This window comes from Leptolyngbya sp. Heron Island J, from assembly GCF_000482245.1.
In the GTDB taxonomy this organism is placed as follows: Bacteria; Cyanobacteriota; Cyanobacteriia; order Phormidesmidales; family Phormidesmidaceae; genus Leptothoe.
In genome coordinates this window covers 1-85,834 of record NZ_AWNH01000084.1, presented here as the reverse complement: position 1 = coordinate 85,834, position 85,834 = coordinate 1, and the positions used below count along the sequence as shown (strand labels likewise).

The following is an 85,834-nucleotide window of genomic DNA, read 5'->3' as shown; positions in this document are numbered from 1 at the left end:
CGTTAGCCCCCATAACCAAACAGACAAAATTGGAGAAAAAGAATGCTATCAGAAAAACAAAAAGATGCAGTACTTAAGGCAGTTAATGAGGCAAGTAAAAAGTGGAAAACAGCATTCAATACTGGAGATGCCTCTGGTTGTGCCGCACAATATGAAGAAAATGCAATTATGCATGCCCGGCCCTTCGGTACTTTTACCGGAACGGTTGAAATAGAAGGTTTTTGGAAAAAGCTAATCGAAGATGGATATTCAAATGTTGATTACATTGAACCCAATATAGAGGTTATTGATAAAAAAAGTGCCCTATTGAAGTCTGGCTGGAAAATGAATAAAGCTAAAGGCATAATTCATAAAGAGCTTTGGGTATTACAGTCTGATGGCACGGCAAAATTACGTGAAGATGATTTTGAGGCTCAGGGCTAACAAGACGCTTAAGAGGGACCGAGCTACACACGCGATTTTTTCAACGGCCCCTGGTTTAACAAAGTCCGTGCCTTTACCACAGTTTCAGAGATTAACCCGCCCGGCCCCTTAGCTCACCGTTATAAATATTCTCTAATCTGCTTTCCATAAAGCCTTGGCCGTTACTGCCAGTTCAAATACAACAGTAGACTTAATTTTGTTATCCCCGCGAAACTGTTGTGGCATACCAAATTTGCCTGTCTCGGGGTCCATGGTGTAAATAGACAACGTAGATTGTTTCAGATGACCGATATATCGCATCCCTCCTAAAGCCCCATAGTCAACAATCCAATATTCTTGCACACCAATAGATTCATACTCAGCCAGCTTAGTCAAATAATCATCTCGCCAGTTTGTTGATACCACTTCAATAACCAATGGCGGAGCAATATAAGCCATCGCTGAGCTAGACAGCCCCTTCATCCGTTCCCATTCAGTCTTTGCAAAAACAACAATATCGCCACGTCTAGCAGTGTCTCGACCATTCCGAGCCCCAATAGAGATTAACTTAGAACGCTTAGGTACGAAGCGATCAAGAATTGAGTGCTTTTGCAAAGTTTGCGGCTTCTCACCTTTCGCCTCCGGCTAGGGCTGTTTCCCATGCAGGGGATTCTCTGGTTGCGCGAAAAGTCTTTCCGTTACTTTTGGCTAATCAAAGGCAGGTAGTTCTAGCCCAAAGGACTTGAATGGCTAATGATTTCAATAGAATGGATTAGGAATCACCTTGCAAAGTACGACAGTTGGCTCAGCCAAAACCTACTGCAAAGGGTGCGCCTCTCCTGACATCGATTGGTTGTTTGTACTTGTGGCAAAAGGCCCCTCGGATTGCGTAAATTCAGCTCAGGGTACAATTTTAGCCGCTAGCAGTGGCGCTGGAGAACTGTTTCATGAACTGAAACGACCAAAGAGAAAGGATTTTTTAATCGATGACTATGTCTTACATCACCAGGGGTTGATCGACTTTGTCTGCATCGTTTAATTTTGATCGCTTGTGCTGCCTCCAAAGGCTAACCAATAACCCCTCAGACGGGCTCAAGAAGAATGCTAAACAGAAAAAACAGAAGGCAACAAGTACAATTGTTGCTCCAGATGGCGCATCTAAGTAATAGCTCAGGTACATCCCAATCACACTGGAGAGGGCTCCAATGACCGAACCGACCCACATCATTTGGTGAAGTTCTTTGACGAGCAGATAAGCAGTTACGGCGGGTGCCACCAGTAAGGCAACGACTAACAGCGCACCCACTGTGGGTAAGCACACAACAATTGTCACGGTCATCGCAACAATCAGCGATGCATTGTACCAATGCACAGGCAGGCCACTGGCCTGTGCCCCTTTCGGGTCAAAGGTATAAAACAAAAGTTCTTTGAAAAACAATCGCACCAGGATAATTCCGATCATGGCAATGGCAAGGCTCCACCACACCTCCGTCATGGTCACCCCAAGAATATTGCCGAACAGGATATGAACTAAATCAATACGATTTGCCCCCGGAAGGACACTGACTAACGTGACTCCAATGGCAACAAATGACGTCAAAATCAGGGCCATCGCGGCATCTGTTTTCACCCGCGATCGCGATTCAATCAAATACAGTACCAGGGCACTGATCACTCCAGCAATTAAGGCTCCAAACGATAGGGCCATACCCATCACGTAGGCAATCGGCAAGCCAGCCATGACCGAGTGAGAAATGGCATGGGCTAACATACCCATCTGCTGCACGATCATGTAGCTTCCCACAATTGCACAGAGAACCCCAAGCACAATCCCTAACATTAGTGCCCGTTGCATAAAGTTCAACGACAACGGCTCAATAATCCAATCCAGCATGAAGCGTTTTTATCTCCTCTAACGTTGATGCAGTTTGAGTAGTCTAAGCGAAAACTCGGGCGAGTCCCCGGCCATAAGCCCGTTCTAAGTTATCGGAGGTGACAACTTCATGACGTGCCCCCTGGGCAATCAACCGCTTGTTGAGCAGTAGCAGCTGATCATAAATCGCTAGGGAATCCCCCAAATCGTGGTTGATGACGAGCAACGTTTTACCTGCTGCCCGCAGCTCCTGAAAGATTTCAAAAATAATATCTTCGGTCTTGCGATCAACCGCCGTAAAAGGTTCATCAAAAATTAATAGCTCGGCTTCTTTGGCTAGCGCCCGTGCCAGAAAAACCCGCTGCTGTTGCCCCCCCGAGAGTTCACCAATGGGGCGATCGCGCAGCTCATACATCCCTACCCGATCGAGGGCAGCCTGCACCAGATACCTTGCCTGACGGCTAAACCCTCGGAAGAGGCCAGTCTGAACAGTCTGGGCCATCATCACCACATTCCAGACGGTTACCGGATAGTCCCAATCGATGCGGGAGCGTTGGGGCACGTAGGCAGTTTTTAGCAGCTGACGCCTCAGAGGGATTCCTTTGAAGTGAACTACCCCCTGCGTCACGGGCACCAAATTCAAAATTGCCTCCACTAGGGTACTCTTACCCGCGCCATTGGGGCCAATAATGCCTACTAGCTGACCTGCAGGTACAAAAAAACTAACGTTATGGAGGGCGCGGGTGCCACGATAATCAATCGACAAATTTTGAACTTCTAACATTCACCTAAACCTTTGGTGGTATCGAGAACGAGGCTTCCTCCTAATCGGCCTGCTTGAGAGCAGCACAGTTAACGAGGGGGATGATTCGCGACGGCTTTATAAGTAGTGACCCAATTACTTGCATAAAAGAGCAGTTGCACGAAATACTACGGCTAACCTTAATGCAATATTTTCCTAATAAACAAATTTAATAAATCTGAATGTTGACACCAGTTTATAGGTTAGATATATAAATGTCTAGGTAAAAATAATTACGCTTGATGTTGTGTTTTGAACAACTCTACCCCTAAGTAGGCTGAGCTTATTGCAATATCAGCGATCCCGACACACAGAGGCGTACACAAGAGGTGTACACAAGAGGCTAGTTAGTATTAATTCTCAATAATCTCTTAAGATGAGTTTGTTTTTGAGTTGACTAGCACGGTCGTGGGCAGGTGGTTGTTGATCCCCATGCTTTCGACGGTTTTTTGAAAAGACATCATTCATAGAGGAATGTCAATGCAGCGATATTTTTTACACAACCACGGTATCTTAGCAGGTGCGATCGCACTCCTGATTGGTCTTGTCGGTTGTGCCGGCTCAACCCCCAGCAGTTCAGAAAGCACAACCGAATCTGACACAGCCGCTAGTGATGTGGCGGATGACTCCCAAATCGATGTTGTCGCATCCTACAGCGTTATTTGCGATTTAGCCTCTCAAATTGCGGCAGATGCAGTGGCACTGAACTGTTTAATCCCCCCGGATCAAGACCCCCATACCTATGAGGCTACACCTTCCGATCGGGAGGCGGTCGAGACGGCTGACTTGGTCTTTTATGCGGGGCTCAACTTTGAACCTGCGATCATTGATATGGCTACTGCATCTGACTCCGATGCCCCGAAAATCGCCTTGCATGATGAATCGGTGCAGGAACTGATTGAGGTGGAAGAAGAGGGTGAATTAGAGCCCGATCCTCACGTCTGGCATGACGTTGAGAATGGCCTAGAAATGGTCGCTTTGATTCGGGATAACCTCGTCGCCGTTGATCCTGACAATGCCGATATGTATACCGAAAATGCTGAACAACTAACGGCTGAGTTACAGACATTAGATGCCTGGATTCCAGAACAAATTGCCACCATTCCGGAAGAACAGCGCCGCTTGATTACCACCCATGATGCGATGTCCTATTACGCCCAAGCCTATGGGTTAACCGTCGAGGGCACATTGCTGGGCGTTTCAACTGAGGATGAACCAACTGCCGCCAAGATTAACGAGTTAGCCACATCAATTCGTGACAAAGCTCTTCCGACTATTTTTGCTGAACTTACAGCTGACGATCGTGTGCTAAAAACTGTAGCGGACGAAGCCGGTGTGTCCATCTCAGAAAATGTCTTGCTGGCGGATGGCTTAGGGCCAGAAGGTACGCCTGGGGATACTTACACTGGAATGTTGGTTTACAACACCTGCGCCATTGTGGATGGATTAGGCGGGGAATGTGCCCCCGAGCCGTAGTCCTAAAAAATACTAAAGTCAACCTTGACATTCTTGTAAATGTCGAGGTTGACTTCCATGACCCAGGCTAAGCAGCAATTAACCATCAAAGAGCTGACTGAAACTGTTGGCGGTAAGGTGACATCACGCATGGTGTGCCACTACCACTAGTTAGGATTACTGCCCCAGCGATCGCGTGACAATTACCGACTTTATGATGCTGATGATGTACAACCTTTACGGTGCATCGTAGCGCTTAAGCAACAAGGTTTCCAGCTTAGCCATATTCAGCAATTGCTAGATATGAAGGGCGAAGCACAACCGAATTCAATGGCGGTGCTGGAATAGTTGCAACAACATTATCAAACTCTGATGCGCCAGCTTGTACAGCTGCGACAAACAGCCATGGCTGTGGAGGGCATCCTATCAAACCCGATTACCCTATTTAGGATGTTCTGTTTGTGGAAGTAGTCGATAGGCGTCCAAGTTTTATATACCCCTGCGCCTAAAGTCTTTTGCTAGCCCGTTGAATCCCGACCATCACCCATCCTGCACCGCACAAGGTTCACAAAGACCAAAGAATTCGAGGGTGTGATAGTAGATTGTGAATGAGCTGGAGTGCTGCAGGGAAAACTCCAGCCCCTTCAAAGGGCACGTATCCAGAGGAAACGACTGTCCACAGTGCAAACAGGTCATGTAGTGATGGTCCTGCTCCACCGCATTATAGAGCGTCTCACCCGCCAACGTGACCCGATGCTGCACCCAGCCCATACGTTTTAGAGCATCGAGGGCTCGATACACCGTTGCTAAACCAATTCGCTGATGTTGCTTGATAAGCGTATACAGTGCCTGGGCTGAGATCGGTTCAGGCTGCTGCCGCAGTAACTGGAGTACCGCTGTTTGAGCCCGAGTACAGTGAACCTGAGTCATGGAATTTTTAAGGATGATGAGCGCGTCAATTTCAAAAAACTGATGTAAGATACTCAAGAATGATAATCATTATCATAACGGGTTTCCATCTTATGTCATCCACGTCTATGTCACCCACGTCAGCGCCCCTCCAAACCGCCACAGATGCTGCTGAAGCGATGGTAGAAGCTACAGCTGAACGAGTGCAGCGCCCCCGACGTCTGCGCCGTACCGGAGCGCTGCGCCGTATGGTGCAAGAGACAGTGCTAACTGCCGCTGATCTGATTTATCCTCTGTTTGTCATGGAAGGTGAGGGGCAGCAGGAGGCGGTACCGTCGATGCCCAACTGTTTTCGCTACTCCCTAGATCTGTTGCTAGAAGAAGCAAAAGCTGTGTGGGAGTTAGGCATTGGGGCCATTGCCCTGTTTCCCCTAATTCCCCATCATCAAAAAGACAACGCTGGTACGGAAAGCTATAACCCAGATGGTTTAATTCCTCGGGCCGTGCGTGCCCTCAAGCAGGCTCTTCCCGAGCTGCTGGTGATTACCGATGTGGCGCTTGATCCTTACAGCAGTGAGGGCCATGACGGCATTGTCCAAAATGGTCAAATTCTCAATGACGAAACTGTTGCAGTCCTCGTCAAGCAGGCCCTGATGCAGGCTGAGGCAGGAGCTGATTTTGTTGCTCCATCAGATATGATGGACGGTCGTGTGCGGGAGATTCGTCAGGCACTGGATGCAGAAGGCTGGGTTAATGTCGGTATTCTCGCCTATTCCGCTAAATATGCATCAGCCTACTACGGTCCATTTCGCGATGCCCTGGATTCTGCCCCTAAGTTTGGTGATAAAAAGACCTATCAGATGGATGCGGCTAATGCCAGGGAAGCTCTAAAAGAGGTAGAACTCGATATTCAAGAAGGGGCGGACATCGTTATGGTGAAACCAGCCCTGGCCTATTTGGATGTGATCTGTCGCATTAAGCAACACACAAATTTACCCGTTGCTGCTTATAACGTCAGTGGTGAATATGCCATGGTGAAAGCAGCGGCTCAGCAGGGCTGGATTGATGGAACCGCCGTCATGCTAGAAACCTTGACCAGTATGAAACGGGCGGGAGCCGACGTGATTTTGACCTATTTTGCCAAGGAGGCGGCTCTGGCTCTACGCACAGAACAGGATAAAGCCTAGAACACTACTTACCTAAATTCAGACATACCCTACATCCTTAACTCACCTTGTTGCTTCCGGAGTTTATCTAATGACAGTCTCATCTCCCTCTTTGACCGCTAAAAGAGGAATGCCCGTCACCATCATCACCGGATTTCTCGGCAGTGGTAAAACAACGCTGTTGAACCATATTCTGAGCAACAACAAAGATTTAAAAGTTGCTGTTCTAGTCAATGAATTTGGTGATATTAACATCGATGGTCAGCTATTAGTGACGATGGACGAAACCATGGTTGAACTAAGCAATGGCTGTATTTGCTGCACCATCAACGATGACCTGGTGGATGCTGTCTATCGGGTCATGGAGCGGGATGACCGTGTTGACTACATGGTCATTGAGACCACAGGGGTGGCTGACCCACTGCCCATTATGCTCACGTTTCTAGGCACAGAACTGCGCGATCTCACCCGTCTGGATTCCATCATCGCCATGGTGGATGCCGAAACCTTCACGCCGGATCATTTTGAGAGTGAAGCGGCATTGAAACAAATCACCTATGCTGATGTTACAATTGTAAACAAAGTCGATCTGGCTTCATCAGATCAGATCAAGACGTTAGAAGAGTATCTTAGTAGCGTTAAAGAGGGGGCTAGGATTTTGCACAGTCAGCAGGGTCAGGTCCCACTGCAGCTAGTTTTGGATGTCGGCTATAACAATCCCGAAGCTTACGCTGAGCTGGTGCAGGAAGAAATTGAGCAGACAGCACACGATCAGCATCACGAACACGGACACGAACGCGGGCATCATGAGCATCATGGGCACGAGCATCATCATCATGGGCACGAGCATCATGAACACCATCACCACCATTCTGCCCATCTTGATAATGATGGATTTGTATCCATCGCGTTTGAGAGTGATCGCCCCTTCCATGTCAAAAAATTTGAACACTTTTTGCAAAACACACTTTCACAGGATGTGTTTCGAGCCAAAGGAATTCTCTGGTTTGAGGAGAGCGACCTGCGCAACATTTTTCAGCTAAGCGGTCCTCGCTTTTCCATTGACGGGGAAGAATGGCGCACTCCTCCTCGAAACCAGCTTGTTTTTATCGGGCGACACCTCAACGGTGACGACATCCGGCAACAGCTTACAGCTTGCCTGGCCTGATACTCCAATTTGTCAGGGTGGTGCACCGCTAGCCTGACGTGCAATTGCCAACTTCATCCAGCAATTGCTATACCCAGTCTTTCAGTCGTTGGCTGAAGGGAGTTGATCGTTTTGCGATCGCTCAACATCTTGTCAATTCACCTAAAATCATTTACTAGTTATCAATGACCTTATCCATTTCATCCGACGACATTCGTAACCAGTTAATCAATACTGAAGCGAAAGCCCCTGTCTCAGATGCAGACATGCAGCAAGCCGTACGCACACTGCTTCTAGGATTAGGAGAAGACCCCGATCGTGAAGGGTTGCGCGACACACCCAAACGCGTGGTCAAAGCCCTCAAATTTTTGACCTCTGGCTATCATCAGTCCCTGGATGACCTGCTCAATGGAGCTGTTTTCCATGAAAATACCAATGAAATGGTGCTGGTGCGTGATATCGACTTGTTCAGCTCTTGCGAGCACCATATTTTACCGATTTTAGGCCGTGCCCATGTTGCCTACATACCCAATGGCAAGGTGATTGGCTTATCAAAAATTGCCCGGATTTGTGAAATGTATGCACGACGACTACAGGTGCAAGAACGGCTGACCCAACAAATTGCCAACGCTCTCCAGGGTCTTTTACAACCCCAGGGTGTGGCAGTTGTTGTCGAAGCGTCTCATATGTGTATGGTGATGCGCGGAGTGCAAAAGCCAGGTTCTTGGACCGTCACCAGTTCGATGCAAGGGGTATTTGCAGATGATGCCCGCACACGTCAGGAGTTTATGGACCTGATTCGCCACAACCCTTCATTCCATTAGGAAAGTTTCCACCTAGAAATTTACTCACTCACCAGGAGGTAAGCATCGCGCTTATCTCCTTTCTTGTTACTTTTCTAAGGGGCAAAGCCCAGGTAACGCCTCAAAAGGGGGAGTTTTACTTGCTATGAACTTGGAGACCATGGCAAGATGGCTGGCTTTTTGGCCCTATTTCCTTATCTCTCAGACTGGTGGCCAAAGCCTGCTTGAATTAGCCGAAAAGGGCGTAGCAAGTAGTATACAAAGAATAATGACTTTGGTAAGGATATGGCTGCCAGGTCTGCCAGGGTAGGATTCATAATGGCCAGAATCGAACGGGCCTGATTCTTCCAGTTGTTCATGAGTCTAAGCTGATAGATAAAACGGGGTATGGTGAGCCGCGATTTAGGCTGACAATTGTTTTTTAGGAGGATATCTTGTTGAACTGTACTGGCCAACCGCTGAATTGAGGGTGAATTCTTGATCATCTCCTGAATCTCATCAGGCAGTGCTACCCCATATAAGTGATTGATTAGGACCAAACCCAACAGAAGTCTAGGCAATACATCCAGCTGTTTAGAGAGGGTGATCAGCGCGTCCCAGTCTAGCTCAGGATGGCGATGCACTAACATGGCAACATCACAAATCTTGCCAAGCTGATTCCAGTAATCTTCTGCTCCTTGGGCACATAAAATGAGTATTTGAACTTCCGGCTTTAAACCCAGAACCTGACGGCCTCCAATTTTAATGGTTTGGGTGTAATCCCAAACCCACCTAGTATCAAAGAGGGGAGCAAACTGTTTAGATAAAATCCCTTGATGGATATCCAGAAAAATACGATTTTTAGGATTAAATAAACTGAATTCTTTCTCCGACTTAAAGTATGCGGCCTGTTTCTCAGGACTTAATTTTTTAAGGCATGCTCTTTCTTCAGCAGCCATCAGCCGATCGCAGTGGTAGCCGTGATTGATAGCAACCTCTCTCAGTCTTAAAAAATCATCTGGATGGACTAACAAATCAAGATCGCCAAAGGTCCGGAGTGATAAATCTCCATAGGCGCTGATCGCAGTTATAGGGCCTTTAAATGTGATCGCTTTAATATCCTCTGTTTCTAGAATTTTGAGAACGCTGACTAACTCCTGGACCAGGGAAAAGTTATTGCCCAGGTTCTTCAAATGGCGTCTACGTAACTCTTGGAGCACACAATCTGGCAGTTTTATGGAGGAGCTAGATGTCAAAAACTTGTGTAGCAATGGCAACAGCCGATGAAACTGAGCCATTTTAAGCATCTTGTCCCAATCTAGCTGGTCGATCAGCGGTTGTATCTGTTCTTGAATTTGTTCTTGGTAACTAGCATTTAAGTGCCATCGAACACAGTGCAGCAGCAAAGAGATTTCTGGTTTTAATATAGTTGTATTAAAGGGATTCACGGTTTTAACAATAGATCGTCTTTAAAATAGAAATAAATAAATAGTCGGCGTTGCTGCTCCTGGGGATGGTTTCATCTACACGATCCAGATGAATGGCATTGCTCTAGCTCGGTGCATCCTCTAAATCAGCAACGGCAAATGGTCTCATCACTGTCTTACAAATAGTTCTTAGCCTGGGTTTCAAATAAGTGAGCGTAGGTCCCCTGACATGCCATCAGTTCCTGGTGCGTGCCGTTTTCTATCAATCGGCCCTTATCCATCACATAAATGCGATCGGCCATTTTGACAGTAGACAGTCGATGGGTAATTAAAATTGCTGACTGGTCTTGAATTAGCTCACGAAATTTAGTGAATAATTCATACTCGGCCTTGGGGTCCATGGCGCTAGTCGGTTCATCTAGCACAATTACCTGGGACTGACGCAAAAATGCTCTTGCCAAAGCAACTTTTTGCCATTGACCAATGCTAAGTTCTTCTCCACCGTGGAACAGCTTACCTAACATGGTGTCATAGCCGTCTGGTAGCTGGCTAATGACCTCATGGGCACCTGCTTTCTTAGCAGCTGCTATCACTTGCCCATCCTGAGGCGATAGCTGTACATCCCCTAACCAGATATTGTCTTGGGCTGAGAGATGATATTTGGCATAGTCCTGAAAGACAACACTGATTTGCTGGCGTAGGTGATCGACATCTAGATCTCGCAGATCAATCCCATTGAATGTGATACGCCCCCCTGTCGGGTCATATAGGCGACACAATAGTTTAATTAGCGTTGTTTTCCCCGACCCATTTTCGCCAACCAGGGCAATGGTCTCACCTGGTTTTATGCTAAACGACAGATCCTTAAGGGCCTGACGGGAGGTGCCTTCATATTGAAAGCTGACGTTCTCAAATGTAATGCCTTGTTCTTTTGTCGATGGACAAAATTTGGGTTGGGCTGGTGTAACAATCTGAGGACGCAAGTCTAGGAATTCATAGAGATTAGTTAAAAATAGGTTGTCTTCATGTAGCCCAGAAAGGCCAGCCATAAATGATTTAAGACCGCTTTGTCCCCGTTGCAATGCCTGATGATAGAGGACAAGGTCTCCTAGTTTTAAGACGCCCTGTAGCGCTTGATAGAGGATAAAGCCATAGATCGCTCCAATCATTACCCCCGTTACCATATTGGCGGCCAGAAAAGAGAGTGAACGCCATGTCATTAATTTGAGTTTGGCTCGGTATAGCTGCGATCGCAAATCATCAAATCGCTGACTAAACAGATCCCCCAGGCCAAACAGTCGAATTTCTTTCGCAAATTGATCTCCTGTCAATAACCAGGAAAGATACATCGATTTGCGTTCAACCGGTGTCCAGGTGCGCTGCCAATTATATAGTTTACGTGTGTAGCGCAGTCGCATTAAGACGGTTGGAATGATGGCAACTAACAGTGTGCCGGTAATCCCCCAATGGAGCGTTAACAACAACCCCATCATGGCAACCAATAAAATGCCATTTTCTACTACCAGCGCCAGCCGCTTTAAAATCTGATTAGGACGATAGGTCGCCTCTTTCTGCGCCCGTTGTAATGTGTCGTGATAACGGGGATTCTCATAATAGCTCAGATCAATTTCAATGGACTTAGCATGCAAAATGCTCCGCATATAGTCAGACACTTTCTGAGCTTGAGCTGTCGTGACTAACTCTGACAGAGCATTAGCGATCATCCCAAACAGCAGTACAACCGCCAGCCCAATCAGTAGCGGCTTACTTTGGTTGAGTAGATCCAGTGACGCCGTAATCTCTGATTCAGTAGTGACGATATCGACGACTAGCTTGATCAGATAGATTTGCAATAATGGTCGTAGCCCTTGAACAACTAGCAAACTAAGTTTAGCCATTGTCCAACCAGGGCTGCTACGCCATACCAGGCGCAGGGCTGGTACCAGCCGCTGAGTTTTCTTAAAAAAGCTGACTACTGTTTTACCAAATTGCACGGCAGGGTTACCCTTGGTGTCTCAACTGATGTTTCTTTCATATGTTCCTCTACCATCCGCACCAAATCCGGCAATTCTGCTAAACCAGGTTTGCGGGTAAAGCGATAGTACGAAACCTGCTGCAACAGTTGAGTACATTGTTGAAAATGAGTCTGCAGTGACTCATTATCCCGCAGCACATTCATCGCGCGGGTATGGCTGACCAGATAGGCAAATGTCTCTTTGGGGTTTAATGGGGTGATACTATGGCGGTCCCCTTTAGATAAGATATAAATTCGCTGTAGTGGCAACTGCTCTGTTTGAAAACCTGCTTGAAAGTTATAGGCTCGCTTAGCGGCATGAGCGTAGAGGGGAGCAAGGTCAGCTGGGTCTTTACCCAATGCGATCGCAGCGTCAGGAGAGAGTTTGCATTGAGGAAACGAGGGAACGACCTGAGGTGTGCCCTCCTGCTTCAGGTCAATCGCTAAGATATCGTCTGTGATTACAGTATGTCCGTCAGCATGCAAGGCTGCCGCCAGGGTAGATTTTCCCCACCCAGAATGTCCCAAAAACGCGGCTACATGGCCGTGTATGGCCACACTGCTAGCATGGAGGGTCAGAAAACCACGCTGTCGTAAAATAATCGACATACAGCCCCCCAAAATATTGGGACTCAGCATCTCATGGGTGACACCATCAAAGGGCGCAATGGTAATGAACCTCCCATCTGAGATCCAACAATCTCCTATTCCTTCTAGCCGACCAAAAACTTCACTTGTGGGTTTGTTGGTTTCACCATTAGAATGGTTATCAGTAGGCTTCAAACGAACAATAATATCGGGCTCACCGTCAGCCACTGGCAACCCTGATAGTGGGATTTCTGAGTGGAGACACAGCTGATAGGCAGAATAAGAATACATGGTTTACAAAAACATCTACTGGTGAGATAAAAATTTCGGATGTTGCTGATCCACTGATCTCCAGTATCATTCCATCCGTAAAGTTGGGGCTGATTATACTTTGTGTAGTAAAAAAGGGGATCTAATGAGATATTTTTCGAATCCATGCAGCAAATTGCTAGAGGTATAGGCAATGATTACCTATGAATCCTCAACAAGAATGAGTGGAAAGAAATCTATCACCTATTAAATCCCCCAGACGTTAATTAAAAGATCTGGCCCCCCATGACTGGTTAAAAAACGCTAAATCTGGAGGGCCAAAACCCTATAGCCAAAGGTGACTATCGCAACCAACCAGGTTGGTTGGAATAAGACTATTCCCAAGATCGATAGCTTCCCTTAATTGACATTGCACATTAAGTTAGCTCGTCAAAGTCAATAGTTACGTCTACAGAACCATTGCTTGGAAGTTCCAGATCATTGGCACCGCCAGGCAGGTTAGTGAAAATAACGCTATCTCCGATGTTGATAGCGCCACTACCTTTGGTTAGCGTTTGTACACTACCGTAAGCAGTTAGGCTAGGCTGAGTATATGCTTTCTTAGTCATTGTGTGTCCTCGAATTACATTCTTTGAGTTAACAGTTGTTGGTGATACTCCCCGTTTGGACTTACAGTCAGAGATACCTGCCCTAACCTGCCAAGATAACCATTTTCTTGATAACTAAATGTCTCTATAGACGCTGAAACCAAAGTGCCAGTACCGTGGCTCGCCACACCGTAAAACAGTCCTTTGTCATTGAATTAACTGTTTTATTCGATTCGGGGAATTGTGTTACCCTATCCCAAGATTTCTTCCAAGTGTCAAGATTGACATATCCAAGCACAGAGGGACTGGACTGATGCAGTACTTGTTCAAATAACGGGCGATTGATATTGAGTAACCCACTGACAAAATTAGCAGTCATATCGGCTTTATCGCCCCGCCATTGGACTGCTTGAGGCAGTATATTACCTAGCCCCTGGCGCATAATCATCCGCCCAAATCCTCTTCTAAATTTTTGGTCAGCTGGAACCGCTAGACAGAATTCAACTAATCGACGATCTAAAAATGGATGACGGGCCTCTAAACCAAAGGCTGCTGCACAACGATCAACTGCTTCAAGGTTTACTGACAGCACTCCCTCTGTCATTGACTGCCAATGTTTTTGTCTCACAGCTCCTGGTGCGATGGGTTTGGGCGCATATTGGTCGATACGCTCCTTTAAGCAAACCTGTTCTGCAAAGTGGGCATTAATGATTTCTCCTACTTTAGCCAAATCATCAACTGGCTTCTCAGATACTCGATAAAATTTCTGTAAAATTTTACGAAAAACTGGTTTGATTCCTTGCCGAATCAATAAGCTACGGCGTGAATACTGGAAACGGTGGTGAATATAGTTAACAGTTTTAGCGAATGCCAACCACTGTCCACGTTTGCTCAACTGCCTCAAAGCTGGTAAACCGTAATACGCCAGCATATAGTTAACAGGAGACTTATAGTTTTTACTGGCAACTTCGAGAGCTTCGGCAAACTCTGGCCATTTTTGCTGAAATGCTAGTTCATGCAATCGATCTAGGCCATGGGAAACAACCGTATCACCATCAAAGCCATCAAAAACAATACGTACATTGGCCTCATGGGCCGCTTGATTCAAGCGCCAGGGATAATGATGACTAGGGCCTAATATCGGCTCATCCTCATAGTTCCAAATCTGTTCAACATCACTTAACGGGCCAAAGGTATCAGCATGAATATAGTGGGGTGTATACCCCCCCTGCTTTAATACTTCTTCAATGTAAACACGTTCATCACACTCTTTAACCGTGTCAAAAATATTTGAAAATGTATGCAGGGTTTCTCCTGTGGTTTCACTCAGAATGTTACGAGCGACACAGCTAACAGAAGAAGAATCTAAACCACCGCTCAGATGAGAGCCCACTGGAAATGCGCTTCTTAGGCGACATTTGACTGCTTTAGTAAAAATCTCACGAAACGCTTCTGCATAGGCTGCGTCTGATTCTAGCTTGAGCTCATAGTTGGGATCGAGTTGCCAATAGGTTTCAATCTTAATCCCAGAAGCATCAACCCACATGCGTGATGCAGGGGGTAATCGTAAAATGTCTTCGTAGATTGTAATTACCTGATCCTCAAGCATCAAAGCCAGATAGTCAGCAATGCGGGTCTCATTAATGCGTTGTGGTATCCAGTCCAGGCAGAGCAATCCTTTAATCTCTGATGCAAATGCGAAGGATTTGTCCACCTGATGGAAATAATAAAATGGTTTCACACCAAAATGGTCGCGGGCACAGAATAGCTGCTGTTTTTGTTTATCCCAAATGACAAAAGCAAAATCTCCCAGCAGGTGGTTAGGACAATCACTACCCCATCGCTCATAGGCAGCTAGAATAAATTCGCTATCAGCCACTTTTTCTAAGGGACGATCTGGCAAAGATAATAGCGGCGCTAACTCATCGCGATTATCAATACGCGCATCTGCAGTGATTACCAAGTTACCTTTGATCAGGGGCAACTGCTCATGGAGTGATTCAGGTGTTGTCCACAACATTCGATGCCCCAGCCCGACAAGACCTTGACACCATGTATTCATACCATCAGGGCCACGATGTGCCAGGGCATCAACCATTTGGCGCAGTTCACTGGACGTCGTTGAAGGCTGATCAACAGCATAAATGCCCGCAATCCCACTCATTATTTTATTCCTTCGCTAGCAAGTGACTTAAAGCGACTCAAATCATTCAGCTGGCCCACTATGACTCGACCTTGATATTCAATCCAGGCATGGGCTTCCAGGGTATCAGCTGCACTTTTAGCAACACCAATATGCAACTGATGGGGATATCCATATCGAGTTAGTAGTAGCTGCGCGGTTAGTGCTCGTACCAAACATTTAGCCGTACCTAGGGTATAGCGACCGGCGATATGAATGGCCCACCCAATAAATCTTACGGAAATAGGAGAGTTTTCATCTTGACAAATCCATACCGTAGAGAATTGCGTTAATCTCTGTCTGATACTATTGAAGGGAAATAAGAACAACGCTAGACGGATACCATTTAACAACAAACAAGCAAAGAGCAGGACTCTGAATTCACTGCCTGAAAGTTTGAGTAGTCTATTTAGCCGCCTCATCATTACTTACCTCAATTAAACAAGCATCTTTCATCTCCATAAGAATTGTTGTGAGGTCTTGCTCACAAACTTCTGGCTGCACATCATATTCTGCCAGCAAGGTATGGAGAATTTTGTTGAATGCGCAAGGTTGTTGAATCATATCCCAAACCCTGGCACCAACCTCATTTAAGCCATAGTAGGTTCCTGAAGCTAAGTTAAGGATGACGGCCTCACCTTCCAACTCGGATGCAATTTGATCTGGAGATTGAGAGATGACGGTGCTTGATAGCATATTCAGTGTTTGAGAAGACATAAAAAACTAAGAGAAACTAGTTTGGGTTTAATTCAGATGCTTATTGGATGAAATATGAAACTTACGCTGCCTGTATGTCGTCAAAGACCTATCCCCTAACAACTTTTATGTTGTAAGATACGTCTTAGGGTATCTTGGTTATAGATGCAGGTCTTTGGCTTCGCCTTAAAGCTGGACAGTATTAGCCTTTATAGGTAGTAGCTTTTATAGACGGATAGATAACAGGTCAAAAAAAGCACATCGTTATGATTATTTTCTTGACCAAGACTTATTAATCCGTACAATTTTAGCTATTTGGGCTTAATTGCCTACTTTTTGCTGGAATCCAATGATGGTTGCTATCAACAGCAGATGCACTAAGCCTTTTTGAAGCTGTGTTTTTGGCGATTTAGTATGGCCATAGCTACATAGTAATAGACGGTAAATAATACCCCTACAAATATCTGAGCCCCCCAGGAACCGTGCCAAAAATCAAACCACCACTCACCCCAGTAGGCGTAGGCCATTGCCATTAACATCACTCTAGGAACATTAAACACCAGGCCAACAACAGCTCCTAAGAGCATTAACCTGACAATTTGTAAGCGAGTGCGCTTAAAGAAGATGCCGAGTAATAACCCTGTTACCGCCATGGCAACCGCCATGTTAAATCCATTACACCGCCAGGCAACCTCCACTGCTCCCCCGGTTGGCATCGTAATGAAACGGCCTTCAACCATCGCCGGTTGACCGAGTAACTGCAACATCTTAGTGCTGACAGATGCCATAATATTCTCTAAGAAGTGCGGCGGCATGACAAACCGCCAAGCTCCCTGAGCTAGAATACCAGGACGCGTATAAACTGTCATTGGCATTAACAATGTTGTTAACGGGTTCTGAGCAAAAAAGCCTGCTCCCCAGGTGCTTAGGGCAATACCAATTAGAATAAATAGCCAGATAAGTGCCTGAGCCCACATTTCTGAGCGAAAGAATGGAAAGATGGCCACACTGCCTAAAATTAATAGATGCCCAATGGCCTGATCTTCTTCAGAAGCTGCTAGCTGGACTAGTTGTTGCCGCTTTTTCCACAGAGGTACTAACGCCATCAAAGTTGCACAGGAAATGAGCGCTAATCCTGTAGAGCCACTAATTGAACGTATTACTAGATCATAGGCCCACAGTGGGAAATAAATTAAACCAACTGTCAGGCCCAACAAGACTATGCGGCCATGATGTGTCTTGAGCAGGATTTGTAAATACTCAATCCCATCTTGGCTAACCTGTTTCACCGAATTCATAGCGTTTCACTCCACACCAGAAACAGAGTCTGCTTAGTATCTACAACAATTGATATCAGTAATTTACTGAAGATGCAGCTATGACTCCGGGAAAAGTAGGGAGAAAAGCAATCGTGATTACCGTTTCAGGCTTAGATTCGTCATAATTTTGTGGGAAAAATGTTGGGTTTGAACAAAACGTATTGGTAGAGACCGCTCCAAACCTCTAACTCTAGATCTTTGAACCTTACTCACATCCGGAATTGACATCTTGATGTAGTAAAAACTACAGATTACCAGTTGGATATGCTACAGGCTAGGTTACCCACTTTCCATTAAGTCTGGAGTATGTGTTAAAGTTGCACGAGTAAACAGGGATAGCTTGTGGTGTAAACGTTACTATATATACAAGCTTTAAGGTGTCGAGATGCACATACAAGAACAGAAAAACAGATGCTTATCAAGCTCTCTTGGTTATATTATCTAACGCATCAAACTGATATATCTATAAGAGGTGACACTTTAAATAGCTCAACACCAGCCGCTTGTCTCTGAGGTGCGATCGCACCCTCCACTTTATCCCACAGGCTAGCCTGGATCTGACTTTCAACGCAATTAGATAAACAGAGGCCATCCTTCACTGATGAGTGAAGGATGGCCTCGTTTGAGCCGTCTAAATCATCCAAAATTAGAGACTATGCCTTGATAATTAGGGCTTAAACCTCTATCTCAACGGTCCCATGGCAATATTGCATCCTGGTCAGGAGCGCCTGATCCCCAATCGCCCCAGTCCCAACATCCCTAGACCAACAGCGATAAGATTTCCCATACTCGCCACCCCTGCTTTAGTAATATCGTGACGAGCATCTTGCTTCAGCGTTGATGCCTGGTTAGCCAGTTGCTGTGAAGCCTGCTGCAGCTGGTCAGCAGTTAAGTTGGCCGTTAGATTGTCGGTATTGCCATTGCGAACTTCGTCAATTTGCGACTGCACATATTGCTGTCGATTACTGATATTTTGCAATGTCTCACTTTGCAAGATGAGACTGTCGCGAATTACCAAAACACAAGAGAGCATAAAGGCCACACCCAGCACCAAACTGACAAAACCTAACGGTCGTTTTAACCGACGCTGGTCAAAAAATGCATACATCAGCAGGGCAACTGCAAACAGCAGAATGATACTGCGATCGCCCATTTGCTGCAATAAATTAACCCGCCACTCTAGAGACAAAGGGTCTGGTGGTGTACTTAATACCAGCGTATCAACCAGAAAACCAAGCAGACAGGTCAACCCCACCACCAAGCAAATATTCTTGCCGGCTGAAGGCTGTGTACCATAGTGAGCGGCAGACGACTGCCCAACACTGGAAGAGACTGGTCTAGGAAGGCTTGTCATAGAAAACAAGATAGATGACAACAGATAGAAAAATCAATCAGCAGTCCCCAATTTAGAAAACCGAAAGAAAACCGCACTATTGTCATGGATAAACAGAAGTAAATTACCGGGGACTCGTAGAGCCCTCGGTTAAGATGATCAGCAATGGCACTCTATTTGGTGACATACATTGCATTAGTAAGAACAACAAATAGAGCTGAACTCGATTACCAATATGCTTAATAAGCCCCCTGTTTACCCAGAACAACGACAATAGTCCTTAAAATCAAAAGAAGATCATAGTGTACTGACCATTTTCGCTGGTAGTTAAGATCCATCCGTACAATTTCGTCAAATTTTTCTACATTAGAACGTCCGTAAACCTGCCACTCGCCGGTAATGCCAGGTTTCACATTCAAACGCTGCAAATGATAGCTAGAGTAATTCTCTACCTCATCAGATGTAGGAGGACGAGTCCCCACAAGACTCATGTCACCCTTCAGAACATTGAAAAACTGCGGTAACTCATCTAGACTTGTTTTCCTAAGGAACTGTCCTACCCGAGTAATTCTCGGATCGTTCCGGTTCTTAAAGATATGTCCGTCAGCTTCGTTTTCAACCATATGCTTCAGCTGTTCAGCATTAGTCACCATGGAACGAAATTTCCAGATCTTGAACTGTTTACCTTTTAAACCACAGCGTCGCTGCGTATAAAAGATAGGACCGGAAGAATCTAATCTAATAGCAAATACGATAGGTAAAAACAAAATAGCGGTGATGGATAGGCCTAATAAGGCACCAACTATATCTATACACCGCTTGCCCTTACTACGCACAGAAGGATGGAGCGCAGGGGAAATTACCTGCGAAATGGGAGAGTATGACGAGAGTCGCATAACGCAAAAAGCTGTTTGAGCGCAAGGAGAGGTGTGTATTTCTTTAAAACCAACAGACTGCTGCCTCATTTAATGGGTGCAACAACAGAAGTCTGCATGCATCTATAAGCGAATAACTTGCGTGCTGTATCTCATATCTATCTGTATCTTCCTAATACACTGTCGATATCTGGAAAAAAAGCAGGCTTTATAATAAGCTTTTCTGGCTTTATGAAATGTTTGTAGTTTGTACTATGTTTTTAGTGACCAGGCTCACACTACCTCAGGTGAAAGGTGATGTATGACGTTATAAGTTAGGCATCAGGATTTTATAAGTCCAACAGTGTTGTCTGCAGAGGTGCTCCATGGAACGCCTGTAGGGCAAAAAATAGGACCTAATTGAATCCTCATGCCTTAGATGCTTTTTGAAGGTTACTAAATGTCAGGGGTGTTGCTGAGCCAAACTATAATTTCATCTGCAAAGTCTGGGCTAATTGCACTGCTTGCAGACCGGTCTATCCTCTGAATCAGCAACGGAGAAATGTCAGGGTTTACACTGCCAGTGGGATCGCTCAGAACATAGCCACCAGGTGATTTTCACTTAAGGTTAGGTTAGGGTTTGCCATGGACCCAGGCTTTTTTTCTGTAAATCCCCGGACATTTTCTTAAAACCTTTGTAAGAGGCTGTAAGCCAAGCCATGTTGTTTCTGTCTGCGTTGGTATGACTTCTTTCTGTAACGTTACTAAATCCATCCAAGCCTGGCCCCGGCTAGCTGCTGATTGTCTGGGGGATCAAACGCTCTACCAACGTCAAGATAATAATTTAGATTCTGACACTATTGAATCTGATAACGTTTACTGGGCGGATGAGCTAGATGGTTTGTCGGTACCTACACCCCATACTTCACCCTGGCAATATCATACGGCTCTGGCCATTGGCGCAACGGTCGTCTGTTCTGCCGGGGCCATCATGCAGTATACGGAGACTGGCCTTTGGCAGCCAGAGGAGACTGGGCCAGCCTCTGGTAATACGGTCAGTGTTAATCCTGCTAAGTCTGAGACGGATGCCCAGGTGTCTACACCGCCGATTGCCAGTCCACAGGCTGCCGCCAGCGTATCGTTTAGTGCGAACGCTCAGAACAGTGGTAATACTTGTAAGGACAGTACCTGTAAGGGGCTTGAATTTATTGAACAACAGGTTCCTCAAATTCAGGATCAGGTGCGTCAGCTCCGGGCAGAGATGCAGTTGTTTCAGTCAAAGCATACTACTCAGAACCTGCAAACCCATCGTACGGTTTTGGCCTATCGCAGCGGCGATCTGGCGAATAGACAGGCTGAGTTAGTGGTGCGATCGCAAGAGCTGAATCAAAAAGTAGTCAGTGTCACCTCACTTTTGGCCCTACAGCCAGATGAAGCCAGCTATTTCACCAATCTGTTGCAAGCAGATACCCAATACCAAAATCAGCTACAACAACTCCAGGCCATAGAAGCAGATATTAGGGTTGAATTTAGCAATCCCGATTTAGACAACACCCACCTAGGCGAGCTTTACGCCACCTATTACCAAATTGAGAATCAGCTCCGTTACACCGCTCAGATGGTGCTGGCAGACTACATTTATACCGCCAGTTTAGAATCTGCTGATCCACTTTGGCAGGAGCCCACCTATCAAACCTCTCTACAGGACCTGATGGATTTATCCCATCAACAAAAAATGGTTGCCATGGAGCAACGGACCCTGAATCAAATTGAAGCAAAACTGACTGAGCGACGGACCGAGTTAGCCAGCCTATTGAGACAGTATGCGGTCATGCAACGTCAGCTTGATGGTCATAACCAGGTCTTGCAACAATACATTGCCAAGCGTGAAGCATTACAGAGTCAGCTGACCTAAATGTTTTGCCGCTAATGTGTTACCGTTGTTGATCCCCAGTTAAATCAGCAACAGTTTTTGATCGGATCATCTTTCTCGACGGACAACTCTATTCAGACGTTGCCTAAGGGTATCAAAAGCTTATAAAAACCGAATAACTGTTATTTGCAACCAACATGGTGGTTATAGGGTTAAGTCTCTGATGATAAGGAGACTTAACCCTTTTTTTAGTTTAAAGGCATATAGAAAAAGGCAAAAGTATGAAAACGGAGGGATGAAAGAGAGGGCTGAAGTGCTCAGATTTTGAGTTGTCAAATTGTCCTAACTAAACCTGCATTCACTGTGGAATTAGAAACAACGCACTATTTAATTAGAGCGAGAATCTAACCACTGAACAAAAAGGTTAGCAGATAAATAGAACACCAGCATGAATTATGTTCTGAAGTGTTCTCCCTTTGGCAAGGGCAGATGAGCTAGGTGGAGGGGCTCAACCAATAGCGCTCACTCTCGATATTCGCTGTAAGCCCATCTTCCAATACTCTTTATACATCCTCTAAATAATGCGATTTTTTATCTATTAATAATGTACTGAAAGCTATTTTCTATCAAGTTTTGACTATGGAGAAGCATTTCAACTTTTATTCTTCTGAACCCTAGCTATCACTTTGAATAAAGTTGGGGAAGCTGAAAGTATGAAAATGAACTTTTTTCAAGCTTTAGTACGTTGTAGCCTTAGTTTTGGGAAATTTTGCACCTCTAGCGTGTAGCCTCTACTAAGTTGGGTTCCTTAAGTCATCTACTAATAATGAGGCTTATTCATTCCATGGTTTTGTTGTTCTTCTTGTTACTTGATGACTATGTTCAAAAGAATTTCTTGTGTAGCACTAGGTGCTGTCACAACAGCTCTAATTTCAACTGCTGGGTCTGCCCATGCATTTAGCCTCCGTTCTAACAACTATAATACGTTCACAAATCCCGCATTCTCCAACTCTCTAAATAATCAACCGGTTGGTTTTGGTGAATCAGATTTCGACATTAGCCCTCCAAGTCTACTTTCCCAGGGTACTACAGGTGAAACTATGGGAGGCAATTCTGCGCTTAACGAGCTGATGGCGATGGGGATTGTTGCTTGGATCTTGTTGGAACTCTTGAACGGTGATGGGGATAGCAACTCCATATCAAGCAGTTTTATGGAACCCAATAATCCTGGTGGCGGCAATAACGGCGGTAACAACGGCGGTAATAATGGCGGCAACAACGGCGGCAATAACGATATGCCAGCTCCCATTCCTACCCCAGCTCTCCTGCCCGGTCTAATCGGCATGGGCATGGCAGCTATCCGCAAACGTAATGTGGCCCAGGCTGAGCAAGTTTAGCCAGTTTGTTGCGTATATAGGAAAAACGATATCCCGATTTGATCGGGATATCGTTTTCTTGTTGTCGATTTTGTGCAATCCTCTAACGACTGAGCATCCGGATACCGACTGCAATTAGCGAAACGCCAAAGACTCGTTGCAATAATTGTTCTGGCAAGCCAATGGCTAACTTTGCTCCCATGAGTCCTCCAAACACAAATCCAAGACAGATAAGTGTAGCCGCTCTCACATCAACATGGCCTTGCTGAAAGTAAGTCCAGGCTCCCAACAGACCGATGGGAGGAACCAGTAGAGCTAACGTGGTGCCCTGGGCATTGTGCTGTGAAAATCCAAATAGATAGATTAAAGCGGGGGTAATCAAAACACCCCCGCCAATGCCAATGAGACCACTGAGAGTACCAACACCAAGACCCAGGCTTAAATATAGCAACAGTTCAATTCCCACGCGTTCCTCCTAGATCAGGCGTTGACGAATTTTAGCTGACGCTGTATCAATCAGGCTTACGGCCAGGATTAAAATAATCAAAATAGCAGAAACTTTGCCATACTTAAACGCTCGAAAACTTTGGTAAAGTGAAACGCCAATACCACCTGCCCCCACGATGCCCAATACAGATGCTGAGCGAACGTTGGCTTCAAACCGATAGAGGGTAAAGGATGTCCATAGGGGAATTACCTGGGGAACGACCCCAAAGATAATTTCCTGTAGCTTGGAGGCACCGGTCGCTCGAATGCCTTCTACTGGGCCAGGGTCAATGGCTTCAATGGCTTCTGAGAATAGTTTGCCGAGGGTGCCCGTGGTATGAACAAACAAGGCCAGCACACCAGCAAAGGGACCTAGCCCAACAGCGACCACAAAAATCAAGGCAAAAACAACTTCATTAATGGCCCGCATGGCGTCCATAAATCGGCGAATGATAAAGACCAGCCAAAGTGGGGCAACGTTTTCGGCAGCCATAATCGCTAGGGGCACCGCCAGAATAGACGCCATCAGGGTGCCCCAGATACCCATGCCGATGGTTTCTAAAATGTCTGAGAGGTAAAACCTCCAGTCGGTGAAGTCGGGGGGAAAGTAACGGCTGACATATTCAGCCATGTTGCCCGTACCTTCGGCTAACTCGACAAAACTGAGATCACTTTTTTGGGCAGCGTAGGCTAAGACTGCGATCGCAACTAGCAACCACACAATCCGTATTGGCGTCACTAGTTTTTTCTCCTGGGCCAGCACATGCATGACCTCCGCCGAAACAAGACTATCAGACTGGGATTGAGAGTTAGCAACCGACTTAGACATGACATTAACAAGTAAATAGCAAGAAAACACAGGTAGCTTTTGGCTACCCGTGTTAGACATATTTGGTGAGTAAGAGATTAGTTCTTAACAGCCTCCAGCTTTTGGTTTAACTCATCCAGCTGCGTCTGTTTATCAGTATCGCTGAGATTTTCATCATTCTGCACTTCCAGAATATCCTTAGCGATTTGTAATTCACGAATTGTGTTCCAATTTTCATCACCAGCAGGGTCTAGCTTAGTCCACTGCAAACCTTCAAGCACCTCCTGGTTGTCATAGGTGTAGAAGAAATCTTTAATAGAATCCTTCAAACAATCCGGTAGATCCTGACGATAGGCCAGAGGATCGCTAGGAATTACAGGGGATGTCCAAATAATCTGAATCTTCTCAAGGGCATCTGGAGCAGTTTCCTTCAATCGATCCAGGTTCTCACTGTTGTTAGTGGCCACATCTACCTGATTTTCAGCAACAGCCAATGCAGTAGCTTCATGACTACCCGCAAAAATTAGCTCGCTAAAGATTCTGTCAGCGTTAGCACCCTGCTCAGCAAACACATAGTAGCTAGGTACCAAGAATCCAGATGTGGAATTAGGATCGTTAAAAGCAAAGGTCAGGTCAGCGGCATTCTCAACAATATACTTGTCGCCATCACCGGCCTCCAGGTCAATCTCATTAACAATGGAGTTCTCCTTGTTGGTAATCAAATGAGAATAATATCCCTTAGTCCCATCCAGGGCGACCGTCTGAGCAAACGCTTCCGCCCCAGAACGTTCAGCTGCTTCAATATAAGACTTACCACCGTACCAGGCGATGTGAACTTTACCAGCTCCCATCCCTTCGATCACACCGGCATAGTCAGTTGCATAAAACCCTTTAACCGGACGTCCTACGGCCTCAGTCATATCGGCCAACAGCGGTTCCCAAACTGGTTTCAGGTTATCAGCCGACTCAGTGGAGATAATCCCAAACTCAATTTCGGCAATATCCGCTGCACAGGTGCCACCTTCAGTAACCGAACTAGCAGTATCTATTGCTGTATTAGTCACATCACCAGCACCACTACAGGCTGCCAGCGTGCTGATCATCATTGTAGACATCGCCAACAAAGAGGCGAATCGACGCCAGGAAGTAATAGCCATAATTTGTGTTCCTTTGATCCTATCCGTTGTTTGTAACCATGTGTGGGAGAACTCCCAAGTAATGAGAGGCTGCTAGCTAGCAAACACCTCACTGTGACCGCTCATTACCAACTCTTCAGCGGCTGATCCATAAATGCTGTTGAGGCGAGCTGCATCCAAATCAACCGTATAACCGTCAAAACAAACTTGCCCCTGGCGGAGGGCGATGGAACGCTGAAAATAGCGCTGCACCACTTGTACCTGGTGTAGTGAAGTAACAACGGTGATACCTTGCTCTTTATTAAGAATGGTCAACAGCTCCATGACCTTACGTGCCGAATCCGGGTCCAGGGAAGCAATCGGTTCATCGGCCAAAATAATTTTGGCTCCTTGCATCAAACAGCGAGCGATGGCCACACGCTGCTGTTGACCACCGGAGAGTGCGGATGCCCGTTTATGAGCCTGTTCCAAAATCCCCACTCGCTCCAGGGCAGACAGGGCTCGCATCTTTTCTACCTTAGTAAAGTTGCGAACCAGGGAGCGCCACACAGGGACCTGGGACAGATTGCCCGCCAGCACATTGTCTAGGGCTGTTAGCCGGTTTACTAAATTAAACTGTTGAAAAATAAAACCGATTTGACTGCGCAGCTGACGGGCTTTGGAATGGAGTTCACCTTCTAGCTGCAACACATTTCCAAATATCTCCACTCGACCAGCATCAGCCTGCTGCAAACCATTGAGATTACGCAGTAGTGTAGATTTACCCGAGCCCGATGCCCCGACCAGAGCCACCATCTCACCCGTAGCTACACGCATGCTGACATCCTGTAAAGCAGGCTGACCTCTAAAGGTTTTGGATAAATTGCTGACCTGGACAGCAGTCTGGGTTGACATCATCTCTGAATTCATTGACTCGACCGGTGGTATAGCTTCTCAAAGGAGCACCTGGAGCAGGAACCTGCCACCAGCAACCCTAAAAGGCTTTTGCAAGCTCTAAAAATTTAGATGTATAGACATCTATAACTAAATCTGTTCAATGACATTGTCATCGCTAGCAGCTTAAGAGATAAACCAAGGTAAGTTAACATTGGGGTAAATTCAGGTTAAGAGCTGAGATTACAGCATTTGTTAACAATTATTCGCTGCCGCTTCGATCATGGTTCAGATTGGGTCGTCACCGTGCCCCCCTTAGCAACGGTCTGGTACCCATTGTTTTCTAAACGTTGTGATCCATTACCAGCTCCATGCGATCGCCCCGGAAGCGGGTGACGCCATATTCTATAACCGAGCCAGTTTGGTCAACATTAATCGACTCGGATAACAAAATCGGGCTGTTGGCGGGCATTTTGAGTAGCCGCGCATCACGGGGACGAGCCATGCGTGCTGAAATTCGGGTAGACCGACGCAGATGGTCACAGTTATATTCTTTGAGTAGCATCTGGGAAATGGAACGGTAGGTTTCACAGTGCTTAGTCAGTTCTGGAAAGCGCTCACCGGGAAAATAGCTACTGCTGATGTTGATGGGCAGATTGTCAGTCAGCCCCAGCCGCTCATACAAAATTACGGCAGCTCCCAGCTCCAGCTCCAGGTGGGTGGATAACTTTGGATCGGCTTTGATATCAACGATTCTGAGTACCTGCCAGGTGGGCGTTAACGCCTGGGCCTTAAGTGCTTCATTAAAGCGAACACGTTTACCAATGGGTAGGGCAATGGGGGCAACCACAAAGGTGCCACGACCTCGTTCTACATCTACCAGACCTTCCTGGCGTAGCACCTCAACGGCGCGGCGCAGGGTGTGACGATGCACCCCAAAGCGTTTACTGAGTTCCAGTTCTGTTGGTAATTGATCCCCGACATTAAACACCGATTCCTCGATGTTACGTCGTAGTTCGTCAGCAATTTGTAGATATAGAGGTAAGGCGTCTTGGCGCATCGTTTGTTTTGTTATTACCCACAGTTTAACCCGCTTTTAACCTATCTAATTATCAGCTGTATTAGTGTTAGCAGGGAGTTCTGTCTTGCACACTACCTTAAGGGTTGCCTTAAGAAAAGCTGTCCAGTTTTACGATGAATCGTTTGTTGTTTAGCTCGACATGAGAATGCGCGTTATTCCCGTTATTTTAGATGGTTTACGCTTCCATGTGGCCCAAACCTCTATGGGGTATTTGGCTCATTTAGTCGAGAGTAGCCAGGCCAGTCTTTATAGGAGCAAGGCAGAGTTGCCGAAGATACTGATGGGGATGGCAATCGCGATCGCTTAGACGGCAGCCCATTGGTAATCAACCTGCAATACTCCAGCCAGGGGCTCCTGTTAAAATGCACAAGCTATTTGCCCAGTATTTAGATGATGTAGGCATCAACGCACAGCTCAAGGAAGTCACCTCTGACGAGTATCATGCCAGCCAGGCCGCTAACGCTACGGGCAAGCAGCAATGTTGGCAACGGTGTCAAAGTCACCAATAATTGGACTGAATATTACCGGCCCTGTATTCGCACCAGCCACACCATCTCGATTAACCACAGTGAAGTTGCTAGACGTTATAACCAACAAGGGCAACGTTTCAATCAGCGTATAATCACCATCGCTGGTATTGTTGTTGAGAGCCAGGCATAACCTGGTTTCAGGTGCGCCATTGGTGTCGGTCGAAGTCGCTTCCAGACCACCCAAGGTATTGTTAGCCAGGATGTTATCTTCGACGGAAATCACAACGTTACTATTATCTCCAACGCTCCGTAATACTATCCCTTGTCCATTCAAACTATCAGTAATCTCATTATTGCGAATCACAGCATTTAGGATTTGAGCATTACTGCTGGAAATATTAGGATTGGGCACGATAATTGTCGCCAATTGAGCCAAGCCTGCACTGATGTCAATGCCGTCATCAAAATTGCCAGTTAAAGTATTGTTTTCAATTAAGAGACTATTGATCACCCCATCTTCTTCCACCGCTATCCTAATACCATCTCCCCGTAAAGGCGCGGCGACACCATTATTTTCAACTCTGTTATTGGTAATAGTAATCTCAGCCGTAGCATCCCCAGGAGCAGGGGTGAATAGGTCAATCAAAGCGATGCCAATGCCGTCGCCTTGATTGTTATTAACATCATTATCGTCGATTGTGAGAACAATATCACCGGTAGAGTTGCCGATGGCAATTCCTTGACCATCAAATTCATTGGTACCAGTAGTGCCTGTAACCGTGTTGCCACTAATATCAACTGTGCCAACCACTTCCTGCAGAAAAATAGCTCCGACGATATCGTCAGCTGTGATGTCAGTTGCTGTGTTTGTTACCTGGTTGTCTTGAATCGTGATGGTCTCACTGTCAAACACAAAAATAGCACCGCTACCACTGTCACTAATCGTATTGCCAATGACTCTGGCATTGGTTGCAAATCTTAAGTCGACACCGCCAAGGATACTTTCAGTAATCTGGTTATTTTGGACCAAAGTACTATCTGAGGCATCGATAAATATACCCAGCTCACCATTGTTATTAATTGTATTATCGGCAACGGTTACATCATTTGAATCAACAACTTCTATACCTGACAATACCGTATTGCTAACGACATTGTTCTGAATCACCGCATTATCAGATTCAACGGCCAATATACCAAAATCACCCCCATCGATTGAATTATCTTCTACCGCTGCATTTGCTGATGCAAATAATCCAATACCGGCTTCAACAGAGTTAGTGATGGTATTGCTCTGAATCACCGCATCAGAAGATTCTTCGAGAGCAATACCGATGCCGCCACTATCAATAATCGTATTGTTATTGATGATCAATCCGGCTGAGTTGAGGATATCTATACCATCAACAGTACTACCACTAATCGTGTTGTTGCTAATGACTGCATTGGCTGAGTTTTCCAGGTCTATAGCATCATCACCACTGTTACTAAAGATGTTATTGGTCAATATCACATTGCTAGAATTAGTGACCTCAATTCCATCATCTAGATCGTCGCGGCTAAAATTGTTTTCTATTAATGCATTATTCGAACTATCGACAAGAATATTAGCGTCGCTAGCCCCAGTGATCTCAAACCCAGAGAGGCGGTTGTTCCCGCCAACAAGAGTAATGCCAACATCGCTACCCATAGCATCCACCAGGGGCAAAATGCCGGTACCTGAACCGGGTAAGGTCACAGTCCCGGACTGGGTCGCGATGGTTTCTAGGTTCGCATCCGAAATCGCCACCACACCCGCTGGCACAGTAAAGGAGGCCAGGGGATTTGTCCGGCTATCGCCCTCCCTAACATAAATGATGTCCCCTGTTTGGGCATTGACCAAACTGACATTCGCTGCAGGATTTTCAATCGTGCCATCCCCTGCTGTGGATGTGGAATCGGGGGTGACATGCTGAAAATTATAGGCTTGCCCCGTAGTTGGATTCACAGCGACTTGGGTCCCTGCTGTGGCTGTTACCACTTCACTTTCCTTGACAATGATGGAACTATTACGAGTAACACTCTCTGCTGCCCGTGCCCACAGTGAAACGGACTCGTCAGTAGCATCACTACCAGAGCCACCGCCCCAACTAAAGCCAATGGAAAAGAACCCTCGGGTCCCAAAATTATCATCACTTTGCACCCCCAGTCCCAGCCGCATCCAGTCCTGCACCCGATGATCGACCCGCAGACGTCCCCCAATAGCATCTCCGTGATAGTAAATGCCACCGTAGCCCCAGAGTTGGCCCCAGTCGGCCCAATCAGCTAGCTGCATGCCAGCATCTAGGTCCACACCGCCCCAGGCACTTTCTAGAAACTCTGAGCCGCCACCCGCCGTAATGAATACCAGCTGATTACCTTGAAATTGCGTATCGGTTACCTGGTCAGTGCCACCTGTGCTCCCGGCAGACTGCTGAGTATCACCAACGGGTAGGTAGCCATTTAGATGGACATCCCACTTATCCCCAAAGGCTTCTATTCCTAGCCCCAGCTGATTAAAGGTATTGTTGCCGGTATCACGAATATCGTAGGAAAGGTGACCACCGAGCACCAGGTCTCCTTGCAAAAATCGCTGTCCAACGGATACTGTACCGCCTAGATCACCTGTGCTATTAAGGCGGATGGCAGTGTCCAAAAACGTCAACCCGTTTCCGGGTGTTTGCCATAGGGGAATAAAGCCGGTCACTCGCCCAAAACTGCGCTCATCATCACCATGGCGAGGAGTATTGAAATCAACGCCGACCCGAGGAGAAATTGTAGTCGTCGCCTCAATGACCTCAGGTTCCTGGGCATCAATGACTGTAGGGCTTAGTAATAATAGTAAGACAGTATATAGGGATATTTTTGGGAGCTGATTCCATGCTACATATGCCATAACAGAGCACACCACAAATCTAAGATGTTATTATCAGACTCTAAATTACTCACACAACATAAGTTCACACTACATAAGTTAAGACACTTCACCTTTGATTGACCCCAAATTTTATAATTAAGGGCACCTCGATTAATTCAAATACAGAAGGAGCGCCATGAAGTTCATCCGAGTGTTACTCGCCACAGGTGTAATCCTGTTTTTGCTTCAGGCTGAAACCCCGATCAAAGTGCTGGCGCTGAGGATGACTAAAAGCTGCCCTGGTTGTCGGTTAAAGGGGGTGGATATTCGGAATGCTAATTTGGCCGGTGCAGATTTGAGTAATGCCGACCTTAGATGGGCTCGTTTAGATTCTGTTAATCTCAACGACGCTAATCTACAAGGGGCTAATTTACGCCATGCTCGCCTTTATAATGTGACAACTAAAGGTACAAATTTCTGTGGAGCTATCCTGATGGATGCGGTCAAAGGCTATTGCAATTAGATATGGCTCAAGCATAAACAGAAATCTAATGGTGAGACTGAGCAACAGAAAACTGTCGTAAGCATAGACAGAAACCGTGTTTACGACAGTTTTTCGACACCAAGATTTACAATTACTGAGCAACTCTCTTTTTAGCCAACAACAGGACAGCCATGTCGCCATTAGTTTGGAAAGTGGCAGATAACAAGTATGGTAAGACGACTATGATGCCGCCGACAATAGAATTAAGACAGATAACCATAACAAACTGAAGACATAATATCGCAGGCAAGAAAAGCTAGCTGATGATTTTTCTTGCAGTAAAAAGATCACCTGAAGAGTCACGATCGCCTTCAGTCAGTGCATTAGCAGATATCGACAATTGATTGAAAAATGTTCAAAGAGCAGCAATGCTAAAAGTTAGGGCGATAGTCTACCAAAAAATACAGTCCATTTTCTTGTAACGAGTCGCCAGTATTATCGGCATCTACCAGGGGAATCCCATAATCTAGACGAACTGATAGATCAGGACTCACAGCCCAGCGTGCTCCTAAGCCAAGACTGGCTAAGAACGATGGATCTGGGTCTGGAATTTGATTATTCCAACCGATACCAGCTTCTATAAAAGGAGTCAGCTGGACAGTATTAGGATCTCTGGTCACAGGAATACGAAATTCGACGGAACCTGTCACCGCATTGTCGGACACCAGCTGATTTTGGCTGTAGCCGCGCACGGTGCTGATACCGCCTAGGCTAAAACGTTCAATCGGCAATAACGCATCTGGCGTCAGCTGAGCGCCAATGCGGGTGAGCACCAAAAAGCGAGGCGAGACTTGTTCAATCCACTGAAACTGACCTAACCAACTGAAAAAGCGCCCATCAATGCCAGAATCATTAGTTGTAGCATCTAAGATATCAAGCCCCACGCTAAATTGCGATCGCGCCGCCAATACCCTCGACTGGCTCCGCTTCACCCAGTCTTGATAAAATCGAACAGCACTCACCTGGGAGCGACCTTCCTCAGGCCCTAAAGAAAAAGAAAAGGGAATATCATCCAAAATAAAGCTACGACTGCGTTTCCATTCAAAATCTAGCCCCAGAGCAAACTCTTCTGCAGGGGTGCGCACCAGGGGCTGACGAAATCCAGCTGAGAGTGTCGTTGTTTCGCTGCGAATACCCACATCACGAAACACATCCTGCACAATTTCACTATCACTATTGCTCGCTCTAAATTGTACAGTGCCGTTTTTCCCATTAACGGGAATAGAATAGGTGACATCATACAGATTTAGGCCCTCTGTGATGCCATAGCTAGCTGATAGCCGATCGCCCAGCCCCAGAGGATGACTGACAGTGACACCAAGATTAACACCTGTGGAGCCGATGCTGGGAGATCGATAATTATTGGTTGATAGGGAGAGATTAAAGGTCTCAGCTTCTTGTAAATCTAAAATCAACAGACTGCGACCCGGTCCGCTCCCTGCCGTTAATTCAGCATTGACTCGGGCTAAAACCGGATCAAGCTGTAAAAGCTGTAATCCCTGTTCTAAATCCCGTTGATTAAATGGTGGGGCCATAGCCCGCGATAGCTGTTGACGAATATAGCTTTGCTGCAGGCGCTTTAACCCATTCACCTGCAGTGCTTCAATTGCTCCTTCAATTACTTGGATTTGAACACTGCCACTGGTCAGGTCCTGATTATTAGGAATAAAGGCTCCAGAAGTAATGTAGCCTGCATCTAGATAGAGCTTTGTAATACGTGCGCGTAAATTAAATAGATCCGATAGACGAATCTCTTGACCAAGATAGCAATCTACCTGTTCGGCAATGGCGGACTCTAATACGGTACTGCCAACAACGGTGATCTCAGTGGCCAGAAACGACAGCTCTGAGGTATCTACCAGGGCAGGACAGACATCAAGATTCAAAATATCGGTAACCTCTTCCGGTGGCGGTTGTTCGATTTGTAACGGGGCATCTTCAGGCGTCGTCGGCTCTTCAGCTGGGATACTCTCTGGAGAGGGCAGCGCTTCTTCTTCTGGGGAGGGCAGATCCGGTAAATTTGGGGGGAGAGGCGTAGGCGTTTGGGCGATGACAGCTGAGCCAGTAATGGTCAACCAGCTAAGCAGGACAATCACAATTCGGGAGTTAGGCACGATGATAAACATCCGTGTTCTGTAGACTGAACCGTTGCATATCATACGCGATTAGCTGAATTTACACTGCTCAGAGAATTACTATTGTTGAATAATTTTGAAAAACTTGATATTAAAGATTAAAGGCGCATGTAGGCAGGGCCTGGGTAAGGATTACAGGCCACACCGTAAAGCAGGGGTCTGTAGCCGTTGATGGGTTTCCTGTAACACCCGAGAGGGTGGATGGGTAGATGAAATAGCTGCCAAATTTCTGCCATCGGGTACTATGTGGCAGATAGCTGCCAAAGCACGTTAGCTAAGATTTAGGTGTCTGTCAGTTTTCTGCAAAGGGAATGGTTGTTCTCGGCCCTTAGTCTGACCTAAAGCTCTGGTGAAGCAGCGGTTGAGTCTGCCTATTGTATTGCTATAGTCTTTCAAAAGGACAGGCAAATGCTAGAGCAGCCCTTGCTAGATTCTAATTTTGATCAAACTTCGCTAGATTCTCTACAGTCAACGGTAAATACAGGCAGTGACTTAGAACTCACAACACACCCATCCGGTGTGTCAGCGTTGAACGAGATAGGTTTGGATGAAGGATTATTGGCCCATTGGGAGAACTCCGATTCTCTCTCAATGGATTCTTTGGCTTTTGCAGACACGCTGACTATTGCTGAGCCCCTACCCATATCCGTTAGCGCATCAACAGCGGCTGACTCTTTAACTGGCGATGTCGTAGGTACGTTTTCAACCGATAACAGCTGGAGCCAGTCGACAACCAGTCCTTCTTATTTATATGGCTCTCTGCGAGCCGACAGGTTTCAAGTAGATCTTAGCCAGTCTTTGACTGTTATTTCTGGTAACGGTAATGTTGACTATGGACGTGGATTGTGGGACGTTCTTGATCTATCAAACATCTCTACACAATCTGTTATTGGCTGGTCTCCAGTAGAATCTGGTGGTGTTCTTTTTGATACTGGCAATGGTGCTCGGGTCTTTGATTCTCTTCAACTCAGTAACGGCAGCCAAATTTTGTTTGAGGGTCTTGATTCGATTCAATTTGCTGATGGAGCGATAGATCTATCAGTCGATCCTAACGATTCAGGATTTTCATCTCAGTGGAATCTGCACATGATGGGGGTACATAATGCCTGGCGGTTTACTCAGGGTAACTCTAACGTCTTAGTGGGTGTGCAGGATAGTGGATTAGGCTATAACCCTTATGCTGGAGGCTTTCATCCAGACTTAAACGCAGCCAATATGGTCTATTTTTCTAATAATGTTGTCGACGAATTTTTCCGGAGTGGCTCAGGGCCACGCCTTAACTCTCATGGTACCGGCGTTCAGAGTATTATCAGTGCCGCTACTAACAATGGCTATGGTATGAGCGGTATTAATTGGAATTCAACAGTATTTAGTATTGATGTTTTAGATAACAATGTCGGAGATATGAGCTTAGTCCAGGCGACTCAGGAAATGATTAACTATGCTAACAGTCAGGGCCAGCGCCTGGTAATCAATATGAGTTTAAGCAGTAGTGGGTTAAATCAAGGCCTGGAACAGTTGATCGCAACTAACCAAAACAATGCGCTATTTGTCATTGCGGCGGGTAATGACAACAGACATGGGATCAGTCAACCCGCTGCCCTGGGACAAAACTATGCCAATGTGATTGCGGTTGGCGCATCCTGGGGAACGCAGGATCGCTTTGGTAATCTCACCAATCCAGGCGATCGCATCTCATATCTAGGCGGTTGGGGCTCTAACTATGGGGCAGGTTTGTCGCTGATGGGACCATCGGAAGTATTGGCAGCAAGAGCTAACTCACCTAGTGCAGGCGGTACCTTTGACTTTGAAAGTCTCTTTAATGGGACATCAGCTGCAGCGCCCAATGTGGCAGGTGTAGCTTCTTTAGTATGGAGTGCAAATCCGTATCTATCTGCAACCCAGGTACACCAGATTATGGCAGAAACGGCCTTTGATCTCGGACCCGCTGGCTATGATATTGGTTCTGGCTTTGGTTTTGTGAATGCAGATGCTGCTGTGCGTCGGGCACTCGCGATCGCAGTTACATCAGGATCTACACCAAGCGCTCAGACTAGTTTCATGGCTGAGCTAGCGGAGGTAATCGACTTCCTGAGTCCAGCTAAAACCGAGGCGCTAGGGACCGCTGAGCCGGCGGTTGCCGAGATGGACTGGGCTGCGATCGTAGCTGGTTTAGTAGAACAGTTTACGACCCCTGCTTTGCAGAATAACTTCGGCGGCAATGAGGATCTAGGGGATGCAATCTTAACCTTCTCAACGGAGAGTACAGTCGGCTTAGTGGAGCATACCATTGACCGCTCATGGGCTCAACGTTCCACCGCAGAAGTAACCAGAGAGCATGCCCAGGCATTAGAAGAGTTTGTGGCTCAGCTGTCGTTATCTGATGTATTAACCCCTGAGTTTGATTTTGTTGCTTAGAACTCAATGCTCTCAGGTAGTTTGTGTGGTTATGGGGAGGTTAATACTCCCTCTTTTCTCATGAGCATTCCCGGCTCATGATTAGGCGACCATTTGCCGTTTGGTATATGGCTGTTGGTTCGACAATAGCAGCTTGGGATATTGATTGTGCAGTGTTGGTGTTGGGTGTTTGGACGGTGCCTGTAGTGTAGATAGGTGATGCAGTATTTGGGGCATTAGCTAGATTGTTGCCAGTAATAATAAAAGTGCCACCCGTTTCCTGGTTGCGGGCTACACAGCTACTAGCAACGAGGGTGTCTGAGTTAACCAGGGTATCTGGCAGCTCCGTTAGACTATTTTGAATAAAGCTTGTATCTGGTGAATTAAGTGTCACACTACCGCCAACAACGCCGAGGGCAGAACTAGCGGTAATATCGCTGAGAGGGGTAAGCTCTGATCGAGGTTCGATGCCGAAAATCCCATCGGCGGTAATACGAACCTGGCCCCCAGAGCCAGCGAACGCATTGGCCGTGATGTCGCTGTTTTCGGACGGAATAGCGACAATAAAAGGTGAATTAATAGTAATATTACCGCCCCTACCTTCCCCCTGAGCTATGCCCGCAGTTGCGGTGATTTGACTCCCATTGCGCAGGAGAAGAAGGTCCTCAAGGTTAAGAATAATATCACCACCATCCACAGTCGCTGATTCAGCAACCAGTTCTCCTTCATCTGTTAGCACAAGAGTAGGCGAATTAATGATAATGTTTCCTGTACTACCGGTACCAAGGGAAATAGAAGAGATGCTGCTTTCCGGTTCATAATTTTCTCCAAGGGCCGCAAGGGAGAGACTACGTTCTGCAAATCCAGGATCGGTGCCACTAATTTCTACGTTTTCCCTTGCATTGATTCTAACTGTGCCTGAGGAACCCGAACCACTGCTAGCCACTAAGATTTGTCCCCCCTGCAGCAGCGATAGACTATCGACATCAACCTGGATATCTCCACCAGATTGATCATTGGCAGTTTGAGCATCTAACACACCGCCTTCCCGCAGGGTTAGCTCTGGCGTAGAGATAACAATATCTCCCCCTGCGCCTGTTCCCAATATGCCAAGATTAAAATTTCGTGTGAATACACCGCTGGTATTGGCTACGACCGTGCTGGGTTCAATCACTGAGTTGATATCAATAGACTCTCTGGCGTTGATGACAACGTCACCGGCATTGCCTCTCCCTTGAGTACTGGCAGAAACGGCTGCCGTATTACTAATTTCTAGCCTATCCGTGTCAATGCGAACATTGCCTCCACGACCTTCTCCTCCAGCTTCCAGCCGACTCAGAATCAGGCTACTCAATCCACCGGATGTTGCCCCAGAAACAACTGTTTGTCCTCCTTGAGTATCTATCACGACATTACCTGCCGTTCCTGTACCAAAAACGCTTGCAGTAACTAAGGCTCCATCTAACACCTGCAATGTCTCAGCTAAGATTCTCAAGTTTCCGCCATTTCCCTGTGCCCCTTGTCCAACTACACTGGAAACGCCGCTCTGCCGAGTTTCATCAGCATTGGCACCTTCTAAAACAATAGTGTCTCGTACATCAATCTCGACATCACCAGCTGAGCCATCACCAAAGGTAGCTGCACTAACAAACCCTCCATTACGAACCGCTAATGTTTCGGCTGAAACACGCACTAAGTTGCCATTGCCAATAGCACCCACAAAAACTTCGCCACTGATTCCACTGGGAAATTGATTGAGTGAGGTTGTCCCATCAATCAAAATTGAATCTTGCACATCAATGGTAACAACCCCTGTATCGCCTATTCCAAAAGTGCTGGCATTGACCACTGCCCCTTCTAATATGTCCAAGGAGTTGGCATTAATGGTGATGTCACCTCCCGTCCCTTGGACTCCTTGTCCAACGACACTCGCAATGCCGCTCTGCCGAGTTTCATCAGCATTGGCACCCTCTAAAACAATGGTGTCTCGGACATCAATCTCGATATCACCAGCCGAACCATTACCAAATGTCCCTGCACTAACAAGCCCCCCGTTACGAACCGCTAATGTTTCGGCTGAGATACGCACTAAGTTGCTATTGCCAGTAGCACCCACAACAACTTCGCCACCGATTCCACTGGGAAATTGAGTGATCGGGGTTGTCCCATCAATCAAAATTGAATCCTGTATATTAACAACGATACTTCCCGTATCGCCTGTTCCAATAGTGCTGGTATTAACCACTGCCCCTTCTAATACATCCAAGGAGTGGGCATTAATGGTGATGTCACCTCCCGTCCCTTGAGCTCCTTGTCCAACGACACTAGCAATACCGCTCCGCCGAGTTTCATCAGCATTGGCACCCTCTAAAACAATGGTGTCTCGGACATCAATCTCAATATCACCAGCCGAACCATTACCAAATGTCCCTGCACTAACAAGCCCCCCATTACGAACCGCTAATGTTTTGGCTGAGACACGCACTAAGTTGCCATTGCCAGTAGCACCCACAACAACTTCGCCACCTATTCCACCAGGAAATTGATTGATCGGGGTTGTCCCATCAATCAGAATTGAATCCTGTATATTAACGACGATACTCCCCGTGTCGCCTGTTCCAAAAGTGCTGGCATTGACCACTGCCCCTTCTAATATATTCAAGGAGTTGGCATTAATGGTGATGTCACCTCCCGTCCCTTGGGCTCCTTGCCCAACCGCACTGGAAACGTTGCTCTGCCAAGTTTCATCAGCATTAGTACCCTCTAAAACGATGATGTCTCGGACATCAATCTCGATATCACCAGCCGAACCATTACCAAAGGTACCCGCACTAACCCCGCCCCCATTACGAACCGCTAATGTTTCGGCTGAGATACGCACTAAGTTGCCATTGCCAGTAGCACCCATACTAACTTCACCACCTATCAAACTAGGACGTTGATTAATCGGGGTTGCACCATCAATCAGAAGTGAATCCTGTATATCAATGGTGACATTGCCAGTGTCTCCTATGCCACTCGTGCTTGCATTAATGACAGCTCCACCTAAAACATCCAATCTACGGGCATTAACTGTAATATCGCCTCCTGATCCTTGGGCTCCAAACTCAACGGTGCTGAACAGACCGCTTTGAATATTTTCATCGGCTGCTGCTCCCGTTACAATAACATTGTTATTAGCTGTGACGACAATATCTCCTGCATTACCAGACCCTCCAGAACTACTCCGAATTTGTGAGCCATCCTGCATGGAGAGATCATTGGTAATAATTACAATATCTCCTGAGTCGCCTGTTGTGATTGGACTACCAGGTACTGAAGTAACGATACTTCCAATAAAAGCTCTATCTTGCAAATCGATAGAGTTTGCTCGTAGTAAGATATTTCCTCCATCTCCTTGGGATGTAATACCTGGGAGAGAAACAACTGAAGCTAAGAGGCCACTGGGTGAACCATTAACAGGATTCTGACCAGAGAAAACAATATTATTGGTTGCCTCCAGGGTGACATTACCGGCACTGCCAGTGCCAATGCCAGCAGTTCCCGTACTACCTCCGTTGAGTAGGTTAATGTTTTCAGCCCGAATCGTTACATCACCGCCTTCTCCAACGCCAGCAACCACGCTGCTAATCGTACTTTGATCCACAGTGACAGTTCCAGTACTGTCGATTAACAGCTTACCGGCTTGGCCACCAATGGTCCCGATTGGGGCGACAATACCTGTACTAATGACACTAAAATCTGATAACTCCAAATCGTCTGTATATACTGAAATATCTCCACCTGCTTCTGCGAATGTGCGGATACTAGCGTGATTAGAGAGGGTTATATCTGCTCTTTCCAAGGATTCTGGCAGTGTTAATGTGCCGCTAGCTGCATTAAATTCAACTGCACCATTGTCCGCGATCGCACCTAGTTCAATGCGGCCACCTGGCGCATATAAACCGCTTGGTGCATTGACGCCGCCACCTTCTAGCGCTATGTCTCCCCCTAAAAAAACAAGGCCAGAATTTTCTGGAACCCTGAGTCCCAATACCGTGATAGCCCCCGAAGCATCCACCCCTGTATTGATACGTGATTGGCTGGTAATGGCTGCGGGTGGTGTTGGACCGCTAAATAAAAAGACTGATGGATCAATGGCCAATAGCTGATCTGTTACTGGAGCCCCTGCACTAAATCTGCCAGTCTCTCCAAACCCAATGATATCTGCTGTTGTGACAATAAAAGATCCTTGCACATTCAGGCTAGCGTTAGGACCAAACATGACTCCATTTGGATTCATCAAAAACAGATCCGCATCTGAGCCGATAGTCCCTAGTAGGCCATCAATGGTCGATGGGCCATCTCCTGTAACGCGGCTAAAAATATGGTTAATGTCAGCAGGACTGGCAAAAAATACAGCTTCACCTGTATCGATATCAAAAGAAGCAAAACTATGAAAGAGATTTTGACCAACCGTGGTACCGCCATTAATTTGAACAACGGTTGGTCCTAGGGGAATATTTTGAGTACCCAGGGTGGCGTCGGGGACTGGTAATGCGAAGGCCACTGGGGGTAAAGACAGGCTGATGGATACTAGGGCCGCCGTCGAATGAATGGACTTTAGCAATGAGTGCAAGTATGGAGGGGCTACCATCGTTGTGCTGGCTAGACTGATTGAAAAACTAACTCCGATTACGCCTCACTATAGAACATCTATTTCAGATCCAGTTTTAATGTAAAGCTCAGGCGTTAAGAGGTGTGAAGTCGGAATAGGACAAAAACAACCAAGGTTTAATAACGAATATTGCAAAGATACTCAAAGAAGACCCATCCTAAATTACATCTGATACTGTAATTACGAACTCGGTCAATAAGACTTTCTCCCTATGCACCGCCTGAGGTCATCTATCCGTCGTGCCTGCGTAGCCCTTTGTGCTCTAAGCCTATTGATTACTCTCTGGCTGGGGCATCCATTTACCCGATCGGCGGCTGTTGCCCAGGCGACAGATGCTCGGGAACTGGTGCAAACCGGGGTGGACTATTACAATGCCGGTAACTATCTGGCGGCTGTTGCCCCATGGCTGAGGGCACATCAAGCTTATGAGATTGCCCAGGACCTGCCGGCGCTGGCGATTGTGACTGAGAACCTGGCGCGGGTTTATCAGCAAATGGGGCGTACTTCTGAGGAAGTAGCCTATTGGGAACAAGCGATTGCTACGGTTGAAACATTGGGCGATCGCAAAAAGCTCGGTCAGCTCCTCACCGAACAAGCCCAGGCCTATGGTCGTTTGGGGCAGCATCGTCGGGCCATTACTTTACTGTGTGGTACAGCGCCCGATGCGGGAGCATGTCAGACCGGCAGTGCGCTAGAAATTGCCATCACAGCCAATGACACACTTGGACAGATTGCCGCCCTGGGGAGTTTAGGAGAAGCCTATCGGGCCAGTGGCAACCCCAATGCAGCCCAGAATTATCTAGAACAGGGCCATAGCCTCAGTCGTGAGCTGGGAGAAACAGCCCTAGAGGCCCCACTGCTCAATAGTTTAGGTAATACAGCCACCAGTCTTGCTTTGGTCAACTACCGCCGAGCTAGTGACGCAGCCCAGAGAAAAGATAACTTAGCCGCAAATGAGCTACAGGTTGAGGCGGATAAATTTAACAACCAGGCGATTGACTATTTTCAGAAGAGCTATCAGCTCGCCATTGACCAACGAGAGTTACAAACCGCGCTACACGCTCTGCTAAACCTGATCCCAGCCTATGAGCGAGCTGAAAATATAGACGAAGCTCGCCGCCACCATCAGCTGGCCAGGGCCAGCCTGGACCAGTTACCCAATTCTCAAGCTAAAGCCTTTGCAGCCATCCAGCTGGCCGATCTGTTAGATCCCCTGGCGATCCGACAATCTCAGCTTACACTGAGCCAGACACCGCCTGCACCGCGGGTGGAACAGGCGGCAACAGCTTTATTGGAGCAGGCCCTTGCCATTGGTGAAGCAACAGAAAATCCGAGGATTCAATCCTTTGCGTTGGGGAAGCTTGGCAGCCTGGATGAACGTAGCCAGCGCTATGATCCGGCCATAAACAAAACACAGCAGGCACGGCTGGCGGCTGACCAGGACCGGGCAGCGCAGGATAGTCTGTATCTGTGGGAGTGGCAGCTAGGACGAATCTATAGCGCCCAGGGTAAACGCACTGAGGCCAGTCAGGCCTATGGTCAAGCAGTGGCCCGTTTAGAACAGCTCCGCAGCGACATTCTCAGTGCAAATCGCGATCTGCAATTTGACTTTCGTGATACGGTTGAGCCCATTTATCGTCAGTATACGACCCTGAATCTGGCAACGGTCCCCAAACAGGTCACCCTGAATGAAGGGGAATCGGCCTTTACGGAATTGGAGAAAGCATTGACCACATTGGACTCTCTTAAGGTGGCTGAACTGCAAAGCTACTTTGCCAATGACTGTGTGATTGTGCCAGCGGAAGTGCGGGCGGATGAAGTGGGTCAGAGTAGTGCCACAGCTGTATTGAGTACGGCCCTGTCGGATCAAGATGAACCACTGGCATTGGGTAAGGCCGTGGCGGCTGCGGATGAGCGCCCGCTGACAGTGATTTTGAGTTTACCGAACGGTGCTCGCAAAGTGACGCAGATATCCGTTGCTCCAGACGTTGTTAATACGACCGTCAATGAGTTTCGCCGGAGCTTAGAGCTGGGCGAGCGTGATTTGCGCTTTAGGTCTGATGAAGCACAACAGCTATATGATTGGCTAATTCGTCCGTTTGAAGCGGATCTGGCTAATGTGGAAACCTTGGTGTTTGTTAACGATGGTCTGCTGCGTAGTGTGCCGATGGCCGCACTCTATGATGGCAGTGAGTTTTTGATTGAAAAGTTTGCGGTGGCAACAACACCCAGCTTAACTCTGACTACACCAGAGCAGCTAGAGCGTCGCGAGCTGAGGGCGTTGTTGCTGGGTACCAGTGACGCTTCAATTGTGCCGCCTGAGCGAGAATTTATTCCACTGCCAGGGGTGGAGCAGGAGCTAGAGGCAATTTCTAAACAGCTGCCTAATACAAAAACCCTGCTTAATAATGAGTTTGCGGTTGAGACCCTGCAGCAGGCGTTAGCAGAAACAGATTATCGAATCTTGCACATGGCAACCCATGGCACCTTTGGCTTTGCACCGGAAGATAATTTTGTAGTATTGGGGGCCAAGGATGCTAGCGGACAGTTTAACCAAACCCTGACCATTAGCCAGTTAGATGAGCTGATTCGCAATGTGAATGATCCCACCCGTGAGCCGATTGAACTACTGATGCTAACAGCCTGTGAGACTGCTGTTGGGGGTAATCGGTCCACCCTGGGATTAGCGGGGGTGGCAGTACGGGCCGGAGTGCGCAGCGCGATCGCAACTCTATGGGCCGTCAACGATGCCTCCACCGCCGAGATTGTCACCAACTTTTATGACCAACTGCAGCAGCCAGGCCTAACTAAGGCGCAAGCCCTGCGCCAGGCTCAGCTAGCCATGCTGCAATCCGATGATATTATCAAAGCCCACCCCTATCGATGGGCTCCCTTTATCTTGATTGGTAACTGGCTTTAGGGGGCAGCTTCGACAATTTCTAAAATGTCTTGGCTCAGTTGTTCTTCAGTGGCTGGCAAAGAGCTAGCTAAGTCGGTTAACAGTCCTAAGCGAGTCTGTTGTTCAGCTGGTGTAGTCGCGTTGGCAACCTGTGCGATCGCATTGTACCACACCCCCGTCTGGCCATAGGCAATAGCTCGCTCTGCCGCTGTAGTAGCCGCCGCCAATGCCTGGGATAGCGCAGCCGTAGTCGGTACCACCTCAAAAAACAATTCTTGTCGGATGGCGCGGGATGGATAGGCCGGATTGCACTCAATGATGACCTGCCAGCGATATTCTACTCCAGAGGACAGAGCAGGCTCTGTGGCGGGGAGCTGGTGGCTTATAAACCCAGGGGTGTAGTCCAGCGTTGTTTCATAAATCGCGACGGGAATATCGTCAGCATCGGGAGCCAGTAGGCGAAACACAACTGGGAATGTCCCTTCAATTTCCGGTAGATGCCATGCAAAGGTAGGCCGTTCTGAGGTGGTATGCCCCAAAATATTATCAGCAGAGCTGGGGCCAAAAATGGTAAAAGCTGTTGCTGTTGGACCTAAACATCCACCCCGACGGGTACCCGTGGGTATAGTGGGGCCTGAGGCGGGCTGAGGATCTGGCGGCGGCGTAAAGTACGTGCCAGTGGAGGTTAAAACCGTATCGCGATCGAGACTAGAATCGGACGGCGGCGTAAAGTCAGCTCGCAGTTGAGGGCTGGCCTGAATTGTTGGCGACAGGGATTGGGTCGCCTGGACGATGGATACAAGACCTGGGCTACTAAAAACAATGGCAGAGGCGAGGACTAAAACAAACAAGCGAAGTTTCGGGGCAGCCATAGGCATCAAGCTAGGTTGAGAGAACCAGTCAACAGCAAAGATTACGGATTTTGGTGGCGGGTGGCGACATCACTCAAACTTGGTTTTGAACACATCGACGACCATAGTGATGCCATAAACCCAGGGTCCAGTACACCACGGTTAAAACTAATAGAACAGTACTTAACTACTCTTATCAAGTCCAGCACATATCGAGACAGGTGAGGCCAAAAATGGCGATATCATCCACAAAGTTTAACAAGCAGGTCGGTCATCAATACTTTTTGGGCAAAACCGCTAAGACCATTGAGGTTAGCGTCGCCACCAGGCTTGGCGAATAGACCAGCGTAGTTCACAGCACACCCCTTTGGGATTCACATCAGTGCGGCTAAATGTTCCATGGAGACTACGGGCCAGCTGTTGGGCCTGGCGGGTACCATAGCCGCCAGCCGAGGCTAATTTGGCCGAGTTCTCTGGTTTCATGCCCTGACCATTATCAATGATTTTGATAGTGTTATACCCTTCTTGCTGACGACAGTCTATGGTGAGGCGGGTGGTATCTTTGGCATATTTGTGTACATTGATCAGGGCTTCTTCTAAAAACCGGCCCAACCCGCGCTTTTGATCCACACTCAGCTGGGAATCATCCATGGGCTCAAAGGCCACGATCTTGAGGAGTGGTTCAAAAAAGTCTCGGTGACGCTCCAGGGTAATATGGTAGGCTTCCCGCAGCAGCTCATCTAGCGGCATTTGTAAATCCAGGGCCTGGTGACCGCCCAAAACCAGCTGTCCCGTGGGTAAAAGACTCTCCTGTTGCATGGTTTCATAAATCTCCCGCAGTTCATGATTTAACCTGTGCAGCTCTGTGCGCAAAGCATCGGGGGCAGGTTGCTCCACGGGCCAGGTGCTGATCATTTGAGCCAGGGTTTGGAGTGGCCCATTGTGAATGGTGTTGTAGGTTTGGTTAATCAAGGCTTGCCGGTTTTCTAGCTGCGATCGCAACTGAGCCTGGGCCTGGTAAAACGGGTACAAAAAGGCAGCATTGACGAGAAACACAGCCATCATCGGCATGGTCGGTACCCACCAGCTGGTCAGTATCAGGCCATAGCTAAGCAGCACACCCGCCCCGCCGATCATAGCAATCACCAGAAAATGCACCAGCGGTCGGCGTCGCCACTGGGCCAGGGTCAATCCCACCAGACCACTAATGAAAATGAGAGTATACTCCACCCCGTCCGGTAGGGTCTGCAAAAAAGCTCGATCCTCATAGACAGCACTTAAAATCTGACTCACCGCATGGGCCTGGGCATCCATGCCGGGTACTAAACTGGGATTGACCCCAGCGATGGCCCCTGAGCTGACAAAATCTTTCACACTGGCTGCAGTATAGCCAATTAAGACGATGCGATCGCGCAGTAAATCCGGGTCTACCTGCCCGGACATCAGGGTTTTATAGGTAATTCTCTCAAACGGCTCAGGCCCGGCCCGAAAATTGATCAGAGTTTGATTTCCCCCCTGGTCGGTACGCACGTAGCCACCCACATTAGAGCGAAACCGAGGAATTTCTGTTGTGCCAAACCGCATTGTCTCAGGATCACGCACCCCATTATCAAGTTGCAGACCATCATCGGCCAGATATCTGATAGCAAGCCGAATTGTCAACGAAAACCGATAGTTGTTTTGCTCGTCCGACCGGCCCAATAAACTCCGTCTCAAAAACCCATCGTTATCGATAATGGCATCGGCAAACCCGATTTGTTCTTCTGGCAAAGCTGACGGTGGCGGCACAGTGGTATTCGTCCCAACTCTATAGATACCGATAATATTGTCGAATGACTGTAGCGTCTGTACCAGGCGTTGATATCCCTCACGCACAGGCCGATCTCGAAAGATATCAATACCAATCACCCGAGGCTCATAGGTTTGTAAAGTCTCAATCAGTGCCGACAGATCCTCGTCTGAAATGGGATGATTGAGAGTCGTTTGGATATCATCCTCGGTGATAGCAATTAGCGTAATCCTTGAATCGGTAGCTTCCGCCGGTCGGAGACGTAAGTGATAGTCCAGAGCCTTCCATTCCAAGGGCTGCAGCCAGCCCAATAGCCGGATCAGGATGATCATCCCCGTCACCGAGAGTCCCGGTAAAAGGCTGAATCGCCAGTTAGAAAGCCAGGAGAATTTCATAGATGCACAGTGTAGCGTTTAGCCAGCAAACTAGTCTAACAGTCCCATCTGTCGGGCTTTGTTGTAGGTTTGCACACGAATGTTGGTGCCCTCATCCGGATAGACACCCAGCGCATCCTGCACGCGGGTCCAATAGTGGCGCACCGTCCGTTCTGCCACATTCATTTGCTGGGCAATTGCTTTATCGGTTAACCCATCGGTAAAGGCCAGCTGCAACATTTTTAGCCATTCGGGTTTTACCTCCAGCCCCAAACGCATTTCAGGGGGAGTATACAGCAGCCCATTGAGGGCCCAGTCTACTTTAATCAGCATTTCCGAACTAGACAGGCTTTTATCGGCGATGGTAAACCCGGCCTGGTGTTTGTCAATCAGTGATTTGAGCCGAATTAAGGTTTTGACATGGGCGCTTTGTACCACAAAGTGCAGTGTGGGATAGTTTTGGAGGAGCGATCGCAATAAATTCAAGCCCGTTTCCGTTTGCGATTTGCCCCCCTCTTTTTCAGGAATCGAGAGATCCATCACCACTAAATCCGGCTGAGTATCCTGAATCAGCACTTCTACCTCATCGGCTTTGCTGGCTGTCGAGAGCTTAGCATCGGGATACTGCGCCTGCAGCACACGACAGGTACCTTCCAATACCGAGTCGTGGTCATCCACCACCACAAATGTCTTTGTAGATGCTTGCGCCATTGTTCTCGTTATCTCCTTAGAGCTGCTAATAGTATGAACCAAATCGAGTGAGTCTTAGCAGTCTTTAGGGCTCTTTCCAGCAAAGTTAGCCCACCAGTTCAGAGGCGTTAGTAACAATCTCCAATCGTCCTACTGTCAGACTACAAAAGATTTCCTTCAGGTGCTTTATCTCAGTCATATTGGCCAATGATTGACTGTGCATCGAACCCGCAATTGTCATGATCACAGCTACCTCGATTAATACAGTCTTCGCGGGCTCAGTGACCAGCAGGTTGGCAATGATAGCTTACCGTCTAACCCCACATACACCCTATGAGCGTAGGCAGGTCTAGGGGTTTCAGGTTGTGCCCAAGCTGACCGTTGATTTGTGAGCATCACCGTGCACTTTTCTGCCAATTAGAATCATAAGTCGTGCCCATGCGGAAAAATGCGTACGTATAACTTATAACTGCGAATTTTGGGTGCGTACGCTACCCCATAGCTATGCTTTTGTACAACGTTTTATTGCTGCGTATCTGTCCGTAACATCACGCACTGAACAGTCATGATAGAATTCCTGGCTGGTAATGGGTGCATGGTCATGTCCAGTCTCCGGTTATATGCGGCTTCGTTAGTTGTCAGTGGTGTCATGCTCTGGGATTTATCGGCCCAGGCGCAGCTGATTCCCGATCAAACCCTGGGTGGGGAGAGTTCGATCATCTCTGCCGATGACGTGAGAGGAGAATTGGCTGACCTGATTGAGGGAGGCGCTACCCGAGGAACAAACTTATTCCATAGCTTCAGTGAGTTTAATGTTAACGATGCTCAACGGGTTTACTTTGCTAATCCGATCAACATTGAGTCTATCCTGAGTCGAGTGACCGGCAATAACGCCTCCGACATTCGTGGCACCTTGGGTGTGGATGGCAGTGCCGATTTGTTTTTGATTAATCCTAACGGCATTATTTTTGGACCCGATGTCAGCCTAGATATAGACGGTTCGTTTTATGCAACGACGGCTGAATCGGTTGAGATTGGTGATGGGGTATTTAGTGCGATCGCGCCAGAGCAGAGCCAGCTATTGGCCATCAGCCCCAGCGTATCCTTTTGGAACTACTTAACAGCCAATTCTGGTGACATCACCAATCGTGGACAGCTTGTAGCGGGCAGCAATCTAGTCCTAGCAGGTAACAGTCTGGCTTTGGAGGCCCAGCTGGCCGGTCTGGGAAATGTTTCTCTCCTGGCCACAGATACGGTCAAAATTCGCGATACCGCTGAAACCCCATTTATCGCCGCAGCCGGTGCTGATTTACTCGTCCAAGGCAATGAACAGGTTGATATTGTTGCCCTCAGTCATCCAGATAGTCAGCTGTTTTCCTATGGAGATATGGTGCTGCGCTCCACAAATGCAGTGAGCGGAGATACCCATTTTTTTAGTGGCGGCAATTTTCGGATTGAAAATTTAGACAATACCTTAAGCAACTTAACCAGTCCTGTTGATCCCATTATTCGTAGCTTAGGAGATGTAGCGTTTGACAGTTATCTCGGCAGTTCACTTCACATCATTGCCGGAGGCTCTGTCACCTTTAACGAAGCTATTGTTATAGCTCCTGATCCAGGTATCCAGGGAATTGACTTTTTACAAGACACCCTTGAGCTTGCCGATGGAACTATAGTTGAGATCGATGGGGGGAGCCAGCCAACGGTGGATATCAGAGCCGGAGTAAGGCCAGATGCTATCGGTATACTACCCATCCCAAATCCATCAGGGTTGAGCCCCTTCGATTCTTTTACTGATGGTAATTTCTTCTTTCCTCAGCCTGTGGCTCCCACCCTGACAGCTGACCCTTCAGACGCCAATATAGAAGTAGGCAGCATTCGTGTAGCAGAATCCAATGGGCTAATTCTGCTAACAAATCGCTATGAGCCTAATACAGCGTTGCCTGGTGGTGGCATTCAGGTTGTCGGTAATGATCCTACCGGATTTGGCTTCGACCAGTCAGGGATTAATATTACAGCTGTAGATGCAGGTTCTATATTTCTAGATTCACGCGGCGATATTACTGTTACTGATACGGATATTACTCTCTTAGGGTCAAACAGTACCGGAGATCTTGTCTTAGTAGCAGAGGGTGACATCACGCTAGCAGACACGATTAGTGTTACCTTCCCAGGACTTGCCAATAATATCGCTATTGGCGGACAAGGAACAGCAGGAGAGATTAGAGTGACTGCTAGAAATTTATCAGTACTGAATGGTGCACAAATAGATGGCACATTGTTTGGCAATGGTGAAGCCAGTAATATAACTCTCAACATTTCAAATACGGCTCTGCTACAAGGCGTTAATCCATCCAGTGGTTTATCAAGCGGCATTGTGGGTTTTGTGGGACCAGGCTCCCAAGGGCGTGGAAGCGAGATACAAGTTACAGCGGAGAATTTGCTTGTATTGGATGGGGCACAAATTAACGCATCAACCTTTGGAGTAGGTGATGCCGGAAATATACGGTTAGAGATTCGCGAAAATGTTCGTTTTGATGGGCTTGATCCTCGGACATTCGCTAGAAGTGGTGTTTTTAGTAATATTCAGAGGGGTAGACAAGGCCAGGCTGGTGATATCTACATTGAAGCTGATAATTTTGAACTGCTCAATGGTGCCACTCTGCGTTCATCCACATTTGGCATCGGAGATGCCGGGAATATCACTCTAAATATTCGTGAAACGGCTCGATTTGATAGTAATGATGCTGTGCTCAACTTTAGTGGAGTATTTACTGGTATTCAGCCTAATGCCCAAGGTCAAGCCGGTGAAATTCGCATAGAGGCCAATGACTTGGAAGTTCTTGGCGGTACCGTAATAGCTGCTTCTAACTTTGGCGGCGTCGGTAATGCAGGTAATGTTATCTTCGACATTCGCGGAACAGCTCGATTTGATCAAACAAGTCAGGCGACAAGTGAATATGACTCCAGCGAACCAGGGCGTGGTGGCAACGTAGTCCTGCGTGCAACTAATTTAGACGTTCTCAATGGTGCAATACTGAGTGCCAATAGCTTCGGGATAGGTGACGCGGGGAATGTAATTTTAAATATTCGTGAAACCGCTCGATTTGAAGGTAGAGATCCAATAGGGCGCATCAGTGGTGCAACTAGCGATATTGGTTTTGATGCAGTGGGCAATGGGGGCGATGTACGCATCAATGCTGGCAATCTAGAAGTTTTAAACGGCGCAAGATTAAGCACTAGTCTTGCCGGAATTGGTACAGCAGGAGATATCATTTTAGACATTCGTGAAACCGCTCAATTTGATGGAATTGATCCTTTTACTGGCGAGTCTAGTGGAGTGTTTAGTACCGTTGTAGAAGGTGGACAAGGCAAAGGTGGAGATATTGAACTGAGCGCGACCAATCTAGAAGTTCGGAACAGAGCACAAATAGGTAGTGGTATTTCGGGTATTGGTGAGGCCGGAGATGTAACTCTAAATATTCGCGAAACTGCTCGAATTGAGGACTTTAGAAATCCAACTCGCTTTTTTGCCAGTGGTATTTTTGGCAGTATTGGTGATTCTGGTGTAGGTCAGGGAGGAGATATCCGATTTGATGCTGCCAATTTAATTTTGGATGGAGCTCAAATTTTTAGTGGTGTAAGAGGACGAGGAGAAGGTGGCGACATTTTTTTGACTATCCGCGATACTCTCCGTTTAGAAAATAGTAATCCTGGAGGTGGTCAACTTAGCGGCATTTTTAGTGGTCTTATCAATACTGCTGGCGGCCAAGGCGGCGATATTCGTGTAGCAACTGAAAAGTTAGAGATCTTTGAGGGTAGTATTGGTGCCAGTAGCGATGGGGATGGGGATGCAGGGAATATATTGGTCATTGTGCAAGATGATATTCAAGCTCGCAATGGCTCGATCACAACTGATTCTGCATTTAATGCAGGGGGACAAATCCAAATCTCTTCGGACAATATTTTCTTGTTTGAAGATAGTGATATTCAAACCTTTGTCAACTCTGGTGCCAATGATGGGGGAGATATTGAAATTGTCGCTGATGCGTTAGTTGCTTTAGATGACAGTGACATTCTTGCCTTTGCTGCCGACGGTCGTGGTGGTGACGTCGATCTTAGCCGTACAGCCTTCTTTGGCGAGAATTTCCAATTTACCCCATCCGGTACCGATCCGCGTACGCTAGATGGCAATGATCGCGTGGATATCAACGCAACTGGTGGTATTGCTTCAGGTACGATTTCTCTCGCTGACGTTAGCTTTATTGAAGATAGTCTCACCGAACTTCCTGACAATTTGGTCAATCCAGAAACATTAGTAGCCGGCAGCTGTATTTCCCGCAGTAGTGACGTTGCCAGTAGCTTAGTAATTACCGGTAGTGACAGTTTACCCCAACAACCTAATAGCTCTCCTATTCAGACCTACAGTGTTAACACTGTTCAACCCATTGAAGAAACAATTGATAGTTCTTCTTCCCTTACCGAACCGCAAGCTATCTATCGTCTAATCGATGGTCGTTTAGTAATGAGTCGCAACTGTGATACACCTACCTCCTATGAATAAATACAGTTTATCTTTTGCCTGTCTGCTGACTTGTTCAATAGCAGTGCCAGCCCAAGCACAGATTGTTCCTGATACCACCCTTGGCAATGAAAACTCTATCCTCACGCCCGGTGTTGATGTTAGAGGCAACGTTGCAGACCTGATTGAAGGCGGAGCTGAAAGAGGTAGTAACCTGTTTCACAGTTTTACTGACTTTAATGTCAATGAGGGCCAGCGCGTTTACTTTGTTAATCCAGCCGAGATTGAATCTATCCTAAGCCGGGTTACAGGCAATGATGCTTCAGACATTTTTGGTACTCTAGGCGTAGACGGCAGTGCTGATCTGTTTTTGATTAATCCCAACGGTATCGTATTTGGGCCTGATGTCAGTTTGGATATAGAAGGTTCACTGTATGCGACGACAGCTGAAGCAGTTGAGCTGGGTGATGAGGTGTTTAGTGCCACTGCTCCAGAACAAAGTCAGCTGTTGACTATCAATCCCAGCGTATCTTTTTGGAATTATCTAACAGCTAATTCAGGTGATATCGTTAATCGTGGCTCAATTGCTGTAGGAGGGGATCTGGTATTTGCAAGCAATAATTTGGACCTAGAAGCTCAAGTTGCTGGTGCAGGCGATGTCTCTTTGTTGGCAACCGACACACTCAAAATCCGCGACACAACAGAAGTTCCTTTCATCGGTTTTGCTGGTGAGAACTTACTGGTACAAGGTAATGAAAGTGTTGATATTGTTGCCCTAAGTCATCCAGACAGTGGTTTATTTTCCTATGAAAATATGACACTCCGCTCTGCTAATCCAGTGGAGGGAGATGCCCATTATTTTAGTGGTGGCAGCTTTCGTATTGAACAATCAGATAGCAGTCTTGGTAGGCTTCTCAGCCCTCGGGATCCTATCATTCAGTCGCTTGGTGATGTCGAGTTTGATGCTTATGTTGGGGCATCGCTTCAGGTTTTAGCTGCTGGTAGTGTCAATATACCGACACTGATCCAGATTACGGGAGCAGATCCGATTGAAGGTGCAATCGATGAAGAATTTACCTTATCGAATGGGGCACCATTCCCCGTAAACGGTAGGATAGAACCTACGTTGGATATACGGGCCGGTATTGATCCTTCAGCCATTGAAGGCAATAGCATTGTCGGCGTGGGGAATTTTTTGGACCCATTTCCTATTCCAGTTATCCCTGTCTTCACTAACGCACCACCGACTAGAGCAGATATCAACTTAGGGTCGATCACTATGATTGATGAAGTTGGCAACCCTTTATCAGGAAGGGTTTTATTAACTAATCAGCATGAAAGCAATCCTAATATCGCTGGGAACATTGCGCTTTCTGCAACACTTTTTGGTGTAGCAGTTAGTAGTGGAGATCTTTTGAATGGGGGAGATGTTGCAATCGACTCAAAAGGTAGAACTACAATTGATGGTTCTATCACTACCTCCGCTTTTCCAGGGTTCACTCCTTTTATAGGAAACGGTGGAGACATAGTTACCCTATCCACAGAAGAGATTGAACTATTGCCAGGTTCTTCCATCACAGCAGAAGGGCTCGTCGGTGGCAACATCACACTATCGAGTGATGAATCAATTATACTTAATGATAGTTTAATTTTTAGTAACGGTGAGGCTATTGATGATGCTCTCTTAGAGCCTGGTGTTGTCAATATTGAAGCTCAAAATCTGAGACTCCTAAATGGTTCAGCAATTGCTACTAACACTTTTGGCACTATAGATGCTGGTGATATAGACATTAAAATTGAGGAAGAGGTTGAAATAGTCGGGATTGACCAAGCTTTTTCTGGCATACAGAGTAATGTTGGTAATGGTGCAGTTGCTGATGGCGGTGATATTACTCTCACAGCAGGATCTCTATTGCTATCTAACACAGCCCAGATTCAAGCTATTGTTCGAGGTCAGGATTCAGCTCCATTACCGGGCCAAGGAGATGCAGGTAGTATCACTCTAAATATTGATGGCCCAATAACTATTGATAGCGCTACAGGAGCAATTCCGTCTGTTATTGCTACAACACTAGGCTTAGGTGCTACCGGAAATGGTGGAAAAATTCAAGTTAATGCCAATTCATTATCTCTTTTAAATGGTTCAGGTTTAACATCTAGAACTCAAGGGCAAGGTAGTGCAGGGGATATAGAGCTTATCATTCAAGGTCCTCTTATTCTCAAGGAAAATAGCGGCATTGAGACTATTGTTGAGGCTGGAGCAGTGGGTAATGGAGGGGAAGTTTTTATTGATGCCAATTCACTAGAAGTTTTAGATAATGCCGTAATACAGACCTTTGTTCGCCAGGCTATTGATGGTTTGCCAGATGGTCAAGGAGATGCAGGAAATATCATACTTGATATAACAGACAGGGCTCTCCTGTCTGGAGATGTATTATTGATCAGTAGTGTTCTAGAAAATGTAGAAGGCGATGCTGGTGATATCTTCTTTAAGGCAGGCTCTTTAACTCTAGAGAACGGTGCTGATTTACTTACGGCGACTAGTGGTCTTGGAATAGGAGGAAAAATTACTATCAACGCCGAAGACTCTATTGTAGTTAGGGGGAATGGTTCTGATCAAAATCGCAGTGCTATTACTAGTAGTGCAATAAATCCGCTGTCTATGAACGCCGGAGAAATTGAAGTAGTAACAAATACTCTCTCCTTAGAAAATGGTGGTTTTATATCTTCTGCTACTGGTGGACAAGGCGATGCTGGTCGAATTTCAATTAATGCTGGTGAAAGAGTTGATATTGACGGAGTTGCTGCTAATCCGACCTTAGGCAACTCAGGCATTCTAAGTGGAACAGTTTCACCAGGTACTGGTGGTGATATTGAGATAAAGACCGGAATACTATCACTTACTAATGGTGGAGAAATCAATGCTGAAACTGAAAATGCAGGAAGTGCAGGAAGCATCATAATTTCTGCAGAGCAAGTATCTGTGCAGGGTATTGGTCTCAATGGAAGACCAAGTACTATAACTACAGTTGCCAGAGATGGCTCCACAGGAGAAGCCAACAATATCATTATAAGAACAGATTCTATTGCAATTAGAGACGGTGCTACTATTGCCACAGTTACAGGTGGTCAAGGAAATGCAGGAGATGTCCAAATTCAGGCCGAGCAAGATATTTTTCTAGATGGAGAAAGCGTTGTCTCAGCACAAAATGGACAAGTCTTTCTAAGTCGGAGTTTGATTCAAACTGCAGCGGGCTCTAACTCAACTGGTAACGCTGGAATGATTGATATAGATGCAAATTCTGTCAAGATTACCAATGGGGCTGCTTTGAGTTCAATTACAGGTAGTGTAGGTAACGCAGGTAATATTGACATTTATGTAGACTCATCCTTTGTCGTAAGTGGCTCGTCATCTGCTACTGGCTTACCTAGTGGAATAGTAAGTGGAGTTGCCATCGGGGGGGCAGGCCAGGGAGGAATGCTTGAGATTGACGCTGACACAATTGAGATTTCAGATAGCGCTAGACTGCTCTCGACAACAAGCTTTACAGGCGATGCGGGTGATATCACCTTAAACGCTAGAGAAGCTGTATTAATCAATGGAATTGGTGAAAATGGTATCGCTAGCGGGGTATTTAGTTCTGCGGAACCGATGGCAGAGGGAAAAGGAGGAACAATTCGTATATTTGGGCCAGAGTTATCTATTACTGATGGAGCCTCGATAAATGCAGGTAGCAGTGGACTTGGTATTGCAGGTTCAATAGAACTCAATATTTTAGATAAAATCCGGATAGATGATGGAACAATCTCTACAACTGCACTAACTAGTTCTGGGGGGCAAATTGACATTCAAGCACAGGGTATTTTTCTGCGAAATGATGGAGATATCGCAACTATTGTTGCCAGTGGGACAGGTCAAGGTGGCGATCTGACAATCGTTTCCGATTTCATAGTTGCACTAGAAGATAGTGATATTGTTACTTTTTCCGTTGATGGTTTTGGTGGAGCCATCGATTTAAGTCAAACGACATTATTTAGTCAAAATCTTAATTCTGCGTCCAGAGCCTCCACTCTAGAGGAATTCCTTGCCTTAGACGGGAATGAATTAGTTGACATCAATGCCAGTGGAGGACTTGAATCAGGTCAAATTACAATTAGCGATAGTACTTTTATTCAGAATAGCCTTAGTGAATTGCCTGATAACCTTGTCAGCCCAGAGGCTTTAGTGGCCAGCAGCTGCATCGCTCGTAGCGACAATACAGCAAGTAGCTTTACTCTAACTGGTGGCGATGGCCTGCCTCAGCAGCCTAGTAGTCCTCAATCGCCCTATAGTCTAAGTATCGTACAGCCAATTATTGAAAACGACAGCGAACTCTCGATTAGTGAACCACAACAGCTCTATCGACTGGCTGATGGTCGTCTGGTAATGAGTCGAGAGTGTCGCTGATCGCCCTAATTTTTGTAGACAACAACAAGACTGCCAACAACTTACACATAAGTAAACTGGTTTGAGTCCGCTAAATTCAGGCTTGATGCACTTACATCTTCCACAATCCCAATCAAGTCATTGGCAAAGCTAATTCCTGCGCCTATAGCACTACCGACTCTGACGTTAGAGATGGAATACGATGCAGCACTACCCATTAGTTGAATAGTATCAGCCACGTCACCAACAAAGTTATACACATCAAAATCTTGGAGCAGAGCAAAGTCATTAACACCCTGATCATTATAAAAAACACGACCTTCGCCATTTTGACGTTCGCCTAAGACAAAGATATCTCGGTCATTCATACTGCCACTAACTAAGGTATCCCGTTCTCCTGTTCCTTGAGAAAAGTGATTTGTTCCATTCAAATAGTCGTTACCTAAACCACCATCAACCCAATCATTACCAGCACCGCCCAGCAGTAGGTCATTGCCGCTGTTACCATAGAGATTATCATGTCCCCGCATTCCTATTAGCTGATTGTTGGCAGCATTGCCAATCAGATAGTCGTTACCGTCACCTGTAAACACATTTTCAATATTACTAACACGAATCGAAACGCCATCTGTAAAACCGTAGCCTGCTTCTAAATTAATTAAGGTAGAAGTATCTACAGCTGCGGCATTGATAGTGTCTATACCTGAACCACCATCAAAGACTCGGGTATGACCAAACGATCCAGCGGCATAATCAGAATACTCTTCAGTGAAGACAAACGTGTCATTTAATGATGCGGTCTTACCACGAAAAGTAATATCGATATCGTTGATAGTAATGGGGGATGAATTAGGATTGTCGACATCGAAAACTTCCACGGTCCAAGTGCCGACGGTGTCTTCTCCCCAGAAGGCGTTAGAATAAAACTGCCAGCGACCAGAACCAAAACCACCCGTAGCACTACCGTTATTCTCACCACTAGCATCCACTAGAATACTAGATGTGCCATCGGGTGAAACCAGGCGCAGTTGCAGATCGCCTAGGTCATGCCACCGCACAAAGCTAACATCAACCTCCACATGTTCAATATCAATATTGTTGGTAATTACCCGACTAAATGCTGCACCGGAGGTGCCGACGGTGCCTGTTCTGTCTAAGAAATCTTGAGAAATAGATACATCATTAAAACTGGTTTGGGGTGTGCCAACCCAAGTTTCTGCCAGCCGTACAGCTGCTTTTGCATCAACCAGGCCAAATCCATAGTCATTGGAAAAGTGCAACCCACCACCGTTCCAGTTTGTCGCGCCATTAAAGCTCCAAGCATATTCTTCATCGCCACGCGTGCCGTCACCCACATCGGAACCTACATGACGTGCAGAATAAGCCAAAATCTCTTGTACATCTCGCCAACCTAAAAACGGATTGGCTTCTAACATGAGAGCAATTACACCCGATACCATAGGCGCAGCGGCTGAGGTGCCGTCAAATGTTGTGTAGTCCCCTGGAGCATAACCGCTTCTGCCTGTGCGATCTGTTGTTACGACTTCTCTAGGAGTGCCAAACCCAGATATAAGTATGGAAGCTCCGTGTGTACTGTAGCTAGAAATAAAGCCGTCTTGATCGACAGCGGCGACAGAAATGGTGTGAGGATTGGCATTCCACGAGACTGCATTTGTATCGTAATTGAGATCTCGGGAGTTTCCGGCTGATTTTACTAAAATTGTGCCAAGACCATCACGACCTACTACGGCTGCATTATCTATTGCTGTGTTTAAGTTATTTAAGATAGCCGAGTTAAAGCGAGTATCAAAAAAGTTAAATTCTCCTTTGCCTGTCCCTATGCTCATGTTGACAATATCTGCCTCACGATTAATTCCATTGGTTCTCAACAACCCAGAAGCGTTGTTGATAGCAGTGGCGACCTGGCTAAGAAATCGATTAGAGATTTGGTTGTATGTCTGAAAGCCGAACAGAGTTGAATCGTAAGCAACTCCAACACCACCAATGCCGTTCCCTGCATTGGCACTAATAATGCCTGCAACGGCAGTTCCATGATTTTTGCCATTGATGCCGGTTGGATCGGTATCATTATTGTCAAAATCCCAGTCTTTTGCACTGGAGTAATTACCGTCTAGATCACGATGAGACCGTTGCAAAGCGTCATCAATAACTGCAACATCAACGCCCTTACCTGTATAGTCATCCCATACATCAACAACGTTTAGATCTAACAGACCAGGGGTTGTATTTTGGAGATGCCATTGAGCTGCAAAGAGAGGATCAGAAGGAATTCTAGCCATGAGACTTGGTTTACGAAGGGGTATATAAGCAAAAGATGACTGTCTCTATCGCTTATGTCACTACAATAAAATTTGGCAAAGCTTTGAATGTGGTAGCTTTGAACCATTCCTTGCGGCGATAAGGACCAGCATTATTGCAGAAACATGCCAAGTTAGAAGTCAGGTACCAGCAGCTGGCTTCTAACCCGCAATAGAAAAGCATTCAAGATGATCATTCTTCTTCCATTTCGTGACTTGCTGATACGTAAGGGATTGGGGAGCCATTTATCAAAGCTCTAAAAGAGAAACTAGAAAGGGTACTACGAAAAATTTACTGTTGGCTGATAGAGATTAAATCGCTGAGCTAACTCGCTGGCAACTGCAGAGACAGAACACTCCAGTTCTTGACTAAAGATGTGAATGAAAGCTGAGTATTGTCGTTGAGAGGTTTGAAATACGTTTCTCCTTTTGATTGTATCAAGATGAGGCCAGAGTACTTCTACCACTTGGTTATATGAGTGGCTACGTTGATGAAAGTAGAGCAAGTATGCCAGCAATCTTACGGCATCTTGATTGTGCAATGGTTGCATTGTATCAGCGGCGTCTTTTAGCTGAAATTGACCCAATAGTTTGACTATCCAAGTGGCCATAGCGGTTGTCACCCCGTTTGTTATAGTTGCCTACATCAAAACTTTAGGTGAGGTGATAAAGCTGAAGTTTGCTAGTCTCGCCCAAGGTGTATGCAGTTTTGTGCAATGGTTTTGACCGAGAGTAGCCTGGCCAGGCTAGAAGCTATAGCTAGCACTAAAGTGAAAGCCATCGTCCTGAATATTGTCACCACGATCGTCTAAATCAACTAGGGGCAGACCATAGTCCAATCGTAGGTTCAAACCATCGGTTGGCTGCCAGGCCAACCCGGTACCGATACTGGCCAAAAATCGCTGGGATGGTTGTGGGTTAGGATTGTCATTGTTATTCCAAACAGCCCCCATTTCAACAAATGGAATCAGCTGTAGCGTTGATTGTTGTTCTTGGTTGCGATCTAGGGTGATACGATCTTCTACAGATAACCGAAATCCGTTATCTCCTGTGCGGATGTTTTGTCGATAGCCACGGAGGGACTCACCACCGCCAATTACAAATTGTTCAGAGGTCAGTAGGCTATCAGAGGCTAACTGTAAGCCTCCTCGAATAATCAGTAGATGATCCTCACTCAGACGTTGTAACCGCTGTACCTGCCCCAACCAACTAAGAAATTGACCATCAGGGATGTCACCATCATTAGTAGTCGAATCAAACAAACCTGTTCCTAGATTAAACAGAGATCGAAAGTTCCAGGCTCCTTGGGAATCCCACCTTAGGTAATCTTGTCCAAAGCGTACTATGGCCGTGCGCGTGGTGCCATCTTCCTCGGCACCGATGGAAATAGCCGTTGGTCGGTCAAACGCAAATGTACGACCATCCTGATAACTGAGCCCCAGAGAAAGGGCAAATTCCTCGTTTGGTTTGCGAATGAGTGGCTCTCGCCAGGTAATCTCATAGCGTTCATTTTCTCCTTCAATATCAAAGGCATCTAAAGGAGATTCGGTTAATCTAGTATCCGAGAATGCTGTTCGCAGACGTATGGTTCCATCTCTGGGACTAACTGGAATTTGATAGGCAATATCCCAAAGGTTAGACCCTCCTGTAAAGGAGCGTTTAAAATCTACAGATAAGTCATCTCCTAATCCAGTCAAGTTTCGATAACCCAGCATAGCTCCATAGCGTTCACTACCAACACTCGGAGGAGAGTAATTGTCAACGCTAACCTCGCCATAAAAGTTTGGAGCTTCATCTACTGTGATTGTCAGTATACTTTCCCCTACATTTTCACCGGCTTCCAATGTGGATTCTATACGATCAAACAACGAGTTTAGTCGCAGTAGACGCAGCTGATTGTCTAGTTCAACCACGTTTAATGGTTCTGTATCCGCTAAATTTAAACGGGCTAGAACATAATCAGACTTAGTTTTTTGCAGACCCTGGATATTAATATCTCCTAAATATCCCTCAATGACCTGGATTTCAACCATGCCATCGGTTAGTGTCTGTTCTGGAACAATCGCTTGGGACGTAAGATAACCCTGTTCTTGATAGAGTGATGTTATGCGTTCCGCAACCTGTTGTAAGTCATTTAAGGTAACAGAATTGCCTTCTAGGGGAGTGACTAAGGGAGCCAAACTTTCTTGAGAAAACAAAGTGCTGCCAATGACTGTAACCCGACTGATCGGAATCAGGTCTGATGGACTCGATGGAGTAGCTTGTGTAAGTTGTGAGAGTATATCTGTCTCTTCAGATATGGTGGTTGTATCTGATTTTTTTGGTCTTACTGACAATGGCTCTGCTTCCATCGCAACCACTTGTTCAATAGATGGGTATCCAAAGAAAAAAATAAGTCCAAACCCTTGGAGAATCGCTCGAAAGAAAGAATTTTTAAGGCGCAACATGTTTCTACAACTGATAAAACCTATTAAGCAACACTTTTGTTTCTATCCAATTTGTTTCTTGGAATTCAAAGGAGAGCTTTTTAGTACAACCCACATTCTGGGTCAGTGGTAATGCAGTAGCTACGTCCAGCATCCCAACGACGAATATCTCTCATGACGTTATTCCAATGCTCTTGAGCTGAAACAAAGCCTTCCATCCAGGTTAAATTAGAAGCGGTTTCCCCAGAAATTGGGTTGGAAAAGTTTCCTAAAGGTCCCGTTCCACCCAGACCATCCAGGCCAAAATTAATGTTGTTACCACTACCAGTAATATTAGTGAAGGTGGTACCTGCCAAGGGCTGTCCATTAATGGTCAGAGTTCCATCATTGCCATTGGATATCCTAAAGCTACCAGCTAAGACCTCTGCAAAATCGATATCAACACTGCCAGCATTAATGGTAATATCACCCGCTGAGCTAGAGCCAACAGCCAAAGCACTGACCCCGCGGGTTGTAAAACTACCCGGTGTGTTGATGATAATATCACCAGCATTACCACCTGTTAGTAGTCCACCGTCAGAGCCTACTGTCTCTGCTGAGATATTGCCTGTGGTTGCTGTAAGGTTGACATTGCCACCATCACCATTACGAATAAAAACACGAGAAGAATAGATCGCTGCACCAGAGGCATCAATGTTGCCGAGGGTAAGTTCACTGCCTGTGATGTTGATGTCGCGACCAAAAGTGACAATCGAATCGTTAGGGTTCATGGTGATGGGGCCACCTGCTTCAAAGCTGATGGAACCGCTACCTTCTTGAAAGTCAAGACTGGCTGGTAAACCTGGTAATCCCTGGGGCTGTAAAGGCTCAATTGTTATGCTATTGGTGGCCTGAATAATAACGTTAGTATTACCAGGCAATGCCTGCAGCTGATTTTGCGAAATTGTTGTAGGACTGGCATCACCAGCTAGTAATTGACCTGTAAAACCAACGGTCGTGCCGCCTGGGGTAATTACAACATCTGTCGGGTCTAACAGTAATGTGCCCATTTGGCCATTGGTGGCGGTGGTGTCTACAGTACCTTGATAAATGAGATGTTCTGCTCCAGAGACTTCTACAAAGCCGCCATCGCCCTTGTCGATACCGCCTCGGGCGTCAATCTCCCCGGCTAATGCTGTGGTGTCATCCGCCCAGACAATGACTTCACCACCATTGCCTGTATTGCCCGCACTGGCTGAGATGGTGCTGTTTGCATCCACCAGGGTATTGGTGGCGGTGGGTAATGTTCCTTGCCCTCGATACTCGCCGCCGACTAAGACGGTGCCACCGCCCGTGTGCCCCGAGGCATCGACCGTTGCATCAATTAGGGCAATCTGGGGTCCGACAATCTGAACGGTGCCCCCTACATCATCTGCAGCAGCGGTACTGACTGTGCCGCTAACAACCGCAGTGCCTGGGTTTTCGGCTCCGGCCAGGGTTATTTGGCCATTGGCGTTAACGTTTACTTGGGTGGCTAAGGGGAGCTCACCTCCAGTCAGTAACGGCGCAAAGGAAGCAATTTCGCTGTTGCTTTGCCAAGTCTCGGCATCTACGCCCAGACTAATGACAGCACCTGCCTGGGAGATGCGCAATTGTCCCTGTTCCGGTACGGCGGCCAGGGTAACCGTGCCGCCGGGAGCTTCAATTGTGCCTAAATTGATGATGCGATCGCCCGCCAGGGTCAGCGTATGTCCATCTTCAACGGCTAGCTCACCTGAATTCATGACGGTACCAAGGGTGGCGGCATCAAAATTAAGGCTGGTGGGGCTACCCATCAGATCGACATAGCTAACATTGTCAACCATGGTAAATAATTCCTCACCAAAACCGATACTATCTGCTGTGGTGGCGACAAAGTCTGCAGGGACATTAATTTGAGCCGTCTCGCCAAAGATGATACCGGCGGGATTCATAAGATATAAATTGGCATTGCCGCCGCTGACCTGCACGGTGCCGTCAATCATGGAGGCATTGCCACCGACAACTCGGCTAAGAATATTGTATAGGGCAGGATCTGCCATAAAATTGGCGACTTGTTCAGCACTTAAGCCAAAATTGGTAAAGCTGTGGAATAAATTGGTCCCATCTCCTGAGAGACTGCCGCCAGTAATATCGAACTGATTACCGTTAGAGATGACGGCTGTGCCGGTACCGTCATCTGCTGCCGTAATTGGTTGACCGAATACGCTTTGTGCTGCAGCTAGCCAACTACCTAATGCGATCGCAAACGCTAAGCATACCTTGTGTCGTCGCATAGCCAATAGTTCTCCTTCGGTTTAAGCACTGGACATACTATTTGAGTATTTCTAGGGATGGTATCGATACACCATTACAGTGCCATTACAAAAATGTCAGAATGCCATTACATAGCCCAAGTTTTTTGGCGATGTCATAGACAAAGTCAGAAAGTGGCAGATTTAATTCTTTCTGAAAGAGGCGCTTAAGTTCTAAATATTGTTGTCGAGCAGCAACGGGACGACCCATTGCCACATGGGCTCTCATCAAATCCACATGGGCTTGCTCAGCATAGGGATCGGCTTTTATCGCCATCTGGGCGTAGGCGGCAGCCACCGTGTACTGTCCAATTTCTAAAAACTCATCGACGAGTTGATGTAGGGTATCCAGGTATATTGTCTGCCAATAATAACGTTCAGATGTTATCCAATGATCATCATACTGTTGTAAAAATAACCCATAATCTCTTTGAACAATCTTTTCTAGATAGCTCAAACGTTGATGAGCCTTGGTGCAATTTTTGGCCTGTGACAGTAATGCTTCAATCTGCCAGGTATCCACAGTAAAATACTGTGAATTTATCTGAACAGTATCGCTATTACAGAAAAGTACTTCGTTCTTTTGTAAGGAAAGCTGTTGTCGCAAGGAGTATAAGGAGACACGCAAGCTGTTACGAGCTCTTTCAGGAGGGCTTTCAGGCCATAGCATATCTGCAAGTTGTTCACGGGAATGGCTCTTTTCATGAAAGAACACTAAAAAGGCTAATAGTTTAGCTGTCTTTTGGGTGCGAAATGGTTGGGTAATTCCAGCAGGATCTTTTAGCTGAAATTGTCCCAGCAGCTGAACGGTCCAAAGGCTCATATCTTTTGGTTACGCTCTTGGTGATGCAATGTCACTATTACCCTAAAAAACAATCGCTGCGGAGACGTTGCCGATGCCATCAAAGCTGCTATGCAGTTTTATGTAATGCCCTTCGCTTAAATATGTGTCGGATATGACAGCTAATCTCCCAGATCATATCGTTGGTTGCTTTTATCATCGAGATAGTTAACGCTACCGTGCTGCCCCTAGTGCTCTATGGCGTAAGTTTGCTCACTATCAAATATGGATTCTTCTGCTTACCATTGCTGGACTCTAGGCATTCTACATTTGCATTTGAGTCAAATTGATCTCGCTTTTGAACAATACCGGATAGCATTAGCTATCTTTGAGCAAGAAAATGACTATCTCAACGCCGGTAGGCTTTTGAACCATCTGAGTGAACTATATCGATTACGGGGTGATGTTACAGCACAAAAGCATTCATGTACAGCAGCTATTCATACGTTCTGGCAACTTAAATCTGAGGCTCTAGCAATTCCGGCCCTGTCCAATGTGGCTATGGCCTATTATCACCAAAATTATCCTCGCTTAGCTCTCAAGCTATTAAAACAAGTTACTGAAAGTTGTCAACATATGGGTGATCTGCTCAATGAAGCGATCACTCTCTTTTATATGGCTAATGTTTATGCATCTTGTAAACAGTACTTATTTGCGATCGCTTGCCATAAAGCCAGTATAGAAATTCTTCAGACTTCTCTTTCTCTTACAGACTGTAAAAAAGCAAAATATTTCGAAGTGCTGAATTTCTTCCACATAGCTCGCGTGTATGAAATAACGCATCATTCATATAGGGCTAAGCAGATATACCTCAAGGCTTTCAAATTATTCGAAAAAATTAATTCCAGCGAGGATAAAAATTTGCTTCTAGCTTTACAAAAATCTTTGCTCGCTCAGCTTGAGACTTATTAAAACTCTTGTTCTCTTATGGGAGCTACCGTGTATCCATAAATTGAAGGATAACTCAAGATATCGAGCTCTCATCCTAAATCCTTCTCCCTGGGGGAGAAGGATTTAGGATGTAGACGCCTGAGGGGCTTCTCGTAGAGTGGGCTAATGCAAAGCATGGAGCTAATTTCCAGTAGATCTCCTAGATATGTATACAAGGAAGAACCTGAGATCACCGCCAGTAGGTTGCTTGCATAGGGGTAAATGAGTAAATAAACTTATTGATTTCCTCTTAAGTTAGAATTATTCTTAAATAGGACTACATCTTAAATTCATCAGGTTGACTCTAGGGCAGTATCAGCCGCTTTGAGTTTGAGTAGGAGTATTTCGTTAAGCGTCAGGTTGTTTAGGAGCTAGATAAAAGATCATGATGAAACACGTGAAGAAAGGTTCTATTACCCAGACCACGCGTAACTCGGCACGAGCGGGGCATAGTCAAGCTGCATTAGATCTGCGTACAGAGTTAGGTCATGAATTACGTAAGATTCTAATCAAGAAAAGACTAAAGCAAAGGGAACTCGCAACATTGCTCGCTATCCGGCAACCTGAGGTGTCCCATCTGTTTAATGGCAACTTTACCCGCTTTACGATAGATAGATTAGTTCAGTTTTTCAATCGTTTAGGCTGGATGGTCAAATTTCAAATATATCCACACGATTGCGACTGATATCAACTAAAAAAATCACTCTACTAGTATTTCCTTGCGAATTAAATGCCTTTTAAATAACCTAAAACATGCAGCATTTCAAACCTGTTAAATGTCAGCATGCTAGCTGTAGTTTCAGACTGAAAATCTTTGAGAAATGAAAGCTATGTCCCAGAAATCAAGGTTTTTATGCAAGATAAGTATTCTTCAGATAGAGCTAGAAGCCAATTTTAGAATCTATAAAATCGCTAATAAATATAGGCAATTAGCAATCACATTAGATTGAAAGTCGATGGTTTCGAAGATTTATATTCTTCAGGAATCACTTACTAGATCAAATCAAAAGAAAGAAGAATTATCACTAAAATCAAAGGTATTTTTATCTTAATTTTTATAGGAAAAAACCTATAAAATTAAGTTTTTTAGAAGTTGACCTTTCTTAGAAAATAAGGATTATTATTGTTTTAGATCATCTTGTGATTCATGCTGATAACCAGCAATTTGATTCAGTTTTTTCTTACCTACTTTGGTAGATCGGTAGAACGTCAAAAAAATCGCACTACACACAATATAGGAGACAACATGAGCGATCTAATGGATGCTAGAGGTAGCAAAACTGCAAGCGGCGGATGTCCCTTTTCGGGTGGGGCTCCTAAATTTACCGCAGGCACTGGAACGTCTAATCGAGATTGGTGGCCAAATCAGTTAAACCTGAAAATTCTCCACCAGCACGCCCCCCAATCAAATCCCATGGGTGAGGTGTTTAACTATGCTGAAGAGTTCAAAAGTCTCGACTTAGATGCCGTGAAGAGAGACATCTTTGACCTGATGAGAACGTCTCAGGATTGGTGGCCCGCTGATTACGGTCACTATGGTCCACTCTTTATCCGGATGGCTTGGCACAGCGCTGGCACCTACCGCATTGGCGACGGACGAGGTGGTGCAGCTACCGGCAACCAACGCTTTGCGCCTCTCAATAGTTGGCCTGACAATGGCAATCTTGACAAGGCTCGTCGATTGCTTTGGCCGATTAAGCATAAGTATGGAAGAAAAATCTCTTGGGCCGATCTAATGATCCTCGCTGGCAACTGCGCCCTAGAGTCCATGGGATTTAAGACATTTGGTTTTGCCGGTGGACGTGAAGATATTTGGGAACCCGAAGAAGACATTTACTGGGGTGCTGAAGCCGAGTGGATGGGCGACAAGCGATATACAGGTGATCGTGAACTTGAAGATCCCCTGGGTGCTGTGCAGATGGGTCTGATTTATGTGAACCCAGAGGGGCCAAACGGTCAACCCAATCCGATCGCGTCGGGTCGGGACATTCGTGAAACCTTCGGACGGATGGCGATGAATGATGAGGAAACTGTTGCCCTCGTTGCGGGTGGACACACCTTTGGTAAATGCCATGGCGCGGGTGATGCGGCACTTGTGGGTCCTGAGCCAGAAGCGGCTCACATAGAGGAACAGGGCTTAGGCTGGAAGAACAGCTTTGGCAGTGGTGTCGGTGTTCATGCAACAACCAGTGGTATCGAAGGTGCATGGACCACGAATCCAATTAAGTGGGATAACAACTACTTTGAAAATCTGTTTGGTTATGAGTGGGATCTGACTAAAAGCCCCGCTGGTGCCCATCAGTGGGTTCCGAAGAATGGCGCGGCGGCTGATGCCGTGCCCGATGCACACGATCCATCAAGACGACATGCGCCGATCATGACCACGGCGGATATGGCGATGAAAATGGACCCAATCTATGGGCCAATTTCGCGACGCTTCCTTGAGCATCCAGAACAGTTTGCCGATGCGTTTGCCCGTGCCTGGTTCAAGCTCACTCATCGCGATATGGGGCCTCGTGCCCGTTACCTCGGTGCTGAGGTGCCATCGGAGGAACTCATATGGCAAGATCCAGTCCCTGCAGTCACCCATGAACTGATTGATGAGACCGATATTGCAGCTCTAAAGCAACAGATTCTTTCATCGAGTCTCACGGTCTCTCAACTAGTCTCGACGGCCTGGGCATCGGCATCCACGTTCCGTGACTCTGATAAGCGTGGTGGTGCGAACGGGGCGCGCATTCGTCTTGCCCCCCAGAAGGATTGGGAAGTCAACCAGCCGGAACAGTTAGCAACTGTGCTGCAGACTCTGGAGGCAATCCAAAGCACTTTCAACAACTCGCAATCCGGTGGCAAAAGAGTTTCTTTAGCCGATGTGATTGTGCTGGGTGGCTGTGCAGGGATTGAGCAGGCTGCAAAGAATGCCGGGTGGTACGATGTCAAAGTCCCCTTCAAGCCCGGACGCACGGATGCATCCCAGGCACAAACAGATGTGGAGTCCTTTGCTGTCCTTGAGCCGATTGCCGATGGTTTCCGCAACTATGCTAAAGGTCTGTTTACCATACCGGCAGAGAAGTTGTTGGTGGATCGGGCGCAGTTGTTAACGCTGAGCGCACCTGAAATGACCGTTCTAATTGGTGGCATGCGCGTCTTGAATGCAAATGTCGGGCAGGCCCAACAGGGTGTTTTCACCAATCGGCCAGGGACATTAACCAATGACTTTTTCGTGAACCTGCTTGATATTGGCACGACATGGAAGGCGGTTTCTGAGGCTGAAGACGTGTTTGAAGGGCGCGATCGCAAAACAGGCACAGTCAAGTGGACAGGTACCCGTGTTGATCTTGTCTTTGGTTCCAACTCGCAGCTGCGAGCCATCGCTGAAGTCTATGGCTGTCAGGACTCACAGCAAAAGTTTGTGCAAGACTTTGTCGCGGCATGGGCTAAAGTGATGAACCTTGATCGCTTTGATGTCGCTTAGTCTGAGCCCATAGGGCTGTAAGGGGTTTTGAGCAGAGCCTCCTCCAATGTTCAGAGGAGGCTCTACAAACCTCAAAAAATTCTGAACGCAGGTGGAAGCCAATAAACCATGAATGAATCAACCTGTCAACTATTTCGTGGAGTTCTCTTCATTTTAGAGTTTTTTGAACTGCTAGGCGACGACCTGTTGCTCTGGTTAGCGGCTGCATATTTATGGGTATATTGGAGCGTTGTCTTTTAGACAGGTTGAATACAAGTACGGAGCTAGGAAAGTGGTATTCAATCGTGAAGGCCAGCGGGTTCCTCAAGTCACCTTTCGAATGTTTGCTGAGGGAGAGTGGTACGAGCTTTCGACAGCAGATCTCTTTGATCGTAAAACCGTGGTGGTATTTGCAGTACCGGGAGCCTTTACCTATCCTTATTCTCCGATTCAACTATTAGGCTACAACCAGTATGCCAGGGTATTTCGCACCAACGGTGTGGATGATATCCTTTGCATTGCGGTCAATGATCCGTTTTCACTCGCAACTTGGGCAGAAAAAGAAGGAGCCGATCAGATACGCTTTATTCCCGATGTCAACGGTGACTTTACCCGCGAGATGAAGATGATGGTCAACCTTTCTAGTAAAGGCATGGGTTACCGCTCTTTGCGCTATTCCATGCTAGTGAAAGACGGCGTGATTGAAAAAATGTTTGTGGAACGAGACGGATTTGAAACGAAGCCAGTGGTTTCTAATGCCGAAACAATGTTGAACTATATTAACCCAGAAGCCGAAAAGCCTGAGCAGACAGCTGTACTCATGCACATGTGGCGGACGATGTTTTCTGACCAGAAAAGTGGCGAATAAACGTGCAGTGAAGCGGCATTCACGGTAGAGCTAAGGGGATTGACCAAACATAAAGTCCCAGGTTGAGGCTGTCGATGGGTGGATGAGTGATGCTGACCGCTTACTAGCGTCTAAAAAAAGAATTGTCAAAAGACACCCTGTCAGACAACAAATTATTGCTACACAAATCTAAATTCAATCTCTAGTTGAGAAACATGACTTATTTTCAGTGCTTACATTGAGCAGAATCTGAGGATAGGAGCATGTCTGCTGTGGCCATTCACGACATAGTTGCATTTTTCTTCCAACATAATCCTCAGGGAATTATTCGCTGGTTGATAGAGCTGCATGAAGATTTGGAAACAGTTTGGGGCAGGGGCAATTGCTGCTATCAGCATTGGCAGCCAGGGAGCCTGGGCGACAGTCGCTGAGGTGCAGGATGTAGACGCCTCAGCGGCGTTGACTGTGTCAGAGGAGGCTGTCGCCCCTGCCGAGGTGTTACAGCCCGCTACTTATAGGCTAAGCGAAGCTATCACGGTGAATGAGCTGTCCGATGTGTTGCCGTCCGATTGGGCCTATGGCGCTTTGCAACGGCTGGTGGAGCAGTATGGCTGTGTGGCAGGCTATCCCGATGGCACCTTTAGGGGCGATCGCACTATGACTCGCTACGAGTTTGCCGCTCTTTTAGAGACGTGTCTATCAGAGGTCACCGCTCTCATGGCAGAAGGCATCATATCTGAGGCCGATATGGCCACTATCCAGCGACTGCAGACATCCTTTAGCCAGGAGTTAACCACTTTAGCAACCCGCCTTGAGGAACTGGAAGCCGACGCTGCCGCCCTGGCTGCCAACAGTTTTTCAACCACTACCCGTCTACGTAGCGAAGTCATCTTTTCTCTGGAACAACTGGCTGGCAATGAGCAAGCTAATGGTAGTGGCGATGACCTTCCCGACGCAATGACGTTTGGCAGTCGAGCCCGGTTGAATTTCAACACTAGCTTTACCGGCCAGGACTTGCTGAAAATTCGCCTGGATGCCTTGAACCCAACTCGGTTAAACGCACCGGTCACTGGCACAAATATGACCCGACTGACGTTTGACCGTGACACGAATAATAGCTTTGATATTGGCAAGTTGTTTTATCGCTTTCCCGTTAGCGATCGCCTAGGTCTACACATTGATGCCACCCGCGGAGCCTACCAGGCGAATGTCTCCAGCACCTTTAATCCCGGTTTTGCCAATCCGATTTCTGGAGCTGTCTCCCGCTTTGGCCGATTTAATCCAATTTACTATCAGGGAGCACTGGGTACCGGCATCACCGGAGTTTATGACCTCAGTTCTGACCTCACCCTCTCCGCCGGATATATAGCCCGGGGCGATGATACGGCTAACTCGGAGGTGGGGCTGTTTGGTGGCGGCTATACGGCGCTGGCCCAGCTGGATTTTCGACCGACTGATACCGTGAAACTCGGGGCAGTCTACGCCCGTTCTTACTATCCATCGGGGGAAGTGGCGGTGGCGGCAGGCACAGGCAGTCGCTTAGCCAATGCTCCATTTGGCAACAACATTGCAACATCAGCCAATCATTTTGGGCTGCAATCCAGCGTAAAACTGGGAGCAGATGCAATACTTTCTGGCTGGGCTGGTTTGAGTTTAGCCAGTGCTGAATCGGACAGGGGGGCAGTGAGTGATGGCGATGACGCCACGTCGCTCAATTGGGCGGTGACACTGGGGCTGCCTCATTTGGGCGGGAAAGGTCATTTTGGTGGGGTATTAGTGGGACAACCACCTCGGGTTTTAAGTAATGATGGCGGTCCTGACGAAGAGGATGCTACCTGGCATCTGGAGGCGTTTTACCGCTATCGCATTAGTCCAAATATTTCTTTAATTCCAGGTTTTGTTGTGTTGGTTAATCCTGAAAACAACAGCGACAATGACACCATTTGGCTGGGTAGTCTTCGTACCGTATTTCAGTTTTAGTTAGGCCATGCTATCCAATCCACCTGATGTCTTGAAAACGTTGACGCGGCTACGGTCCAACCTCTGGGGGGTGGGGTCACTGACGCTGGTGCTGGGTGTCTGGCAATGGGCCTCACAGCAGTATAGTCGGGTGATCTTGCCGCCGCCGGTTGAGGTCGCTGTTGTGTTGAGATCGCTCCTCTTAGAAAGACGCCTGTGGGATGCGATCGCTGCCACCAGCCTGCATGTTCTAGTTGGATTTATCTTGGCTCTGGGCATTGGCGGTCTGTTGGGACTGGCCACAGGTCGTCAGTCTTGGGTGCGTCCGGCCCTGACCCCAATTGCCATTGCCCTGCTGGGTACCCCACCCATCGCCTGGTTAGTCTTAACAATGGTGTGGTTTGGTCTGGGCAACGCCAACTCAATTTTTACCGTGGCGATCACAGTGGGGCCAATAGTGTTTGCCGGGGTGGCCGATGCGGTAATTACCCTCGACCCTAGCCTGGTAGACGTCGCCCAGGTGTATCAGCTCTCCGGGACATCCCGGTTTCAGTCCCTCTATTGGCCCCATCTCATATCGCGGCTGCTGCCGGTCCTGGTGGCCGGATTGAGTCTTGCCTGGCGCGTGTCGATTATGTCCGAAGTGTTGGCCACCCCCACGGGCATTGGAGCCGAAATGAATACCGCCCGCGCCAATTTAGACACAGCTGAAGTCATGGCCTGGATCGTGATTACCATTGGTCTCGTCCTCGCCTCGGATACCCTGCTGCGACGGCTACAGCGGCAGATTTTACCCTGGCAGCAAGCCAACAACCTGGGAGGATAACGATGGTACAACTGCTAGACAATATCCATCACTATTACGGCTCCCGGCTAATTTTAGAAGCCATTCACCTGGGCGCTGAACCGGGCCAAATTATCGGGCTGATGGGACCGTCCGGCTGTGGCAAGACCACCCTGCTTAATGTGATGGCAGGCTTGCTGTCGCCAACGGCCGGGACTGTTCACGTCACCCCCATGGGGACCGCCTACGTCTTCCAAGAACCTCGCCTCTTTCCTTGGTATACCGTTGTTGAGAATATTGCCCTGGGCTTAAAAGCTCAAGGGATCAGCCGACAACAACGGCTGCAGCGGGCCTACCAGCTAGCAAAAACCGTCGGCCTAGCTGAGGCGGTCTCTCTCTATCCGCCTCAGCTTAGTGGCGGCATGAAACAGCGGGTCAATTTGGCCAGGGCATTTGCGATTAATCCGCAGCTACTGTTATTGGATGAGCCCTTTAGTTCCCTCGATATCGGTACGCGCCAGCAGCTACAGCAGCTGGTGGTGACCTGGGTGCAGCAGCAGCAAGCCACCGCTGTTTTAGTCACCCACGACCTGACAGAAGCCTCGGTAATGGCGGATCACCTGATGGTGCTTTGTCAGTGTCCGGCCCGCATTGTCTATCGCTGGTGTAATCAGCGGCCTCCCCATCAACGTGATCCAGCTTACATTTACCAAACTCTATCAGAGCTCCAGACCCTGCCTGAAATTGCCGCCAGTTTTAATCTCACCTCCGTCAATGTCTCAACTATCAGGAGTGTTACTCTATGACTTGCGATCGCCGTCAGTTTCTCCAATTCATGACTGCCAGCCTGGGGTTATCGATTACCGCTGGCTGCGGACGACCGACTACCACCACTAGCAACCTCACGTCCCTCGGTATAGGCGGATCGCCCATTTTGCTAACCATTCCCCTGGCCTATTTGATTGAACGCAGTGGTTTGCAGGATGCGATCGCAGAGATAGAATTCTTTTCTGTGCGTAATCATGACCAAATAAAAGCCTTGCTGGCCTCAGGACAGGGACAAATCACCGCCAATCCCACCTTGCTGGCAGCAGGGCTCTACCGCCAAGACCTCCCAATTAAGCTACTGAATGTGATGGTGTGGGGCAACATTTATGTCCTCTCAGCCGATGGAGCGCTTGGCCAGTGGGAAGATCTGCGCGGTAAAACAGTCCTGATTCCTTTCAAGGGAGGCATGCCAGAAATGATTTTCCGCTTTCTCGCCACCCAATCAGGGCTGCAGCCCGACCAGGACCTCACCATTCAATCTACCCAAGACTTTCAAAGCACCGCTCAGCTGTTGTTAACAGGCGCAGGGGACGTGGGCGTATTTGCTGAACCCCATGCCAGTAATGTTGTTGCTAAAGCCCAGCAGCAGGATCTAGAACTATTCTATAGCTTAGACTTTAAGCAAACCTGGAGTCAGGTAACCGGACAACCCGCCCGCTTTCCCCAGGCCGGCATTTCTGCTCTCAGTAGCTTAGTGGACAACAGTCCCGATGTGGTAACAATGATCCAAACAGAACTCCGCAACTCCCTGGACTGGATTCAACAAAATCCTACGGATGCAGCCGAGCTGGGTGCTAAATATATGGATACCCCTGCCCCCATCCTCGAACAATCTCTCAAAACCAATCTATTTGAATTCGTACCGGCTGTAGAGGCCCGTCCCGAGCTGGAGGTATTTTACCAATCACTGATGCAGGTAAATCCTAAATTACTCCAGGGCCAGCTGCCTGATGCCGATTTTTATGTGGGGTAGACAGGACTGGAGATGGCGCTATCCCAATAGTGTAAGCCTCTGTGAGGCAAGCAACAATGCTGTATGGGGAAGAATCACACGAGAACCCCGTTTTTCGACTCCAGAATTGCGGATAAAACGATTCAGCTTACGCGAGAAAGAATTCACCACCGCCCAGTTCCAGCTGGCTGGATCACCCATGTCGGGATATGTCGTAGCCCAATTGTGAGCCCGCGTTTCTGAGTTGTGGTTGGTGTGGGAATTGCGCAGGATGCTGTTGCGCGGCGATTCGAGATAGAGCTGGATTAGTCCCCAGCCGTTACAGGAATAACGGTATGTGGCACCGTCACATTTTTTGGGATTCAAGTCAACGCGCCGGAAATTGACGTAACCGTCTGCACCTTCGGCATAGAGTTGCAGGTGCAGTGTCTGGTGTTGGTCATGCGACCAATCGTTAATCTGATATCGGTGTTCAATATCAGCCAGCGAGTGAAATTCTGCGAGTTCGGTATCAACCTCGGAGGCCAGCTCAAAGATGCGACAGGGCATCGTCCTAAAGATGTGCTCAAGTATCACACGGTGGTCGTCGCCGTAGGCAAAAAAATCACAATTAGGCATGGCAGATGCGATCGCAAACCGGGTAGGGTACGGATAACGCACTGTCTGTATCAGCATCACCCATAAATTTGGATATTTTAGCTTCCATGATAAAACCAGATTAAGATACCAAACTATCGTCGCCCTTACATCTCTGGGGGACATTCTTGACAGCTACGACAATCGCGGCAGGATGAACTATCGAGAAATTTTGAGGCAATTAATGTCCTAAATGTTTTAGATGGTCACTAATCTGTGAAATCCAATGGGGCAATTGCGCCGCAAGAGTTGCTGCTCCTGCTTTTTCAACTGTTCCCTTTAAAATACTGCGAATAGCCTCAAGAGATGCTGTAATAACACCTTTTTTCGATTTCGAAACTTTAGACTGAGCCTCAATGGTCTCAATTTCACCGATCAAGTCGTTCTCGATTTGATCCTTTAGCCCTAATTCATTAACAGAAGCCTTAATTTCAGATAGGGTTTGTAGAATTGAATCTTTGAGTAGCGCTTCAACTGTGAGGGTCTGTTGACTATGTGAGGTTGCCTGCTGCAATTGAGAATTTGTTACATTACCTTCAACATATATGAGATTGAAAGGTGGGAAATGCTCAGTAGGCTTATCAGGGTTCGTTCTTGCATTTTCAATTTCTTTGATCCCAAGATGAGTAATTTTGGCGTTATCAAGAAAATTTTTATAAGAGATCAAGCCATCGCCTTTAAGATACTGCATAGCCCGATCTAAATCGTTGAAATCCCAGCCCAATTCACGAGCTATGTGTTGGGTGCCTACAGGACAATTTTCATCTCCACCACTCTCATCATAAATTTTTTCCAAAAGGTACAGACGATTTAAGCGTTCTTGATTGATATCAACCATAAATTTGAGCGAACTTGGATAGAGATGAGTTCATTAGAGATTATAGCCAAATTGCATTTCTATAAACTTGTTGCAACATAAGAACTGATCGGACTAAAAGCACTAGTAGCCAAGGATTTTAAGAAAATCCCCGCAGCAAAGCTCGAATCTATCGACATATAAGGACTTGAATTACTTTATTCTTTTATTTCGAAACATCTTTTATCAACATCTCTTGTGTAGTAACTGGCACGTTTGAGAGATGACACCCTCTATTTACAGAACTTATACCTGATACATGCCAATACTTCCAACAAATTAATTCCTCAGTGAAGGTATTACACAGCTCATCAATAGCTTGACGAAAGTCTGGTGAGCGTTCTAAAGTTACCCAATGCTGCTAGTGCAGCTGTTCCACTAGAACCTAATGACTTGGCACCATCGGCAGGTGCTAGCGACACCTAGCCGATGGCTACCCACAGATTCCGAAGCAATCCATGGGATTGGGATATTATGCCCTACCCTCTGCGATTTGCAATACGTCGTGGGGGGCTAGGGAGTTAGGTTCTGGCTTTCCTTGTTCCATATCGGAGACCCAGAACCATGTTTCAAGACCCAACTCAGGGCGCAGATGCGCCCACATACCAGCCTGCGCTGCTGCCAGACTACGCCTACGAACACGGTCGACACATGCTGTTTGGCACCTTGAGTTTTGTGCAGATCACCATCAAACAGCTGCATAAGCTCAACTACGCTGAACCCAACGACTGGAGCCGTCCACTACCCACCGGGCAACCCAATGAAGTCATGGTGATTTTGACTACGAAGGTGCGCATGAGTTAAGGCTATGCGATCGCATTTTCTATTGAGAAGTGCGATCGCTCCCAGCTCACATTAACAAGATCGAACCATTGACCGATTGGAAACAGTATCTCCAGTCTATGCCCGTGTGCAATGCGAAGCTATTGTTATCGCAGCAGATTTCCAACTATCTAATCGGTTGTAAAGTAGTGGTAGTATACAGTGCAGTTTTTTCATCTAAAGCATAAATTGATTGCCTAGATCCACTACCAGCATTGTATTCAACAACTTAGGACCCGACTGAAATCGTGAAACGCGATTGCTGCTAGACATCTAGCTTTGTAACCTTAGGAGCTGAGCTGACTGCAAACGGCGTTTGACGATCAAAAAGATATCCCGATAATTTGCTGAGCGATGCCATATCCTGACAGTCCACGTCAGCTTTTAAAAAACCGCTCCAGTAGCCAAAAAAGCCACCGTTGGTTCGATAGGATGTCACCTCAGCACTGGGAGACAATTCAACGCCAGTCTCTGCATACAGTACCTTGATCAATTTTGCTTCACTGTATTATGAATGAGTGAGAGCCACGACAGCTTCAACCTCTATCTTTAATTCTGGGGCAAAAAGACTCTTAACTTGCACTAATGAGCTAGCAGGTAGATTGTTTTCATAGCTGCTGAATAAGACATTTCTAAGCTGCTCAACCCCATCAAATTCCGTCACAAATATTGTCACCTTGATCAGATCCTTAAAGCTAGTCCCTTCGGCGTCAAGTATGCTTTTGATCTGATCAAAAACTACTTGAGCCTGGGTTGCGAGGCCCTGATTTTGTGCTGGTGTATTAAAGGCCGTTAAGCCTGATAGAAACAGCAAACCGTTATAGCTCACAGCATGAACATATGGACCGACAGGCGTATCGAGGTGAGCATAATTCTTACGTTCAACATTCATATGTCTGCTGGCTCCTGACGAACTAACACCAAGCTTAACCTTAGCTGACCGAGCAGCAACTTGATCTCGCGGACATCCGCCAGAATTTCTCAGCCCCCATCCTAATCCCGGTAACCGAGTCGCTTGGCTTGAAGATATTATTCAAGGGTCTTGCCGCAGCTCCCTTAGCAAGTTGGAGAAGAGTGAATATTAAGGCTAATCTCTTTCGCAATAGATTAAACGAATACTTTAGGTATCCAATTTCCGTGAAATCCGTGTGGAATATGATGTTCAAGATGTAACTTCGCAATTACATTATCAAGATCTTTCGCATCCAAAATAACTACATAAGATCGATGTATCGCTGCATCATAAACCAAGGAAATTAACCATCCATCGTCTTCCTCAATGCCATGAGGGCGAGGGACAAAAATAGGTTCACCCGCAAATCCTCTCGGAGCTGGGTTCCATAGCTGATTTTCTCCTGAGCCTTTGTCTAGTTTCAGAATGGCTTGCAGGGGACCACTTGCCGTTGGACTGTCACATGCACTCATATAAAGATAACGATGCTCTTTCCCTATCCACATCGGATTCACTGCAGGAAATTCACACCCTCTTGTCTCAATTTTGCGACGACTTACGGCCTTTTGAGCCAAGTCTAACTCAAACTCCCATAGTTCTCCCTTAGGGAAATGATCAAAGTCAGTTTTTTCTAACGCTAACTCCGCTTGTTGCGTTTGAGGAAAAGATTGACTGCAAATTGATTCTAAATATATTTTTCCATCTTTCTCCCAGGCATTGCCATGGTGAAAGCCAAAGAAAGCTTCTGTTTCTAATATCTCTAGATTATGGTCTCCATGGCGAGCAATTACAATGATTTTGGTCGGTTGCTTAGGGTTGAATTCAAAACACTGCTCTATCGTCTTAAACCCAAGTAGGAAAGGTAATCCTTTCACTTGAAAGGGATGTTGCATGAATATGCAGTAATTATCTGTTACCAACATATCGTGCAAAAATGCAAACCCTGTTAAGGGATGGGAATACTGTTTTAATTTATTGCCAAGGTTGTCTAGCTCAAAAATAGTTAAGGTTTGGGATGTAATTCCCTTAACCCCAAAGTTAACAAAATGATTGTTGATGATTTTAGGATGAGCGGAGAAGGGTTGATTGGGCTCTAATAAACTATTAAGACTGTCTTCGCCAATAGTTTCCAATGTTTCAGGAACGAGCTGGTAAGGGTGACCGCCTTCCCACATGGCCCATAGTTTATCACCCCAATAAATAACGTTCGTATTAGCTGCATTTTTGAAATTAGTATCAAAGATATTAGCAAGCCACCCTCCAGGTTTTTGGGTGCCAAACCCTCGATACAGTATTTTTCCAGCTGCTTGTTCTTTGCGATAGCCTTCAGTGCGGACATATCGGTTTTTGAAGTAGGTACGACCCTGATTAAAAGCAATGGAACAAACCATGCCATCCCCATCAAAAGGATGCCCGATCTTTTGTCCGTTGATCTCTAATCTGCCAGCACCATTGCGGAAGAGTGTCCCCTGAAGTTCCAAGGGAATCATCCCTTCAACTTCATCGAGCCAATAGCTATATTCATTGACTTGGGATTCGTAACCTCTGGCCCAATCCTTGACTAGAGAGGCGTTTTTCTCTAAGTGTGCTTGCACCATGTCAATGCAGTTATAGTTCTGCACGATCTTAGCGCAGAAGCCATTAGGGATAGCGAGAGTTCGTCTTTGGGGATGGTGAGCCAACAGATCCTTTGAATAAGGACATCACACTAACGCCCATTCACTACCGAGCCGCCGCCGCCCAGCGACGACGACGCGCCGAGGACGAAGCCAAAGTCATACCAGAGTCCAGAATTGTTGATCTCGTAGATCCTGACATCAGAATCAAACAGGCTGATGATAAAGGTGATCGGCAAGATCAAACCATGCCACAAGCCATCAAAAAATCCTGCGGGCGCATCCGGGAGACTATATTTGGAACCAGGCCCAGCAATGAAAAGTATGTTCGCCATCATCACCTCAGGGTTTCTTCGTCTGCCTAACTTAACTATCATATTTAGCGTCAGATCTGACCCAAAAGCTTTATATCAGTTGCATTGAGCCGCCTCAATTTGATTCCTAACCAGTAGCCTGCTTCTTGAAACCTGCCTGCTTTTCTAAACGGTTTGTGAATTAAGCCTTACGTAGCCGTTTACGGCGGTTACCAGTGGGGGACTTTTTACCCTGAGCCGAGCGTGCTTGAGTGTTGGATGAATTGTAATTTCTCCGACGTGACTTAGAGCGTTGACGCTTTGGTTGCTCTCCCTGATTAGGGGCAGCCGTTGGCTCATACCCCGGAAGGACAGACTGGGTGAGTTTGCGCTTAAGTAACTTTTCAATTCCCTTTAACAGAGATTGTTCATCATTGGAGACTAGGGAAATGGCTTGACCTTCATTGCCAGCCCGTCCAGTTCGACCAATACGGTGTACGTAGTCTTCCGGCACATTGGGCAATTCAAAATTGACGACATGGGGAAGTTGGTCAATGTCTAATCCCCGTGAGGCAACATCGGTGGCAACCAGTACCCGAACCTGACCTTGCTTAAAGTCTCGTAAGGCACGCGTACGAGCGGCCTGACTTTTGTTGCCGTGAATGGCGGCTGTTTTCAAGCCATCTTTAGCCAATTGTTCGGCCAGACGATTGGCACCATGTTTGGTGCGGGTGAAGACAAGCACCTGCTGCCAATTGTTAAAGCCGACTAAATAGGAGAGCAGTTCTCGCTTACGCGTGCGATCAACAGGATACACGAGTTGTTCAACTTGTTCAGCCGCCGTGTTCCGGGGGGCAACTTCAATCTGCACTGGATTGTGCAACAGCGTACTTGCTAGTTTGCGGATAGCAGTTGAAAATGTGGCGGAAAACATCAGGGTCTGCCGTGATGCAGGCAGCTGTGCCAAAATCTTGCGAATGTCATGGATGAACCCCATGTCCAACATGCGATCGCACTCATCCAGCACCAGCATCTCGATCTGAGATAGATCGATCGTGTCTTGACTAACATGGTCCAGCAAGCGACCTGGAGTTGCGACCACAATGTCACACCCCTGCTTCAATGCTTTAATTTGGCGCACAATGCCGACGCCACCAAACACCACCACTGATTTAATTGGCAGGTATTTGCCGTAAGTATTGACACTATTGTTGACTTGAGCCGCCAATTCACGGGTGGGAGTCAAAATCAGGGCACGCGGGGCTCGTTGGGTTTTGGTAGGAGTGCTGCTGCTGAGGCGTTGTAGCAAGGGTAAGGTAAACCCTGCTGTTTTACCTGTACCCGTCTGAGCACTGGCGAAAATATCGTTTCCTTGCAAAATGGCAGGAATCGCCCGCTCCTGAATCGGAGTTGCTGCCGTGTAGCCTTCCTCAGCCACAGCACGTAAAAGTTGGGCAGCAAGACCGAGTGTCTCAAATGTCATAGGGTTTTAGTAGCTCCTAAATGTGCCCCTAACCCAAATGCAATGCTGGGACCAGTCTTAAGAGCAATAAACGTATGGTTTGCGTTGGATGACTTGGGTCAACAAGTGCCAAGGCTGCAACAATAGACCGGAACTAAGTTGCAGCTTATTACCCTAACACACCCTGGATGCTTAGACGTTGCAAATGCCATAGCGCTCATTACACAATTAGGCCCGAATTGCATCCTCATTCCTTAGTTACGATGCTGGCCTCATTTCTATTTCTGCCTGCTAGAGCTATGTGTATGGGTTGCAGTCCGCAGGCTGAGCAAAAGGCGGCTGATTGTCACCCGGCAAGAACCCTGTTAGGGGACAGATTAAATGGTGATCGCGACTTTCCCTTTAATCTGTCTTTGCTCCAGAGCGTGAATGGCCTGGGGGACTTGGCTCAAAGGATAGGTGCGATCGACAAACGGGTTCACCTTGCCAGTTTCGGCAAGCTGCTTCAACGTTAGCAAATCCTCTTGATTGGGTTGGGAGGTGAGACACTTTACCTGGCGTTGTTGTCGCTTACCCAACCAAGGCCCCAACAGCATCGCCCGAAAGAAGGCTGATGTAGAGCCGCCTACCATCACATAGGTGCCGCCTGGTTTCAATGCTGGCAAATAGTCTGTGAAAGACCGATAGGCCGCTGTATCTACGATCAGGTCATAGGGCTGACTCGGTTGGGTCACATCCGGTTGGGTGTAGTCAATGACGTGATCGGCACCCAGATGTCTTACCATCTCTACTTTTTGGGAGCTACAGATACCTGTCACGTCAGCTTCGAAAGCTTTAGCAATTTGGACGGCAAAGGAACCTACACCGCCAGCCGCTCCCACAATTAAAACCCGCTGGCCTGCCTGCACCTGACCAACATCGCGTAGCGCTTGCAGTGCTGCTAGGCCAGATACCGGCACAGTTGCCGCTGCCTCAAAGGTCAAATTGTTGGGCTTGGGTGCGAGGGTCGTGGCTGGCACGCAGACATACTCCGCGAAGCCACCAAATCCGCTTTCTGATAAGTCTCCGAATACGGTGTCTCCCGGCTAAAATTGGGTAACAGCCTGACCAATGGCCTCAACTTCACCTGCGATCGCACTCCCCAAAACTGAGTATTTGGGCTGCCGCAAACCACCATAAATCAACCGAATCAGGAACGGCGTACCCCGCATTAAATGCCAGATGCCCGCGTCCACTGAAGCCGCCTTTATGCTCACCAGGACTTCATTATCCTGAGGCACAGGTTTGGCTACATCCACCAATTGCAAAATATCAGGAGCACCATACTCAGTCTGAACAATCGCTTGCATTTTCTAGACCCCTGACATGGAGACAACAGAACTAACACGTGACATAGTAGTATCCCATCTCTATGACTTCACCCCTGCATAGGAATGACGGGGAAATATTTGGGACCACTTCGTCAAAATCCATTACGGTGAAAGGTGAGATTTTTGCCACGATTTGCAGGTCTCGGAGACTGCAGTTTTCCTTTAGATAACCACAGGAGCAATACCGTGACACTGAGTGATAATCCACAAATGGAAAATGACTGGCTGGAGGCTGAACTCCAAGATACCCTTGATGAAGATTATGAGCTTGAGCTCGAAGAGGCCTTACTCTCCCTAGAGATCAAGAAAATCTATCAAGAGAAGCATAAAGAGACTCTGCCCCGAAAGCAGTACTTTTTAAATCTGCTCAAGTTGCAGGCAGAGCTGATCAAGCTGCATGACTGGGTTCAAGACACCCAAGCAAAAGTTGCCGTCATTTTCGAGGGACGAGACGCTGCCGGCAAGGGTGGGGTGATTAAACGAATTACTCAGCGTTTGAACCCTCGTGTTTGTCGTGTTGTAGCTTTACCGAAGCCGACTGAGCGTGAAAAAACCCAGTGGTATTTTCAGCGCTATGTTCCCCACCTTCCCTCCGGTGGAGAAATGGTATTGTTCGATCGCTCTTGGTACAACCGCGCTGGAGTAGAACGTGTCATGGGCTTTGCCACCCCTGAGCAGGTGGAAGCTTTTTTCCGCGATGTCACTGAATTCGAAAGGATACTAGTGCGCTCTGGCGTCATCCTCATCAAGTATTGGTTCTCCATTGCGGATGATGAGCAGCAACTGCGCTTCTTAATGCGCATTCATGATCCGCTGAAACAGTGGAAGTTGAGCCCTATGGATTTACAGTCTCGGATTCGCTGGGAAGACTACACCGCAGCCAAAGAGGAGATGTTTGCCCGGACGAATATTCCTGAGGCTCCTTGGTGGGTTGTGCCAGCAAATGACAAGAAACGAGCACGTCTAAACTGCATTCAGCATCTGCTAACCCAGGTGCCGTACACTGAAGTACCTCAGGAAACCATCCAGCTCCCCAAGCGGGTGTTCAACACAGACTATGATCGCCATACGCTGCCGGAAGAGCTATATATTCCACAGGTCTTTTAGGCGCTCTGCCAAAGTTCACCTGAGCTAGCGTCTATTGTCTTGTTCAGCCCTTCTATTCTACCGGCAGAAGGGCCGAACAAGCACTGTGCTTTATCTTCCTATAGAGTCTAGCCAGTGATGCATATTCTTAAAACTAAGTAACTGCATGCCACAGAATTATTACAGCCTGTAACGAACCGTGCTAGTCCATAGCGTGATCCGTTTTATCCCGCTTACCTCTGCCAACATTTATGACTAGCACCAGCGTCTCTAAAGGGTAACTCCCATGACCAGACCCAATATCGTTCCCACGGCTAGATCAAACATTGTTTCTAGGGCCAAACCCAAGATCGTCTTTTATTTGCCGCAGCCGTTCTGGCCAACCACTTGGCCAAAGCACGTGAATGATAACTGGCCTGGGTTTAGGCTAGACATTTATGCCTGGACACTGCAAACCTATCTACGATTGAAAGAAACTGGGTTTGCTTGTGAACTGAGCCAACACATCCCAGATGAGGGCATTGTGTTGTTTCACAGCAATGTTTTGCAAGGGGCATCATTAAAACCAGGCCCTCGACAGCTATTCATCTGCCTGAAGTCAGAAGCCCATCCCCATGTCCATGCGCAGTTGCATGTGGTCCAAAATCCGGTGGAAGCTTCCCATTGTCGAGTGTTTATGCCCCATTGGCCGCAGTCAGGGCTACTCCCCCGTGATGCTGAGCGGCAAGACCGATTTGAAACCGTTGCCTTTGTCGGTCACCCAAACAGCCTTGATCCAGAGTTCCAGTCCCCTATTTGGCAAGAACGACTGGTTCAATTAGGGCTACAGTGGCGACCGGTCTGTAGTGGAGAAAACGGTGCAGAAAGCGTCGATAATCGGTGGCATGATTACCGTGATATTGATGTGATCGTCGCTGTTCGCAGTTTTGACCCCCGGATGCATTGGCAAACTCAAAATTTTTGCAACAAGCCAGCAACAAAACTGTATAACGCCTGGCTAGCTGGGGTTCCGGCTATTTTAGGTCGTGATAGTGCCTACTGGGCAGAACGTGAGAGTTCGCTTGATTATCTAGAGGTTAATTCCCTATCCCAGGTCCTGGAACAGTTAGTCCGTTTGCGGGATAATTCAAATTTGCGTCAGGCGATGGTTGCCCATGGGTATCAGCGGGCTCAAGCCTATACGCCGCAAGCGATTACTCAACGTTGGGTGGATTTTCTGAACAGGGTGGCGATGCCTGCCTACGAGTATTGGTGTCAGCAACCGGAACTACGGAAAAATATAGGATTGCTGCGCTCTCAAGCTCTCAAGCTCCAAACTGGTTCTCAACGAACAGCTAACCAACGCCTGCGTCAGCGAATCACGAATTTGAGTAGTTTACTCGATGCCGTTGTAGCGAATGGTCGCAGCTAGCAGCGGGGATCAAGTGCCTGCTGTTGCCTTTGCTGGGAGGATATTAGGCGTTTTAATCGGGGCCGACTTCTGGCATCTGCATGAAATTGAGCCAATGGCGTCAGGGGTTTTGAATATTGGTGGAGCAGGGGTGTTTGACAGGGCTGCATCCTCATACAAAAGCAGCTTTTTCATCCTGTAAACCGAAGCGATTCGAGAAAATCTTGGAGAGACTCGTACACTGCTATATTGTCCACGGACAGATAGATCAGATTGACAAAGATGGCGCGCTCGTGACCCGTGACAATAAATCCGATATTGTTCAAAATCGCATCCGTCTTTCTGCCGTCAATCTCTACGTTGCCAAGAGAAACACTTGCGTTGAACGATGCGATTTGATTTTCTTGGTCCATAATAAGATTCTGGAATGATCCTGGATTGAAGTATCCTGAGAAATTCATAAACTGCAACCCATAGTCGAGGAGATTCATAAAAGGTGTCATCTCTGCCATCACACTTTCCTCTAGGAACTCCCTAGACAGAGGGATTACATACACACCGCTATGAACATTCTTCTGCACAGGCAACATGGAAACTAAAGATGAGTCGAAAGCTTCCGATAGAAAAGCTTGCATTTCTTGAATCACTGCTTCGGGAATCTCTTCTTCAGGTGCATCCTGCTCAAGAAATAGTGCCGTCATTTCTTGCTGTGCTCTCAACATTGCCTCAAAATACTCATCATTTTTGAACAGATTGAGATTCATAGGAGTAGAATCGATAGTCGAATCTTCTAAAAGAATAATCTCATGTCCCTCTCGTTGACGGATCCCGAAAATTGATGGTGGATGCTGTTCATAAAGAGCCTTAAAAACTTCAAGCCCTATATTAACAACAGGTATATCAGCCAAACCAATCGTTGGTAGTGTGTCATAGGTATTGACTTCCCAAGAATCACTGGCAGGTTGATAGGAATAAGGATTTTATAGTATCCACATTTGCACAGGTAGGATAGCCTAAAAAATAGGTAGTTTCAGAGAACCAATGCTTGTGTCCTATTCTGCTGAAATCGAAGTCCAGATGCAGCGTTATTACCAGTCACTGTCAGAAAAAGATCGTCGTCGCTATGCGGGCATTGAAGCAGTCAAATTAGGTCATGGAGGGATTGCCTATATCAGTCGAGTATTGGGCTGTGACTATCGCACGATTAAGGCTGGAATGGCTGAACTTGAGGATGATGGGGCCCATCTAGAGGAACCGAGCATTCGCCGTGGTGGCGGTGGTCGCAAATCAGCGTTTGATGTCATCGATGGCCTCGATGCCGCTTTTTTGAAAGTGATGGAGCATCACACCGCAGGCTCTCCAGTAGATGAGACCGTGAAATGGACGAATCTGAGTCGTCCGAAGATTGCTGAATTACTTCAAGCCGAGCAGATAGATGTCAGTGTAACCGTGGTTGACCAGTTGCTCAAGAAACATCACTATCGTCGTCGTCGAGCTCGCAAGACCTTGGCAACCGGGGCGAGTCATCCCCAACGCAATGAGCAATTCGAGAACATTGACACCTTGCGTAAGCAGTATACAGACGAGGGAAATCCTGTCATGAGCATGGATACAAAAAAAGAGAATTGATTG

At 47.0% G+C, this 85,834-nt stretch carries 67 protein-coding genes; 29 read left to right on the top strand and 38 right to left on the bottom strand.

Annotation, left to right across the window (positions count from 1 at the left end):
• Positions 1-42: 42 nt before the first annotated feature.
• On the top strand, positions 43-423 hold the full coding sequence (locus tag N836_RS63160) for an isochorismatase (RefSeq protein WP_023075144.1): 381 nt from the start codon (positions 43-45) through the stop codon (positions 421-423).
• A 132-nt stretch (positions 424-555) separates the two neighbouring features.
• Here N836_RS63160 and N836_RS63155 read toward each other — a convergent pair whose 3' ends face one another.
• From N836_RS63155 to N836_RS63145, 3 genes are all read right to left on the bottom strand, one after another.
• Positions 556-1,017: a Uma2 family endonuclease gene (locus N836_RS63155; protein WP_023075143.1), complete on the bottom strand. Its 462-nt coding sequence runs from the start codon at positions 1,015-1,017 to the stop codon at positions 556-558.
• Positions 1,018-1,399: 382 nt separating this feature from the next.
• Positions 1,400-2,296, bottom strand: a complete 897-nt coding sequence (locus N836_RS63150) for a metal ABC transporter permease (RefSeq protein WP_023075142.1) — start codon at positions 2,294-2,296, stop codon at positions 1,400-1,402.
• A gap of 43 nt (positions 2,297-2,339) precedes the next feature.
• Positions 2,340-3,059 (bottom strand): metal ABC transporter ATP-binding protein, encoded by a 720-nt coding sequence (locus N836_RS63145; RefSeq protein ID WP_023075141.1) that lies wholly within the window; start codon positions 3,057-3,059, stop codon positions 2,340-2,342.
• A gap of 498 nt (positions 3,060-3,557) precedes the next feature.
• Here N836_RS63145 and N836_RS63140 point away from each other — a divergent pair, with 498 nt between their 5' ends.
• Together N836_RS63140 and N836_RS78250 are read left to right on the top strand one after the other, a co-directional pair.
• On the top strand, positions 3,558-4,553 hold the full coding sequence (locus N836_RS63140; protein WP_023075140.1) for a metal ABC transporter solute-binding protein, Zn/Mn family: 996 nt from the start codon (positions 3,558-3,560) through the stop codon (positions 4,551-4,553).
• A gap of 159 nt (positions 4,554-4,712) precedes the next feature.
• The gene (locus tag N836_RS78250; RefSeq protein ID WP_235071150.1) at positions 4,713-4,880 is read left to right on the top strand and encodes a MerR family transcriptional regulator; all 168 of its coding nucleotides are present in this window, start codon (positions 4,713-4,715) and stop codon (positions 4,878-4,880) included.
• Between the two features lie 192 nt (positions 4,881-5,072).
• On the opposite strand, the gene N836_RS63135 is transcribed toward N836_RS78250, so the two are convergent.
• Complete coding sequence (locus tag N836_RS63135; protein WP_031293740.1) at positions 5,073-5,462, bottom strand: Fur family transcriptional regulator; 390 nt, start codon at positions 5,460-5,462, stop codon at positions 5,073-5,075.
• Between the two features lie 107 nt (positions 5,463-5,569).
• Between N836_RS63135 and hemB the strand changes: the two genes are divergently transcribed.
• The 3 genes from hemB (at position 5,570) to folE (ending at position 8,578) form a co-directional block, all read left to right on the top strand.
• Positions 5,570-6,628, top strand: a complete 1,059-nt coding sequence (hemB, locus tag N836_RS63130) for a porphobilinogen synthase (protein WP_023075138.1) — start codon at positions 5,570-5,572, stop codon at positions 6,626-6,628.
• Positions 6,629-6,698: 70 nt separating this feature from the next.
• Positions 6,699-7,775 (top strand): CobW family GTP-binding protein, encoded by a 1,077-nt coding sequence (locus N836_RS63125; RefSeq protein WP_031293737.1) that lies wholly within the window; start codon positions 6,699-6,701, stop codon positions 7,773-7,775.
• A 164-nt stretch (positions 7,776-7,939) separates the two neighbouring features.
• Complete coding sequence (gene folE, locus N836_RS63120) at positions 7,940-8,578, top strand: GTP cyclohydrolase I FolE (protein WP_023075136.1); 639 nt, start codon at positions 7,940-7,942, stop codon at positions 8,576-8,578.
• A gap of 173 nt (positions 8,579-8,751) precedes the next feature.
• Here folE and N836_RS63115 read toward each other — a convergent pair whose 3' ends face one another.
• The 10 genes from N836_RS63115 to N836_RS63070 form a co-directional block, all read right to left on the bottom strand.
• Positions 8,752-9,984: a nucleotidyltransferase domain-containing protein gene (locus N836_RS63115; RefSeq protein WP_023075135.1), complete on the bottom strand. Its 1,233-nt coding sequence runs from the start codon at positions 9,982-9,984 to the stop codon at positions 8,752-8,754.
• 155 nt (positions 9,985-10,139) lie between these two features.
• A complete protein-coding gene (locus tag N836_RS63110; protein WP_023075134.1) occupies positions 10,140-11,957 on the bottom strand; it encodes an ABC transporter ATP-binding protein in 1,818 nt (605 codons plus the stop codon).
• Entirely contained in the window at positions 11,936-12,856 is a 921-nt protein-coding gene (locus tag N836_RS63105) for a hpr kinase phosphatase (protein ID WP_023075133.1), read from the bottom strand. Before N836_RS63105 ends, N836_RS63110 begins: the two co-directional genes overlap by 22 nt.
• A gap of 395 nt (positions 12,857-13,251) precedes the next feature.
• Positions 13,252-13,443: a hypothetical protein gene (locus N836_RS63100; protein WP_023075132.1), complete on the bottom strand. Its 192-nt coding sequence runs from the start codon at positions 13,441-13,443 to the stop codon at positions 13,252-13,254.
• Between the two features lie 124 nt (positions 13,444-13,567).
• A complete protein-coding gene (locus tag N836_RS63095; protein WP_023075131.1) occupies positions 13,568-15,586 on the bottom strand; it encodes a lasso peptide isopeptide bond-forming cyclase in 2,019 nt (672 codons plus the stop codon).
• On the bottom strand, positions 15,586-16,029 hold the full coding sequence (locus tag N836_RS63090) for a lasso peptide biosynthesis B2 protein (protein ID WP_081716949.1): 444 nt from the start codon (positions 16,027-16,029) through the stop codon (positions 15,586-15,588). Before N836_RS63090 ends, N836_RS63095 begins: the two co-directional genes overlap by 1 nt.
• Positions 16,010-16,321, bottom strand: coding sequence for a lasso peptide biosynthesis PqqD family chaperone (locus N836_RS63085; protein WP_023075129.1), 312 nt, complete (start codon positions 16,319-16,321; stop codon positions 16,010-16,012). Before N836_RS63085 ends, N836_RS63090 begins: the two co-directional genes overlap by 20 nt.
• A 356-nt stretch (positions 16,322-16,677) precedes the next feature.
• Positions 16,678-17,598, bottom strand: coding sequence for a cyanoexosortase C (gene crtC, locus N836_RS63080; protein WP_023075128.1), 921 nt, complete (start codon positions 17,596-17,598; stop codon positions 16,678-16,680).
• A gap of 739 nt (positions 17,599-18,337) precedes the next feature.
• A complete protein-coding gene (gene hpsJ-C / locus N836_RS63075; protein ID WP_023075127.1) occupies positions 18,338-18,973 on the bottom strand; it encodes an HpsJ-like protein, cyanoexosortase C-associated in 636 nt (211 codons plus the stop codon).
• A gap of 218 nt (positions 18,974-19,191) precedes the next feature.
• Complete coding sequence (locus tag N836_RS63070; protein ID WP_031293735.1) at positions 19,192-19,848, bottom strand: sugar transferase; 657 nt, start codon at positions 19,846-19,848, stop codon at positions 19,192-19,194.
• Positions 19,849-20,548: 700 nt separating this feature from the next.
• Here N836_RS63070 and N836_RS63065 point away from each other — a divergent pair.
• Positions 20,549-21,721 carry a hypothetical protein gene (locus tag N836_RS63065; protein ID WP_023075125.1) on the top strand — a complete coding sequence of 391 codons (1,173 nt, stop codon included), beginning with the start codon at positions 20,549-20,551 and terminating at the stop codon, positions 21,719-21,721.
• A gap of 1,058 nt (positions 21,722-22,779) precedes the next feature.
• On the top strand, positions 22,780-23,076 hold the full coding sequence (locus N836_RS76070) for a PTPA-CTERM sorting domain-containing protein (RefSeq protein ID WP_152532241.1): 297 nt from the start codon (positions 22,780-22,782) through the stop codon (positions 23,074-23,076).
• An 82-nt stretch (positions 23,077-23,158) separates the two neighbouring features.
• Here N836_RS76070 and N836_RS63055 read toward each other — a convergent pair whose 3' ends face one another.
• The 5 genes from N836_RS63055 to phnF form a co-directional block, all read right to left on the bottom strand.
• Positions 23,159-23,521 (bottom strand): sulfite exporter TauE/SafE family protein, encoded by a 363-nt coding sequence (locus tag N836_RS63055; protein WP_023075123.1) that lies wholly within the window; start codon positions 23,519-23,521, stop codon positions 23,159-23,161.
• A 9-nt stretch (positions 23,522-23,530) separates the two neighbouring features.
• Positions 23,531-24,370, bottom strand: a complete 840-nt coding sequence (phnE, locus tag N836_RS63050; RefSeq protein ID WP_031293733.1) for a phosphonate ABC transporter, permease protein PhnE — start codon at positions 24,368-24,370, stop codon at positions 23,531-23,533.
• 77 nt (positions 24,371-24,447) lie between these two features.
• Positions 24,448-25,506, bottom strand: a complete 1,059-nt coding sequence (phnD, locus tag N836_RS63045; protein WP_023075121.1) for a phosphonate ABC transporter substrate-binding protein — start codon at positions 25,504-25,506, stop codon at positions 24,448-24,450.
• A 72-nt stretch (positions 25,507-25,578) separates the two neighbouring features.
• A complete protein-coding gene (phnC, locus tag N836_RS63040; RefSeq protein ID WP_235071149.1) occupies positions 25,579-26,382 on the bottom strand; it encodes a phosphonate ABC transporter ATP-binding protein in 804 nt (267 codons plus the stop codon).
• 319 nt (positions 26,383-26,701) lie between these two features.
• A complete protein-coding gene (gene phnF / locus N836_RS63035; protein ID WP_023075119.1) occupies positions 26,702-27,418 on the bottom strand; it encodes a phosphonate metabolism transcriptional regulator PhnF in 717 nt (238 codons plus the stop codon).
• 160 nt (positions 27,419-27,578) lie between these two features.
• Here phnF and N836_RS76720 point away from each other — a divergent pair, with 160 nt between their 5' ends.
• Positions 27,579-27,746: a hypothetical protein gene (locus tag N836_RS76720; RefSeq protein ID WP_023075118.1), complete on the top strand. Its 168-nt coding sequence runs from the start codon at positions 27,579-27,581 to the stop codon at positions 27,744-27,746.
• Positions 27,747-27,901: 155 nt separating this feature from the next.
• Here the strand turns inward: N836_RS76720 and N836_RS63030 are convergent, their stop codons facing one another.
• Positions 27,902-30,823, bottom strand: a complete 2,922-nt coding sequence (locus N836_RS63030; protein WP_023075117.1) for an inverse autotransporter beta-barrel domain-containing protein — start codon at positions 30,821-30,823, stop codon at positions 27,902-27,904.
• Between the two features lie 157 nt (positions 30,824-30,980).
• On the opposite strand from N836_RS63030, the gene N836_RS63025 reads away from it, so the two are divergent.
• Positions 30,981-31,307 (top strand): pentapeptide repeat-containing protein, encoded by a 327-nt coding sequence (locus tag N836_RS63025; protein ID WP_023075116.1) that lies wholly within the window; start codon positions 30,981-30,983, stop codon positions 31,305-31,307.
• A gap of 392 nt (positions 31,308-31,699) precedes the next feature.
• On the opposite strand, the gene N836_RS63020 is transcribed toward N836_RS63025, so the two are convergent.
• Complete coding sequence (locus N836_RS63020; RefSeq protein ID WP_235071148.1) at positions 31,700-33,442, bottom strand: ShlB/FhaC/HecB family hemolysin secretion/activation protein; 1,743 nt, start codon at positions 33,440-33,442, stop codon at positions 31,700-31,702.
• Positions 33,443-33,871: 429 nt separating this feature from the next.
• On the opposite strand from N836_RS63020, the gene N836_RS0139035 reads away from it, so the two are divergent.
• On the top strand, positions 33,872-35,881 hold the full coding sequence (locus tag N836_RS0139035) for a S8 family serine peptidase (RefSeq protein ID WP_023075114.1): 2,010 nt from the start codon (positions 33,872-33,874) through the stop codon (positions 35,879-35,881).
• Positions 35,882-35,939: 58 nt separating this feature from the next.
• On the opposite strand, the gene N836_RS63015 is transcribed toward N836_RS0139035, so the two are convergent.
• Entirely contained in the window at positions 35,940-40,496 is a 4,557-nt protein-coding gene (locus tag N836_RS63015; RefSeq protein WP_023075113.1) for a beta strand repeat-containing protein, read from the bottom strand.
• Between the two features lie 232 nt (positions 40,497-40,728).
• Here N836_RS63015 and N836_RS63010 point away from each other — a divergent pair, with 232 nt between their 5' ends.
• Positions 40,729-43,437: a CHAT domain-containing tetratricopeptide repeat protein gene (locus N836_RS63010; RefSeq protein WP_063624699.1), complete on the top strand. Its 2,709-nt coding sequence runs from the start codon at positions 40,729-40,731 to the stop codon at positions 43,435-43,437.
• Here the strand turns inward: N836_RS63010 and N836_RS63005 are convergent.
• The 3 genes from N836_RS63005 to N836_RS62995 form a co-directional block, all read right to left on the bottom strand.
• On the bottom strand, positions 43,434-44,288 hold the full coding sequence (locus tag N836_RS63005; protein WP_023075111.1) for a DUF928 domain-containing protein: 855 nt from the start codon (positions 44,286-44,288) through the stop codon (positions 43,434-43,436). The genes N836_RS63010 and N836_RS63005 overlap by 4 nt on opposite strands.
• Before the next feature lie 291 nt (positions 44,289-44,579).
• Complete coding sequence (locus N836_RS63000) at positions 44,580-46,451, bottom strand: sensor histidine kinase (RefSeq protein ID WP_031293727.1); 1,872 nt, start codon at positions 46,449-46,451, stop codon at positions 44,580-44,582.
• Positions 46,452-46,481: 30 nt separating this feature from the next.
• Positions 46,482-47,141 carry a response regulator transcription factor gene (locus N836_RS62995; RefSeq protein WP_023075109.1) on the bottom strand — a complete coding sequence of 220 codons (660 nt, stop codon included), beginning with the start codon at positions 47,139-47,141 and terminating at the stop codon, positions 46,482-46,484.
• 580 nt (positions 47,142-47,721) lie between these two features.
• Between N836_RS62995 and N836_RS62990 the strand changes: the two genes are divergently transcribed.
• Together N836_RS62990 and N836_RS62985 are read left to right on the top strand one after the other, a co-directional pair.
• Entirely contained in the window at positions 47,722-51,684 is a 3,963-nt protein-coding gene (locus N836_RS62990) for a two-partner secretion domain-containing protein (RefSeq protein WP_161635019.1), read from the top strand.
• Complete coding sequence (locus N836_RS62985; protein ID WP_023075107.1) at positions 51,677-56,089, top strand: two-partner secretion domain-containing protein; 4,413 nt, start codon at positions 51,677-51,679, stop codon at positions 56,087-56,089. Before N836_RS62990 ends, N836_RS62985 begins: the two co-directional genes overlap by 8 nt.
• A gap of 41 nt (positions 56,090-56,130) precedes the next feature.
• Here N836_RS62985 and N836_RS62980 read toward each other — a convergent pair whose 3' ends face one another.
• From N836_RS62980 to N836_RS62965, 4 genes are all read right to left on the bottom strand, one after another.
• Positions 56,131-58,368 (bottom strand): S8 family serine peptidase, encoded by a 2,238-nt coding sequence (locus tag N836_RS62980; RefSeq protein WP_023075106.1) that lies wholly within the window; start codon positions 58,366-58,368, stop codon positions 56,131-56,133.
• 764 nt (positions 58,369-59,132) lie between these two features.
• Positions 59,133-60,833 (bottom strand): ShlB/FhaC/HecB family hemolysin secretion/activation protein, encoded by a 1,701-nt coding sequence (locus N836_RS62970; protein WP_023075104.1) that lies wholly within the window; start codon positions 60,831-60,833, stop codon positions 59,133-59,135.
• 80 nt (positions 60,834-60,913) lie between these two features.
• Entirely contained in the window at positions 60,914-63,106 is a 2,193-nt protein-coding gene (locus tag N836_RS0139030; protein WP_023075103.1) for a two-partner secretion domain-containing protein, read from the bottom strand.
• Positions 63,107-63,191: 85 nt separating this feature from the next.
• Positions 63,192-63,947 (bottom strand): AfsR/SARP family transcriptional regulator, encoded by a 756-nt coding sequence (locus N836_RS62965; protein ID WP_023075102.1) that lies wholly within the window; start codon positions 63,945-63,947, stop codon positions 63,192-63,194.
• A 243-nt stretch (positions 63,948-64,190) separates the two neighbouring features.
• On the opposite strand from N836_RS62965, the gene N836_RS62960 reads away from it, so the two are divergent.
• The 9 genes from N836_RS62960 (at position 64,191) to N836_RS62930 (ending at position 73,740) form a co-directional block, all read left to right on the top strand.
• Positions 64,191-64,877, top strand: coding sequence for a hypothetical protein (locus tag N836_RS62960; protein WP_023075101.1), 687 nt, complete (start codon positions 64,191-64,193; stop codon positions 64,875-64,877).
• Between the two features lie 403 nt (positions 64,878-65,280).
• A complete protein-coding gene (locus tag N836_RS78245; RefSeq protein WP_023075100.1) occupies positions 65,281-65,580 on the top strand; it encodes a helix-turn-helix domain-containing protein in 300 nt (99 codons plus the stop codon).
• A 561-nt stretch (positions 65,581-66,141) separates the two neighbouring features.
• Complete coding sequence (gene katG, locus N836_RS62955) at positions 66,142-68,370, top strand: catalase/peroxidase HPI (RefSeq protein ID WP_081716950.1); 2,229 nt, start codon at positions 66,142-66,144, stop codon at positions 68,368-68,370.
• 108 nt (positions 68,371-68,478) lie between these two features.
• Positions 68,479-68,610 (top strand): hypothetical protein, encoded by a 132-nt coding sequence (locus tag N836_RS77940; RefSeq protein WP_023075097.1) that lies wholly within the window; start codon positions 68,479-68,481, stop codon positions 68,608-68,610.
• 31 nt (positions 68,611-68,641) lie between these two features.
• A complete protein-coding gene (locus N836_RS62950) occupies positions 68,642-69,217 on the top strand; it encodes a redoxin family protein (RefSeq protein WP_023075096.1) in 576 nt (191 codons plus the stop codon).
• 327 nt (positions 69,218-69,544) lie between these two features.
• On the top strand, positions 69,545-71,176 hold the full coding sequence (locus N836_RS62945; protein ID WP_023075095.1) for an iron uptake porin: 1,632 nt from the start codon (positions 69,545-69,547) through the stop codon (positions 71,174-71,176).
• 7 nt (positions 71,177-71,183) lie between these two features.
• Positions 71,184-71,981, top strand: a complete 798-nt coding sequence (locus N836_RS62940) for an ABC transporter permease (protein ID WP_023075094.1) — start codon at positions 71,184-71,186, stop codon at positions 71,979-71,981.
• 2 nt (positions 71,982-71,983) lie between these two features.
• Complete coding sequence (locus N836_RS62935) at positions 71,984-72,745, top strand: ABC transporter ATP-binding protein (RefSeq protein ID WP_023075093.1); 762 nt, start codon at positions 71,984-71,986, stop codon at positions 72,743-72,745.
• Positions 72,742-73,740 carry an ABC transporter substrate-binding protein gene (locus N836_RS62930; RefSeq protein ID WP_023075092.1) on the top strand — a complete coding sequence of 333 codons (999 nt, stop codon included), beginning with the start codon at positions 72,742-72,744 and terminating at the stop codon, positions 73,738-73,740. Before N836_RS62935 ends, N836_RS62930 begins: the two co-directional genes overlap by 4 nt.
• Before the next feature lie 18 nt (positions 73,741-73,758).
• Here the strand turns inward: N836_RS62930 and N836_RS62925 are convergent, their stop codons facing one another.
• A complete protein-coding gene (locus N836_RS62925; RefSeq protein ID WP_031293715.1) occupies positions 73,759-74,337 on the bottom strand; it encodes a hypothetical protein in 579 nt (192 codons plus the stop codon).
• A 199-nt stretch (positions 74,338-74,536) separates the two neighbouring features.
• A complete protein-coding gene (locus tag N836_RS62920; RefSeq protein ID WP_023075090.1) occupies positions 74,537-75,193 on the bottom strand; it encodes a hypothetical protein in 657 nt (218 codons plus the stop codon).
• A gap of 582 nt (positions 75,194-75,775) precedes the next feature.
• On the opposite strand from N836_RS62920, the gene N836_RS62915 reads away from it, so the two are divergent.
• Positions 75,776-76,015, top strand: coding sequence for a hypothetical protein (locus tag N836_RS62915; RefSeq protein ID WP_023075089.1), 240 nt, complete (start codon positions 75,776-75,778; stop codon positions 76,013-76,015).
• A gap of 283 nt (positions 76,016-76,298) precedes the next feature.
• Here the strand turns inward: N836_RS62915 and N836_RS62910 are convergent, their stop codons facing one another.
• From N836_RS62910 to N836_RS62900, 3 genes are all read right to left on the bottom strand, one after another.
• Positions 76,299-76,526 (bottom strand): hypothetical protein, encoded by a 228-nt coding sequence (locus tag N836_RS62910; RefSeq protein WP_023075088.1) that lies wholly within the window; start codon positions 76,524-76,526, stop codon positions 76,299-76,301.
• A gap of 15 nt (positions 76,527-76,541) precedes the next feature.
• Positions 76,542-76,925: a RidA family protein gene (locus N836_RS62905; protein ID WP_023075087.1), complete on the bottom strand. Its 384-nt coding sequence runs from the start codon at positions 76,923-76,925 to the stop codon at positions 76,542-76,544.
• A gap of 215 nt (positions 76,926-77,140) precedes the next feature.
• Positions 77,141-78,583, bottom strand: coding sequence for a carotenoid oxygenase family protein (locus N836_RS62900; RefSeq protein ID WP_023075086.1), 1,443 nt, complete (start codon positions 78,581-78,583; stop codon positions 77,141-77,143).
• A gap of 92 nt (positions 78,584-78,675) precedes the next feature.
• Here N836_RS62900 and N836_RS76715 point away from each other — a divergent pair, with 92 nt between their 5' ends.
• The gene (locus N836_RS76715) at positions 78,676-78,966 is read left to right on the top strand and encodes a hypothetical protein (protein ID WP_161635018.1); all 291 of its coding nucleotides are present in this window, start codon (positions 78,676-78,678) and stop codon (positions 78,964-78,966) included.
• A 130-nt stretch (positions 78,967-79,096) separates the two neighbouring features.
• Here the strand turns inward: N836_RS76715 and N836_RS62890 are convergent, their stop codons facing one another.
• The 3 genes from N836_RS62890 to N836_RS77670 form a co-directional block, all read right to left on the bottom strand.
• Positions 79,097-80,377 (bottom strand): DEAD/DEAH box helicase, encoded by a 1,281-nt coding sequence (locus N836_RS62890; RefSeq protein WP_023075084.1) that lies wholly within the window; start codon positions 80,375-80,377, stop codon positions 79,097-79,099.
• Between the two features lie 356 nt (positions 80,378-80,733).
• Positions 80,734-81,375, bottom strand: coding sequence for an NAD(P)-dependent alcohol dehydrogenase (locus tag N836_RS62885; protein ID WP_023075083.1), 642 nt, complete (start codon positions 81,373-81,375; stop codon positions 80,734-80,736).
• Between the two features lie 66 nt (positions 81,376-81,441).
• On the bottom strand, positions 81,442-81,705 hold the full coding sequence (locus N836_RS77670) for an alcohol dehydrogenase catalytic domain-containing protein (RefSeq protein ID WP_023075082.1): 264 nt from the start codon (positions 81,703-81,705) through the stop codon (positions 81,442-81,444).
• 207 nt (positions 81,706-81,912) lie between these two features.
• Between N836_RS77670 and ppk2 the strand changes: the two genes are divergently transcribed.
• The 3 genes from ppk2 (at position 81,913) to N836_RS62870 (ending at position 84,404) form a co-directional block, all read left to right on the top strand.
• Entirely contained in the window at positions 81,913-82,833 is a 921-nt protein-coding gene (ppk2, locus tag N836_RS62880) for a polyphosphate kinase 2 (protein ID WP_235071147.1), read from the top strand.
• A gap of 265 nt (positions 82,834-83,098) precedes the next feature.
• Positions 83,099-84,223, top strand: coding sequence for a glycosyltransferase (locus tag N836_RS62875; protein WP_023075080.1), 1,125 nt, complete (start codon positions 83,099-83,101; stop codon positions 84,221-84,223).
• Positions 84,210-84,404, top strand: coding sequence for a DUF1614 domain-containing protein (locus N836_RS62870; RefSeq protein WP_023075079.1), 195 nt, complete (start codon positions 84,210-84,212; stop codon positions 84,402-84,404). The genes N836_RS62875 and N836_RS62870 overlap by 14 nt, the downstream gene beginning before the upstream one ends.
• Here N836_RS62870 and N836_RS0139010 read toward each other — a convergent pair.
• Positions 84,394-85,110 (bottom strand): hypothetical protein, encoded by a 717-nt coding sequence (locus N836_RS0139010; protein ID WP_031293709.1) that lies wholly within the window; start codon positions 85,108-85,110, stop codon positions 84,394-84,396. The two genes, N836_RS62870 and N836_RS0139010, sit on opposite strands and share 11 nt — an antisense overlap.
• Before the next feature lie 133 nt (positions 85,111-85,243).
• Here N836_RS0139010 and N836_RS62865 point away from each other — a divergent pair, with 133 nt between their 5' ends.
• Positions 85,244-85,831, top strand: coding sequence for an ISAzo13-like element transposase-related protein (locus tag N836_RS62865; RefSeq protein WP_023075077.1), 588 nt, complete (start codon positions 85,244-85,246; stop codon positions 85,829-85,831).
• Positions 85,832-85,834: the final 3 nt, after the last annotated feature.

Bases quoted from the DNA above. Each gene is read 5' to 3' on its own strand.
- N836_RS62945 (WP_023075095.1), top strand. From the start codon at position 69,545: ATGAAGATTTGGAAACAGTTTGGGGCAGGGGCAATTGCTGCTATCAGC.
- N836_RS62865 (WP_023075077.1), top strand. From the start codon at position 85,244: ATGCTTGTGTCCTATTCTGCTGAAATCGAAGTCCAGATGCAGCGTTAT.
- N836_RS63125 (WP_031293737.1), top strand. From the start codon at position 6,699: ATGACAGTCTCATCTCCCTCTTTGACCGCTAAAAGAGGAATGCCCGTC.
- N836_RS62995 (WP_023075109.1), bottom strand. From the start codon at position 47,141: ATGGCGCAAGCATCTACAAAGACATTTGTGGTGGTGGATGACCACGAC.
- N836_RS77940 (WP_023075097.1), top strand. From the start codon at position 68,479: ATGAATGAATCAACCTGTCAACTATTTCGTGGAGTTCTCTTCATTTTA.
- N836_RS62985 (WP_023075107.1), top strand. From the start codon at position 51,677: ATGAATAAATACAGTTTATCTTTTGCCTGTCTGCTGACTTGTTCAATA.
- N836_RS63085 (WP_023075129.1), bottom strand. From the start codon at position 16,321: ATGTCTTCTCAAACACTGAATATGCTATCAAGCACCGTCATCTCTCAA.
- N836_RS0139035 (WP_023075114.1), top strand. From the start codon at position 33,872: ATGCTAGAGCAGCCCTTGCTAGATTCTAATTTTGATCAAACTTCGCTA.
- N836_RS62970 (WP_023075104.1), bottom strand. From the start codon at position 60,833: ATGTTGCGCCTTAAAAATTCTTTCTTTCGAGCGATTCTCCAAGGGTTT.
- N836_RS63070 (WP_031293735.1), bottom strand. From the start codon at position 19,848: ATGCGACTCTCGTCATACTCTCCCATTTCGCAGGTAATTTCCCCTGCG.
- N836_RS62980 (WP_023075106.1), bottom strand. From the start codon at position 58,368: ATGGCTAGAATTCCTTCTGATCCTCTCTTTGCAGCTCAATGGCATCTC.
- N836_RS62935 (WP_023075093.1), top strand. From the start codon at position 71,984: ATGGTACAACTGCTAGACAATATCCATCACTATTACGGCTCCCGGCTA.
- N836_RS63150 (WP_023075142.1), bottom strand. From the start codon at position 2,296: ATGCTGGATTGGATTATTGAGCCGTTGTCGTTGAACTTTATGCAACGG.
- N836_RS62890 (WP_023075084.1), bottom strand. From the start codon at position 80,377: ATGACATTTGAGACACTCGGTCTTGCTGCCCAACTTTTACGTGCTGTG.
- phnE (WP_031293733.1), bottom strand. From the start codon at position 24,370: ATGTCTAAGTCGGTTGCTAACTCTCAATCCCAGTCTGATAGTCTTGTT.
- N836_RS63105 (WP_023075133.1), bottom strand. From the start codon at position 12,856: ATGTATTCTTATTCTGCCTATCAGCTGTGTCTCCACTCAGAAATCCCA.
- N836_RS63135 (WP_031293740.1), bottom strand. From the start codon at position 5,462: ATGACTCAGGTTCACTGTACTCGGGCTCAAACAGCGGTACTCCAGTTA.
- N836_RS62925 (WP_031293715.1), bottom strand. From the start codon at position 74,337: ATGCCTAATTGTGATTTTTTTGCCTACGGCGACGACCACCGTGTGATA.
- N836_RS63005 (WP_023075111.1), bottom strand. From the start codon at position 44,288: ATGGCTGCCCCGAAACTTCGCTTGTTTGTTTTAGTCCTCGCCTCTGCC.
- phnD (WP_023075121.1), bottom strand. From the start codon at position 25,506: ATGGCTATTACTTCCTGGCGTCGATTCGCCTCTTTGTTGGCGATGTCT.
- N836_RS62905 (WP_023075087.1), bottom strand. From the start codon at position 76,925: ATGAATGTTGAACGTAAGAATTATGCTCACCTCGATACGCCTGTCGGT.
- N836_RS62940 (WP_023075094.1), top strand. From the start codon at position 71,184: ATGCTATCCAATCCACCTGATGTCTTGAAAACGTTGACGCGGCTACGG.
- N836_RS62875 (WP_023075080.1), top strand. From the start codon at position 83,099: ATGACCAGACCCAATATCGTTCCCACGGCTAGATCAAACATTGTTTCT.
- N836_RS76720 (WP_023075118.1), top strand. From the start codon at position 27,579: ATGAGAATGCGCGTTATTCCCGTTATTTTAGATGGTTTACGCTTCCAT.
- katG (WP_081716950.1), top strand. From the start codon at position 66,142: ATGAGCGATCTAATGGATGCTAGAGGTAGCAAAACTGCAAGCGGCGGA.
- N836_RS63160 (WP_023075144.1), top strand. From the start codon at position 43: ATGCTATCAGAAAAACAAAAAGATGCAGTACTTAAGGCAGTTAATGAG.
- N836_RS63100 (WP_023075132.1), bottom strand. From the start codon at position 13,443: ATGACTAAGAAAGCATATACTCAGCCTAGCCTAACTGCTTACGGTAGT.
- N836_RS62990 (WP_161635019.1), top strand. From the start codon at position 47,722: ATGTCCAGTCTCCGGTTATATGCGGCTTCGTTAGTTGTCAGTGGTGTC.
- N836_RS63000 (WP_031293727.1), bottom strand. From the start codon at position 46,451: ATGAAATTCTCCTGGCTTTCTAACTGGCGATTCAGCCTTTTACCGGGA.
- N836_RS63015 (WP_023075113.1), bottom strand. From the start codon at position 40,496: ATGGTAGCCCCTCCATACTTGCACTCATTGCTAAAGTCCATTCATTCG.
- N836_RS77670 (WP_023075082.1), bottom strand. From the start codon at position 81,705: ATGCAAGCGATTGTTCAGACTGAGTATGGTGCTCCTGATATTTTGCAA.
- hemB (WP_023075138.1), top strand. From the start codon at position 5,570: ATGTCACCCACGTCAGCGCCCCTCCAAACCGCCACAGATGCTGCTGAA.
- N836_RS62920 (WP_023075090.1), bottom strand. From the start codon at position 75,193: ATGGTTGATATCAATCAAGAACGCTTAAATCGTCTGTACCTTTTGGAA.
- N836_RS62915 (WP_023075089.1), top strand. From the start codon at position 75,776: ATGTTTCAAGACCCAACTCAGGGCGCAGATGCGCCCACATACCAGCCT.
- N836_RS78245 (WP_023075100.1), top strand. From the start codon at position 65,281: ATGATGAAACACGTGAAGAAAGGTTCTATTACCCAGACCACGCGTAAC.
- phnF (WP_023075119.1), bottom strand. From the start codon at position 27,418: ATGCGCCAAGACGCCTTACCTCTATATCTACAAATTGCTGACGAACTA.
- N836_RS63095 (WP_023075131.1), bottom strand. From the start codon at position 15,586: ATGAGTGGGATTGCGGGCATTTATGCTGTTGATCAGCCTTCAACGACG.
- N836_RS76070 (WP_152532241.1), top strand. From the start codon at position 22,780: ATGGGAGGCAATTCTGCGCTTAACGAGCTGATGGCGATGGGGATTGTT.
- N836_RS62965 (WP_023075102.1), bottom strand. From the start codon at position 63,947: ATGAGCCTTTGGACCGTTCAGCTGCTGGGACAATTTCAGCTAAAAGAT.
- N836_RS63010 (WP_063624699.1), top strand. From the start codon at position 40,729: ATGCACCGCCTGAGGTCATCTATCCGTCGTGCCTGCGTAGCCCTTTGT.
- phnC (WP_235071149.1), bottom strand. From the start codon at position 26,382: ATGATGTCAACCCAGACTGCTGTCCAGGTCAGCAATTTATCCAAAACC.
- N836_RS62900 (WP_023075086.1), bottom strand. From the start codon at position 78,583: ATGGTGCAAGCACACTTAGAGAAAAACGCCTCTCTAGTCAAGGATTGG.
- N836_RS63140 (WP_023075140.1), top strand. From the start codon at position 3,558: ATGCAGCGATATTTTTTACACAACCACGGTATCTTAGCAGGTGCGATC.
- N836_RS63065 (WP_023075125.1), top strand. From the start codon at position 20,549: ATGACTTCTTTCTGTAACGTTACTAAATCCATCCAAGCCTGGCCCCGG.
- N836_RS63030 (WP_023075117.1), bottom strand. From the start codon at position 30,823: ATGGCATATGTAGCATGGAATCAGCTCCCAAAAATATCCCTATATACT.
- N836_RS63145 (WP_023075141.1), bottom strand. From the start codon at position 3,059: ATGTTAGAAGTTCAAAATTTGTCGATTGATTATCGTGGCACCCGCGCC.
- crtC (WP_023075128.1), bottom strand. From the start codon at position 17,598: ATGAATTCGGTGAAACAGGTTAGCCAAGATGGGATTGAGTATTTACAA.
- N836_RS0139030 (WP_023075103.1), bottom strand. From the start codon at position 63,106: ATGCGACGACACAAGGTATGCTTAGCGTTTGCGATCGCATTAGGTAGT.
- N836_RS62930 (WP_023075092.1), top strand. From the start codon at position 72,742: ATGACTTGCGATCGCCGTCAGTTTCTCCAATTCATGACTGCCAGCCTG.
- N836_RS63090 (WP_081716949.1), bottom strand. From the start codon at position 16,029: ATGATGAGGCGGCTAAATAGACTACTCAAACTTTCAGGCAGTGAATTC.
- N836_RS63025 (WP_023075116.1), top strand. From the start codon at position 30,981: ATGAAGTTCATCCGAGTGTTACTCGCCACAGGTGTAATCCTGTTTTTG.
- N836_RS62870 (WP_023075079.1), top strand. From the start codon at position 84,210: ATGGTCGCAGCTAGCAGCGGGGATCAAGTGCCTGCTGTTGCCTTTGCT.
- hpsJ-C (WP_023075127.1), bottom strand. From the start codon at position 18,973: ATGACAAGCCTTCCTAGACCAGTCTCTTCCAGTGTTGGGCAGTCGTCT.
- folE (WP_023075136.1), top strand. From the start codon at position 7,940: ATGACCTTATCCATTTCATCCGACGACATTCGTAACCAGTTAATCAAT.
- N836_RS62960 (WP_023075101.1), top strand. From the start codon at position 64,191: ATGGATTCTTCTGCTTACCATTGCTGGACTCTAGGCATTCTACATTTG.